Origin of the sequence: Vibrio neptunius, assembly GCF_000967495.1 — a bacterium.
In the GTDB taxonomy this organism is placed as follows: domain Bacteria; phylum Pseudomonadota; class Gammaproteobacteria; order Enterobacterales; family Vibrionaceae; genus Vibrio; species Vibrio neptunius.
Map to the genome: position 1 here is coordinate 1 of NZ_JXXU01000047.1, position 115,343 is coordinate 115,343.

Genomic DNA, 115,343 nt, shown 5'->3' on the forward strand with positions numbered 1-115,343 from the left:
GTTTTCCCCCATAATCTGTGTTGCCTCCAGCCCCTTGAACTTACACGTACTGAAATCACCACACCAGAGCAGGTGTCGATGTGTTTTGTTTGAGTATTGTAACGAGCAAATTTCAGGGCAAGAATGGATGAGATTACGATTGGCTAACTGTTAGCGTATTGCGACAGTGGTTTGTATGAAGTTCCTAGCTCACAGGGAGGTTTTGGCGCAAAACGAAGGTCGAAATTTAAGGTGTTTGGTCAAACAAAGGTGGGCAGTAAAAGCTGGTTGGGAGCAGTGCGTTGTTTCAGTCAATCTTACTTGATCAAGTGTACCCAGATATGAAAAAAGCCGCTAATTGCTTAGCGGCTTTTTTTCTTAATGTGGCGGAGAGATAGGGATTTGAACCCTAGATACGCTATTAACGTATGCCGGTTTTCAAGACCGGTGCTTTCAACCACTCAGCCATCTCTCCGTTGTTGAGGCGAATAATATAGAGGTTGGTTTTTCTTGTAAACCCCTAATTTTACTGATTGCTTTAATTGTGAGCGTTTGAAGCGGAAAACTAGACCAAGTGCGTGTTTTTAGACCAAATCTAATGAATAAACAGAGAGTTATTCGGTTGAGAACAGTAGAAAAGTGGTTCGCCGAGAGTAACAAAGCGCTGTGATCACCACAGCGCAAAGAAGTTAAGCCCTGTTTAGTTAGCCGTACTGTCAGCTAGAGGAAATAGGTTGTTGGTTCGGCATAGACTGATCATGCTTTCTGCTGTACCACACGAAACCAATCAATATCCCACAACAAGCTAAGCGCACACTCATCGGAATTTCAGGCCAAACCAGAGCACAGCCTATCACGATGAGTAAAAGCCGCATGAGCAGATGGACTTTTCCTTCCAGATAGCCTTCCATGGCTCCAACAAATGCATAAGTGCCTAAAATGGCGAACAACCCGGCCTCAAGTACTGACATCGTATCCCAACTGATGATGCCACTGTAGGCAATAAGCAGAGGGACCAAATATAAACCCTTGGCGATTTTCCACGCTGTAAAGCCGGTTCGCATTGGTGGCGTGCGGGCAATGGTTGCAGCGGCAAAGGCGGTTAAACATACCGGTGGCGTGACATTGCTATCTTGCGATAACCAGAAAATGATCAGATGAGCGGACAGTAAAGCTAAACTGACGGTTTCGAGCCCCAAGCTTTGCTCAAGTAGTGTCTGCGTAAAATCAGCTGGAACTTGGGAGAGCAGTTGTTGAGCCGTTTCCAGTGACATAGGGGCGGCTAGTGTGTTGAGTTGATCAGGTGTGATGAGCATAAAGATAGACATGGCTTCTTGGGGCAGTTGGCCTGCCATCATCAGGTCGAGTAGTTGTTTTTCGGCCAGTAATTCGTATAGCGCTGGGGCAGACAGTGTGCCGAGCACAATGTAGGAAGCAGTGACAGGCAAACCCATACCCAGAATCAAAGAGGCAAGAGCAACAAACAGCAGCATCAGCAGCAGTTGTCCGTTAGCCCAGTGATGGATCATCAGTGAGAAGGTGTTGCCAATGCCTGTAGTACTGATGACATTCACCACTAACCCAATGCCGACTAAAAGCACCGCTGTCGTTGCCATGTTTTTTGCCCCTTGCGCTAATGCCTCGTAAATAGCACTAGGACCCATTTTGTGATGTTTTGAAAACCACGACGCGACAACAACAGATAAAATGGATAATCCAGCGGCATAAGTTGGCGTGAATCCTTGTACCAGTAGCGTCACCAATACTGCTAACGGAATCAGGTTGTGCCAACCAGAGGCCAAGACGCGGAGTAATGATTCGCCACCTGCCGATTCCTTTTGTACGCCGCTGCGTTTGGCTTCAATCCGCACAAAGAAAGCGACAGACAGAAAATAGATCAATGCTGGTAGGAGGGAGACCAATATGATGTCGACATAGGGGATTTGTGTGTAAGAGGCCATGATAAATGCACCGGCCCCCATTACCGGTGGCATCAGCTGTCCTCCGGTTGATGCGGCGGCCTCAACACCAGCGGCGAATCGCGGCGGAAAGCCTGCTTTTTGCATCAGAGGGATGCTGATAACGCCCGTGGAAACGGTATTGGCGACACTTGACCCCGATACTGAACCCATTAAACCTGAGCCAATGACGGCAATAAACCCAGGTCCACCGATCACTTTTCCAGCCGCCGCTTTCGCTACGGCAAGGATGTAGTCGCCAACGCCCGATCGGACCAGAAAGGCACCAAACAAAATGAACATGAAGACAAATGTCCAGCTTATGCGAGAAATGGGGCCGAACATCCCCTCTGATGAATAAAAGCTGCGAAAAAGCAGGGTCTCAAAACTCAATCCAGGGAAGTGGAATAAACCCGTTGTCCATTTCCCCCACAGTACGACATAACTAAGACAGACAAGGATGAGTAGCGGAATGAACCAGCCCATGGTGCGGCGTATGAGCTCTATGACGATAGCGATCGCCAGGATGGAAAACAACCAGTCGCTGGCAGTAAAGCTCATGCCACGTTCATAGAGGGCATCTTCAGCAAACGGGAGATAAATCACACAAGCGAGGATGGCGATGACAAGCCCAATATCGACGCCAAGAGCTGCGCGACTTCGCTTAAAGCGCCCATGCGCTGGATACCAGAGTGCACATATGATGGCGAAACCAGCAAAGTGAATGGCTGAAATCCATAATTCTGGTAGCGTTGCGACGGTATTAAACCAGACGTGCAATAAAGAGAGAATCGCACCGAGTGTAGTGATGACTTTGCCAACTAATGGAAAATCATCACGTGTCGGCAGGGCAAACTTTTGCAGTTCTTGTTGAAGTGGATCCTTCATAACAAACTCCATTGGTGCAGGTTGGGGCGGCTTAACGCGCGATCAATTCCGCTGGGATCTCAATACCCATTTCTCGGTAGTAACGGGCCGCTCCAGGGTGTAGGGGAACAGGCAGTCCGGAGGTGCTCTTTTCTAACGCCATCGCCTTAGTTGCCTTGTGAATACCCTGCAGGAAAGGCAAATTCTCGTAGATTGTTTTCGTTAGTTGATAAACGTCTTCTTCAGGGATATCGTCACGCACGGCGAGAAAGTTTGGTTGTGCAATTGTCGTGATGGGTTTATCTAAGCTCGGATAGGTGTTGGCTGGTATCTCATACTTGGTCCAGATGTCATATTCTCGGTTTGCTTGTTTAATTTGTTCATCAGTGAAAGACAGGATTTGAATGTCATTGCCAAGCGCTGCAAATGCTTGAGTGACTGCGCCGACAGGTACACCCGCGGGCGTATTCATACCATCAATGGTGCCGTTTTGCAGTGCGCTGGCGCTACCGCCATAACCCATAAAGGCAAGTTTGAACTCTTCTGGATTGATGGCCAGACTTTGCATGATCTGACGCCCTGAGTTCTCTGTCCCTGAGCTTTTTTTACCGATAGAAAACTTTTTGCCTTGTAGTTTTTCAAGATCGCTTATGGTCCCTGTCTGCGCGATATCTGAACGGACAATAAAATGCTCTACGTTTTGCCATAGCATGGACACTGACCGCAGCTGAGTTTGGCTGCTTTTATACGGTCCTGCGCCCTGCCAAGCCCAAGCGCCATACAACCCTTGCAAAATCGCAAACTGTGCCTGATTGTCATTAAGAAGCTTAATGTTTTCTCCCGAGCCTGCTGAACTGATAGCAGCCAATGAAAAGTGTTGTTTGGGAGCGAGTTTCACCTTACTTAATGTTGCCAGTGCTACGCCTACTGGGTAGAAAGTGCCACCGGTTGAAGCGGTAGCAAGGATGTAACTGCGCTCGCTAGCAAGCGTTGATTGGGTAAACGCCAATGCACTTAGTGTGAGTACAGTGGTGGTGAAGATGTTTTTTAACGCCATGATGATGCTCCGTATCATGTGGTGTGCTTAAAGCGGAAAACTTACCTAGAGCAAGCAAAATGCCAAAATTTAACCAATTGTTATTAAAGGTTTTTTTGTTAAATTTAGTGAATTATAAGCATTTAATTGCTTATTAAGATAGATTGCCATAAGCAAAAAATTGCCTATCAACGGGAGAGGGTAACCAATGAGATGTCAGTGGCTAAACAACCAGCCCACGGTTACTTAGCCGCTGATATGCAGCACATTGAGATAAGCCAATTTTTGCCTATCGGCTGCGAACACACTATGAGGGTGTATAGTCACTTCGGTTTAGGGCATATTTGACCATCTTTTGGTTGAGAGTTCGTCTGGGTAAATCGAGCTCTTCCAGCACATCATTGATGCGTCCCTGATGGCGCTTTAACGCTTCGTGGAGAATTTTTCTTTCGAAGCTTTGCATCTGAACGGCGAGCGGTAAACCTTGCTTGATGCCAGCTGTGGTCGTTTGTGGACGGCATGAGAGAATGTCTCCAACGGTTAGAGAATCATCCAGTGCAAAACGAATCGCGACATTGCGTAGCTCACGAACATTGCCTGGCCAAGGGTAGCTGAGCAACATTTGTTGGTCAGCAGGGCTGGGACGTCGGGTGTTGGTATTAGCTTCCTGAGTAAAATGTTCAAACAGCAGTAAAGCGTCTTCCTCGCGGTCTTTCAAAGCGGGTAAATAAAGCTGGGCGATATTCAAACGGTAAAACAGATCTGGGCGAAATTCAGAGTGGTTTAGCAAGTCACATTTAGCAGCGGAGATCACGCGTAAGTTAACCGCTTTAGCATGGTTACTGCCCACGCGTTCGACGGTATTTTCTTGCAGCGCGCGCAACAGCTTAACTTGCATTGCCAAAGGTAAGCTTTCAATTTCATCCAGAAATAAAGTGCCTTTGTCAGCAAACTCTATCTTGCCGATGCGCCGCTTGGCAGCCCCGGTAAAAGCACCAGCTTCGTGACCAAATAACTCACTTTCAAATAGGTTATCCGGTATTGCACCGCAATTGAGTGGGACGAATGGGTGCGGTTGTCGGGGGCTGAAATGATGCAGACAGTAAGCGACCAATTCTTTTCCGCACCCTGTATCACCATAAATAATGACGTTGGTATCAATGCTGGCGATTTTCTGCACCTGTTCACGCAGTTCACACATTACCTGACTACGTCCTATCAATATCTGTTCTATGCCTTCAAGGCTTTGTAGGTAGGTCTGCCGTGACCGCCATTTTTGGGATTCGATATAGGGTTGGATGGCTTGGTTGACGGTCTGTGCTAAGCGCTCAGGTTCGAACGGTTTTTCGATAAAATCGTAAGCGCCCTGTTGCAGAGCGTTGACTGCCATGTCGACATCACCATGTCCAGTGATCAGGATCACTGGAATATCAGGAGCTTGCTGCTTCACTTGCTGTAGCAACTCTAAGCCGTCGATGCCAGGTAAGCGAACATCACTGATGATTGCCATGAATTCGTGTTGAGTAATGGCGGCGAGTGCCGCCGTACCATTGTCAAAGGTGGTGAGTTCAAAGCCAGCCAATTGAAGCCATTGTGCTGTCGTCTGACGAACGATGGGATCGTCCTCGATCAGCACGATAGGGTGTTTAGTTGTTTGTTGCATATCTACGCCGTTGTCTTTTTCCATCACGTTTTTAAAAGTGACCTCAAGCTAGCACGAGCTAGCTCTCACTTTATGCAACTAGTATATCCCTTTTAAAACCAAGCAGTACAAGTCATCAAAATCTAATATGTGTGGCCCCAATAAGTGATAAAGGATGACACTGCAATGGCAGTCCCACAACGATATGGCTTGTTTGCCGTTACACTGTTGCTGATAGGGTTGATTCAGATCGTGAGTCAAGAAGTGGTTAAACAGTGGAAACTTGAGAGTAAACAGCGTCATGCGGAAGAGCGATTTCTCGGCTACATCGAAGAAGTTCGCCGAACATTGCGCCGTTTTGACTACTTGCCTTTTTTGATCACCAAAGATCAAGCGAGTGTGCGTTTTTTACGCGGTGAGCATCAGTATTACCAACGGATTCAGCAGCAACTGATTCAATTGGACAAAGCGGCTAACACCAAAGGTTGGTATGTGCTTACTGATAGGGGGGGACTAAAGATTTCTAGTGTTCAATCTCGGCGAATGTCGTCACAAAGCGCCAAAGCGATTGCAGCAAAAATTCAGCAGCATCGTGGGGTTGTATCTCATGTGACCACCAGCCCAGAGAGCTCAGATTATTTTATTGCTTCACCTCTCTACGATGGTGTGACAATCATCGGTATTGTCGCCGTTCAAGTCGACCTGACTCTTCTTATCGATCAATGGTTTTCACAGGGTGAAGCGATTTTAGCACACCACCCTAATAGTCAGTTTTTTCTCTCCAGCAACCCTCTTTTTTCATCTACTTGGTTTTATCAGCACTTCGACAGTGGGGCGATGATCGAGTACCACCGACTATATGACGGTACGCGCATCGAAACCTGGCAGGTAAAGGAGAAAAAGTATTTAGTCCAGTCTGTTGTCTTAGATGATCTCAACTGGAGATTGGTGTATCTCACTCCCTTGCAATCGATGTTACGTAGTGCGCATTGGATAAGCGCGAGCATATTAGTGGGGGGAGTAATCATCACGTTGCTCATGGTAATAAGGTATCAGCGACATCAGAAAGTGCGTAGCCAGCAGCGCATGCAAAAGCTGGTGGAAGCCTCTGAGAAAAGGTTGAATGTGATGCTGAGCAAAACCCATGTTGGGTTAATACTGATCGATGAAAGTGGTGATATCCAAGACATTAACCCAATGGCGAAGAAGTATTTTAGCCTTTCAGAGTCGATGACGCGCCAAATCAAACTCTGGCAGCTTTTTACAAGCAGTGGTTCCGATTCGCCGGCGTTAGAACTACTGAAAAACTTTGATCAGCACGCGTATTTAGCTGAAATGACGGAAGTTGAGATTCTTGGGCAGCGCAGTGATGGAAGCTGCTTTCCCGTGATGATCTCGTTGAGTGCCTTACCTTGGCATGAAAGAGGTTACTACCTGTGCACTGTGATTGATATTAGTAAACGAAAACGTGCTGAAATGGCGTTAAAGCAGTCAAACCAGAGGTTGCAGGCGCGCGTTGAAGAAAGGACGAAAGCACTCGACAATGCTCAACAAGAATTGATCGAGTCGAGCAAAATGGTGGCGCTTGGGAGAATGTCCAGCGCTATTGTACATGAACTCAATCAGCCTCTTACTGGGCTTAGGACGCTATTCTCAAGTAACCAATTATTGCTCGAAAGGGGGCAAACACAGCTACTTAAAGATAACATGTCGTTGGCAATGACGTTGTTTGAGCGTATGGCGTCGATGACGCGTCAGCTCAAGTCTTTCGCCTTTCAACGACTTGAATCTCCTCAGCCTGTTTCACTCAATGAAGCTTTGGATGAAGTCCTACAAGTTCATCAAATGCGTTTGGACAAGGTGGATTTGGAACTTCAATTAGAGACTCGGGAGCTGTTTGTTTATGGTGAAGAGGCTAGGCTTCGCCATGTGCTTGGCAACTTGGTTGGGAATGCCTTGGACTCGATGACAGAGACCGACTTTCCGCGGTTACAAATTGAGGTGGAATCTGTATCAGATGAAATAGAAGTTAGGATCATAGACAACGGTTGTGGTGTAGAACAAGCTAATCTTGGCCGTATGTTTGAGCCTTTCTACACCAGCAAAAAAATCGGTGAAGGGCTAGGGCTTGGATTAGCCATTGCGGCGAACAATGTTCGCGACATGCAGGGAAGGCTGTCAGGAGTAAATAATGTAAGACGCGGGATGACATTTACGCTGGTTTTACGAAAAGCTGGCTAATTGGCAGTGTTGATATCAAACCTGTTGAGTTAGCTATCTTGCAGCTAGAGGAGCAATACCGTCGCAGTTCAATGACCTTATTGAATACAAGGATCCTATCATTACCTCGACGACTCTTCCAATGGCAATATAAATCATTTGTAGGCGCTGCTTTGACTATTGAACTGCTGAGAAGTGGAGCCAGTAACGGTTTGTCGTACGAGAAAAGCAAAAAAGAGAGCCGGAGCTCTCTTTTTTAGGTGTAATGGTCGGACTGACAAGATTTGAACTTGCGACCCCCGACACCCCATGACGGTGCGCTACCAAGCTGCGCTACAGTCCGATGCCGATAATCTACCCTTAATTTACGAGCAGGTCAATCACTAAGAGTATGATTTAGTTACTTTTTACATAAAAACGTTGCAGCTCTGTTAGACCCTGCATTAAAACTGGTAATGTTGGGTTTTCGTCGTGTAGGCGTTGGTAGCTACTGTCATACAATTTATAGTTACCAAACTTATCGATCACTGTGGTGTTCTTGTTGGTGATCAGCGCCAATTCTCTTGTACCACCGGCAAGAATCCACTTTCTCGAGCGTTCATCAAACAAGTTCTGACCGCTGCTGAAATCTGATGGGTTAGAGGAGACTCCCAGTAGGTCCTGAAGCAGTGTGACCGATAAATCGAGGTGACTGGTACGGTGATCGTATTGACCAGCCACTTTGCCTGGCCAATGTATGATCATCGGCACTGCAAGTTGGTACTGGCTGTAATTACTGTTTGAACCCCAGCTATTGGTCTTAGTTTCGTTGAATTCGGTGCCGTGATTGGATGTGATAACAACAACGGTTGAGTCACTAATGCCTAGTTCTTTAATCTTCTCATAAAGCACACCCAATTCTTCATCGGCGTTGTTAACCGACGTGTGGTAGCCTTGTATCAAGGTTTGCAATGTGGACTTGTTGTTCCCTGAGTCGTCATAGGCACTAAAGTTATCAACCGTCGTCAGCTCAATAAAACTAAACCAAGGTTGCTGTTTTTGCTGAGAGACCCATGTTGCCCAAGCATTAATAGCTTGAGTATCGGGCGAGGTACTGTCATTGAAAGCAATACCAGTAAAATTCAAACCACGGAATACGGTCTCACCGTATAGGTTATCGTCAAAGTTGTCCCCACTGAACAAACCAAAGTTGTAATCCTTATCCAATAGAGTATCAAGCAAAATAGGTCGAGAACCTTGGGTTTTAATGCTACTGACATAACTACTTGGCAAACCGTAAAACAGGCCAAAGACACCGAAGGTATCGTTGCTTGAGCTGTAGTGGTTAACAAAGTTCAGGTTCTGTGAGGCAAACTCTGATGTGTTTGGCATAAGCTCATTTGTCAGCACATCGCCGCGTAGGTTATTAACACTGACTACCAATATATTCAGTGGATTGGCACGACGGTTAAACTCAAGCTTTTCAAGCGGGTAGCGGACCAAATGTGCGCTAGCCTCACTTTCTTTTAGGCGCTGAAGATACTCTTCTCTGTCAAGCAAACCGTGACGCTCCATAAAGGACTTCGCGGTCATAGGATAGGAAAGCGGGAAGTTGGCCTTCTGAGCAGTAATTGGATTATAGAAATAGGCATCAGCCCAGACGTAAACTAGATGACTGGTAATAAAACTGATAAAGAATAATGCCGCAATCGGGCGACCGACATGTTTGTGCGAAAGCCGACGTTGTTTGCGCCATACCCACTCAGATAAAGCAAGCTGTAGCAAAAAAATTAATGGTAGAACGACAAACAAATGTTGCAGATCAATACTGATCGTACTGCCTTCATCATTAAATAGCACCTCCCAGACGACGGGAGTAAGGTGAAGGTTAATCTTCTGATAGGCTTGAGTATCAATCAGTAGCACCGTCAAACCGACGGTAGCAAAACAAACCGCCACTAAGCGAAACAGCTTACGCGACGGTATCAGGAAGGTAAGCGGAAACAGAACCAGTAAATAAAGTGCAAAAACGAGGAAACCGAAATGCCCTACCCAAGAAATGGCCAGATAGAATTGTCCTAAAAGGGTGTCGGGCCAAGGGGACTGAGTGATATAACGGGTGCCAATTAACATGGCCGCTATGATGTTGAAAAAGGCAAACCAGTGCCCCCAACCCACTAAACGCGATACGCGCTCGCCGTATGTATTTCCGTTATCTACCATGTACTGTTCTATTGTCCGTTTATTTTTCTAGTGAGTGTTTTCTTCAATAGAAGACAACAGTGCCTGTGCAAATTTTTCAGCAAGTGCTTTGCGTTGTGAAGCATTAACGTTTTGATTTAAGACATTGGTAGCGATATTTCCTGCAATCATCAAAGACAATTCCGGACCCGCACCGTGTTTGTCTAACACTGCAGCTACTTCTGATAGAATCGCTTCAACTTTGTCGTCGCTGTATTTAGATGTTATCGGCATAAAGACTCTAATGGTGATAGTAAAGCGGCTTATGATAACCTACAATGCCCCGCAACTGAAACCTACACGACGATAAAAATTCATCATGAGTCTTCATCTTTCAAACGTTATATTACATCAACTGCGTAAAAACGATTCTGACGAACTTGTTGTTAACTTTCGAGCCGATTCCCTTGAAAATGATGCATCGACGGAAAACCTAGTCGCAGAGCTGCACCGTGTTTTTAATTCCAAAGCAGGCAAAGGGTTTGGTTGTTTCAAGTCTGACAGTGAATTCCAAAACTGGTTGCATGAACTTCGTAAAGGTGAGAGAAACTTCTATGATTTCTCACAAAAAAGTGCAAATCGTCTGAAAGATGAGTTGAGTAAGTACCCCTTTGCTGATGAAGGTATTCTGGTGATTGCAGAATATCAGTCTCTGGCGACAGATTACCTTTTTGTTGCCATCATTCCATCAAATGAAAGTCTAAAAGTGACAGAAGGTCTCGAAATTAGTGCGACTGATTATCTTGACCTGAGTAAAATGGATATTGCTGCACGTATTGATCTGACCAGTTATGAGACAGATAAAGAGTCAAATCGCTACCTCGCATACATCAAAGGTCGAGTAGGGCGTAAAGTGGCAGACTTTTTCCTTGATTTTTTACAGGCTGAGGTCGGGTTGGATACCAAGCAACAGAACCAAGTTTTGATGCAGGCGGTTGAAGATTTTTGTGCAGACTCTAAGTTAGAGAAAGACGAAGCGATCAGTTACAAAAAACAGGTGGCGGACTACTGCAACGAACAAATCAAAAGTGGTGATGAAGTTCAGATTCGTGAGCTGTCGGGAGAGTTACCTCCTTCTCATGATGGTACCAGCTTCTTTGATTACACTCATGAGCAAGGTTACCAACTGGAAGAGAGCTTCCCCGGCGACAGAACGGCTGTACGTAAGCTGACTAAATATGTAGGTGCAGGTGGTGGTCTAACGATTAACTTTGATAGTTTGCTGCTTGGTGAGCGTATTTTTTATGATCCAGAAACCGATACATTGACCATCAAAGGCACCCCACCAAACCTGCGTGACCAACTGACCCGTAACCGCTAATTCCTCATTAAATCAGGACTAAGTCGAAGAAATATGCACTTAGTCCTACTTTTCTCAAGCTTTGCGTATATGCTTGTAATCATGGCATTTATTCAAAGACGGCATGACATGGATCGCAAAGCGCTCAAGCTGGGTTTGCTGATTGTTGTTGTCTGGGTGATAGGGATGACCGTACTGTCCTTCAGTTATCGCTCAAACGTAATGACAATGAGTCAGGTTGGAGAACTGAGCAATAGCATAGATGAACTTAAGTATTCCTTATTTAAGGAACCTGCCTACCGGGCCGAGTTGACGGATGGTCAGTCTCTCAACTTGCAACTTATCTACGCGCTTCGGCTACAGATTGAAGCGACTTATGAGCAGAGTTGGCTAACGCCAGATATTAACCAACTTCTTTATACCACCGATCGATTTATAGAGCAGACCAAAATCTTTCTTGATAACGAACTTGAATTGATTTCATTAGTGGATCAAGCGCAGTTTATTCGCGCGAAATATCAAGATGACACTGACTTGAGAACTCACTATTACCATTTGAGTGCGAATGTTTTGGAGGCTTTGTTTAGCTCGAATAAATCCAACCCTCAAGTGTTCCGTGAGCTTGACCAATTGTACGTGGAATCTGAATCTCTGCCCGCGTTGCAAAAGCAAGACCTTCAGCAATTGTTGTCAAGAACATCAGCGGTATTGGGTAGCTATGCACAAGGGAGTTATGTCATCGAAAAAATGATGACACATTCCATTCATAAGCAAATCAATGTCGTAGAGACGCAATACCATTTACAGCAGCGTAACCTGGTCATTAGCGGTGTTGTATATAGTGGGATATGCCTGCTGGCGATGATACTGATTATTTCTCGATTTACAGGAGTCCAACGTATGGTTGAACGTTCAGAAAAAGTGGCAGATAACTCTCAGAAAGAGGTTCAATCAAGCGTTGAAACATCAATCGTTGAAACACCCCAAGAGTCCAAACCCATAGTGAGTGCGGCAACTGCATTGGATGATGGTCCAGAAATTGACTTAGACGGCATGCTTGATTCATTGGGTAATGACTACGAATCTGTGTGTATGTTGCTACAGGTATTTGTCGACGACCACACGGGGGACGCTGAGCGAATCGCTCAATTGCTCAACGATGCTCCTGAAGAAGCGTTGCGCAAAGCTCATAGCCTTAAAGGGGTCGGCGGAAATTTAGGGGCCTTAAAACTTCGTGAGTCAGCAGGCAAGGTCGAGCAGGCAATTAAAGATGACATTGGTTCGGCTTCAGGTTTGTTGGAAGAGCTTAAAGCTCGCTTAGATAAAGCTATTCTTGAGGCACAAACGTTTCTTGATGAACAAGAACCCAATGGCTGATTTATTCAAAGACCAAATTAGCCAATATCTTAAAGAGAGCCCATAGTGCTCTCTTTTATGTTTTTTTTAGCACCAGAGTAAAGTCAGCGTCAGAGTAATCATCAATCAAGGTGACGTTAGGTGTCACTGTCTGGCAAAACGCTAAAACTTCTTGTTTGTTGTACGCTTGCAATATCGTTTGATCAGGAAAAGCTTCGATATTAAGCAGATTGAATACAGTGACCTCTCTGCACGCAGAAAACATACGCGTGATCATTTCTGTTAGATAGTCTGGGTTTTTCGTCCGGTAACTCAGTGAGCCACTGGCGACGACGATGTCCATTTTCGGTAAGTTTGCTTGGCTGATATCGGTAAATTTGAATCGGCATTGTGAGGAGCCTATCCGTTTTCTGGCTTGGTGAAGAAAAGGCCAGTGTTGATCGAGACCGAGATAGAAGCCAGGGCATTGATTGTCTGACAGGTAGTCATACAACTCGCCCAGCCCGCATCCGAGATCTAATACTCTCTTGCCCTGGAACTCTACATTATTGGCTATGGCTTTAAAGCGCACTTGTTGCTCTTCATGGCTGGACCAGCCTTGCACCTTATGGCTCAACCCTTTCCAGCGCCGTACTTTTTCTTTGTGGAACAGATAGATTTTCAAGCGATCGACTAGGTGCATAGTAGTTATCAAACAAAGAGTGATAGTCCCAGACTACCTAATTTCATTGTAGGCACAAGTGAGTATTTCTACCTGCTGGGTAAAATAAAGTCTAAAAAGCACTTTACCTCGAGTTAACTTGAGGAATTAGAGTGGCACTAGTGAAGATAAGGTTAAGCCGTAATACGCTGATCTTTAAACTTATTATCTACTCAAAAGGACTGTATTATGAAAGGCTATGTTGAGCATACAAACATTGGTGTTGTTGATCCAAACAAAACAGTGGAATTTTTGACCACAGCTTTACCTGAATGGTGGGTCCGTGGGGAAGGAGAATACATCAACGGCCAAGGTGAAAGGATTCAGTGGTGTCACGTTGGCGATGAAAACTCCTATATTGCACTTTCATCGACGGGGAAGGGGGAAGCACCGGACTGGCAAACGCGATATACAGGGGTAAAGCATGTTGGAATTGTGGTGGCAGATCTTGAAGCGATGGAAGCAAGATTGGCTAAGCAAGGCTACTTTGTTGATCATCGAGGTGATGAACATCCTTATCGAAAGAACGCTTATTACATCGATGATCATAACCTCCAGTTTGAGTTTATTGAGTACTTCTCGCAGCAACCCGAACAGAAGAATGATTATTCGTTATAGAGTGAAAAAAGCGCCGATATGGCGCTTTTTTTGTTAGTTGTGTATTAAGCGGTTTGCTTGCTTAACTCTGGCGTCTCTTCCGTATTGCCTGGGCTCGTGGGTTCGCACTTATCAACAAACCAACCCATGTACGAGGTAATAATCGTTACCAAAATACACACAAAACTTAGCCACATAAACGGTGCGTATGACAATGTGGCAACACCTAAGATACTTGCCATGTAGATACCATTATCACTCCACGGAACCATGCCTGATGTTAGTGTTCCGCCGAATTCAGCATTTCGTGACAGATTCTTACGCTTGTAGCCAAGGCGATCGTAGTTTTTCGCACAGATCTTCGGTGTGAGGATAAGGGACACATACATGGCGGAGCCAAATACGTTGCCTAGGAAAGCGGTACCGATAGTACTGGTTGCTAGCGAGCCAGGGCTCTGTACACGACGTTCAAACAGTTTTGCGATGGTTTCCAGTACGCCGACTTTATCTAATAGACCACCAAAGCCGAGGCCAAAGACGATCACGGCAACTGAGCCTAACATAGAGGACATACCACCACGGTTGAGGATTGAATCAATGAAGCCGACACCAGATTCGATATGGAACGGAGCCCATGCGGTGTTAAATGCTTGAAGGAAATCAACATCTTGAATCATCACAGCCCAGATGATACCCAATAGAGAGCCGAAGCTGATCACTGGGAAAGAAGGCATGCGCATGGCTAACAGGCCAAGTACGATCATAACAGGCACAAACGAATACGGCGTGATGTAGAACTGGTTCTCCATTGCGTCTATCACAGATTGAACCTGTGTCATATCTACGTTGCCTGCATAATGGAAACCAAACGCAGTGAACATAACGCCCGTGATGATGTAGCTGATCAGCGCAATGGGTAGCATTCCTTTGATGTGTTCAACCACTTCGACGTTAGACATTGAAGAAGCAAGGATTACTGAGTCAGAGAGTGGGGACATTTTGTCACCAAAATAACAACCCGACAAAACCGCACCGGCCGTGATTGGTGCTGGAACACCTAGACCTTGACCGATACCCATCATGGCAATACCAGCAGTACCTGCAGCACCCCATGATGTTCCTGTTGCTAGCGCTGTTAGGGAACAGATAATCATGGTTGCGAGTAGAAAGATTGACGGATGAATCGCTTTCAGACCGTAATAGATGATGGTTGGAACAATGCCACCTGAGATCCAGGTACCAACCAAAGCTCCGACGGCAAGAAGAATTAAAACAGCGCCTAGACCATTGGAAATGCCATTAAGTGCTGCTTTTTCTAAATCTTTGTATTGATGACCGAGACGAACACCAAGAACCATGATGACAAACCAGCCTATGTAGAGTGCTAGCTGAATAGGCAAATCTAACTGGGCTGTAAAAGAGAAAGCCATTAGCAAAAATAAACCAAGTGCAACGATAACTTGCATCAAACTTGGTAAACGGGGGGTGAGTTGCGTCATGCAGAGCCTCTTATATGTGTTATATGCCATATGCGCCTTTGTGTACTGGGAAGGGACATATAGAGAGTGTTTACTCATTTGGGTACCGGATGCACTTTACATGACTCAGAATAATATTTCGAACAAATACAACTCCGATGTGATTTAAGTCTATTGATGTATTTATTGCTAGTTAAATATATTAAATTTGGTTAAATTTAATGGTTTGAAATGAGTTTTTTTGTAAATGGTATGTAGCACGAAGATTTCTCTTGTGTAGATGAATCCGCATGCGCAGTTATCATTGATTGTGGGTGAACAAAGAACAGACAAAAAGCGATTTGAAGGCAATATTTAAAAAAAGGAAGCAAAAGTGACAGAAATAAGTGAATTTTTCCTTGAGATTTTGTTGGGAAAATTGAAGTATTGAGGCATCCCTTTTTTAAATATTGCACACGGAGAGTTGAGAATGAGAGTAGGTTTAGTCGGTTGGCGTGGCATGGTAGGTTCAGTGCTTATGCAGCGCATGGTTGAAGAAAAAGATTTTGACCTTATTGAGCCGGTATTTTACAGCACTTCTCAGGTAGGTATTCCTGCGCCCTTATTTGGAAACAGTAAGGTGGGCAAAGAAGCAGGTCTTCTACAAGATGCATTTGACATCGAAAGTTTAAAACAGCTTGATGCAGTCGTTACCTGTCAAGGTGGTAGCTATACAGAGAAAGTCTACCCAGCACTTCGTCAGGCAGGATGGAAAGGTTACTGGATTGATGCGGCATCCACGCTGCGTATGGCACAAGATTCTATCATCGCGCTTGATCCAGTTAACATGGCTCAGATTCAGCAAGGTATTCACGGTGGCACCAATACCTTTGTTGGTGGTAACTGTACAGTGAGCTTGATGCTGATGGGCTTGGGTGGTCTGTTTGAAAAAGGCTTGGTTGAATGGACCAGTGCGATGACTTACCAAGCCGCATCTGGTGCGGGTGCACAGAATATGCGTGAGCTGATTTCTCAAATGGGTGTTATCAACGACTCAGTAAGCTCAGAATTAGCCAACCCATCAAGCTCTATTCTTGATATCGATAAAAAAGTGGCTGACACCATGCGCAGCGGTTCATTCCCAACGGACAAGTTTGGTGTGCCACTGGCGGGTTCTTTGATTCCATGGATCGATGTGAAGCGCGATAATGGTCAGAGTAAAGAAGAATGGAAAGCGGGTGTTGAAGCGAACAAGATTCTCGGCTTCCAAGATGCGCCTGTACCCATTGATGGCACTTGTGTGCGTATCGGCGCCATGCGTTGCCATTCTCAAGCGCTGACGATCAAGCTCAAACAAAATGTCCCAATGGATGAAATTGAAGAGATGATCGCCACCCACAACGACTGGGTTAAAGTGATTCCTAATGACCGCGATATTACGGCACAAGAACTGACGCCGGCGAAAGTCACAGGTACGCTATCGATTCCAGTCGGTCGACTACGCAAAATGGCGATGGGTGATGACTTCCTCAATGCATTTACTGTGGGTGACCAGCTACTATGGGGTGCGGCAGAACCGCTACGTCGTACGCTACGTATTATTCTGGCTGAAAAAGCGTAAATCTCAACGCGATACAAACACCTTATCTTTGGATTCCTTGCCTCAAAAGATCAAAAAGGGTTGACGTTTTACGTCAACCCTTTCATTTTCCGGCTAGCCCGCTTTTAGTCCTCTACGGTGACGATCCGTTGATCAGGGTCCGCCAGCTCGCTCCCACAATATTTGCAATGCATCGCATCAGATTCGTGGCCCGATTTAGAACAGTTGGGGCATTTGACCAGAGATTTGTGTGAGTTCATTTCTTGATTAAGTTCGGCGGTAATGATCCCCGTCGGAACGGCTAAGATAGAGTAACCAAGCAACATAGTGATAGAAGCGATGGCTTTGCCTAGATTGGTTTGTGGGACAAGATCGCCGTACCCGACGGTTGTGATGGTCACGATTGCCCAGTAGATACTTTTAGGGATGCTCGTAAAACCGTTGTTTGGCCCCTCAATCACAAAGATCAGCGCACCAAAAATGGTGACGAGAATGGCGACAGTGCTGAAAAATATGAAGATTTTTCTTCTTGCCATCAACAATGAACGCAACAGGATGTTAGAGTCTTGTAAGTAGCGAACCAGCTTAAGTACGCGGAATATCCGCATCACACGTAATAGCCTGACGACCCCCATGAATGTTGCGGACGGAAAGAAAAACGTTAAGTAAGTCGGCAAAATGGCCAACAGATCGACAACGCCGTAGAAGCTTTTGGCATAAGCGACTGGTTTGGGTGAACAGTAAAGACGCAACAAATATTCAATAGTGAAGAGAGCGGTAAATGTATATTCACAATAACGCAGTTCTGTTCGCCACTGAGACGCGACGGCTGGAATGGACTCGAGAACCAGCACCAGTAACGAAGAAAGAATCGCAATGATGAGAGCAATATCAAAGGCACGCCCGGCTTTGGTATGCGTGCCAAAAATGATGATGTATAGGTGATGTTTGAGAGAATTGCGTGGCATGACGGTACTAACTTTTAAACGATAGCGTTAATCATACCTTCATCATCAATGTCAGGCCAATCCAGGAAACAAGTTACGCAAGCCATTAGCAATAAATTCAATGCCAAGTGCTCCTAGAATTAACCCCATTATCCGCGTGATCACGTTGATACCCGTTTGGCCAAGAAAGCGGACTATCAGTGGTGCTGAGCGGAATAAGAACCAAGAGCAAAGGCAGAATAAGCTGACGGTAATAATGATACCAAGGGTATCCAACATGGTTGGATAACGGGCACCATAAACAATCGTTGAACTGATCGCACCGGGGCCTGCCATCAAAGGCATGGCGAGAGGCACCACGCCAATTTGTTCGCGGCTAACATATTCAGACTTTTCTTGTTTGTTCTGCTTATCTTCACCTAACTTACCACTCATCATCGAAAAAGCGATGCTAAGCAGTAGCAGACCACCAGCGACGCGAAATGAATCGAGTGAAATGCTGAACATATCTAGCAACATCTGACCCGCCAGTAGAGAAATGATAAGAATCACTGCAACCGCTAGATTAGCCGTTGCGGCCGTCTTATGCTTTTCTTCCAGCGTCATATGCCCAGTTAAAGAAACAAACACCGGCATGATCCCGACAGGATTTACAGCGGCGACTAACCCAAGAAAAAATTGTAAAAAAATTGCGATTTCGAACGTTTGCATTGCGTGTGCCTACACAAAGTAAAGACCAGAACAGAGCCACCAGAGTGACATGCGGAATATAGTCTAAAATTGTCGGCGTAACGAATGAAAAAATCTAACGCTTATCTGAATGGAAGAATAGGAAGGTCTATTTGCGGCTGCACTGTAACATTTTCGAGGTGTCTATTGATTTACACAAACGTTAACATTTGCACATTTTTAATAAAAAATGAGTTGGATGTTAGCGCCTTATCCTCGATTAGATATAAGCTTAGTAGCACAATGTTCGTGGAGTACATGTAATTCCGTAGTCAGGAAATGAAACTTTTTTACAGTTTGTGTTCAGTTGGAAAGTTGAAAGACGCATGATTGATAAATTTGTTGTGTTTTAAAATTTGTTTTTATTGTTTTAAATTCAAGTTCTTATGATTTTTACCTGACGCCAGCTACGACTTAATAGGTAAATAGTATTTCAGAACTGATCTGGGTCAATTTTTTTCATAACTTGAAATAATATAATCAGCCCTGAAAGCAATTTACTAAGAAAGACTGTGAAATCAATGCTCAATGCACCTACAGCTTACTTACTAAAAAGTTTTTAATATTTGTTAATTTTAGGAGATTCCCTATGCCTGTAACTAATATGGCTGAACTAGATGCAATGATTGCTCGCGTTAAAAAAGCGCAAGAAGAGTTCGCTACTTACTCTCAAGAGCAGGTGGACAAAATCTTCCGTGCAGCGTCTCTTGCCGCTAACCAAGCTCGTATCCCGCTCGCTCAACAAGCGGTAGAAGAATCTGGTATGGGTATTGTTGAAGATAAAGTAATTAAGAACCACTTCGCTTCTGAGTTTATCTACAATAAATACAAAGACGAGCAGACTTGTGGCATCCTAGAAGAGGATGACAACCTAGGTACTATGACTATCGCAGAGCCAGTAGGTATCATCTGCGGTATCGTACCAACGACTAACCCGACTTCTACTGCTATCTTCAAATCTCTAATCTCTCTGAAGACTCGTAACGGTATCATCTTCTCTCCACACCCACGTGCGAAGAACTCTACTAACGACGCAGCTAAACTTGTTCTAGATGCAGCGGTTGCAGCCGGTGCGCCAAAAGACATCATCGGTTGGATTGACCAGCCATCTGTAGAGCTTTCTAACGCTCTAATGAAGCACGATGACATCGCTCTTATCCTTGCAACTGGTGGTCCAGGCATGGTTAAAGCAGCTTACTCTTCTGGTAAGCCAGCAATCGGTGTAGGTGCAGGTAACGTTCCTGTCGTTATCGACGAAACCGCTGACATCAAACGTGCTGTCGCTTCTATCCTAATGTCTAAGACGTTCGATAACGGTGTAGTATGTGCTTCTGAGCAGGCTGCAATCGTTGTTGACGAAGTATATGACGAAGTTAAAGAGCGTTTCGCTTCTCACAAAGCTTACGTACTAAGCAAAGCTGAAGCAGAGAAAGTTCGGAAAGTTCTTCTTATCGACGGCGCGCTAAACGCGAAAATCGTTGGTCAACCAGCGCCGGCCATTGCTGAAATGGCAGGTGTTACTGTTCCAACAGACACGAAAGTTCTAGTTGGTGAAGGTCTGGGTAAAGTATCTTACGACGACGCATTTGCTCACGAGAAACTATCTCCAACTCTAGGTCTGTTCCGCGCTGACAACTTCGAAGATGCTGTGGCACAGGCTGTAACTATGGTTGAGATCGGTGGTATCGGTCACACGTCTGGTCTATACACTAACCAAGACGTTAACGCAGACCGCATCCGTTACTTCGGTGACAAGATGAAGACTGCTCGTATCCTCATTAACATCCCGACCACTCACGGTGGTATCGGTGACCTGTACAACTTCAATGTTGCACCTTCTCTCACTCTGGGTTGTGGTTCATGGGGTGGTAACTCTATCTCTGAGAACGTAGGTCCTAAGCACCTAATCAACAAGAAAACTGTAGCGAAGCGAGCTGAAAACATGTTGTGGCACAAACTACCTAAGTCTATCTACTTCCGTCGTGGTAGCCTTCCAATCGCACTTAGCGACCTAGAAGGTAAGAAACGCGCATTCCTAGTTACTGACCGTTTCCTCTTCAACAACGGTTACGCTGATGACGTAGTTAACCTGCTGAAAGCTCAAGGCATGGAAGTTCAAACCTTCTTCGACGTAGAAGCCGATCCAACTCTATCTGTAGTAGAGAAAGGTGCTGAAGCGATGAAGAGCTTCCAACCAGACACTATCATCGCGCTAGGTGGTGGTTCTCCGATGGATGCAGCGAAAATCATGTGGGTAATGTACGAGCACCCAGATACGCACTTCGAAGAACTAGCAATGCGCTTTATGGACATCCGTAAACGTATCTACAAGTTCCCTAAAATGGGCCAAAAAGCAGAGCTTGTTTGTATCACGACAACTTCAGGTACGGGTTCAGAAGTTACGCCATTCGCGGTGGTGACTGACGACAAAACTGGTGCTAAGTACCCACTAGCTGACTACGAAATCACGCCAAACATGGCTATCGTAGATGCGAACCTAGTCATGAACATGCCTAAGTCTCTTACAGCATTCGGTGGTTACGATGCGGTCACTCACGCTCTAGAAGCTTATGTATCTGTTCTAGCAAATGAATACTCTGACGGTCAGGCTCTGCAAGCACTCAAGATGCTAAAAGAGTATCTACCATCAAGCTACGCAAATGGTGCAGCAGACCCAATCGCTCGTGAGAAGGTGCACAACGCAGCAACTATTGCTGGTATCGCGTTTGCTAACGCATTCCTGGGTGTTTGTCACTCTATGGCGCACAAGATTGGTGCTGAGTTCCACCTACCACACGGTCTGGCGAACGCACTGCTTATCTCTAACGTGGTACGTTACAACGCGAATGACAACCCAACTAAGCAGACTGCATTCTCTCAGTATGACCGTCCACAAGCACGTCGTCGTTATGCTGAAGTAGCTGACCACCTAGGCCTTAGCCAAGAAGGTGACCGTACTGCTCAGAAGATTGAACGTCTACTAGCATGGCTTGACGAGCTGAAAGCTAACCTAGACATCCCGATGTCTATCCAAGCTGCTGGCGTTTCTGAAGCAGACTTCGTTGCTAAACTAGACGAACTGGCGGTAGAAGCGTTCGATGACCAGTGTACCGGTGCTAACCCTCGTTACCCTCTAATCACAGAGTTGAAAGAAGTTTTACTCGCATCTTTCTACGGTAAAGCGTTCGTTGAAGGTGAGACTTTCGAAGGTACGACTGTTATCAAGAAGAAAGCAGATCAGGTAGCCGCTAAAGCAGCACCAAAATCAAAAAAAGCAAAAGCTAACGCATAAGTAAGCGCGTCAGTGTTGAGATAGGTTTTCGCTAGCACGAAACCTAATTATCGGGATAAGAACAGGCCCCAACCGAAAGGTTGGGGCTTTTTTTTCGGGCGGAGCCGTTAGAGAACGCTTCGCTGCTGGAGCGGGCTGCGCCCTGCGAGAAAACTGGAGCGCTTCGCTGCTGGAGAACTGGATCGGACTTCGTCCTCCGAGAGGTTGGGGTTGGTAGAACGGTGAAAGAACCTTTAGTACAAAGGTGTGGACAGTACTTTTTCCCTGGAAGAGATAATAATCCAGCACTCCAAATAAAAAGGGTTGACGCTCTCACGCCAACCCTCTAAACGTTCTCTAGTTCTCTAGTTCTCTAGTTCTCTAGTTCTCTAGTTCTCTAGCTTTCTACTTCTCTAGCTTTCTACTTCTCGTCTTCTGGAAGTTTGATATTCAGCTCCAACACTGAAATATCATCGTCTTTGTGTTCAAAAGAGAGATCAACCATAGAAGGATCCACAGCGACGTATTTACCAATGACCTTGAGAATGTCTTCTTTTAGCTGTGGCAGGTACGAAGGTGATGGATCACCCTGACTGCGGCGCTCTGCAACGATGATTTGCAGACGCTCTTTGGCTAAATTGGCAGACGTTTTCTTCTGCGGGCGGAAAAATTCAAGTAATGACATTTAGCCTCCGAATAGTCGTTTGAAGATCCCTTTCTTCTGCTCGGTTAGGAAGCGGAAATCCACTTGTGATCCTAATAAGCGCTCGACTGTGTCGTCGTAAGCCATACCCGCGTCTGTCTCGTTATCGAAGATCACAGGGACACCTTTGTTTGACGCATTCAGTACTGCCTGACTTTCAGGGATGACGCCAAGCAGTGAGATATGCAGAATTTCTTCGACATCTTCTACGCTCAGCATTTCACCTTGTGTCACGCGTGCTGGATTGTAACGGGTCAGCAGTAAGTGTTGTTTAACGGGCTCTAATCCTTCTTCAGCACGGCGAGATTTTGAATCTAAAATGCCCAAGATACGGTCTGAGTCACGAACCGAAGAAACTTCAGGGTTCGTTGTCACAATCGCTTCATCTGCAAAGTATAGCGCCATTAATGCGCCTTGCTCGATACCTGCTGGAGAGTCACAGATAATGAAATCGAAGCCCATTTCATCCAGTTCGTCCAAAACACGGCGAACACCATCGCGAGTCAGTGCGTCTTTATCACGCGTCTGAGAGGCGGGTAGAATGAAGAGATTATCTGTGCGTTTGTCTTTGATCATGGCTTGATTGAGCGTTGCTTCGCCATTGATAACGTTGACGAAGTCATAAACTACGCGGCGTTCACAGCCCATGATCAAATCGAGGTTGCGTAGACCAATATCAAAATCGATCACTGCGGTTTTCTTTCCTTTCAGTGCCAGACCTGAAGCAATAGCGGCACTTGATGTGGTTTTACCTACACCACCTTTACCTGACGTGACAACAATAATGCGTGCCATTATGTGTTCCTTATTAATCTTTAAACGGTTAACAACTCGAACTTGAGCGAGTCATTGTCCAAACTGAACATAACTTTTTTCTGCCAGTATTCATCAGCAAACTGTTCTGTGAGCCAATAGTGGCCGGCAATTGACATTAATTCGGCGTTAAGCTTATTGCAGATGATCACTGCACCCGTGTTGCCACTGGCGCCAGCAATCGCACGACCACGAAGTGTTCCGTGAATGTGAATAGAACCATCTGCAATAACCTCGGCACCTTCACTGACGTGGCTTAACACTACTAAATCACAGTCCTTGGCATAGATCTGCTGACCAGATCGTACCGGAGTACGAATGATTTTAGTCGGTGCCATTTTCGCCGGAGCTTGAGAAGGGGATTTACTAGCTGACATAACAGCAAAATCAGCCTCTGAAGCCAGATTCTGAGTGCGTTTATCGCGGCACCCTGTCACACCAACCGGAATCATTCCGGCATGTGAAATCCCTTGTTTTAGTCTCGTAAAATCAATATCACCATCAACTTTTGAAATATTGATGACAACAGGGGCGTGAGCGAAGAAAGCTGGCGCTTGTTCGACTTTTTCACTGAGAAATTGCAGTGTGTTTTCAACATCGTTGTTTGAAAGGTGTAAAACGGACAAAGTAAAACTACTACCTTTCAGGTCCGGTAAATTTGACATCTTTTTTTAGGAACCTCGTAAGGACGTTGCCTGAGACTAGGGTTGTCATGTTATATTCCCATAATAAGCACAGCAAGTTATCTTGCGCTCAATTGAGTGTTTTGCTGTAAAAAATAGCGAAACATTGACGTTCTCTGAATCTAAACAGACAAAAGGCTTACCATGCTTTGTGCAATTTATAAAAGTTCTAAAAAAGAAGGCGCTTACCTATATATCCCGAAAAAGGATGATTTTTCACAAGTTCCTGACACTTTGATGCAAATGTTTGGCAAACCTATTATGGTTATGGTGGTCAAACTGGAAGGGCGTACTCTGGCACAAGTTGATGTCGATAAAGTAAAACAATCTCTAATCGATGATGGTTTTTTCTTGCAATTGCCGCCGCCGCCAAAAAACCTACTCGATGAATATAAAGAGCAAAAACAAGCTCGTCAGCAATCTGAAGAGTAAATAATCATTGGATTGTTGTTTTTATTGCTCAAGGAGGGCAATGTGAAGAAACTACTGTCAGTCGTTCTAGGATTAACACTCTCTACTTCTGTTTATGCGAATGAGATCAGTTTTGAGCAATATGTTGAAGGCTTAAAACAAGAAGCGCGTACCAATGGTATTTCGGAGCAAATTATCAATCAGGCTTTCGGCAATGTGACTCATAAGCCTCGTGCTGTAAAAGCGGATAAGAACCAACCGGAAAAGAAATTGACACTGGATGAGTATATTCCTCGTGCAGTCCCAGATTGGAAAGTAAAGCAGGCTAAAGCGCTGTACAAAGAGCACTATGCAGAGTTAAGCCGAATTGGTGAAGAATACGGCGTACAACCACGTTTTATTGTTGCATTGTGGGGCGTGGAAAGTAACTTCGGTAAATTTACAGGCAACTATCCTGTGATCGATGCATTATCGACGCTCGCCTACGACGGCCGTCGAGAAGCTTTCTTCCGCAAAGAAACCATGGCCGCACTGAAAATATTGCAAGAAGGACATATTCCATTCAGCGATTTTAAAGGCTCTTGGGCAGGAGCTATGGGGCAATGTCAGTTTATGCCTAGCTCGTTCCTTGCTTATGCCGCGGATGGAAGTGGTGATGGTAAGAAAGATATTTGGAATACCGAATCGGACGTGTTCGCGTCAGCTGCCAATTATCTGAGTCAATATGGTTGGAACGACAAGTTCACTTGGGGGCGTCAGGTTAAATTGCCGCAAGGTTTCGACATGAACCTTGAAGGGCGTGTTGAAGGTAAAGAGAAAACGCTCGCTCAATGGAATCAACTTGGCATCACTCGTTACGATGGGAGCCCATTGCCACAAGTGAACGTGGATGCATGGTTAACTGCGCCAGACAATGCCAACGGGCGAGTTTATCTGGTTTATAACAACTACAATGTTCTGATGAAGTGGAATCGCTCATACTACTTTGCTTTAGCCGTGAGCCATTTGGCCGACAGAATAACGCTTTAATTGTTTTGATTAGGAGCTCTTTGGAGCTCCTTTTAGTTTGTGGAGTCCCTGTGCTATCTGATCGTGCATCTCAAATGGTGGTGTTCGCCGCCTTGCTCACTCATAAAAACTTTACTCAGGCTGCGAAGAGCTTGGGGGTCTCGGTTTCACATGTTAGTAAGCAACTGGCGCTGCTAGAAGAATCGCTAGGCGTTAAACTGGTTCAACGAACGACCAGAACTTTTACTCCTACTGAGGCAGGGGAACAGTTTTTTTATCATTGCCAGAAAGTGGTGCGAAGCGTTGAAGAAGCGCACCTCGAGGTGGAAAGTCAGAAAGATGAAGTGGCGGGTTTGATTCGAATCGGTTTATCGCAGTCTTTTGGGACTTTGCACATTCTCCCTGCGATCGATGAGCTGCGAGAGCAATACCCCAATCTGAAAGTTGAGATGCATTTGTTTGATTATAAAGTCGACATGTTACAAGAGGGATTGGATCTTTGGATCACCAATAACGAGATGCTACCTGAAGGATATGTCGCTCAGCGTTTAGCGGACAGCCAGTTCGTGGTAGCCGCTTCGCCAGAGTATCTGATGAAACATGATACGCCTCATCACCCGAACGATTTGGTTGACCACAATTGCTTGATTTATCGAAGCTGGGAGCGTGACTACACCCATTGGGCATTTTCCAGCCATGATGATCAGCTGAATGTGAAAGTATCTGGAAATTACTCGGTCGATTTGGCAGAAGCAGTGCGAGATGCCGCCGTTGCTGGATGGGGTGTTGCCTACCTAGCCACTTATCTCATTCGTGATGAGTTTAAGCAAGGTCGGTTGATTCAGCTTTTGCCTCAGTGGTTACCCAGTCAGAATATGCCTTTTTATGCAGTTTATCCAAGCCGTCGGTACCTGTCGACGAAGACAACCGCGGTGATTGAGTTCATCAAGAGTAAAATTGGTTCACCCTGCTACTGGGACAAACGATTGTCTCCCTATATTCACCGACCTCAAGCCTGATTGGTTGCTGTAGATTTTTTCTGTTTTTAGAAACATTTTTTTTATATGGAAATAATAACGAAAAGCAAACGTTTATCTTGATTTAAAACAGCCGCTTATCGACTTGATTAAAGTTTGAGTTGTTCAAAGTAAACCGGATTTTAACAACTTAGATTTGCATCTCTTTTGGAACAGAATATTATCCGACGCCATTATTTATGGCCCTTTTAGTCGGATATTTCCATGAACTCAATCCTCGGAATCATAGCCATTCTTGCTCTAGCATGGCTACTTTCTACCAACAGAAAAAATATTAATCTGAAAACTGTGTCCTTAGCCTTTGCTCTGCAGGTGACTTTTGCGCTGTTAGTCCTCTATGTACCCGCTGGTAAGGAAGCGCTAAACAGTGTCACAGCAGCGGTATCCAATCTGATTAACTACGGCCAAGAAGGGATAGCCTTTTTATTTGGTGGCTTGGCAACGGGCGGTTTTACATTTGCTATCAATGTATTGGGTATTATTGTCTTCTTCTCAGCACTGATTTCTGGCCTGTACCATATTGGGATCATGCCTAAAGTGATCAATGTGATTGGCGGCGGATTGCAAAAACTACTCGGGATAGGTCGGGCTGAATCTTTGTCTGCGACGGCAAACATTTTTGTCGGTATGATTGAAGCGCCACTTGTGGTCAAGCCATACTTGCGCCAAATGACCGATTCACAATTATTTGCTGTGATGACAGGCGGCTTGGCGTCAGTTGCTGGTGGTACGTTAGTGGGGTATGCGTCATTAGGTGTCGATCTCAATTTCCTTATCGCTGCAGCGTTTATGTCTGCCCCTGCGGGATTGTTGATGGCAAAACTGTTAGTGCCTGAAACCGAAAAAATTGACGCTCAGGTTGAAATAGACAATGTTGACATGCCGCGAGCGACTAATGTCGTTGAGGCGATGGCGGATGGCGCGATGTCCGGCTTACGAATTGCTGTCGCTGTAGGGGCGACCTTATTAGCGTTCATCAGTGTCATTGCTATGCTCAACGGTATGTTGGGTTGGGCTGGCAGCCTGGTAGGCATAGAATTAAGCTTTGAGCTTATCTTAGGTTACTTGTTTGCCCCTGTTGCATGGCTACTAGGTGTGCCTTGGAGTGAAGCGATTACGGCAGGTTCGCTTATAGGTAATAAGGTTGTGGTCAACGAGTTTGTTGCCTTTATTCAACTGATGGAAGTGAAGTCTCAGCTCAGTGATCATTCACAAGCGATTGTGACATTTGCTCTGTGTGGCTTTGCGAACATTTCAACAATGGCTATGCTGATCGGTGGTTTGGGTAGCTTGGTGCCTGAGCGTCGAAGCTTTATTTCAAAATATGGATTCCGCGCCATTGCTGCCGGTGTCATGGCCAATTTAATGAGTGCCGCCATTGTTGGTGTGATACTCAGTCTCTGAAACGAAAAGCCGCTTTAAGATAAAGCGGCTTTTTTATGTCAGATTTTCGAGTTCAGTAATATTGTCGATGGCTTGCTGGTTCGTACTACCGCAGACCACAGGGCATGGCTTAAAGTCGTGGCAAACTTTTGGTCGTTCCGGTTTACCAAACAACTTACACAAATTCTCTTCATTGAGCTGAACGCATCTTGTGCCTGCAGGTTTGCCTTTCGGCATACCCGGGATCGGCGAAGAAATGCTTGGCGCGATACAACACGCTCCGCAGCCTAATCGGCATTCCATAATGATGACCTCATTGATAATCGGGGCGCGATATTAGCAAAAAAGATGACCCCTAGCAGTATAAAACGCTTCCCCGCATCAATTGTTTACTTAATGGCATTCATTGCTTGGTCGCCTATATGACGATAATGCGGGTGTATCATTTACTATAATTTATATTTTTATCAGTTTTATCCGTGTTCCACTAAACTTAACAATAAAGGGTCAACGCGCTTTGGTGCTTTGTAATGTCGGGTACAATTGGGAGTGTCGTGTCAGATGAGCGATAAAAGTTTTTGGGCAAAACATTCCAGTAAAATAGCCTCATTTATCGGTGTTTGTGGTGCCATCATGATCGGTATCGGCATCTATTTTGTGATGGAACATGAACACCAGAAAGCGAGACAAGAATTGCTTGGTGTTTGGGAAGAAGCGAATGTCGCGACCTACGCTGCCAATACGCTTCATGTGGCGGAAGAGGGGATTTACTGGAACGAAGACTTAATCAGTACCCACTTTGCTTTCGACGGCGAAACTCTAGAATTTAATTTGGGTAATAACCAACAGCGTTATCACCTCGATAGGCTCAGAGGAACCTTAGTGCACCTTAACGGTAACTACAAAGCGAAATATCTCAAACAAACAACAAGAAGTTACGCTTTCGGCAATCGTGCTAGAGGTCGTTGAGCTCGCTAGTTTGTGGCGTAATTGCGTGAGTGATTCAAAGTCGTGATTGTATCGTTTTGATATCTCTGTCGAGTACAAATATTGTCCTTGAACTTTATGCGTCTAAACGGTATAAAACGCTCCCCTGTCCGAGACCGAAGTAATGTTATGAGCCAGCCATTTTGGGAAAGTAAATCACTAGAACAAATGACCGAACCAGAGTGGGAAGCACTCTGTGATGGTTGTGGTAAGTGCTGTCTACATAAACTCATGGATGAAGACACAGAAGAAATCTACTACACCAATGTGGCGTGCAGTTGGTTAAACAGCAAAACTTGCTCGTGCAAAGACTATCCCAACCGATTCACTTCTGGTGAGGAGTGTACCAAGTTAACCCGTGACGATATTGATGATTTCACTTGGTTGCCACATACTTGTGCTTACCGCTTATTGGCGGAAAATCAGCCTCTTCCTCAATGGCACCCTTTGATCACAGGCTCTAAATCTGCGATGCATGCCGCTGGCGAAAGCGTACGCAATAAAATCGTGTATGAGATTGATGTGGTGGATTGGGAAGATCACATTTTAAACCATCCAGATAGAACTTAGCTTATAGCTCGTTGTGTCCACCTGTATGGGCAGCAGATTTGCCTGTGATGGGGCAAATCGTGTCTTGCTTCTTGTGGTGATTTCGATGCTTGTTTAAGTGAACGTTCATGCCTCTATCGAATTCTGAATGCGATTCTTGCTCAATATTTTGGCTTTTGAAACATATCCCTCAATCCTATAGCAAATTTATATATGACGGGCTGTTGACCAAATTAAAGGTATGTCTACCTAGGTGAAAATTTCATTGACAGGCTTGAAGGATTCGAGAAGACTACTATATTCTGCATCAGAACTAGACATAGTTAGTAAAGCGTATCGCTTAAGCATGACTACCGTAACTACTTAACATATATTCTATGTGTAGTAGCTATTTTGATAAGCTATTATTTTCTTAACAAAGATTTAATGAAACTATAATGAGGGTTGTTGTATTAACTATTTATATAAATTGGAAAGAACGAAGCAAATAGCTTTTCTTTTTTTATTAGTTTCCTTGACATCATGTAATGATAGTACCTCTTCAGAGGTAAGCAATACAGAAACAACAAATACAGATGATACTCGAGTTAACTATTATCATTTGGTTCACATGGGTCAATCTTTAGCTTCTGGAGAGGAGTCTTTACCTCTTATCTCTACAAATGGTAGTACATACAACAACCTAATGTTTAGTATGGGTACGCAGACGTGGCCCTATGATGAAAACCGATCTACCCCTAGTCTAAGAGATGACGAGAATTTTGAGCTTGTACCACTCAAAGCAACTCAGAGACGGGCAGAAGGTGAATCGATTGCAAGTGGTTACGCCGATCACCTCATGGATACATTGACTCACAAGAATATTATTGAGCCTACAGACTCGTTCATTTTTAGCTTTGCAGGTCAAGGTGGGAGGATGTTGAGGGAACTTGATAAACGTCATGATGATGCCGCAGATCGTAGATCAGGAAGTGACTGGTCTGGAGGTGGTTATTATATTACATCAATTGACGATGTTAAACGTACTAAACAGAAAGCTGACTCTTTGGGTTATAACTACGAAGTAGTGGCTGTAAGCTGGATGCAAGGAGAGTCTCAGGCAAATGGAGAAATAAACCGCTGGGATTCTAAACTAGATAAAGATGCTTTTGTAGAAACCTATAAAGCAGATTTAATTAACCTAAAAGAAGATTACAATACTGACATCAAATATATTACAGGTCAAAGTAAACGAGTTAATCTTTTTTCCTCACAAACTCAAGCTTATCTTCCTGGACTTGCTCAAGTGCAAGCTGCAAATGAAGATCGCGAAATACATATGGTATCACCTACGTACTTTTTACCAAGCGCTGTAAATAGTATTTATAAAAATGTTAATGACCCAAGCGATGAAGACGTTTATAACGGAGCTGATATACACCTTAGCTCAGATGGACAAAGGTGGTTGGGTGAATTGTTTGCTAAAGTTGTTAGAAAAGTCATTTTTGAAAATCAAAGTTGGACGCCATTGAGTCCTAAAAAGGCATCACTGTCTTCAGATAGAAAGAATATACAAGTTCAATTCTTCGTGCCGACTCCCCCTCTAGTACTAGATGATACATTTTTGCCGAATCAAGGTGGAACATATGGTTTTGAAGTGGAAGATGATCAAGGAAATCTAGTAGGTATTTCGTCTGTATCTGTCATTGGCCAAGATTATATTAACATTGAGCTTGAAGAAACGGTAAGTCCTCAAAAGTCTGTGTTCGTAAACTATGGCGTCAATAGTAATGTAGGTAGATCCCAACCAACCATCGTGGATGTTGGAAAAAATAAAGTATGTTCTAGTAGAGAAGATAGAGAGTATCTAAAGTTAAATAACGCTACTCAAGAAATTAATGCTTTAGCTAATGAAGGAAAATTTTATGTGACCTCGGGCAATAATAAGATTACTGTAGATAGAGTTTGTAATGAAGGCGTTTTTTTACTTTTGAGGCTTTCAAATAAGTCTAGTTTAGGAAGCGAATTTTCTGCAGGTATGAAGGTAAAGTTATCACGCATATATAACTATGGTAATCTTAGAGACTCTGATTCTGAGCAATCAACATATCAGTTTTCTGATTCTGGTTACGGAAATAGGCAGTTTGATTATTACCCACTTTGGAATTGGGGCTTAGTATTCAGATCTTTCCCTGTTAATGAATAGCAAGACATTTATTGGGTGGATATTTGGGCTTTTGTCATCATGTGAGGAAGTATGGTGTTGTACCTCTCCTCAGCGATATTCTCAATTACATAGGCTTAAGCAGGATTAGTAGATTTACTTAGGAGCGCCAATGGCGCTCTTTGTCGTTTATAGCTGGTCATAAAAGGTGATGGTTGGTTCTTGCTCTAGCAAACCTTCCAAGCGGTCTAAAAGGTTGAGAAAGTGCGCCTGTTGGCAATGCTCATCAAAAGCCTGCTTGTCAGTGAACTGCTCTTGAAACATAAAGACTGCAGGGTTTTTGCTGTCCTTTAACAGGTTATAGCGTAGGCATCCTGGTTCATTTTGGCTAGGTTCTAGCATACCAACCAACAAGGACTGCAGTACGCTTTCTTGGCCAGCTTTGGCGTGAAAAGTCGCGGTTAAGTTTATCATCATGTTTGCTCTGTAATTTTTGATTTTTCGTTGTTATTTACTGGTATCTTCCCTGACGTTGCAGGAATTCGATTTTGTATCCATCGGGATCGGTAATGAAAAAGAGAGTGGCGAGATCAATATTTTGATGCTGTATAGTTTTCATTTCAGAGGGATCCAGCCCAAGTGCATTGAGTTTGTGATGTGTCTGATGAATATCATCGACTGATACAGCAATATGCCCGTAGCCGTTCCCATGATGATAAGCTTCTTCTGTATCATGATTGTAGGTCAGCTCCAGTTCAAACTCAGTTTCGCGGTTGGAAAGATAGGTCAGAGTAAAATTGTCAAATACGAATTGGTCTTTCACCTCTAATTCTAATGCGCTGCGATAAAATGCTATTGAAGTGGCTAGGTCTTTTACCCTTACCATAGTGTGAATGAGCCTTGTCATTGTTACCTCCTGCTCAGTAGGCTGAAAGAATAAGGGGTAAATTTGAGCAGAAGGTAGTACCGGGGTACGACAATGAAAAGATTTTACTGATGGGTTATGAGCTGCTGCTTGACCGCTGCCATTACATCGTCGGGCTGGCGAAGGTAGATGAGGCAAGCACAACGCAGCAGTGAGGTGAAGTTCTTGATTTCTCGATTGTATTTCAACGCTTCTGAGTAAATTACGCTGATAAAGCGGGGCAGTGTCATGGATTGTTGCTGCGCGATTTCCTCTAAGATCTGCCAGAAACTGGCTTCGAGCTTAATACTGGTGGCGTGGCCATCAATGCGGATCGAGCGGGCAATAATCTGGTAGTTTTCTTGAGGTTGATTAGAAAATATTTCACACATAATACGATGCTGATCGATGATAAACCATTATTTCTAACCTGCCCCTCAAAGCGAGTCAACATAAAGTGACACCATTAAAAAACGCCCCGTAGGGCGTTTTATTTTGTTGATGGTTCAAGGTTTGTTTATTTAACCTGCGTCTTAATATATTCCCCTAGTTCTGAGTGATGCATGATTTTAGACACAGGAATAATGGCTTCTGCTGGCCCCCACGCAAATACGTTTACTGGGGTATGTGTGTGTGTACCCGTGCCCCATACAATGTTTTGGCCAGTGGCCTGCTCACGTGCTAGCAGGTTGCCGCGGTCGTTATATGGGAAGAAGGCGTCGAAGTCGTTAATTGCCGGGATTTCCTCAGCGGACAAATACTTATGACCGGCCAAACGGTATGGGTTGGGTTTACTGGCAAGGACGTTCGCTGCTTGGCCGGACGTTATCGGGAAGTCCGTATTCTTGTTCACCATTTCTGCAAATTTAGCTGCAGTTTGCTGATTTTTATCCAGCTTTTGGAACTCACTCACGATACCGTAATAGCTCTTCTTCTGGTTGTATAATCCATCTAAGATCTGAAATGCACCAAAGTTAAAGTTAGGAGCGTAACTACGCTCGGCAAAAGCTTCGCCATCACGTTGCTCTGGTTTTGGCAGATCCTGAGAGGAATAGCTGAAGCCAAAAGAGCCCGTTTCATGGTCAGCGGTGACGATGACAATGGTATCTTCACGGCCTTGTGCCCATTGATAAACGGTATTCACAGCTTCATCAAATTTGATCATCTCATGTAACATGGTACCAGCATCATTACTGTGTCCCGCCCAGTCAATTTGGCCGCCTTCGACCATGAGGAAGAAGCCGTCTTCGTCCTTCGAAAGGATATCCAGCGCTTTATCTGTCATTTCTTTTAGGCTTGGTTGAGTACGCTCTGGATCATTTTTACTTACGCTATAAGCAATGCCGTCGTTCATACCAGAGTAGGAGAACAGGCCAAGCAACTTATCACCTTGCGCTTTTGTCATCATGTCACGGTTAAAGGCAAGTGAGTAACCGTCTTGCTGTGCTTCAGTGAGCAGGTTGCGGTCATCTTTGCGCTTGGACTTAAGGTAAACATCACCCTGAGTCAGTGTTTTTAACTGGTTGTATGTTTGGCCTTTGTCGTTGGTGGACTTTGGAATCCAGTGACGAAGGCCACCGGATAGCATGACATCTGCTCCTGTTTCCAACATGTCAGATGCAATGTCATTCTCAAGAGAGCGATGAGGTTGGTGTGCGGCAAATGAGGCTGGGGTTGCGTGAGTAAGGCGAGTATCAGAAACCAACCCGGTTGCTTTGCCCATGCTTTTAGCTTTTTCTAAAACAGTCTGAACATGGTTACCTTGAGAGTCGATACCAATGACCTCGGAGCCAGTATAAATACCTGTTGAAAGCATGGTTGCCGAACAAGCAGAGTCAACCACGATGGCATCTTCAGGGTGGGTTAGTGAGGAACCGATGACCCCTTCCTGAGCAAGTTTAAACAGTGCCGTCGGTTGACCTTGGTAAATGGAATTCGGGGCTTGATTGGCATAAGTTTCTAGCAGGCCAACCTGCTGTGGGCCCATTCCGTCACCAATCATTAGAATGACGTTCTTAATGTCTGCAGAAAGTGCATTAAAAGAGAGCGCAGAAGTCGCGACTGCCGCGACAAGAGGTTTGGTTAAGTGCTTCATCGAATTGTCCTTATTTATAAAAGCGTCCCGATTAAATCACTGTTACATTTCATATTTATTTCATCAATGTATTGATTTATAAATTTGATTTCATTGTCGGTTTCTGTGCCCACTGACACGAAAAAAGTAGAATAAAATAGGTTTTTTAATAGCAGGGTACCCGTACATCAGCGGTATTCGATGTTTTGCAACAAGGTAAGACACACAATGTAAAGGGGTTGCAGTTGGACCGAACGCTACTGTTGCGTTACGCCTTCATTGAGGAATGAGGGGGGCCTCAGTGCGTATTAATAATGTAACCTGTGTTGACTACTGAGCAGAGCAGGGTGGGGACATAACGGGCACAGCCTTTCCCCGCCGTCACTGATTCGTTTCGGAGGAAGGGGAAAAGCCATCGAGCGGGTTCACTCTATATGAGCGCTAGAAGTATTCCGCCCACTGTTGCCGCGGCGGAAAGGTATTGCCCCGCAGAGTAAGCGCCATCGTCTTCTTCTTTGATTTCGTCAGGTTTATCAATGCCTAATGCCCCATGGGTGAAAGATTCTACCTGATCGCCAACCGTCTTATTGGCTTTTTCAGCAGCTTTCGCTTCTTTATCAATTTCCTGCAAAGCGGCAAGCAACGCTTTTCCTTCATCAGAAAGCGTGACTTTATTTTGCTCCACTTTAAGCGGCGCAGAGCCATTATTTGGCTCACTTTGATTCGCTTGAGGTTTGACCTGCTGGGCTGGTGTCAGCTTTGCTGGCTCCATTCCTACTGGTGTCATAGCGATCTCCTTACATCATCCTCATGGAATATATCGACCAATGAGCGAAAAACTTGTGCAAAATATGTCGATTTTGTATGAAATACATTCAAGCACAAAGTGTGCCTGATTTATTCATCGCATATCAAAATAGTGCTATTGGTTGGACTTTTATGATGTGGATTCAAATTATCGTATCATAGTCAGCAAAATTAATGCCGCCTTAGAGACAAGATAAGTCTTGGTTTCTTTTTGTTAGACTGTGGTAAGCCTTGATTTGATTCTCCATTTGTACATATCGTACAGGAGGAGCGAGGACCTTTAGCTGGTAATCTCGGCTATCAGATATGACGTCCTCTGTCGGAGTGATCACTACAACATTCAAATCTGGCTTTCTAGAGAGAATTGAGGCCTTTGTACCTAACCCGTCTTCGATGTGAAATTTACCGGCAAAATGGATGATCTGCTTGGAAGGGTTCTGTTCAAGATAATGAATCATACTTTCAGCCATAGTTTCATCCCATGTCACTTGAGCGGAAAACTGTTTTTCTGATTGTTCAGGTTTGCCGTGGTGCATCGACGCCATAAATTTATCTTTGTATGGGCTGGGGGCGACATCGATGGTCTCGGCCACATAAGCGCGCTGTTCAGGGGTAAGCTTTTCAAGGTAATCAAGTCCTTGCCGCCCAATGCAACGCACTATTGGCTTGGGGGCATTGGCGGCGATAACATCGATCTGATTGGCTTTAGCCAGCTCAACCAATGGGCGATAGTCACTTTCATAGTTTGGCCAGGCGCTAGCGCTCTTAATCAGCATTTGTTCACCAATTTCACCCGCTAGGTACTGATTGATAATACTTTGGCTGTCGCGTGAGAATTGCTCCATAGAGACTGCGACATCATGGCCTTGTGAAATAAGAGCTTTGACTAGGTCGGTTTGAAAGCGATGAACACCTGAATGGGTATGCCATTCTCCCACCAAAATGATGTCTGCGTTTTGAATGTCTTTACCAAAACGACTTAAAGACACGGCTTGAGCGTCAGGGGTGAAGAGTTGGTAATCGTAGAAACTGGTCACTTCTTGATGAGTTGCCGTTGAACAAGCTGACAAGGTCAGGCAAGCCAAAGATACAGTGAGAAGTTTGCGCATAACAGGCCTCCTAAATATGATGCGAGCATACTAATGGAGGCAACAAGATAACTCAATCTAAATGAGAATTATTATCCAAATACTTAATTTGGCTGTTTGCGATAGATACGAATCATAAAATCTGCCTCGCATTCAAATAACTTAGATGATTTTAGAGAATCACGCAGTTCCTCACTCGCTTTCCAGGCAAAAGGTGTCATCTGAAGCAAGTCGTCCGCATCACCATCCTGCAACGGCATAGTATAGGACAGCTTGAGAGAGTCTTGGAGGACAAACCCATCGATATTTTCTGGCTCTTCACTATGCAATCTGACGTCTTGGTAGAGGTGCTCTCGAAGTTGGTAAAGATGACGGGCCGCAGGTGTGACTGTGATCACGACACCGTTGTGATTGACGACTCTTGCTAGCTCTTGTGGTTTGCAAGGGGCGTAGATACGCAATACGGCATCTAGACTGCCGTCTGAAAAAGGAAGGCGTGTACTTGATGCTACGCTGAAAGAACAGTTGGTGTAGCGCTTAGACGCATAGCGAATCGCTACCTTAGATATATCGATGCCATAAGTCACTGCCTTTGGGTGTTGTACTGAAAGTTGTCTCGCGACCTCTGTGGTGTAATAACCCTCACCACAACCAATATCAAGTAACTGGTGCTGAGTGCTCTCAATGTATTGAGCACAGACTTGAGCCACTTTGTCTTTCAGCGGGCGATAGTAGTCTTTCTCTAAAAAACGACGGCGTGCTTGCATCATCTCTTTATTGTCGCCCGGATCTTTGGAACGCTTATGCTGAACAGGCATCAAGTTGACATAGCCTTCTTTGGCTAAGTCAAAAGCATGACTGTTCTCACAGCGAAAGGTGTGGCCAATGAGCGACAGGCTTTGATGACATAAAGGACAGGTATAAGACATAAGGATCTCAGGATGACAAAAAGAGCGCGAATTCTAACAGGAACCGAGTTTTGAGACTAGCATGGCAAAGATAACACTGCGGAAAAAGGGGCAGAATATATCTGCCCCTTTTTGTTATTAATGGAAGAAGTCGACTTGCTGTTTCAATGAGCTGGCTTGCTTCTGTAGCTCTTCGGCACTTTGAGCCGTTTTAGCGCTAGTGGCTCGACTTTCTCGGTTCAATTCACTGATAGAATTGGCGTTGGCGGCAATTTCTTGGGATACGTTTGCCTGTTCTTCAGAGGTTGCGGCTATGGTATCCGCTTGCATGGCAATAGATTGTACTTGCGATGCAATGGCCTCTAATGCTGACCCTGCTTCTTGAGCCTTATCGAGCACTTGATTTGCATTACTTTGGCTTTGACCCATCAAATTGACCGCGTTGACCGTAGAGGACTTTAATTTTTCGATAATGGTGACTACATCCTGAACAGACGTTTGTGTCCGGTGCGCTAAAGTACGTACCTCATCGGCGACAACGGCAAAGCCCCGACCTTGCTCCCCAGCTCGTGCTGCTTCAATCGCTGCATTTAAAGCGAGTAGATTGGTTTGCTCAGCGATTTCATCTATCATCTTGGTAACGGTTTGGATAGCTTCACTGTCTTTGTTGACCTGTTCAATGGCTTGCGCGGAATTGTCTAGTTGATCGTTAAGCTGCGCGACATCAATACATACCCCTTCAACTTTTTCCAACCCTGACTGACTGTCTTCGTTGGTGAGGCGGACATTCTCGGCAATCGCTTCGACTTGCTGTGCTACCGACTGTGCTGACGAAGCCATTTCCTCAATGGCGGTTGCAACTTGCTCAACCTGTTGTTGTTGGATGTCAGATTGGCCGAGGTTTTGGTTGGCGTCCTGAGATACGCTTCGTGACGCGTCTTGAACGGCATCACTTGTAGAATGGATTTCGCTAACCAAGGAATTCAATTGCCCCGCCATATGGGCGACGCCATTATTTAGGTTGATGATTTCATTGTTGGATGTTTTACCTGTCGCAGGAATTTCTAAGCTGACCTCACCTTTCGCGAGACGAGTCATGTATCCGTTTAGTACCGTCAGTGGCTTGAGGTTACGGTTAAGAAAAACGGTTAAAATGACGAAGGTTCCCAGAGCGACTACGGTTGCGATCGTGATAATCAGCTTGAGTAAAGTGTCACTGCCTTTGGTGACTTCTTTGATGAATGTTCCGCCTAACAACTTCCAGTTCCAACCAGGAACTTCTGTGTAGACGAGGTATTTCTCTCCAACATTGCCCTGATATTCATATGGGTAGCGGATCAGGCCACTTTTCTGTTTGAAAATTTGATGGAAAGGTTTGTTGCCATCATAGTCGGCTATTTCCATGATCGGCGCCGTGTTTTCGTCATGAACAGGATGCAGCAGGTAATGACCTAAATTGTCCTCTCTATTATCTACCACGACAGTGTAACCCGTATCACCCCATTTGATAGAGCGCAACGAGTTAAAGAGATCTTGTGTTGCTTGCTCAACAGGCAGACCGATGAATGTAATACCTGTCACCTTATTCTCTGCATTCTTCAATGGTGCATAGTAGGTAATGTAGTTCTCACCGAATAGTTTGACCTGAGCATAATAGGGTTGACCGCTAATGAGCTGGTTGTAACCAGGGTGGTCTTTACCTAATGTACTGCCCACGACACGATTGCCTGACGGGTCCTTGAGTGAAGTGGATATACGAATAAAGTCGCCATCAAAAGGAGCAAATAGAGTGGCCACTGCCCCCGTATCACGGGTAAAGCTGTCCACCAGTTTTGCATCATTGATCAAGCTTTCACCGTACTGAGTGACATTCACAACTTGTTGACCGTTAAAGTCGACGGTGTAGTCTTCTACGTAAACGCCTGCAAGATAACCATTCCTAAAGGTAGACTCCAAAACTTTTGCGGTATGCAGGTAGGCATTAAATTGTCCAGCAATAGTCATTGCCATGGCTTCGACTTCAGTTTGATGACCTTTGAGTGTGTTATCAAGCAGTACTTTGGATGCATTTCGATAAACAAGCGTCGCGGTACCTACGAAGGAAACGAGCAAGCAAAGCAGTATGACCAACTTCAACTGAAAGCCAACACTTTGGTTTTTGAATTTTTCGAACATTGTTTCATTATCCTCTCTTTGGAGACGTGTCTTATCGCTGACAATAGTGATCCAGTTGTCATTCAATCGTGATGATAACAACTTGTTTAAAGGTGATAATTGATTCTTATTAACTATTTAAGTAATTAGAAGGTTAAAGAATGTGCGTTGTACAGCGTGTGTGGACTAAAAGACCTGATGGCGAGAGAAATAATTTCGAGCGAGGTCGTGCATTGCAGGCCTCATGGCCTGCAGTGAACAGAGTTATCGAGCTGAGATTGTAGTGATCAGTTGGTGTGATTCACCAGGTTGAAGTGTTTTTCCAAGGTCGATATTGGGTGCATGCAGTGTCGATTCCACACACAGCATAGTAAGGTAGCCGTCATCGGACATATCTGACATAGATTCAGCACCTTGTGCCCATGGATTCCATAATACAGCCGAGTTGTGGCCTTGGTTCTCCACGCTTAGTATGCGATCCAACACTGGATCTTTAACTAAAATTTGCGCTTCTGGCTGAGTGTAAACACGGTCTATAGTATCAGTAAGTTGAAGAACCTTGTCCCCTTGGCAGATTGCACCTGCTTTTAGGCTATCGATGTATTCAGGGCCCATCCCAGTAGTTTGTGCTTGTTTGATGTTGCCTACGTTAAGATACGTGTGCAATGCCCCTGAAAATTCCCAAGGTTTCGTATCAGTATTGGTGACGTCGAGCGTTACTTTAAGCTCGTTGCTGACTTCTACTATTAAACGCGCATCAAATTTATGCGGCCAGATTGATAGCGTTTGCTCTGAAGGTTTCAGTCCGAGCTCAATCACAACGCCTTGTTCATTTTCACGATGTTGTAGCAGTGACCACTCACTGTTACGAGCAAAGCCATGTGCAGGCGCAGCAATGCGGCCAAACCAAGGCCAGCAAATTGGAATGCCACCACGAAGCGCTGCCTTACCATCGAAAATGGCGCTGTCGCTCATCCACATCAGATCTTCTTGGCCTACTGGCGCGAACGATACGACATGTCCACCGTGCAGCGCGATGCCTGCCGTTGCTTTTTCATGAATCACGCGGACGACTTTTACCTGATCAACTTCAACGATAGTGATGTTGTCAGATAACACGGTCAGGGCTGGGAGAGTTTTTAAATCCATGTGTAGTTTCCTATCGCTGGGGAGAGCTTTTCGAGATATTTCGCACATTATATGCAATGTCGATTTTGTATTACTCAAAGTCTAGATACAAAAAAGGCGACTCTAGAGCCGCCTTTTCTTTAACGAAGTTATTCGCTAATTGCTAACTATCTAATTACTTAGAGATGTGAGCGATTAGGTCTAGAACTTTGTTTGAGTAACCGATTTCGTTGTCGTACCAAGATACAACTTTAACGAAGTTATCAGTTAGAGCGATACCAGCTTTAGCATCGAATACTGAAGTTTGAACTTCGCCGATGAAGTCTTGAGAAACAACTTGGTCTTCAGTGTAACCTAGAACACCTTTAAGCTCGCCTTCAGAAGCTTCTTTCATCGCTGCACAGATAGCTTCGTAAGATGCACCTTCTTTTAGGTTAACGGTTAGGTCAACTACAGAAACGTTAGCAGTTGGTACACGGAAAGCCATACCAGTTAGTTTGCCGTTTAGTTCTGGAAGAACAACGCCTACCGCTTTAGCTGCACCAGTTGAAGATGGGATGATGTTCTGAGAAGCACCACGACCACCGCGCCAGTCTTTAGCAGAAGGACCATCTACAGTTTTTTGAGTTGCTGTAGTAGCGTGAACTGTAGTCATAAGACCAGATTCGATACCGAACTTGTCGTTAAGAACTTTAGCAATAGGAGCTAGACAGTTAGTTGTACAAGAAGCGTTAGAAACGATGTCTTGACCAGCGTAAGTGCTGTCGTTAACACCCATTACGAACATTGGAGTTGCGTCTTTTGAAGGACCAGTTAGAACAACTTTCTTAGCACCAGCAGTGATGTGCTGACGTGCAGTTTCGTCAGTTAGGAAGATACCAGTTGCTTCAGCTACAACGTCAACACCGATTTCGTCCCACTTAAGGTCAGTTGGATTACGCTCAGCAGTAACACGTACAGTCTTACCGTTAACGATTAGGTTACCACCTTCAACTTCAACAGTACCGTTGAAACGGCCGTGAGTTGAATCGTACTTAAGCATGTATGCCATGTACTCTACATCGATCAGGTCGTTGATACCTACAACTTCGATGTCGCTACGCTCTTGTGCTGCACGGAATACGAAACGACCGATACGGCCAAAACCGTTAATACCTACTTTGATAGTCATTATAGTTGCTCCACAACTTAATTTCTGATTAAAGATAACTGGTAGTAAAATTACAGAATCCAGTCAAAATCTGCAACAGATAATCGGACTTAACTTGTTTAAAGTCAAAAAAAAGCGTCGCTTTTTTTCACAATTAGTCGTAATTGACTATCTTTTGAACGGATTATAGGTTTCTTGTCTAACCAGTTGACGTAAAATAGATCAAACGCTTTCACTTTTGACCAAAGTTTAAGCGTCCTTTTATGGATTCAAAGTATGTGCTACAAACAATAAATTGCGCAAGTTTTTGAGAAAAAAAGTCACAGTAATAGTGATTAATTCGGAGAAAAAGACAAAGTGGAACAGGATAATAAAAAAGTCATCAAACCAAATGAATACTGGCGTGAAAAGCTTTCTGAAGAAGAATATCGAGTATGTCGAGAGCAGGGAACAGAAGCACCGTTCACAGGTAAGTTACTGCACAACAAGGAAACTGGGGTATATTCTTGTACTTGCTGTCAGGCCCCTCTATTTGAATCAGATAACAAGTATGATTCCGGTTGTGGTTGGCCAAGTTTTGATGCCCCAATTAATGATCAGGCTATTCGTTATTTGGAAGATCTAAGTCACGGAATGGTGAGAACAGAGATTAGGTGTGCAGCTTGTGATAGCCACCTTGGTCACGTTTTTCCTGATGGGCCAAAGACAACAGATGAAAGATTTTGTGTGAATTCTGTGTCGTTAATTTTCAACAATTCTTAAAAAAGCGGTGATTAAATCACCGCTCATTGTTTAATCCTTTCATGTTGTCGACGCTAATTGAAGCTAGGAACCATGTCTCTTTGGTAACGGCCGCTATCGAGCGCGTTTTCAATATTGTCGGCAATATCATCGAGCTGTTTGTACTTGTCTTGACTGAATCCATAAAGAATTTTCATTTCCTGCGCTGAGCCGATAATGGGAACGTCGAAGCGACTCGCCACCATCGCCCAAATGTAAGCTTGTTCTTTACGATTCTGTTGATAGGTAATACTAGCTAGTGTCTTAAAAATGTCCGTATTAAGGTTCTTGCCTTTACTCAGTTCGAGCGATTTGTTGAGTAAGCTTATTGTTTTCTCCAGATCACGGCTGGTATAAAAGGTAGCAAGTGCATACTGCATCTCAGGAGTGTCCAGAGCCGGAGTGCCTTCGAGTTGCAGGAAGCTTCTTTGCGCTTCGTCATCACCCGTTTGGCTCCAAAGGAAATAGAGGGATTCTGGAGAAGAAGACTGACGAATTCGCTCGACTAATTGTTCTAAGTCCTCCCCTGAGTTGATTAATGCATTGAATCGACGCTCTTTTAGACCAGGCTGTTCAATAGGCTGTATCTGTGAGGCTAATTCAAGGCACTTCTTATAGGCCGCCAGATAGTGGTATTCGGCAATAATATTGCTGTCGGTCGGTTGTTTAAGCACATCATTACGATGCCAAATTAAGTCGGTTCTGGGTACACGGCACTGGCCATCGTTCATATTAAGCCGTTCACATTGTAATCTGGGATTATCGGCGCATAGTTTGTCAGTGTTCTGACGATTTTCGAAACACCCTGATAATGCAATAGCCAGACTTAAGATTAGTAGCGCTCTTATATGATTCATAATTTGATTTGCTTGTGATCCGTTACACTTATTCTTGGGTGCAATCTTGACTAAGAATGCCATCCAGTTATGTTCTTTCCATCTCAGTTACAACTTAAGGATAGACCATGGACGCAGAGCAGTTAATTAATGCCATTACACCAGAGGCATATGAGCGTCTACTCTATGCTGTAGAAACGGGTAAGTGGCCTGAGGGTACACCACTTTCTCATGAGCAGCGAGATTCGTGTATGCAAGCTGTGATGTTGTATCAATCTAAGCATAACGCAGAGGCGCAACATATGACGGTGGCTCAAGGGGGCGAGATCAGTTTTAAGTCAAAAGCGGAACTGAAAAAGCAGTTCAAGCAAGATCAACAAGATATTGTTCGAATCAACCCAAATAAGGACGCTTAGTATCCGACTAAGCTCTGATACGCAAAAGCAGGAAATTCATCCTGCTTTTTTGTTGCCTGACGGTTTAGCCGCAGCATTTCTTAAACTTTTTACCGCTGCCACAGATACAAGGATCATTTCGGCCGACTTTGAGTTGTTTTATGGTTTGATTGAGCCGTGGGTCAATATCGGGCTCTGGAAACGTGCCATCAATGTAGTACCACAAGCCATTCTCTCTTACAAAACGCGAGCGCTCTTCTAGGCAATGTTGTGTTTTGTCGTCGTTAAAATAAGCTTTAAAAGTGACGAAACCTTCGTTCGCATCTTTACCTACTTCTGTATTGATGACTTCCAACTTGCACCAATCACTTTCTATCGATTGTTTAATTTCTTCGCGTTGTTCATTGGCATGACAACTTGGGTGATAAGTTTCTACCACATAATCGACCAATTGCTTAACGTGTGCGCTATAGCGAGAACGCATTAATTCTTCAGGCGTTGTGGCTTTAGAATGGTCGAGATGAATTGGCTCACAGCAATCGCTGTAGCGCTTTGCTGTCCCACAAGGGCAATATTGCATGATGGCTCCAATGAAACGCTATTTTGTCGATACTGAGAGAAGATCTGCGGTCCATTTAACGGAAGCGTTATAGCTTGAAATTATGTCTTTTGGATTTAAACCAAGAGACTCGCTATGGTTGGATACCTCTTCCCACTCAGCTAACTCATACGCTTCGGTTAACATGAGAATGCTGCCTAGTATGCCTGCATTCTTTGTTAATGCCAGCTTTACGGCCTCTTCGATAGGAATCTCGTTCACGATAAGATCCAATGGCTTGTCTAGAAGACTATCGAGCAACGAGAACATACCAGTAAGAAAAGCTTGTCCTGACCCAAGTTCTACTTGAAGCTTTTCTCCGATCAGCTCGCAGAAGCGTGCACGTTGGATAGACAACCCGTACAGATAGTCGGGTTTGCTATCTTGGCTCGATGCCAGCGAAACTAGAGAAATGAATTTGCGCAATTTATCCTCACCAAGATAAACCAAAGCCTGACGGAAAGACTGAATTTGTGTTTGTACTATGGCGGACGAATTGACAAAAGTCAGTAGTTTGTAAGATAACGACACATCTTTGCTGATGAGTGACTCAATGGTGTTGTAGTCAATATCATCTTTCGAAATTTCTGTTAAAAGTTGGATGATCGTCATGAAAGCGGGTTCCAACGCTTTTTTGCTGATTATCTCAGGCTTGCTGAAAAAGTAGCCTTGGAAATATTCAAATCCTGCTCTTTTGGCTTGCTCAAACTCTTCATAGTTTTCGACTTTTTCTGCTAAGAACTCAATATTTGAACCTTCGAGACTCATCATGAAAATTTTAGCTTTTTCTATCGGAACTAGTCGGATATCAAATTTGATGATTGAGATATAGGGGAGAAAGGCTTTCCACTCTTTGCTCGGAACAAAGTCATCCAAAGCGATTTTATATCCTTCTTCAGCCATCTCTTTAATGGCTTCCAATAGTTCTTGTGTTGGTGCGCAATCTTCGAGAATTTCAACAACCATGTTGTCTTTGGGAAACAAAGTTGGGACTTTGTTAACTAAACTTTGGTAAGGGAAATTAACGAACCCAAGTTTGTCACCCAGAGTGTCGTAGTGCGTGTTGAGGAAGTGATCAGAAAGCAAACGACTGGTCGCGTGGTCTGGATCAACTTCAGGAAAGGTGTTCTTGGGCCCATCCCTGAACAAGAGTTCGTACCCGACCGTGTGTTTATCTCTACCCAGTATGGGTTGTCTGGCAATGTAAGAGTTTTTCAAAACCTAGTTCCAACGTCTTATTATTTGTTATGGAATTGGCCAGATTCCAATGAATAATTAAGAGTTTAGTCAGCTTCTTACATGGAAGTCTGAAACGGCCTAGCTTCCAACTTGAAGCTATTTTTAGCATAGACCAGAACTGAGCCTTGAGTGTACCAATCCCCTAAAACAATACGGGTTTTTTCTGAATTGTGCGTTTTGAACACATGTACATTAGGGCGATGTGTATGTCCGTGAATCATCAAATCGACATTATGGTCTGCCATGACCGCTTCCACTTCCGTTTGTGTCACGTCCATTATATCGAGCGATTTGGTTTGTTTGTCGGTATGAATATCAGATTGAACTTTCGAGACAATTTTCTTTTTAATGAACATTGGGATGCGGTTAAACAACCATTGTAGCCAAGGTTGATGCACTTTTTCTCGATACTGGAGATACTTTACATCCGCAGTACACAATGTATCTCCATGCAAAACAACCGCTTTTTTACCGTAGAGATCAATCACTGTTTCGTCACCTAGTAAGGTAATGCCAGTTTGTTTAGCGAAGCGTTTACCAACCAAGAAATCTCGATTGCCCTGAGTGAAATAGCAAGGTACTCCAAGAGACGTCAACAGCTTGAATTCGTGTCGGACCTGCTTAGCAAAATCTGAGCGGTCATCATCGCCAATCCAAAATTCGAAAAGATCACCGAGAACATACAAGGCGTCAGCATGAATCGCTTCTTCACGCATCAAGCGAATGAAGCAATCCGTGATATTTGGTGTAGTGGGAGAAAGATGAAGGTCTGATATAAATAATGTGGTCATAGTGCGTGAACCTGAAGTAACAACTAGGGAGAGCCAAATGCTCTCCCTAACAATCATTAATCTTCGATTGTGGTGCCTGTGATGACAACGTCTTCTAAAGGAACATCTTGATGCATGCCTTGTGAGCCTGTGCTTACTCCTTTAATTTGGTTGACGATATCCATGCCTTCGACCACTTCCGCGAACACACAGTAACCCCAACCGTCTAGACTCTCGCTGCGGAAATCTAGGAAAGTGTTGTTGCTCACGTTGATGAAGAACTGTGAACTTGCTGAGTGTGGTTCCATGGTACGCGCCATTGCAAGTGTACCTACTTTGTTGCTCAAGCCGTTGTTTGCTTCATTCTTGATAGATGCGCGAGTCGCTTTTTCACGCAGACCTGATTCCATGCCGCCACCTTGGATCATGAAACCATCGATAACACGGTGGAATAGTGTGTTGTCGTAGAAACCATCACGGCAGTACTGCAGGAAGTTCGCGCATGTTTCTGGTGCTTTTTCTTCGTTTAGTTTAACTTTGATGTCACCAAAATTAGTGTGAAGGGTGATCATGATGATGTCCTTTATTTATGACTTTGACTTAAAGTCTGAATTCTATATGAACTTTCACCACTTTTATACGTGAAAAGTTGCTCCATCTCGGTGATTAATCCACTTATTGACGGCTTTTTCAACATTTCAGGGATGACCTGATGCCAAGCATCTTGATATACTGAGGCACTATTTTTTCACCCAAATAATTAGATAGAGATCATGTTAAAGATTTATAACACACTCACAAGACAGAAAGAGGAATTCAAACCAATCAATGCTGGCAAAGTTGGCATGTATGTCTGTGGAGTCACCATCTACGATCTCTGTCACATTGGTCATGGTCGTACGTTTGTTTCTTTTGACGTAGTGTCTCGCTACCTGCGCTATCTTGGCTATGATCTGACTTTCGTTCGTAATATCACTGATATCGATGACAAGATCATCAAACGTGCAAATGAAAACGGCGAGAGCTGTGACTCTTTAACGGAGCGCCTTATTGGTGAAATGCACGCTGACTTTGACGCATTGAATATGAAGCGCCCAGATGTTGAGCCTCGTGCAACGGAATACATTACTGAGATTATTGAACTCGTTCAAAAATTGATCGAGCGTGGGTTTGCCTATGTTGCTGACAATGGTGATGTTATGTTTGAGATCGCTAAATATGGCGATTACGGCAAGCTGTCTCGCCAAGACTTAGATCAGCTACAAGCTGGTGCTCGCGTTGAGATCGAAAGTGCTAAACGCAGCTCGCTAGACTTTGTTCTTTGGAAAATGTCTAAACCCGGAGAACCAACGTGGGAATCACCATGGGGACCAGGGCGTCCGGGGTGGCATATTGAATGTTCAGCGATGAACTCGTCAATTTTAGGTAATCATTTCGATATTCATGGTGGTGGCTCGGATCTTCAATTCCCGCATCACGAAAATGAAATCGCTCAGTCATGCTGTGCACACGACACTCAATACGTGAATACTTGGATGCACAGTGGCATGGTGATGGTCGACAAAGAGAAAATGTCGAAGTCTCTGGGTAACTTCTTTACCATTCGCGATGTCCTTGGTCATTATGACGCTGAAACGGTTCGTTATTTCTTAATGTCAGGACATTACCGTAGCCAGTTGAATTACAGTGAAGAAAACCTGAATCAGGCTCGCGCCTCTCTTGAGCGTCTATACACTTCACTTCGCGGCTTAGATATCAACGTACCTGCGGCTGGTGGTGAAGAGTACGTTGCACGCTTTACTGAAGCGATGAACGATGATTTCAACACGCCTGAAGCTTACTCGGTGTTGTTTGATATCGCTCGGGAAATTAATCGCATCAAAGCCGATAATCTCGAACAGGCTAGCGCATTAGGTTCACTGATGCGTGAGATGGCCGATGTCATTGGTATTTTGTACCAAGAACCTGAAGCTTTTCTGAAAGGTGATGCGAGCGATGACGATGAAGTGGCTGAAATCGAAGCTCTAATCAAGCTGCGCAATGATTCACGTGCAGCAAAAGATTGGGCCAATGCTGATATAGCTCGCGACAAGTTAAATGAGAAAGGAATCATTCTCGAAGATGGTCCGGAAGGGACTACTTGGCGTCGCAAATAACAGATCTTTCTAGGGCTGATTATTCAGCCCTTTTCTTTTTTATAATATTTATACGGGTAGCAACCAGTGGCTCAGATGTACTTCTACTACTCTGCAATGAATGCGGGGAAATCCACCACTCTTCTTCAATCCTCTTTTAACTACCAAGAACGTGGCATGACGCCCGTGATTTTCACCGCTGCATTGGATGACAGATATGGGGTTGGTAAAGTGAGCTCTCGTATCGGTCTTCAATCAGATGCGCAATTGTTTCGCGCGGATACTGACCTGTACCAAGAAATTATCGCGTTACATGAGGAAGAAAAGCGTCATTGTATCTTAGTTGATGAGTGTCAGTTCCTCACTAAAGAACAGGTATACCAGTTGACCGAGGTGGTGGATAAACTTCGTATCCCAGTTTTGTGTTATGGCCTACGTACAGACTTTTTGGGAGAGTTGTTTGAAGGCAGTAAATACCTTCTGTCTTGGGCGGATAAATTGGTAGAGCTGAAAACCATCTGTCATTGTGGACGCAAGGCGAATATGGTCATTCGTACGGATGAGCACGGAAATGCGATTGCTGAAGGTGATCAGGTTGCGATTGGGGGTAACGATCGATACGTGTCTGTATGCCGTCAGCATTACAAAGAGGCGCTCGGTAAGTAAGAACGCCAATGCAATACAACAAAAAACGGAGCCTGAAGCTCCGTTTTTTGTTGTATTCGGCTAATTCGGATTGCGCGAGGCAATCAGAGATTAACGAGCACGGAAGACGATGCGACCTTTGGATAGATCGTATGGAGTCATCTCTACAGTTACTTTGTCACCAGTAAGAATACGGATGTAGTTCTTACGCATTTTACCAGAGATGTGAGCAGTAACTACGTGACCGTTTTCTAGCTCAACACGGAACATTGTGTTTGGAAGAGTATCAAGGACAGTGCCTTGCATCTCAATTACGTCTTCTTTAGCCATTTAATCCTCTTTTAAAAATGGATATTTTCAACCGGCTGGTTTCGCCGATAAAAATGAAATAAGTAAAGTTGGGGCGTATTCTACCCTTGCCAACGCTGATTTACTAGCCTTTGATGGCGTTGAAAGCGGACTTTGTAACTCATTGCAGGGCATTCATCAATCTGATAACCCAAATAGAGCCACTGTTTTCCTTGCTGTTGACAGTATTCAAGCTGATACATTACGCCGAGAGTACCCAAAGATAATGGGTAATCTGGATCGAAAAAGGTGTAAAACGCACTGGCAGAATTGGAAAGAATATCAGTGACAGCGATAGCGATCAGGCGGTCTTGGTCATAGATATGTAAATACTGAGTGTTCAGCCAGTGGCATTGGGAAAACTGCGCAAACTCGTTCTGCTTAGGCGGGTACATGGTACCGTTACTATGGCGGACGTTGATATAGTGAGAATACAAATCAAACCAGCCCGGAATCATCTCGTCGCGCAGTTCCCAACTTAAATCTTTTGCTTTATTGAGTAAACGCTTTTGGCTTTTGGACAGTTCAATATCAGGTACTGAGACTCTGATTGCTTGGCAAGCTTGGCATTGGTCACAATGTGGCTTGTAAATAGTATCACCGCTGCGTCGAAATCCGTTTGCCAGCAACACTTCATAGCTGGAAGCGGTATGCATTGTTGGATCTAAGGCTACAGCAACCCGTTCTTGCTTATCTTTTAGATAGCTACAAGGGTGGCAGTCGGTTAATCCAATACGGATTTGTTGCAGATCGGAACTCATTGATTCTCCTCTGAGGGCAGCGTAAGCCATTGAGCTTTAAAACTGTTATCGACAAGCTTTTCCTGTCTTAAGGATAGCAGGCTTTGCATAAATTCATCGCGTTCAAGCTCTAGAGCCCCCAAAGACTTGAGATGTGGGTTCATGACCTGACAATCGATCAGTTTACCGTCCATCGCTTTGAAATGTTCACAGAAATACCACAAAGCTATTTTAGACGCGTTGGTTTGCTGACTAAACATAGATTCTCCGCAAAAAACTTGACCAATCGATAGACCATACAGTCCGCCAATCAGTTCATCATTGCTCCAAACCTCGACAGAGTGGCAGTGGCCAAGAGATGCCATTCGTTTATAGGCGGAACGCATTTCATGGTTCAACCACGTTTCATGTTCTGGCCGCATCGAAGCACAGTGCTCAATGACTGACTCGGTCGCTAGGTTGATGCTGATCCGATATTTGTGCTTACGTTGAAACTTTTTAAGACTTTTAGCCGGTTTGAATGTCTTAGGATCAAATACAGCTCTTGGAGATGGGCTCCACCACAAAAGAGGTTCACCAGGTCCATACCAAGGAAAAATCCCATTTTGGTAAGCAAGCAAAAGGCGATCCGGTGAAAGATCACCGCCAAAGGCAAGCAAACCATTAGGATCGCTCAATGCTTCGTAAGGAGACGGGAACCAAAGTTTGTTTTCGTCGAGCTCTGTTAAGTAAATCGCCATGAAACAGGAGAACCATGATGAAAAAGTGGCTTTGGATCTTATTCATTTTTCCGCTTGTTGCCAATGCAGCATATGAGAGAAATCAGGCCAGACCCGTAAATCAGGTCGTATTTGGTGAAGTGGACTCAGTTCGTTATCTTACACAACAAGATATTGTTAAAGCCGAATCTTCAGGATGGGAAACCTTGCTTGGCGCTGTCGTCGGCGGTGTTATCGGCAATCAATTTGGTGGTGGAACAGGTAAACAAGTCGCCACAGGTGTTGGCGCGGTGGCAGGGGCGGGCATCGCTCATAAGCGTGCCAATCAGGAATATAAAGTGGAGTACAAGCTGGTCGAGGTGCTGATTAGCACAGACCAAAATAAGTTGATTGATGTGATTCAGGATGTCGATAACACAATGCTGTTTGAGCGTGGGGACAAGGTACGAATACTGTATTTTGACAACGGCGTTAGAGTTGATAAAGAGTATTGATGCACCCTGCGTGCTGTTAATGTAGATACCAGATAAAAGATCGCGACTAATTGTGATTTTGGTCTAGTTTTAGATGTCGATTTTAGATAGGCTGCAAGTACGAAGAATTGTTCATCGCTTGCTTAGGAAGGCAAAGTGATCAAGGAATAACTGAATTTAATGGAAAGCCTTACGTTACAACCTATCAATAAAGTCAATGGTGAGGTCAACTTACCCGGTTCTAAGAGCGTTTCTAACCGTGCACTATTGCTCGCGGCACTGGCAAAGGGGACGACTCGCCTAACCAACCTTCTAGACAGCGACGATATTCGCCATATGTTGAATGCGCTAACTCAACTTGGTGTTAACTATACCTTGTCGCAAGACAAAACGGTGTGCGAAGTAGAAGGATTAGGTCGAGCTTTTGATACACCGGAAGCCTTGGAGCTTTTCTTGGGCAATGCAGGCACGGCGATGCGACCGCTCGCCGCTGCCTTATGTCTGGGAAGCGGAGAGTATGTATTGACTGGCGAGCCGCGTATGAAAGAGCGTCCGATAGGCCACCTCGTTGAAGCACTTCGTCAGGCTGGTGCAAATGTAGACTATTTGGAAAATGAAAACTTCCCACCTCTGAAAATTAAAGGCACGGGCCTGAAAGGTGGCACGGTTGAAATTGATGGTTCGATTTCCAGTCAATTCCTTACGGCCTTCTTGATGTCGGCTCCGCTAGCACAAGACGATGTGACCATCAGAATTGTTGGAGAGCTGGTTTCCAAACCTTACATTGACATCACTCTACACATTATGTCGCAGTTTGGTGTTGAGGTAGAGAACAACGATTATCAAGAGTTTGTTATCCGTAAAGGTCAATCTTATGTTGCTCCTGGTGATTTTTTAGTTGAAGGTGACGCTTCTTCTGCGTCTTACTTCCTTGCTGCTGCCGCCATTAAGGGTGGTGAAATCAAAGTGACAGGTATCGGTAAAAAAAGCATTCAAGGCGATATCCAGTTTGCTGATGCGCTAGAAAAAATGGGGGCCGAAATCGAATGGGGTGACGATTACGTCATCTCTCGTATTGGTCAGCTGAACGCTGTCGATATGGACTTCAACCATATTCCTGATGCGGCAATGACAATTGCAACGACCGCATTGTTTGCTAAAGGCACAACGGCTATCCGTAATGTCTACAACTGGCGAGTGAAAGAAACCGATCGCTTAGCGGCAATGGCAACAGAGTTGCGTAAAGTCGGTGCAAAGGTGGAAGAGGGCGAAGATTACATTGTTGTCACGCCACCTACTCAACTAACCCATGCTGCGATTGACACCTACGATGATCATCGTATGGCAATGTGTTTCTCTTTGGTTGCTTTAAGTGATACACCTGTAACGATCAATGATCCGAAATGTACGTCAAAGACCTTCCCGGATTATTTTGACAAACTGGACTCGCTGAGCTGCTAAGTGCCATGAACCCTGATGCACGTCATCAGGGTTTGATTGAGCGGTCTAATCTTCTAAAGTAAATTCTTTCGATAAGTGGTGTGCTAAATATTTGAAGATGTTAAAAACAGCGGTAGTGCTTGCTGTCGGCAGACCTTCATCATTCAAAAAGTAATGGCCTTTGAACACTAACACGTCATCTATCTCTTCGACACTGTCTGCTCGGATTCCTTCCGTATAGTCTTCATGTTCCTGAATGATGTGGTTGGCGATCAGTAACAATTCGAATTTGGAAATGACTTTTTTGTGAGCCATATGTATCACTCGCTTATTAATGTTTACCTTTACACAGGTGGATTTTAAGTGGGTTGGACACGAAAGCAAATGCGTCAGATCAATTTAGTTTGAGCCAATGTTGGGTAGGGAAGAGGATAGGTTTTGTGACCGGAGGCAAAATTTTTTTTGTTGTACTAGCGAAAGCCTCTTTTCCACGTTTAGTATGTGGCACTTTCTAAACATAGAGTAAAGACCATTCGTCGAATTGTCGACCAGTCAATGTTGAATTTGAAAAAAGATATTGATCTTCTGAGTTTCTCGCTCAATAGTAAAAAAGAAGCATTATATTAAAGTATGTCGTGCGTTAAATCGCCGAAATCATATTAAGGACACTTGAGTCAATATGGGTAAGTCACTCGTTATTGTGGAGTCGCCAGCCAAGGCTAAAACCATCAATAAGTATTTAGGTAAGGACTTTATCGTTAAGTCCAGTGTGGGTCACGTGCGCGATCTGCCTACTGCAGGTCAGAGTACTGGCCAGAAAGCCGCGGCTGTCTCTACGAAAGGTTTGAGTGTTGAAGAAAAAGCTCGAATCAAAAAAGAAAAAGACCGTAAAGCACTGATCAAAAAAATGGGTATCGACCCGTTTAACGGGTGGGAAGCTAACTATCAGGTCTTACCAGGTAAAGAAAAAGTTGTTGCTGAGCTACAGAAGCTTGCGAAAGATGCAGACCGTGTCTACCTCGCAACCGATTTGGATCGCGAGGGAGAAGCTATCGCATGGCACCTTCGTGAGATCATCGGTGGCGATGAAGAGCGATACAAACGAGTTGTCTTTAACGAAATTACTAAGAATGCGATTCAACAGGCTTTCCAGAAACCGGGAGAGCTCAGTATGGATGGCGTTAACGCTCAACAGGCACGCCGTTTTATGGATCGTGTTGTGGGCTTTATGGTCTCACCACTGTTGTGGAAAAAGGTCGCGCGTGGTCTGTCTGCTGGCCGTGTACAATCAGTTGCGGTAAAACTATTGGTTGAGCGCGAGCGCGAAATCAAAGCGTTTGTACCAGAAGAGTTTTGGGATATTCACGCGGACACCAAAACCGCTGACAAGACCGATTTCCGTCTGCAGGTTGCTCAGAAAGATGGTGTAACGTTTAAGCCGTCTAATGAAGCTGAAACGCAGTCAGCGATTGCTGTACTCGAAAATGCCGCGTACGAAGTATGCAAACGTGAGGACCGCCCAACGTCGAGCAAACCTTCCGCGCCTTTCATTACTTCGACACTTCAGCAAGCAGCCAGTACTCGTTTAGGTTATGGCGTCAAGAAAACAATGATGTTAGCTCAGCGTCTATATGAAGCGGGTTACATCACCTATATGCGTACCGATTCGACTAACCTCAGCGCAGAAGCTGTAGAAACCGTTCGTGGATTCATTAGTGATGAGTACGGTGACGCTTACCTTCCGGCTAAACCTAATGTGTATGGCAGTAAAGAAGGGGCACAGGAAGCGCACGAAGCAATCCGACCTTCAGATGTAGCGGTTAAAGCTGACGATCTGAAAGGAATGGAAGCGGATGCGCACAAATTGTATTCACTGATCTGGAATCAGTTTGTCGCGTGTCAGATGACACCAGCTAAGTATGACTCCACAACCGTGAGTGTTAAAGCTGCTGAGTACACCCTTAAAGCTAAAGGTCGTATTCTTAAGTTCGATGGTTGGACTCGTGTTCAGCGTCCATTGGGTAAGAATGAAGACCAGATCCTGCCCGCTGTTCAGGTAGGTGACAAGGTCGATTTGATACACTTAGACCCTAAACAGCACTTTACTAAGCCACCGGCGCGCTTTACAGAAGCGGCGTTAGTTAAAGAGCTTGAGAAAAAAGGCATCGGTCGTCCTTCAACCTATGCATCGATTATCTCAACGATTCAGGATCGTGGGTACGTCAAAGTTGATCAGCGTCGATTTTATGCTGAAAAAATGGGTGAAATTGTAACAGATCGCTTAGATGACAGTTTCCATGAGCTGATGAACTATGAGTTTACGTCTCGCATGGAAGAAAAGCTTGACCAAATTGCTGAAGGTGAAGCGAACTGGAAGAAGGTGCTAGATAACTTCTTTGGTGACTTTACTGGTGATCTGGAAAAAGCGGAGCAAGATGAAGATCTTGGTGGCATGAAGCCAAACCATATTGTCTACACCGACATCGAGTGTCCGACTTGCTCTCGTGAAATGGGTATCCGTACAGCATCGACAGGTGTGTTCCTTGGCTGTTCGGGTTATGCACTTTCGCCAAAAGAGCGTTGTAAGACCACCATTAATTTGGGTGATGAAGAAGGTATCATCAACGTTTTAGAAGAAGACGTTGAAACAGCAGCACTTCGTGCGAAAAAGCGTTGTCCGATTTGTGAGACCGCGATGGATGCCTACCTGATTGACGATAAGCGTAAGCTTCACGTGTGTGGTAACAACCCTAACTGCGATGGCTATATTGTTGAGCATGGCGAGTATAAGGTGAAAGGGTATGACGGCCCTGTTGTTGAGTGTGACAAGTGTGGCAGTGACATGGTTCTAAAGAACGGTCGCTTTGGTAAATACATGGATTGTACCAGCGAGACATGTAAGAACACGCGTAAGATCTTGAAAAACGGAGAAGTCGCGCCGCCTAAAGAAGATCCCGTTCATCTTCCTGAGTTACCATGTGAAAACTCAGACGCCTACTTTGTATTGCGTGATGGTGCTTCAGGTCTGTTCTTAGCCGCAAGTACTTTCCCTAAATCACGTGAGACACGTGCTCCTCTTGTCGAAGAATTAGTTCGTTTTAAAGACCGTATTTCTCCGAAATTCCACTATCTCACGACGGCGCCTGAAAAAGATCCAGATGGTCTTCCTATGGTAGTGCGTTTCAGCCGTAAATCGAAAGAGAACTATGTTCGTTCTGAGGTTGATGGTAAGCCATCGGGTTATACTGCGCTTTACATTGACGGCAAGTGGGAAGTGACCGACAAGCGAAAAAAAGCCGCGAAATAAAGTTTCCCATATAAATTAAATTCGAAAGCAGCCTTCTGGGCTGCTTTTTTATTGTTTGGTGTATGTGATCGACGGTCGTGTAGGTAAATGTTGCCGATTAAATCGTCATGTATGAGATTCACTAAACTGCCATCTCACCTTCATATCATGTTGAAAGCAAAAAAAGAGGTCTAAGTGACCACTGTGTAAGCTTAGTGTTAAAGGCTTGTATTATCTGAGCTCGATTCTGTGACTTACTTCAGGGCAGCAAAAAGCAAACTTTGTCGCGTTCAAGGTATGGCATCTTTTAAATTGTAAAATTAATGAAATACGGTAATTTATAGTAAACTTTGTGCACACTTAAAGAATAAATAACAGATGAATTATAAATTTAATTTATGTACGAATGGCTAGTTAAATATCCCATATCGTGTGTTTTTTGAGATCAGGCTAGTAACTAGGAAGACAAAGATAAGTCCCCGAAATAACAACTTATCTAGAATTAAAAAATTATTATGGAGAATAAATAATGGCTGGTGTTTTAGGAATGATTTTAGCTGGGGGAGAAGGCTCTCGCCTGCGTCCGTTGACAGAGTCTCGCAGCAAGCCTTCGGTTCCTTTTGGCGGTAGTTATCGCCTGATTGATTTCGCTTTAAACAACTTCGTAAATGCAGATTTAATGCGCATCTATGTACTCACTCAGTTCAAGTCTCAATCCTTGTTTCACCACCTCAAGAAAGGTTGGAATATCAGCGGTATCACCGATCGATTTATAGACCCAATCCCTGCTCAAATGCGTACAGGGAAACGTTGGTATGAAGGTACGGCTGATGCGATTTATCAAAACCTACGTTTCATGGAACTGGCTGAACCGGAGCAAGTTTGCATTTTTGGCTCGGACCATATTTACAAGATGGATATCAAGCAGATGCTGGATTTCCATAAAGAAAAACAGGCCTCACTGACAGTTTCTGCGCTGCGTATGCGTTTATCTGAAGCGTCTGAATTTGGAGTGATAGAAGTTGACGAAGAGGGGCGAATGATTGGTTTTGAGGAAAAGCCAGCACAGCCCAAACCGATTCCTGGTGATCCTCAGTACGCTTTAGTGTCCATGGGTAACTACGTATTCGAAGCTCAGCCACTGTTTGCAGAATTGATCGAAGATGCAGACAATCCGGATTCGTCCCATGATTTTGGCAAAGACATCATTCCTAAGATGTTTCCACGCGGTGATGTATTTGTTTATGATTTCAGCACCAACCGTATTACTGGCGAAAAAGAAGAAGTGTACTGGCGTGATGTCGGTACGATTGACGCATATTGGCAAGCGCATATGGATCTCCTTGAGAAAGATGCGCCATTCTCTCTATACAATCGCAAGTGGCCTTTGCATACCTTCTACCCAGCCCTTCCACCAGCGACCTTTTCTGACTCAGATAATGGTCGTGTGCAGATCATCGACAGTTTAGTGTGCAATGGAAGTTATATTCGTGGCTCTCGAATTGAAAAATCTATACTTGGGTTCCGCAGTAACATTGCATCTACGTGCGATATTAGCGAAAGTATCCTTTTAGGCGACGTGAAAGTAGGCGAAGGCTGTATATTGCGTCGTGTCATCATTGATAAAGACGCGGATATTGCACCGGGAACACAAATTGGTGTAAACCTAATGGAAGATAAAAAGCACTTCCACGTGTCTAACGATGGAATTGTCGTCATACCAAAAGGAGCGCGAGTTGGCTACTGAGAATTTATCTATTCTGTTTGTAGCATCGGAAGTTGAAGGACTGATTAAAAGTGGTGGCTTGGCTGATGTTGCCAAGGCACTGCCTGAGGCTCTTCTTAGACTTAAACAAGATGTACGAGTAACCCTACCAGCTTATCAAAAAATCCCTCATATCGACTCGGCACCTACCGTGCTTGAGACGAACCTGGAGCACTGGCCACATACTGAATACAGCGTCAAAGCATTGAACCTTGCTGGGCTTAGCGTATACGCCATTGACTGCCCGCGATACTTTGAACGCCCGGAGATGTACGCAGAAAACAATCAAGCCTACAGCGACAATGGCGAACGCTTTGCCTTTTTCAGTGCAGCGTGTCTAGATATGCTGCCTAAGGTTAGTTTTCAACCCAATATTATACACGCAAATGACTGGCATACGGGATTGGTTCCTTATCTGCTTAAACACCGATATGGTCGCACAGCTTTTTTTGAACAAACAAAAAGTGTTTTATCAGTTCATAATGCGGTATTTAAAGGTGTGTTCAGTTATGAGGAGCTTCAGAATTTGCCTGAAATGCATACTCGTTACGCACCAGATGCCGCAGTGAGTTCAACACATGTCACTATGCTGAAAGCAGGTGTGATGAATGCAGATAAGATCAATGCGGTCAGCCCTACTTATGCGCAAGAGCTCAAAACAGAACTAGGCAGCCATGGTATGGCTGCTGAGTTCAAACATCGAGAGAGTGACTTAGTGGGTATATTGAATGGTTGTGACTACTCAGCTTGGAACCCCGAAACCGACCAGTATCTACCAGTTAACTACAAACCTAATCGTCAGAGTATGGTGAGAGGAAAGAAGGCATGCAAGCGAGCTCTTCAGGAGCGCGTTGGTTTAGCGGAAAATGACGGTGCAGTGTATGGGATGGTATGCCGCCTGACGAACCAGAAAGGCGTCCATTACTTACTGCCGATACTCGACCAGTTTTTGCGTTATGAGGTTCAGCTAGTCATTGTCGGTACAGGTGACCCAGTTCTGGCATCTAAGCTTAAAGATATCGAAGCCTTACACAATGATAAGTTCAAGTTTATTGAGGCCTACGACAACGAATTGGCTCATCTGGTGGAAGCTGGGTCTGACTTCTTCCTTATGCCATCGGAATTTGAACCTTGTGGTTTAAATCAGATATACAGCATGGCTTATGGTACGTTACCTATCGTACGTGGAGTAGGCGGCTTGAAAGACAGCGTTAATGATTATGATGCTGATCCTGATACCGCGACTGGCTTTGTGTTCCACTTACCAGAACCCAAAGAGTTATTGCTCACTCTACAACGTTCTTTACTACTGTTTGCCCAGCAACCGAATGAATTAAAGCGCGTTCAGTTGCATGCTATGCAGCAGGATTTTTGCTGGGATAAGTCGGCTGATGAGTATTTAAGCTTGTATCTTAGTGCCCTCAAATAATTTCTATACTATGAAAAAGGGCGTCTATTAGACGCTCTTTTTATTCAATTCTAAGCGTGATTTCTGGTAATTCTGAGCTCAATTGACATAAACTGACGTAAAATAAATTAAGTTTGTGGTACTCTGCCGACACATGAATTTCGAACCCGTTGACTGAATACTCTATGAGTGAAACGCTTCTTTTCCATAAAACATATTTGCACCCAACCAGCCATGAGTGGGTTGTTTTTGTGCATGGTGCTGGGGGGAGTTCATCGATCTGGTTCAAACAGATCAAAGCCTACCGGCAGCATTTCAATCTGCTACTTGTTGATTTGCGAGGACACGGAAAATCTAGCCCTTTTTTGAAAGAACTGATTTCCAATCGCTACACATTTAAAGCTGTCACGGCCGATATTCTCAAAGTACTCGATCATCTAAAGATAACGTCGGCTCATTTTGTGGGCATGTCTTTAGGGACCATTATCGTGCGAAATTTAGCAGAAATGTCGACGGGAAGAGTTAAGTCAATGGTACTGGGAGGTGCAGTAACACGCCTTAATACACGCTCTCAAGTTTTGGTTAGGCTAGGGAATATGTGTAAGCATATTGTGCCTTACATGTGGCTGTACAGCCTGTTTGCTTATATCGTCATGCCACAACGCACCCAGAAAGAATCTCGCCATCTATTTATTCGTGAGGCTAAGAAGCTCTGCCAAAAAGAGTTCAAGCGCTGGTTTATTCTTACAGCAGAAGTGAATCCTCTCATGCGCTATTTTAAAGAACGTGAGTTGCCTATCCCAACGCTCTACTTAATGGGGGAAAGAGATTATATGTTCATTCGACCCGTCAAAGAAATGGTTGCTGCGCATAAAAAGAGTACATTGTTGGAGATCCCAGATTGCGGTCACGTATGTAATGTCGAGCGCCCTGAAGCATTTAACCAATACTCGATCGCGTTTATCAAGAGTCAGGCTACTTAACTAGGGCTTGCAGCTCCGCACTGCCAACATACACCAAATTGAGCTTCGTTAGCTTCCCCACACTCTCCACAGCACCATTCGTTGCCCGCGCAGGTTTGTTGATGAAACTGTTCAATGATTGCGATTGCGCGCTTTTTCATTTGAAGGTCTATTAACCATACATAAGGCTGCGAATGTTCTCCGAATGGGATCTCTCCTTGCAGGCTAAAGATACCTTCTCCTCTCACTTCGCAATGTATTCGGTTGGATTTAAGAAGCTCACAAATGATGTGAGCTTCGGGTGGGTTGTTGGCGGTGAATATTTTCAAGACGGGCTCCCATCTCGTGTCTGTGGTGACCCTTTAATTTTTCCCATCACCCATTTGGTAATCACAGGGAAGAGCCCTAGAAGAGCGAATGAGGCCAATACTGATGGAGACACAATACCTGATAAGCTATCTATCTGTGCCAATTGTGTACCTGCATTCAGGTATACCGCTGTACCAGGTAGCATGCCTAGCTGACTAACGAGATAAAATCGAGCCGTTGAAATAGGTGTCAGACCCATGAGTAAGTTAATGAGAAAAAATGGAAACACAGGTATGAGGCGCAATGAGAACAGGTAAAAAGCCCCATCTCGATCGACACCTTGGTTGATGGCATTCAGTTTGTCGCCAAATTTACTTTGTACCCAATCACGTAGCAGGAAGCGGCTACTCAAGAAGGCTAATGTTGCTCCTATGGTGCTAGCAAATGAAACGAGCAACAAACTCGTCCAAAATCCAAATAGAGCGGCGCCAAGTAGTGTGACTACTGCTGCCCCTGGAATGGAAAACGCAGTGATAGCGATGTAAGCCAGGAAATAGATAGCTGCAGCTAGGGTAAAATTACTGTTGATGTATGCAGATAATGCAACTTGTTGCGACTTGGCATTTTCTAACGTTAGGTATTGACCGAAATTGACTCCGAGAAAAATGATCAGGCCAACCAATAGGATACCCAACACAAGTTTCTTATTCATAACGACTTCCTCTATTTCGAGCTGCAGACACATTGCGCTCATTTAAATTGTTAACAAATAAGAACTGTTTGGCAAAGATTAAATTTCACAGCCAATAAAAAAGCCAACCGTCTGGTTGGCTTTTCATCGATTCTTGATTAGCTGTTGAGTATGTTGACCAGCTCCTGTCGACGTTCAGGTGGAATGACGGACCAATGCTTACCATTGATTGCGCCTTCCAACGCCCAAAGCAATTCTAGGGACACGTCCGCGGTATGAGTGGCTTGAATCGCCTTAAATGCCTTAACTGAACCTGTTTCCTCTAAATTTTCAACGCTATCGATGCCCGCTTTCTTTAGCATGCGTTCAGTTGCAAGACGGAGGTTAGGGAGGTCTTTAAGGCGGTTAGGTCGAGTTTTCGCTTGAGATGTCTTTTCTTTTTTAGCGACTTCGAGTGCGCTCTGCGCTAGCTCGATCGCGCGGGTGGGGCAGGAGGCGACATCGTTGGTTAAAGCGAAGTATTTGGTTACGACCGGGAAGCCTCGTTTTTTGTAAACATAGGGCTCTAAGCCTTCAGATTTAAATTGACTAGCCAGTTTGTCGTCGGCGCGGATATGGAGCATATCGTTAACTACCAATGCGAACATTGTGTCGTCTGCGAAGATTCCGAATCCGCCGAACATCGAACGCGATTTTATACGACCAAGTGGGTCAAAAAGTCGCATCGAGTCTTTAAGTATTGGTTTATCCATGCTGTGTTATCTCGGTGTATATTATTATACGCCACCAAATTCAGGTCCGAGAGATTAGCAAAATAATGCAGATAAAGTGTCAATAAGGTGTCATACCAGATTAAAACTCATACATTTACAATGTTCGCTCAAAAGTGAGAATTGCAGTGTTGTGTTTTAAACGATACGAATCGTTTGCATCTTTGCCCATCGGCAACCCCGCTACCTTTCAGTTTCCTGAGTCAGGCCGGAAGCTTTGCGTCCCACCCTTTCGAGTGGTTTGCCCTGTTCGTGGCATTAGTCGAACATCTTAAGGATAAATAAAATTTGAGGCAAGTATCACATCTCTATTGATCAAATGTGATCTTGGTTCAATTAAATTGCGTCTGAATGATAGACCCGACTAATAGATTGAGTTATTAATCGGGTGTTACACACTGCTATTTGTTGAATTTGCACACAGTATCGCGTACTACAATTTCTGGGTGCATTTCAAATACACGTTTTTCATGCTCTTTGTCTTTGATGCGTTCGAGAAGAATTTCAAACGCATTCTTACCAACGCGTCGTTTAGGTTGGTGGACCGTTGTGAGTGGTGGTGAGAAGTACTCGGCGAGTTCGATGTTGTCATAGCCAATCACAGAAACATCTTCTGGAATACGAACACCTTTTTGCTGCAGTCTGCTCATTAAACCTAGTGCCATGGTGTCGTTGAAACAGAACACTGCTGATGGTTTTTTGTCCATGGCGACGATCTTATCGGCTGCCAACACCGCTGTATCGCACTCGAAGTTACCTTCTAGAATCCAATCTTCGTTGACGGAAAGATTGGCTTCGGTCATTGCACGACGGAAGCCTAAGATACGTTCCTGACAGGCCGCTTTTTCGAAGTGACCGCTTAGACAAGCAATATCTTTATGCCCGTTGTCGATTAGGTATTTGGTTGCAAGATAACCCCCTTCTTCTGAGTTATCAATGATCTTGTCGGCTTGAGAGCTTTCAGGACCCCAATCCATGACTACTTTAGGAATGTCTTTCTGACGGTCTAGCATCTCACTGAGTTCTTCTGTTAGGTCAGAACACATAACTAGAATGCCATCGACACGTTTTTCCGCGAGCATACGGATATAGTCGCGTTGTTTCTCGTAGATGCCACCAGTGTTACATAAGATCAATGTGTAACCTTGACGATAACAATAGCTTTCTACACCATCAATGACTTCAGAGAAGAATAGGTTGGTCGATTGAGTAACAAGCATGCCGATAGTACGAGTAGTATTACACTTCAGGCTGCGTGCGACGGCGCTTGGTGCGTAATTCAATTCCGTGACCGCTTCCATTACCTTTTCTTGTGTCGCCTCGGCAACAAAGCGTGTCTTATTAATTACGTGAGAAACTGTTGTAGTTGACACACCAGCTAGGCGTGCCACATCTTTAATAGTGGCCATAAGGTTCTGTCCTGTCGATGACTGCCAGGAGGTATATTCAGATTGTAGAATAAATTGGCAGAAAGTATCAGAAACACAAAAACCGCTTAATTCAGCGGTTTGTCTCTAGTTCATTCATTTTTATCGTTTGCGGTCACGATTCTAGACCGCAAACAAAAGAAGAGCAAACAAAAAGAAGGTGTAATAAGTTTTGTATCACACATTCATGACAAGGTTACTCACCTCTTAAGTAGGCACAGTCGAGTTCAAGAAACGTAACCAGTAGCAAAGCAGCCGCAGAGTAAAAGCCAAATTTGTCCAATGTTTCGCAATGCTTACTAAATTGTGGCACCCAACTCAGGAGATGTTGTTGAATAAATCCTTCCTGTTCGATAAATGAATCTTCCATGTGGCGTTCTTGCTCTAGCTCGTTAGCTCGGATAATCAGGTTACCCAAAAAATCGAGCTCAATCGCTAGGTGGTCTGCGGGCTCATTCAGCCCTTTGTCTACCTCAATGCCATCTTTAGCCATCAACTCCGCCATGTCTGCGGCTGGTTGGTCATTGAGAAGGCCAGAGTTGCCGATATATATCGAAGCGTAAGGCAGTGCTGAGTCCTTGTTCGATTTGAGAAACAAATCGCAAAAGTCTGCTGCCAGTTCAAGCTGAGCATCTTCACGATCGATAAGACGATTGAGCGCAATGATTAGTTTATCTATGGCTGGTTTCAGGTGAGAGTTTTCCCCCAGCCCTGTTAGAAAAGAACGGATCTCTACAGATTGATACTGCTGAAGGTCCTCTTCTGTTAGCTCTTTGGCAAATAAGCTGGACAACCACCAGTATATTTCAGCGCGTTTTTCGTTGAATGCTTTAAGTTCTTGCATGAGTTCAGACTCCTGAAAATTCTGCTCTCCAGTTTAACCAATAAAAATGAATAGCGATAATGGGTGTTGTTTCAGATTGAGTGCAAAAGTGCAAAGTTATTAATGCCTGAGACCAGTTTTGTTTTGAATCAATAAACACTCAGGTTTCCCCTTGATAGGACGACAAATACTAGAATTGTTACTGATTATGAATAGAATACAAACGAAGACAATTCCAAATGTAAGTAAGTGGTGTAAATGAGCTATCACGTATTAGTAGTTGAAGACGACACAGTGACTCGCAGCAAGTTGGTTGGCTACTTTCAAAACGAGGGTTACCAAGTCAGTGAAGCTGAAAGTGGCGAGCAAATGCGTGACACGCTACAAAGTGATGAAGTTGATTTGGTGATGCTGGATATCAACCTTCCCGGTGAAGATGGGTTAATGCTCACACGTGAACTTCGCAGTCAATCAGACATTGGAATTATTCTCGTAACGGGGCGCACGGATAGCATTGATAAAATCGTAGGCCTAGAAATGGGCGCAGATGATTATGTCACCAAGCCATTTGAACTGCGTGAATTGCTTGTTCGTGTTAAGAACCTATTGTGGCGCATTGCCGCAGCTCGTCGTGGCATTGATGTCGATGAACAGCAAAAAAATACAGGCAATGTAATACGTTTTGCTGAATGGACCTTTGATGTTCCTCGTCGAGCTCTAAGCAAAAATGGCGAACCAGTAAAACTGACCAAAGCCGAATATGAGCTGTTAGTTGCTCTTTCCTCTTATCCGAACCAAGTACTCAGCCGAGAACGTATACTCAATATGATCAGTCATAGAGTTGATGCACCTAATGATCGCACGATCGATGTGTTAATTCGCCGCATGCGCGCTAAGATGGAGTTTGATCCTAAAAATCCACAAATTTTTGTGACTGTTCATGGCGAAGGGTATATGTTTGCGGGTGACTGAGTTAAACAGACAACTAAAAAATACCGAGGTATATCCTCGGTATTTTTTTAAACATCGTTATCGGATGGCTCTTCGTAATTTGTTGCCCAGTCGCGAAGTGACTGCCAGATCCGTCCCAGCGTCTCATGCCAATAGCGTTCAGTTTGCTCGAGATACACGGCTTTAGGTGCGTATTTTGCCCAAGCTTGGGTTACCTTGTTGTGAGCCAGATAGTTGGTTGGAGCTGGGTAAGGTTTAAGACCAGCAGAATGAAATTCGTGCAGAGCGCGTTTCATATGACTGGCGGACGTGACGACGACCAGATTGTCACGTTTAACCACTGGCACCGCTTGTCTTGCTTCCTCCCAAGTATCTTTTGCTGACTCCAGCAACAAAATATCTGGTTTTGAAACGCCGAGCGCTAGGGCAACTTTTGCCATCATGCGAGCGTTACTCACTTCAGAACCTCCAGAGTATCCAGATAGGATCAGTTTAGAACCAGGGTACATGCGCATAATACGAATGCCCTCCGCTAGGCGCATCAAGCCAGTACGGCTGAGCTCAGAGGTTGGTGGGATTTTATCATCTACTACATGGCCACTTCCTAACACCATTACGTAATCGATCTTCCCATCGATTGGGAAAAAGGCTGAATACTGCCTTTCAAGCGGCATCAGAAGACGAGACGAAACGGGTTGGAACGAAATGAGAAAAATGCCAATGAAAGAGAATAGAACAACAAAACAGCCTGTTTTTTGCTTCCTTGTAAACATAATCAGCATCAGGCCTAAAAAACCGATGATCAGCAATGCTGGCAAGGGCATTAAAAGGGATGAAACTACTTTTTTCAGCTCAAACATACATAAATAGTCCGAAAAAACACCAATTGATTTTAATTTAAGAGAATCCCTCTTTATATCTGCCTTTCTTGTGACAGAATAGCAGCACGATTCGACATGATAACCTAAGCTGCCGTGACTGAAGACCGCAATTTCGACGATATTGCCCACAAATTTGCAAAAAACATCTACGGCTCCGATAAAGGAGAGATACGCCAAGTTATTGTTTGGGAAGAACTTGAACAACTACTTGGTGCGATTAATGGTAGCAGGAAAAGCCTTAACGTGCTGGATGCTGGTGGCGGTTTAGCACAAATGTCGCAAAAGCTGGCTAAACTCGGACATCGCATTGCTTTATGTGATCTATCTTTGGAAATGCTGCAACTAGCCAAGCAGGATATTGAAAAAAACGGTTTGCTTGAGCAGTATCGGCTGATTCATTCGCCAGTACAGAAGATTGCAGAGCATCTGGAACAGCCTGTCGATGTTGTGATGTTTCATGCTGTAATGGAATGGTTGGTGGATCCCAAATCCGCTCTTGAAACATTACTTGAGCAGGTTAAACCAGGTGGTGCTGCGTCCGTTATGTTCTACAACCATCATGGTCTGGTATACAAGAATGTGGTTTGTGGCAATATTCCTCATGTGTTAGATGGCATGCCACATCGAAAACGATTTAAGTTGCAGCCGCAAAAAGGGCTTAAACCAGAAGAAGTCTACAAGTGGATCGAAGACGCTGGTTTTGAGATAGGTGGCAAAGCTGGTATTCGCTGTTTCAGTGATTACATCGGCAACAGGGAATACATGGGCGACTATAAGACAGAAGATGTAGTGGCGCTTGAGCGACAGTTTTGTCGACAAGAGCCTTACCTCTCGCTAGGCCGTTACATACATGTATGGGCCAAAAAGAAAGAAGAACAGGAATAATAATGAGTGAGATGACTCTCAACGCTGCTGAGCAACCAATCGATGAATTGGTTGGCTGGGTTAAGCAGCACGATTTCTCATTAAACCTGCCGACTGAACGTCTCGCATTTCTCATCGCTATTGCAGTGCTTAGCAATGAGAGGTTTGATGAAGAGTTGGGTGAAGGTGAATTGCATGACGCATTTACTATCGTCACTCGATTATTTGAGGATACCGGAGAAGCGTCTGCTTTTCGGGCTAACAATGCAATTAATGAGATGGTGAAGCAGAGGCTGATTAGCCGCTTCACCAGTGAAGTGAACGATGGCGCAAGTATTTATCGTTTGTCGCCGCTCGCGATTGGGATTACGGACTATTATGTTCGCCATCGTGAGTTTTCTAAGTTACGCCTCTCAATCCAGTTGTCGATGGTGGCGGATGAAATGGCGAAAGCAATTGAATCTGCTCAGCAAGGCGGGACGCCGGGCCACTGGAAAAAGAACGTTTATGGTGTGCTCAAATACTCTGTTGGTGAGATATTCGATCAAATTGATCTCAACCAACGTGTGATGGATGAGCAGCAACAATCCGTTAAAGTGCAGATTGCCGAGCTCCTGAATAAAGATTGGCGTGAAGCGATCAACAACTGTGAAGAGTTGTTATCTGAAACGTCTAGCACCTTGCGCGAGCTGCAAGATACATTACAAGCAGCCAGTGATGAGCTACAAACTCAAATCCTTGATATTCAAGAAACTGTTTACGGACAAGATGACCTTGAGTTTATTGAGGAGGCCTTGTTTGGCTTACAGATGAAATTAGATCGCATCACAAGCTGGGGTCAACAAGCGATTGATTTATGGATTGGTTACGACAGACACGTCCATAAATTTATCCGCACCGCCATTGACATGGATAAGAACCGTGCCTTCAGCACGCGTTTGCGTCAGTCAGTCAAAGATTACTTCGACACACCTTGGTATCTGACTTATGCCGATGCAGAAAGGTTAGTCGATCTCCGCGATGAAGCGCTGGTGCTTCGAGATGATGAAGTGACTGGTCAAGTGCCACTGGAAGTGGAGTATGAAGAATTCCAACAAGTGAATGATGAGCTTTCTGAGCGCATAGGTGACATGCTCAAAGTGCATAAAGAGCAGGGTACCGCTATCCACCTTGGAACCGTATTACGCGAATATTTATCACAGCATCCGCGCACTCATCATTTCGATTTAGCCCGTATCGTCATTGATCAAGCCGTACGTCTGGGTTACTCCGAATCGGATTATCAAGCGATTCAACCAGATTGGCAGGCAATTAACGAATACGGAGCAAAGGTACAAGCAAATGTCATTGACCGATACTAATGATTACATGTCAGAGAATCTGGCAAAAGCGATTTCAAACCCACTTTTCCCGGCGCTAGACAGTATGCTTCGTGCTGGACGCCATATCTCTACCGAAGACCTCGACAATCATGCGCTACTGTCTGATTTTGAAGTTGAGCTGTCTTCATTTTACCAACGCTACAACACTGAACTGGTGAAAGCACCAGAAGGCTTCTTTTACCTTCGCCCTCGTTCTACTTCCTTGATTAATCGCAGTGTGCTGTCTGAGCTCGATATGCTGGTGGGCAAGGTGTTGTGTTTCCTTTACCTAAGCCCAGAGCGTTTAGCGCATGAGGGAATCTTTACCAATCAAGAACTGTATGAAGAGCTGCTGGCTTTATCCGATGAGAAAAAGCTGATGAAGCTGGTAACTAACCGCGCGACTGGTTCAGATTTAGATAAAGAAAAACTGTTTGAAAAGGTCCGCACTTCTCTGCGCCGTTTACGCCGCCTGGGGATGATCATCAATATTGGTGAAACCGGTAAATTCAGTATCAGTGAATCAGTATTCCGCTTTGGTGCTGATGTGCGTGTCGGAGACGACATGCGCGAAGCGCAGTTGCGCTTGATCCGTGATGGTGAAGCTGTGGTGCATACCAAAGAACCAAGCCAAGGCAGCTTGCTGACAGAATCAGAACAAGGTGATGAGTCATCTCAATCAGAAAAATTAGAAGAAGGTGAAGCATGATTGAAAGAGGTAAATATCAATCGCTGACCATGGTCAACTGGAACGGCTTCTTTGCACGAACCTTTGACATTGATGGCTTAGTTACCACGTTATCAGGAGGTAATGGGGCAGGTAAATCAACCACAATGGCGGCATTTATTACAGCCTTGATACCTGACCAAACGCTGCTGCATTTCCGAAATACGACTGAAGCGGGCAGTAGCCAGTCTTCACGTGACAAAGGCCTTTACGGTAAATTGCAACCAGGTGCCTGTTATGCAGCACTGGATGTGGTGAACTCACGCAATCAACGCTTACTGTTTGCGGTGAAGCTGCAGCAAGTCGCGGGTCGTGATAAGAAAGTGGATATCAAACCGTTCGTGATTCAAGGGCTGCCAAGCAGTGTGAAGCCGACAGACATTCTGATTGAAAGTGTTTCTGCGACTCAAGCTCGTGTTCGTCAGATCAACGAAATCAAAGAGTCAGTCGCACAACATGAAGGTGTGCAACTTAAGACTTTCAATTCCATCGTCGATTACCACGCGCAAATGTTTGAGTTTGGCGTGATTCCTAAGAAATTGCGTAACTCCAGTGACCGTTCTAAGTTCTATCGCTTAATTGAAGCGTCTCTGTACGGTGGTATTTCGAGTGCGATTACCCGCTCATTGCGCGATTATCTACTGCCTCAAAATGGTGGTGTTAAGAAAGCATTCCAGGACATGGAGTCGGCGTTGCGTGAAAACCGCATGACGCTTGAAGCGATTAAAACCACTCAAGCAGATCGAGATCTGTTTAAACATCTGATCACTGAATCGACCAATTACGTGGCGGCTGACTACATGCGCCATGCCAATGATCGTCGTAATAAGCTTGAGCAGACTCTGTCTCTGCGCTCTGAATTGTTTGGCTCGCGCGAAACACTGGTTGAGCAAAATAGCTTGCTTAATCGTGTTCAGGAAGAGCTTGAATTGCTGGTGGAATCCGAATCGGCTCTAGAGCAGGACTACCAAGCGGCTTCCGACCACTTACAGCTTGTGCAGAATGCATTGCGTCAGCAGGAAAAGATCGAGCGCTATCAAGAAGACCTTGAAGAGCTGAGTGAACGACTTGAAGAACAGATGATGGTCGTTGAAGAAGCGCAAGAGCGTGTTCTCATGATGGAGGAGCAAGCGACGGTTGCGGAAGAAGAGGTAGATAGCCTAAAGACTCAGTTAGCGGATTATCAGCAAGCGTTGGACGTTCAGCAAACCCGCGCACTTCAATACCAACAGGCAGTTCAAGCGCTAGAGAAAGCCAAAAACTTGCTGGGTGATGCAGGTCTTAATGCTGAGCGTGCGCAGGATTTGGTGTCTGAGCTGAAAACTCAGGAATCAGAGAGCACGGCGGCTTTGCTGTCGGTGAAACACAAACTGGATATGTCTTCAGCCGCCGTTGAGCAGTTTGAGACGGCGCTTACTTTGGTTCGTAAGATTGCTGGCGATTCAGTGGAGCGTAAAAATGCCGCTGAAGTTGCAAAGCAGTCGATTCGTCAAACGCGAGATGCCGAGCAAATTGCACAAAATGAACAACAATGGCGAGCACAGCACAGAGATCTAGAGCGTAATCTCAATCAACAGCGTCAGGCTCGTGAGTTAGTCGACGCGTATCAGAAGCAACATCGTGCTGAGCTCGTTGATGAGTTAACCTTTGAGCAGGAACGTGAACGCCACGCTATGCAGGTCGAATCGCTTGAGATAGCTCAGGAGGATGTACGCGAGCAACGCAGCGAACAGCGTCGCTTAGAGCAGGATTCTGCTAGCGAAATCAAAAAGCTTGAAGCCATTGCGCCAACTTGGATTGCTGCTCACGACGCACTGGAAATGCTCAAAGAGCAAAGCGGTGCTGATCTGTATGACAGCCAAGCGGTTATGTCTCACATGCAAGCAGTACTTGAGCAAGAAAAGCAACAGTCACTGGCGAAAGAAAAGCTCGCTGAGCGCCGTGCTCACTTAGAGAATGAAATTGAGCGGTTAGCGTCACCGGGTGGCTCCAATGACCCTCGTTTGAAAGGCTTAGCTGACACATTAGGTGGTGTGTTGTTGTCAGAGATTTATGACGATATCACCATTGGTGATGCGCCTTATTTCAGTGCGATGTACGGTCCATCTCGTCATGCTATTGTGGTTTCTGACTTAACGGGTATTGAAGAAAAGCTGGTTGAGCTAGACGATTGCCCTGAAGACCTTTACATCATTGAAGGTGATATCGACGCCTTTGATGACAGCTCATTTGATGCCGAAGAGTTAGAAGGGGCAGTTTGTGTTCGCATGAACGCTCGCCAGATGCGTTACTCACGTTTCCCAGAAATTCCTCTGTTTGGTCGTGCCGCGCGTGAACAACGTTTAGAGCTGCTACGTGATGAACGTGAAGAAGTTGTTGAACAGCATGCGAAAGCGGCGTTTGATTCACAAAAACTGCAGCGTTTATATCAGGCATTCAACAACTTCGTGGCGAAGCACATACAAGTTGCTTTTGAAGCAGATCCAGAGCAATCGCTGACAGTGGTTCGCGAGAAGCGCAATCAAGTGTCACGAGTATTGGCAGATTTGGATGCCAAAGAGCAGCAGCAACGTTCTCAATTGTTAGCGAGTAAGCAGGCGTTGTCCTCACTGGATAAATTAGCACCAATGATGGCGCTGATTGAAGATGACTCATTGACATTGCGCTTCGAAGAGCTTGAAGAGAAAATCGCTCAGTTGTCTGAAGCGAAAGCATTTTTGAGCAGCCACGGGAAAACAGTCGTTGAACTGGAAAAAATCGCCTCAGCGCTTGAAGCCGACCCTGAGCAATTTGATGCACTAGAAGCCGAATATCAGGCATCGGATGTTCAGTTACAAGAACTTAAGAAGCAGATCTTTGCGTTGTCTGACTTGGTGGAGCGTCGCCATTACTTTGCTTATTCTGACTCCGTTGACTTACTCAACAAGAGTAGCGAGCTAAGTGAACAGCTTAAAGGCAAGCTTGTTGAAGCAGAGAGGCAGCGTACGCGTTCGCGTGACGAGCTGAAGCAATCTCAAGGTCAGATGAACCAGTACAACCAGGTCTTGGCATCGCTGAAGAGTTCTCATCAGGCTAAGCAGGAAACGGTTCAAGAATTCAAGCAAGAGCTGCAAGAGTTTGGTGTAACGGCTGATGAAGGCGCACAAGAGCGAGCCATGCGTCGTCGAGATGAACTGCAGGAACGTCTGCATACGTCACGCAGTCGTAAGAGTGAATACGAGCGTACCATCACCTCGACTGAGCTAGAAATGAAAGGCCTAGCAAAGCGTCTTAAGAAGGTTCAGAAAGAGTACATTGAACTGCGCACCTTTGTGGTTGCAGCCAAAGCTGGTTGGTGCTCTGTACTAAGGTTAGCACGTGAAAACGATGTCGAACGCCGTTTGCATAAACGTGAGCTCGCCTATATGTCAGCGGATGAACTGCGTTCGATGTCGGATAAATCGTTGGGAGCGTTGCGTCTGGCGGTGGCAGACAATGATGACTTACGTGATGCCCTGCGTTTGTCAGAAGACAATGCACGTCCTGAGCGTAAAGTCCTATTCTATATTGCAGTGTACCAGCATCTGCGTGAACGCATTCGCCAAGATATCATCCATACTGATGACCCAGTTGAGGCCATTGAAGAGATGGAAGTGGAGCTGGCGCGATTGACCGAAGAACTGACGCAACGTGAAAATCGCCTCGCGATCAGTTCTGAATCTGTCGCTAGCATCATCAAGAAAACCATTCAGCGTGAGCAAAACCGTATCCGCATGCTAAACCAAGGCTTGTCGAACATTGCCTTTGGTCAGGTAAAAGGTGTTCGCTTGAATGTGAAGATTCGTGAAAGCCACGACATTTTGCTTCATGGTTTAGCTTCGCAGCAAGAGCAGCACAAAGACTTGTTTGAGACCTCTCGCTACACCTTCTCAGAAGCGATGGCGAAATTGTTCCAGCGAGTTAACCCACATATTGATATGGGACAACGTAGTCCTCAAGTCCTGGGTGAGGAGCTGCTGGACTACCGCAACTACCTAGAGCTGAGTGTTGAAGTCTGCCGTGGCTCAGATGGTTGGCTCCAAGCTGAATCTGGTGCGTTGTCTACGGGTGAAGCGATCGGTACTGGTCAGTCGATTCTTCTGATGGTGGTTCAGAGCTGGGAAGAAGAATCTCGTCGTCTACGTAGTAAAGACATTGTTCCTTGTCGACTGCTGTTCCTAGATGAGGCTGCGCGTTTGGATGCTAAGTCGATTTCGACTCTGTTTGAGCTATGTGACCGTCTGGACATGCAGTTGTTGATTGCGGCACCAGAAAACATCAGCCCAGAGAAGGGCACCACTTATAAGCTCGTACGTAAAGTATTTAAAGACCATGAGCATGTTCATGTGGTTGGTCTAAGAGGCTTTGGACAAGCGGATCAAGATAAGTCGGAAGCTCAAGAACTGATTGAAGAGCTTTAAAGACAAGCTGATAGAAAATACCCGCTGAGTTAGCGGGTATTTTTTTGTTTAGCGTCAGTGTCTGATGCGTAACCGGACATGCTTTCAGTATCTGCGTCATGTCGTGGTTTCTGAATCATCGAAAGCTCAGTCTGTCACCTCTTTGGCGAATATACCAAACTGCTTGGCGGCATAAGCGACACGTTCGGCAGGTTTGGGGTACTCCATCCCTAAGCCCAAGCCTTCGATGTGATGAAGCCTAGGTAACAAGCCTGCTCCATTCGCTATTTGGATGGCTAATCCCGGACGAGCATTGAGTTCTAGGACCATTGGCCCTTCTTCTTTGTCGAGTACCATGTCAGTACCCATATAACCCAGACCTGTCATTTCCCATGCACTTGAAGCCAATGTGAGTAAGCGCTTCCAGTGGGGTACTTGTAACGTAGCGAGTTCTTTCCCCGTATCGGGGTGGTGTGTAATAGGTTGGTCGAATTGGACAGCTCTTACTGCGCGACCTGTCGCGATATCAATACCGACACCGACTGCACCTTGGTGCAAATTTGCTTTACCATCAGAGGCGGCTGTGGAGCAACGCATCATTGCCATAACAGGGTAGCCTTTGAAAACAATAATACGTACATCTGGTACACCTTCATAACTGAATCCGTCGAAGCAGCTATCAAACTTGATCAGATTTTCAACAACCGCGACATCGTTCTTTCCCCCTAGTGAAAAAAGACCCGCTAGTGCGTTACTAATGTGGCGTTCGACGTCTTCTTGGTTGATTGTCGCGCCTGAGGGCTTGGTATAGGTACCGTCCTTGTGAGAGGTGATAACCAAAATACCTTTACCACCACTGCCTTGGGCAGGTTTAATAACGAAACCAGGCCACTCTTTAACCATTTTATGAATGGTTTTGACTTCAACCTGGCTACTGATCACACCAATGAGTTTCGGTGTGGTTGCTCCATGTTGCTGAGCAATAATCTTGGTTTTGAGCTTGTCATCCACCAGTGGATATTTAGAGCGATCATTGTAACGGCCAATGTAGCTGTGGTTGCGTTGATTCATACCCATAATGCCTTTATGACGAAGCTTATCTGGCGATGTAAATTGCGAAGTAAAACGTGTGAGCATCGTTTAGTCCTCCGCTAGTGGCTTAAAGCGACGTAATTCAGTTAGGCGATAACCGGTATAAGTCCCAAGGAGTAGTATGCCGGCGAGAACAATCAACTGAAGGCCAATAAAATTGAAGGTCAGATGTTGAATGTAAGTGCTGGTCATTGCTAGGTAAACCAGCACGGCAGTCGCCAATGAGCCACCACCCTGTAACACCACCTCTTTAGCGCCTTCTTCCTCCCATAGAATCGACATCCGCTCGATGGTCCAAGAAAGGATGATCATCGGGAAGAAGGTAATTGATAGACCTTCGGTCAAACCAATCTTAAACGCCACAACAGTGAAAACGGAGATGATCATAATGACCGTGATAATCACGGCAGAAATTCTAGCAACCAGAAGTAAGTTGAGCCTTGACAGATAGCTTCGAATTACCAGCCCTGTGCCAACAATCAGCAAGAAGCCGACGATTCCTGTTAGGAGTTGAGTTTGAACAAACGCAACGGCAATCAAAACTGGCATGAATGTACCTGAGGTTTTCAAACCAATGATGACACGCAGGAAAACCACGATAAGCGCACCGATTGGGATTAGCATGATGGTTTTAAACATCGCTTGCTCTTCAAGTGGCAAACTATGAATAGAGAAGTTAAGCAGACCATCTGCCTCTACTTTGTCCAGTGTGGCCTGTTTTGGTGAGACTTCCTGAGCGATCATCGAGAAGTGAACTTGGCTGTTTTGACCGCCGATTATATCAAGTAGTGATACATTGGACTCGTCCCAAATTAGGATGTTATCAGCGATCACTTTATTCGTATTTTCAGGGTTGAATAGTTTCCAGGCTTTGCCGTCCCAAACCTGATTCATTTGCTGGATAGTCTGACGTCGACGACCATCCTCTAGCTCAACAACACCGACAACTTTACTCGGTATTTCTGCATATGCGAGGATCTTATCAACCGCCTCCACTTTTGACATCTTGTTCAGAATGAGTGCTGCGTTCTGACTGTCCGAGTCGTTGAGGATTTTAATCAGTTCGCGAGCAAATGTGATGTCATCAGCAGAGCGTTTGTTAGCGCGTTCAATTAACGAAACTGCAGCGGCTTCTGTCGGACCGTCAAAAGTAGGCGGTGTGATGTCTTTATTCGGCGCTTTCGATTCTACTTTTGCTTGTGGGTCGACGAGGAATTGGGCTTTATAGTAGATGGTTTGCGGACCGACAGCGTGGCGAACAGACCACTCGGCACGACGACCAGTGTCAGTCTTGACGTATGACACTCCGTAGCCTGGTGACGATGATGACTCACTGATCCGTGTGAATCCATTTTGAGTTTGAGGGGCGGCCAATGACGCCTTAACAGGTTTGGCTTGGGCATTGAACTCAATACGAGCTTCAATATCCCAAACCTGACGGGTTTCCCCTGGAGTCCATGGAACGCCGTAAGTCTGATGTCTAAACAGGCTTAAAGCGATGCCTGCAATAATCAGCAGAACGACCGATATGTAAAAAGGGACTTTAGACGTCATAAGCTACCTTATTGTTTTTGTTCAACTTCCTTTTGGACGTACTTCTTGCTTACATCCACCACTGCGATATCACGGATAAATTCACGGCCTAGTAACACAGGATGGGTCATCTGTGAGCGATCTGCCAAAGTGAACTGTGTTTTTTCGTGAATCGTGCCTAATCTTACCCATAATTCGACAACAGCTCTGCGTTCCGTCTCATCATTTGTCGATTGGCGTATTTTTACAAAACGTATAATCGGAGCCTCAATCCAATTTGTATCATCCAATGGCGTGACACCATCGGACAAATGGAAGCGCACCCAGTTTTTGCCGTTACGTTCAAATTGTTCAATATCTACAGCATTGAGTGAAGAAGTGGCGGCTCCAGTATCAATGCGACTGTCAAATGTCTGCTTGATGGAATCAATACTGACTTTCTCTATTTCACCCAATACCAACTCTTGCGAAGGTGTAGAAGCAAGCTTTACAGGAACGGGCGTGACGATAGGCTCACGATTTCTTTTCACTTCTGCCATGGCTTCCGTTTTAAATTTGAACAGTTCTTTGTCTAACAAATCGACTTTAGTTTGTAAGCTTTCAATGTGTTCGGCTTGATTGCTGACTTTTTGCTCCAAAAAGGAAAGTTTTTGAGTGAGGTTGGTTTCTGAAGATTGGATAGCTGCAAGGGTTTCTTGATGATACTGCTCACTGTTGGTGAGGGTGCAGCCAGAGAGTAGGGCAATCGAAATGACCGGAGTCAATTTGGTAAACATTGAAAATCCTGAATTAGATTAAGTTGTTTATACATTGAGAGTTTAAATCATCCCTCACTTCGCTCACAAGACACATTACCTGTCTAAGACTTATTGAGTCATGATTAGTGATGCACTGCAAAATATAGGATGCACGGAGCATCCTAAATTTTAGAGTCTTTTAAGGTTCAGATTAAGTATTTGAAGGACCTAAAAAGTTAAGAGTCTGTCAATAATTAGTCTTAATTAGGTTTTTTCGCGACGAGAACCGCACGACGTGGGGCAGGATGCCCTTCAATCGTTTTACTTGGGTCATTCGGATCGAGATAATCAGGCAGAGAATTGTGAGTCATCCATTCGGTTGTGCGCTGTTCACCGAAAGAGGTGATATTCTCATCAACAATGCGCACGTCCTCGAAGCCAACTTGCTCGAGCCACACTTTGAGGGCTTTGGCTGAAGGAAAAAAGTACACATTACGCATCTGAGCGTATCGATCTACAGGAACCAGAACGGAGGTTTCATCACCCTCAATGACCAATGTTTCCAATACAAGCTCGCCACCCGCGACAAGCTGGTCTTTAAGCTGAATGAGATGATCGAGTGGAGAACGTCGATGGTAAAGCACGCCCATGCTAAACACCGTATCGAAGGCTTCAAGCTTTGGCAGTTGCTCAATACCCAGAGGTAACAGGTGTGCGCGTTGGTTATCGCCCATTAGTTTGCGTACTGCTTCAAACTGAATTAGGAACAAATGGGATGGGTCTATACCGACACACAATCGCGCGCCTTCACCCAGCATGCGCCACATGTGGTAGCCGTTGCCACAACCTACATCTAGTACACTGCGATTTTTCAGAGGTGATATATGTGGCAGAACACGATCCCACTTCCAATCGCTGCGCCACTCTGTATCAATATGGATACCGTGTAGATGGTATGGGCCTTTACGCCAAGGGTGGAATGTACGAAGCAGGTTTTCTAGCTTTTTGAGCTCACCAGTATGAAATGGTGTATCGTTCGCAATAGTGACTGAGTTTTTTAAATCAACCTGATCAGGTGAACCTTCAGGGATTTTATGCAGCGCTTTTAGCCAGCGACCAAAATCACCATGTTCTGCATTTTGCCACTCGGTTAGTTGTTGAGGCAAAACATTCAGCCACGGTTGAAGGCGTGTATCTGTGGCAATTAACTGATAAAAATTGGCAAAGTTAAACATAGTTTTTCACTGATTTTGTGGTGTAAAAGTCAAGTTTGTCATTCCCTACAGTGAGGGACGAACGTGATAGGGAATCTCGGTTTTTATCTTTTTTGATAAGAGATCCCCAACTCGCTCGTTCCTCTCTCTTGAGGATGACGTCCTAATGAGAGCAAGCCGTGTGTACTTCTCGCTATTTTATCGCGAACATCGAGCCAAAGTTAAAGCATTGGAACCAAACGTCAAAACTACTGAAGCCAATTTCAGCAAAGCGCTCTTTATGCTCTTTTTTTGAATCTGGGCGCATTACATTTTCTATCGCGCTGCGTTTTTGACTGATTTCTAATTCGCTATAACCGTTGGCACGCTTAAAGTCATGATGAAGATCAATGAGCAATTCATTAGACACTTGATCTTCGAACACATATTTTTCTGACAGGATTAAAATGCCACCCGGACGGAGACCCGCATAGATTCTTTCTAGCAAAGTGTATCTATCTTGAGGTGACAAAAATTGCAGTGTGAAATTGAGTACTACGACAGAAGCGTTTTGGATTTCGATATTACGAATGTCTGCTTCAACGACTTCTACAGGTGTGTCGCTGCGGTAAGCATTAACGTGCAGTTTGCAACGCTCAACCATGGCAGATGAGTTATCGACGGCAATGATTTTGCAGCCTTCCTGCTGAATATGACGACGCATGGACAATGTAGCCGCACCGAGCGAACAACCAAGATCGTAAATGTTTGAATGTGGTTTAACGAACCTTTCGGCCAACATGCCGATGGCAGAGATGATATTGCTGTATCCAGGAACAGAACGCTGAATCATATCAGGAAAAACTTCTGCGACACGTTCATCAAACGTGAAATCCCCTATTTTTTCGATAGGAGCGGAAAACATCGTATCTGGATTGCTCTTAGGGTACATAATCGATTCTCTGACCAGTTTCGCATTGGTATCAAAAAGGCGCGTATTTTATGAGAAAATCGCGCCCGTGTCATGTGTTGAGGCTACTCTACTCAGAACATTTGTAACTGGGAATTGCCATCGTTTGCCGGAAATGCTGATAAGTCAGGCAATTGAGCACGGTTTTGCAGCATTTTATACAAATTGCTCGCAAGTTCTGGCGCAATAATATTGTCGGCAGTATGAATCATTACATAAGGCCGTTTCCCTTCTGCTATCCACTCTGGCAGTTTTTTCAGCCAAGGGGTGAAAAAAGCATAGTTTTCAGACTCTGTTGGATGGCCGATAAAGCGAATCATGGGGTGTGACGCTGTGGCGATAGCATGCACAGGCACTTTTGGCTTTTTTTGCTGTGCGTCCACGATGGCTTCATTGTCTGGCTTCGCAGCAAACACAGGTCGGCTATCCATGATGATCCGGTCGTAGCCTTTCTCATGCAACCACTGATTCAATTGACGCTCTTCCTCACCTTTGGCGAAAAAAGCAGGGTGTCGAACTTCAACACCAATAGGAAAGTTGGGCGGGAACAAGTCGCAGAATCTTTGCAGATCATTTAAGTGCTCAGGGCCAAAAGCGGCTGGTAACTGAATAGTCCACTGCCCTATGCGATCATGCAAAGGTGCCATGATTTGCATGAACTCATTGAGTGGCCCTTGACTGCCTCTCAACATTTGTTGATGGGTTATCGCTTTGGGCAGCTTAAAAGTGAACCTGAAATCATCGTGCGTTGCAGAACGCCAGTTCTGTACGGTTGACACACTTGGTGTGGCGTAAAATGTCGTGTTTCCCTCGACGGTATGAAAAACCTGAGCGTACTTTTGTAACCTTTCGGCGGGTTTAGTACCACTGCCATAAAAGCTTTGTTGCCAGTTGTTGTGAGACCACATGGTGAGGCCAAGTCGGAGAGGTAATTCGTTCATGTCTAACAGTCTTTGCCTATCTTGCCAGATACTTTACGAGAGTTTTGAAGAGAGTGATACTTTCGATCTATAATCAGCGCCAATTTTTTCTGATTGATGTGGTTTTGCTGTTTTATTGTGCTAAAAAGCATCAAAACCAGATAAACAGCAATAAATTGTATTCTGAATAGTCGATTTTGAATGACTTTCAGCGTATAAATGGATCTTTGCGCTATCAGCTAAGAAAACGCTGATATCAAGTAATTAACAAATTTAGAGAGATTGGGAAATTCATTATGCGTACCCATTACTGTGGTCACCTGAACAAGTCCCTTGCAGGACAAACTGTAGAACTTTGCGGCTGGGTTAACCGTCGTCGTGATTTAGGCGGTCTTATTTTTATCGATATGCGAGATCGTGAAGGCGTCGTTCAGGTAGTTGTTGATCCAGATATGGCAGATGCGTATGAAGTAGCTAACACACTTCGTAATGAATTCTGTATCAAACTAACGGGTGAAGTTCGTGTTCGTCCAGACAGCCAAGTAAACAAAGATATGGCAACGGGTGAAGTTGAGATCATCGCCAAAGGTCTTGAAATCATCAACCGTGCAGACGTTCTGCCACTCGACTTCAACCAGAAGAACTCTGAGGAGCAGCGTCTAAAGTATCGTTATCTAGATCTTCGTCGCCCTGAAATGAGCGACCGCATTAAGCTACGTGCTAAGGCGTCTAGCTTTGTTCGTCGTTTCTTAGATGACAATGGTTTCCTAGACATTGAAACGCCAGTACTGACTAAAGCGACGCCAGAAGGCGCACGTGACTACTTAGTACCAAGCCGCGTCCACAAAGGTTCGTTCTACGCGCTTCCTCAGTCTCCACAGCTATTCAAACAACTGCTAATGATGTCTGGTTTTGACCGTTACTACCAAATCGTTAAGTGTTTCCGTGATGAAGACTTACGTGCTGACCGTCAACCAGAGTTCACTCAGATCGATATCGAAACGTCTTTCATGACGGCTGATGAAGTTCGCGCAACGACCGAGAAAATGGTTCGTGATATGTGGCAAGAGCTACTAAACGTAGACCTAGGGCAATTCCCAGTGATGCCTTTCTCCGAAGCGATTCGTCGTTTCGGTAGCGATAAGCCAGACCTACGTAATCCACTAGAGCTCGTTGATGTTGCAGACCTAGTAAAAGACGTAGAATTCAAAGTATTCTCAGGCCCTGCAAACGATGAGAAAGGTCGTGTTGCAGTGATTCGCGTACCAGGTGGCGCTTCTCTAACTCGCAAGCAGATTGATGGTTACGGTGAGTTCGTTGGCATCTACGGCGCGAAAGGTCTAGCTTGGATGAAGGTTAATGACCGCGCAGCTGGCATGGAAGGTATCCAGTCTCCAGTGGCTAAATTCCTAAGTGAAGATGTTATCAACGGCATTTTAGATCGCACTCAAGCTGAGTCAGGCGACATCATCCTGTTCGGCGCAGACAAAGCGAACACAGTTGCAGAAGCAATGGGTGCGCTACGTCTGAAACTAGGTAAAGATCTAGAGCTAACAGACGAAAACGCATGGGCACCGCTATGGGTTGTTGACTTCCCAATGTTCGAAGAAGATGACGAAGGCAACCTGCATGCAATGCACCACCCGTTCACATCACCTCTAGGCGTGAATGCAGAAGAGCTAAAAGCAAACCCAGCGGCAGCTAACTCAAACGCATACGACATGGTCCTAAACGGCTATGAAGTTGGTGGTGGTTCAGTTCGTATCCACAATGCAGAGATGCAAGCAGCCGTATTTGATATCTTAGGTATCGATGCAGAAGAGCAGCAGCTTAAGTTTGGTTTCCTATTGGATGCACTTAAGTTCGGTACGCCTCCTCACGCAGGTCTAGCATTCGGTCTTGACCGCCTAGTGATGCTGCTATGTGGTACAGAGAACATTCGTGATGTTATCGCGTTCCCTAAAACAACCGCGGCAGCGTGTCTACTAACAGACGCACCAAGTGTTGCTAACCCAGCGGCGCTTGAAGAGCTAGCGATTGCTGTGAAACTAGCAGAGAAGAAAGAAGATTAATTCTTTGTTCTAGCGAATAGCTAAATAAAAACGGCGCTTCAATTGAAGCGCCGTTTTTTGTTTTGTGCGTTAAGCGAGCGTGTCATTCCATAGAGAGACGCAGGAGCGAGTAGGGAATCTCCAAAGGTTTTCGATTCGCTTCAAGAGATCCCCAACTCATTCGTCCCTCATTCTTGAGGATGACAGCAACAAGAAATGCTTACTAAGTGCCTATCCAGCAAAGTGTTTCTAATACTCTATTTCCTTCCACTCACCTGGCTGCAATTCACCCAGCTTAATATCGCCCATTGAATATCGAATGAGACGTAGGGTTGGGAAGCCAATATTAGCCGTCATACGACGAACCTGACGGTTTCTTCCTTCGATAATGGTGATCGCCAGCCAAGTGGTTGGAATATTGGCCCTAAAGCGAACAGGAGGGCTGCGTTCCCATACTCTGGGCTCTGCCATCACTTCAACTTTTGCGGGTAGAGTCATGCCATCTTTAAGCTCAACCCCCGTCCTCAACTTATCGAGGTCAGACTCTGACGGTGCTCCGTCAACTTGCACCCAATACGTTTTCGGTGACTTAGATTTTGGCTGAGTCAACTTAGCCTGCAATATGCCATCATTAGTCAGTACCATTAGCCCTTCGCTATCTCTGTCTAATCTCCCGGCCGCATAGACATCTTTCAATGGGATAAAATCAGCCAGTGTTTTTCGGCCTTCACCATCCGTGAATTGGCTCAATGTATCAAAGGGTTTATTGAACACGATAACTTTGCGATCTTCAGGCGCTAATCTAGGCTTATTACTCGTTGGCTTTTTTCGGTTTCTTGACGAATGTGGTTTGGTTTTATGCGCTGCTGAAGAGTGTTTAAAACCAGATTGACGTCTACGTGAAGAGGGCGAAGAAGACTCACGGTGTGAGCGTGGTGACATGTTAACTACCTTGCAAAAATGTAAACGAAGTGTGGGCGAAAATTTTCAAAATCATCCGTTTTAGGCTATGATGTGCGCGCCCGAAAACAGGATTGGTGCACAAGATAATAGACTATTCTTCCGATTTTGTTTAATTATAAAAGTACAGTTCTCACGGATCTTACGCTTAAGCAAACGTAAGGAAAAAACAAAAGAGACAATAAATCGCAAACAAGTGAGGGGATGACAATTCAACTTGTTGGCGGACACACAACCCAAAGCCGTTCATCCGACGGGCTTTGTTAGAACAATAGGGAAATTTCATGCCTACAGAAAAACCTACCATTATTTATACCATCACTGATGAAGCTCCTGCACTAGCAACGTATTCACTGCTACCAATCATTCAGTCGTTCACAGCTTCATCTGGTATTGATGTTGATACTCGTGATATCTCTCTTGCTGGGCGTATTATTGCAAACTTCCCAGAGCATTTGACTGAAGAACAACGCATTGGTGACGCACTGGCTGAGCTAGGTGAGCTAGCAAAAACACCTGAAGCTAACATCATCAAACTTCCAAACATTTCTGCTTCTATCCCACAGCTTAAAGCAGCAATCAAAGAACTTCAGGACAAGGGCTACAATCTGCCTAACTACCCTGAAGAGCCAAGCACGTATGAAGAAGAAGCTATTAAAGCGACTTACGACAAAATCAAAGGTAGTGCAGTAAACCCTGTACTACGTGAAGGTAATTCAGACCGTCGTGCGCCACTGTCGGTTAAGAACTACGCCAAGAAAAACCCTCATTCAATGGGTGCGTGGTCAAAAGATTCTAAGTCTCATGTATCAAGTATGTCTGGTAACGATTTCTTTGGTAGCGAAAAGTCTCACACGGTAGAGAGTGCGACCGAGGTTAAGATCGAATTCACGGCGGCTGACGGTGCGGTGAAAGAGCTTAAAGCACCATTCGCTCTTCAAGACAAAGAAATCATAGATTGTTCAGTAATGAATAAAAAAGCATTAGTAGAATTCTTTGAAAAAGAAATTGCTGATGCGAAACAGCAAGATGTTCTTCTATCGCTTCACATGAAAGCGACAATGATGAAAGTGTCTGACCCAGTGATCTTCGGTCACGCAGTTAAAGTTTACTACAAAGATGTGTTCGCGAAATACGGTGACGTATTTGATCAACTGGGCGTAGATGTGAACAATGGTATTGGCGATGTTTACGCTAAGATTGCCTCTCTACCAGCTGCTCAAAAAGAAGAAATCGAAGCTGCGCTGCAAGCGGTTTACGAAACTCAACCACCGCTAGCTATGGTTGATTCAGATCGTGGTATCACTAATCTTCACGTGCCAAGCGACATCATCGTTGATGCTTCTATGCCTGCAATGCTGCGTTCTTCTGGCCAAATGTGGGGTCCAGATGGTAAGCAGAAAGACACCAAAGCGATGATTCCTGATCGTAGCTACGCAAGCATCTATCAAGCGGTTATCGATTTCTGTAAAGAAAACGGTGCGTTTGACCCAACGACAATGGGTAGCGTGCCAAACGTAGGCCTAATGGCTCAGAAAGCGGAGGAGTACGGTTCTCACGATAAAACGTTCATTCTTGACCAAGCGGGCACAATCCGCGTTGTTGACGCTGCAGGTGCAGTGCTACTAGAGCAAGCGGTTGAGGAAGGCGATATCTTCCGTATGTGCCAGGTGAAAGACGCTCCGATTCAAGACTGGGTGAAACTGGCGGTAACACGTGCTCGCGCAACAGGTGTACCAGCAGTGTTCTGGTTAGATGAGAATCGTGCACACGACGCTCAGCTGATCAAGAAGGTGAACGCTTACCTACCTAACCACGATACATCAGGTCTAGAAATCAAGATCCTAGCACCACTAGATGCATGTAAGTTCTCTCTGGAGCGCATCAAAGAAGGTAAGGATACTATTTCTGTAACAGGTAACGTACTGCGTGATTACCTAACGGATTTATTCCCGATTCTAGAGCTTGGTACGTCAGCTAAAATGCTTTCAATTGTGCCACTAATGAATGGTGGTGGTCTGTTTGAAACTGGAGCAGGTGGTTCGGCACCTAAGCACGTTCAACAGGTTGAGAAAGAGAACCACCTACGTTGGGACTCTCTGGGCGAATTCCTTGCACTAGCGGCCTCTCTAGAGCACCTAAGCACAGTGACTGGCAATGCTAAAGCTCAGGTATTGGCTGATGCACTAGATAAAGCAACAGGTGAATTCTTGGATAACAACAAGTCACCTTCGCGTAAAGTCGGCGAGTTGGACAACCGTGGTAGTCATTACTATCTAGCAACCTACTGGGCGCAAGCACTAGCAGCTCAAACTGCTGATGCAGACCTAGCCGCAGAGTTTGCACCTGTTGCTGAAGCGTTATCTTCAAAAGAAGACGCTATCGTTGCTGAGCTTAACGGCGCGCAGGGCGTGGCTGGCGAACTGGGTGGTTACTATGCCCCTGAGTTTGAAAAAGCATCACCTCTGATGCGCCCAAGCGCAACATTGAACGCTATCATTAATGACTAATGAGTCATTTTGAAATTGAAAAAACCCGCCAAATGGCGGGTTTTTTATGTTTCTGTTACGACACCTAAGGTGTCGAGATAAGTTTTGGCAGCGTATTATTTAATGGCTTGAGCTTCTACTGGTATGACAGAGCTTGCGTGATACCCTTTCGGACCTTGTTCCACTTCAAATGTGACTTGTTGGCCTGCTTTCAGAGTACGATACCCATCCATTTTGATTGTGGAGTAATGCGCAAAAACATCACCGTCTTCACCTTCCGGACAGATAAAACCAAATCCTTTGGCGTTGTTAAACCATTTTACTGTACCTGTAGCCATGCTATACATCCCTCATGCATATTGTTACTGAAGTTGTGTGATTACACGTTTATCCCGTGTGTAAACAAAAAGTGAATATCCATTCAGCCGCTGCCAAATTTTGAGTCACTATTTGACCAATGTAGCCAATGGTTGAGTACAGTCAATAGGAAAAATGTATCACACTCAACATATTTGCAAACAAATCACTTTTAAGATTTACATTTTTGTAACGAATTTCAGCTTAATCCGGTCTGTTGTATTTAAGCTCTGATTGGTTTTTGGTGTCTTTTTAATCAATTAGATAGAGAATGCGGTTTGATAGAAATCTTTTATTTGCAGCGATACAATTGCTGCATTAGTCTCTAAGTAAGGGCACAAATTTGCTTGGCTCAATTTGTTCTTACTTATAAGAGCTAAATCGATAACTTCCGCGTAGCGAAGTGGTAAAATTATCTTAAGCAACTTTCTAAACACGATGAGTCATGAGCAAGCAATTTGAATGGGTCACTCCAGACTCTGATTTACTGGAGCTAGAAAAAACAAAAGTAAAGCCGCCGTCCATGTATAACGTTGTTTTGAATAACGACGATTACACACCAATGGACTTTGTGATTGAAATCCTAGAGCGTTTTTTCTCTATGGATATAGACAAGGCAACACAAGTGATGCTCAAAGTGCATTACGAAGGTAAAGCGATATGTGGCACATTTACTGCCGAAGTCGCCGAAACCAAAGTAGCGCAAGTCACAATGTATTCTCAAGAAAACGAGCATCCTTTGCTTTGTACAATGGAGCAAGCGTAAAGCTGAATCAAGCAACCTAAGTTGCTGCCAAAGGAGGTACTTATGCTGAATAAAGAGTTAGAGTCGAGTCTAAACGGCGCATTCTCCCGCGCTAGAGACAAACGACATGAGTTCATGACTGTCGAGCACCTCCTGCTAGCATTGTTGGAAAACGATGCTGCAAGGGAAGCCCTTCTTGCCTGTCAGGCAGATATCGATGCATTAAGAAGCGAGTTAGATATCTTTATTGATCAGACAACTCCTCTTATCCCTGAAAATGATGAAACTCGCGAAACCCAACCTACATTAAGTTTCCAACGTGTTCTGCAGCGTGCGGTTTTCCACGTGCAGTCTTCAGGACGCAGTGAAGTAACAGGCGCCAACGTGTTGGTTGCTATCTTCAGTGAACAAGAATCTCACGCGGCTTATCTTCTGAAGAAGAACGATATTAGCCGTCTGGATATCGTTAACTTTATTTCACACGGTATTACCAAAGCATCAAGCTCAGGTGATGACTCTTCTTCATCCGACTCTTTCAGTAGCAGTGACAGTAGTGAAGAAGCGGGTTCGGAAGAGCGCCTAGAGAGTTTTGCCTCGAACTTGAATCAGTTGGCTAAGCAAGGTCAAATTGATCCACTGATTGGTCGAGATAAAGAGTTGGAAAGAACGATCCAAGTATTGTGTCGCCGCCGCAAAAACAATCCACTGCTAGTGGGTGAAGCGGGCGTGGGTAAAACAGCGATAGCAGAAGGTTTGGCGTGGAGAATTGTTGAAGGGCAAGTTCCTGAAATTATTAAGAATAGTGTGATTTATTCTCTAGATATCGGTTCGCTACTCGCTGGCACCAAGTATCGTGGTGATTTTGAAAAACGTTTCAAGGCTATTCTTAAGCAACTAGAGAAAGAAGACGACGCGATTCTTTTCATTGACGAGATCCATACCATTATTGGTGCTGGTGCAGCATCTGGCGGCCAGGTCGACGCAGCGAATCTGATTAAGCCTCTGCTAAGCAGCGGTAAATTGCGTTGTATCGGTTCTACCACCTATCAGGAATACAGTAATATTTTTGAAAAAGAGCGTGCGCTGTCCCGTCGTTTCCAAAAGATAGACATCGTTGAGCCGTCACTTGATGATACCACTAAAATTCTGATGGGGCTCAAACCTAAATACGAAGCTCACCATGAAGTGCGCTACACCAACAAAGCATTACGTGCTGCGGTAGAGCTTTCGGCTAAATACATCAATGAGCGTCACTTGCCAGACAAAGCTATTGACGTGATTGATGAGGCTGGTGCTCGTCATCGTTTAGCGCCAGCGAGCCGTCGCAAGAAAACCGTCGGTGTAGCTGATATTGAGGCCATGGTCGCTAAAATGGCTCGTATTCCTGAAAAATCAGTGTCTTCTTCTGATAAAGAGATTCTTCAGAATCTGGATGAGAAGATGAAGATGCTGGTGTTTGGTCAGGATGATGCCATTGATGTACTAAGCGAAGCCATCAAGCTAACTCGAGCTGGTCTTGGCGCGGACAATAAGCCTGTCGGTTCATTCTTATTTGCAGGCCCAACTGGGGTAGGTAAAACGGAAGTTACCGTTCAGCTGTCGAAATTGATGGGCATTGAGCTACTGCGTTTTGATATGTCTGAATATGGCGAACGTCACTCTGTGAGCCGTTTGATTGGTGCACCTCCAGGTTACGTTGGATACGATCAGGGCGGTCTGTTGACGGATGCTGTGATTAAACATCCACACTCTGTTGTGCTTTTGGATGAGATAGAAAAAGCGCATCCAGATATCTTTAATCTGCTTCTTCAGGTTATGGATAACGGAACGCTGACTGACAACAATGGTCGCAAAGCGGACTTCCGCAATGTCATTCTTGTGATGACGACCAACGCTGGTGTTCAGGAAACGGTCAAGAAGTCCATCGGTCTTATCCAGCAAGATCACAGCCACGATGCGATGTCGGAAATCAAGAAAGTCTTTACGCCTGAATTCCGTAACCGTCTGGATAACATCATCTGGTTTAACAGCCTTGACGAACATGTTATCCATCAAGTGGTTGATAAGTTCATTGTTGAGCTACAGGCGCAGCTAGATGCACGTGGTGTATCACTGGAGGTCTCAGATGATGCTAGACATTGGCTAGCACTTAAAGGCTACGATAAAGCTATGGGTGCGCGCCCAATGGGACGTGTCATTCAAGAGCAACTTAAGAAACCTCTTGCTAATGAGTTGCTGTTCGGTACGTTGGTCGACGGCGGCACTGTGAAAGTCAATCTGAAGAAAGATGAGCTTAAGTTTAAGTACTTAAGTGAAAAAGAGGCGGCTGTACACTAAGTCGTGTGTTTAATGAAAAAGCCAGAGCGTGTGAAGCTCTGGCTTTTTTGTGTCAGTTGAAAACGGATCTTAATGCTAGATAAGATGTCTCAATGTGTGGCGGTATTTCCTGTTCTATCTGAAATCCTTCTTTGGGGTATTCTTTGATTCGCTCAAAGTCACCCAACAAAGCTTCAACGGTAACATCAAGAGATATCTCTTCACTAAAGTAATCAATAAAAGCAGTTTTAGGGGACGTTACGCAAACATGGTTGACTTCATTTGGCCATTGTTTCATGAAAGTAGCGTAAGCTCGCCTCTCCATATAGGGCTTTTGAACCAATATAAACGAACGAAAATCGTAGTAAAGTTCGGTGAGAAGTTTGGCCGTTAATTGTATATTTTCACCGGTATTGGTAGCTTGTTCTTCGAGGATGATATCAGCTGAGGGTACACCGAGATCTCTAGCTATAGCAGCAAAAGTATGTGCCTCGGTTTGATCAAAAATACCGTCTGTTAATCGTCCAACACCACCAGAAAATACAACCTTTGTTGCCCAACCATCGTGATAAAGTTTTGCGGCATGCTCTGCAACCCTAACGTCGTTGCTACCAAGTACAAATAGGCAGTCAGCTTTATGTAATGGCTGATCGAGCTGCATGTAAGCCCACAGGTTTTCTATGTGTTGGAAAAGCTTGGTATTCATATCAGATTCCCAGTCTTATACAAGTTCTAAAGTGTGCTGGTAATGAAAGCGATAACCCAATCTTTGCAAGCGATCTGCTAGAATTCGTTTGTCTGCTTGTTGTACAACAGGTGGTAGGCGGACATCAGAGCCGACACTGTTGAGCGCTGCTTGATAAAATTCAGCCTTGCTAACCGTATTGGGTGTCGTCGCATTGATTACAACGTTCTTGCAATTGAGTGCAACGAAGCTTGTTGCACCTATCGCATCGGTCAGATGAAGCATATTGGCTGGAGCAAGTTCACTGACTTGTTTCAATTTATCGACAAAGCGAGAAGGGTGGCGATCAGGTCCAACGAGTCCACTACAGCGGACAACGCCGTAATCAAGGCCTGAATCAATTACATACTGCTCTGCTTGCAACATCGTAGCTGCTTTTTCTGAGAATAAGTTACTGTTGTGCGCTCTATTGAGAGAGGCAGCATCTTCGTCTAAGGCGTCAGCTAGATTTGGGTATACGGTGGTCGAGCTGACCATGATGATTTTCTTAACCTTAGCAACTAGACAAACCTGACAGAGCATATTCCAGTGCTGAGCGTACTGTTGTCCGAGCCCTTTTCTAAAACCGGGAGGGAAGCAGCCAATCACAATGTCCGCCTTAGTGTTACTAATGGTTTGAGCGACAATATCCGGATTACTCTGTAAGTCGATTTTAAGCCCTGTCAGATGCTGAGCTTCGAGCTCTTCTACACCTGCGTCAGTGGTGCGGCTGACAAAGACTTTATGACCGATAGTTTCGAGGTAATGTGCGAGTGGTTTTCCAAGCCAGCCACCGCCAATAATCAATATTGTTTTCACACTAAGTCCCTGTTTGAAGAGGTTGATAACGTTAACTATCCTAAAGAAGCAAGGATTAATCAATGGTTTGTTTGGTGTTTGTATGTAGGTGAACGAGTAATACGGAAGAGACTCAAATCTCTCTAAAATGAGTCTATTATTACTAGTGAGGCGTTATGCCATCCTAACTTTTAGGAAAGCTCATGAAATGGTATCTGTGGATATGGGCCGTCTTGTTTTCATCCATCTCAACGGCCAATCAAAAAGTGTATATGACGTCATTAGAATGGCCACCGTATTCGGGTGCGGATTTACCAGAGAATGGCTATTCTGTTGCTGTCGCGCGCGAAGCGTTTTCAGCGATGGGGTACGAGTTAGTCGTGGACTTTCAACCATGGGTTCGTGCTGTCGCTCTAGCGACCAAATCTGAGAAATATGTAGGATACTTCCCAGAGTACTATTTTGACACCACCGAATTTGTTTTCTCAGATTCTATAGGCAGTGGGCCTTTGGGCTTTGTAGAGAACACTCGTTTCCCGATTCAATGGGAAACACTGTCTGATTTGACATTTTTCAAAATTGGGGTGGTGCAGGGCTACGTTAATACGACAGAGTTTGATGATATGGTCGAAACGGGCGAGCTTCAAGTTGAGGCCTCGACCAATGATGCTAGAAACATACACAAGGTAGCAAAGGGTCGATTGGATATCGCTGTAATAGACCCAAATGTTCTAGAGTACCTCATCAGTATTGATGTGAGAGAAGATCTGCTTAGAAAGCGTCTCAGGATGAATGCTAAATTATTAGAAACTAAGCAGTTATATATAGCGTTCAAAGATCAACCCGAGGGCAGAGATATCCGAGAAGTATTTAATCAAGGTCTAAAGAAAATTGATATCGAACGGATTGTCAGTCGGCTTATGCAGCTAACTGACAATGAGCAGCTCGTTCTGAGCAATACGCCAGTGATCAATAAAACTAACTAGACAAAACTCTAAGAATTTTATCCGCATGTTCAGCAACTTCGATACCTTCATCTGTGAGATAACCACCGTCAGGCTGAGTACATAGCCCTTTGTCAAACAGTCTTTGAATCGCCGATTGCATGTTTTTTGATGCATCATGATGAACTTTAATACCAGTCGCAGCGCTGCTAATGTCAAATTGCAATAAAAGGTTTAACTCGTCGATTTTGTCAGAGGTATATTTCATAGTGATTTCCTTAAAGCAAGTACTGGAACAACCATATTCCTGATATTGGTATTCAGCAATTAGATGCCAATAGAAATGTTACCTACCGCTGAATTTGAAGAAAAATCTCTTTTAACTGACTAGATAGTGAGCGATAGATAGACTGGGTTTAGCGCAGTTTTTAATGCTTAAACTTCATAACAAAAGAGATTGATATGCAAATATGAAATCATCGCTATCTTAGTTACTTACTCTTTAACGTAGTGGATGTTAACTATAAGATAATAATTAAGATTTTCTATTTTTCGCTGTCCATGTTTGTATTGTTTTCTCAGTCTAGTTTGGCTTGTTCGGTGCAGTTTTCTTTGTGTAAACCGAGCTTGAGATAAAACTAACAAATAAGGCTTGAAATTGACCACAATAAGAGTAATTATCCGCGCCTAAAATCCACATTAACAGAAATGTCTTTCCATGATGAATTTAAATCAGTTTGACTCTTTATTACCGCCGCAGATGGCGGAACGTGCCGCTGAAATCGGTGTTGGTAAGGTAACTAAAGACCCGATGAAGTCGTTTTTATTAGCGATTTCTGCAGGGATTCATATTGGAATTGCGTTTGTCTTCTACACAGTAGTCACCACAGGTGCAGGTGACTTGCCTTGGGGTGTCACTCGATTGCTTGGTGGTTTGGCTTTCAGTCTTGGGTTGATTCTGGTTGTTGTCACAGGTGGTGAGTTGTTTACTAGTTCGGTGTTGACTCTGGTGGCGAGAGCAAGTGGTAAAATCACCTGGAAGATGCTTATGAAAAACTGGGCTGTGGTTTATGGTGGCAATCTTATCGGTGCGTTACTACTAGTGGTTTGTATGTTGCTGACTAAGCAGTATATGTTCGATAGCGGTCAAGTTGGCTTAAATGCGATGGCGATCTCTCAGCATAAACTTCACCATAGTTTTATCTCAGCGGTGGCGCTAGGTATCATGTGTAATGTATTAGTGTGTATAGCGGTTTGGATGACATTCAGTGGGCGCACTCTCACTGACAAAATCGCTGTTATGATTTTACCTGTCGCGATGTTCGTATCCGCTGGATTTGAGCACTGTATCGCCAATATGTTTCAGGTTCCGATGGCTATCGCGATTAAGTTTTTCGCGCCAGCAGAATTTTGGCAAATGACAGGAGCGAATATTTCTGATTATGCGGACCTGAATTTGCTCAGTTTTCTTACCAATAACCTTATTCCTGTGACTCTAGGTAACATCATCGGTGGTGGCGTCTTTGTTGGAATGTGGTACTGGATGATATACTTAAGAGATTAGATCGATAGTACGAGGGCTCGTTGAGAAACGAGCCTTTTTTGATCTTGATGGCTCTCAGTGCCATTGTCGCCATGACTCTTGAATAAAGTCTTCCAGAACGAGCAGTTCTTTTGGTTGGGAAACGAGCCAGTTTCGTTCCTCGTCATTATCCAATTGCGAGGTCTCTTCAACATGAGAAGCGGTACCAAGTTGCATTGTCTATATCCTTACAAAAGCAGAACCTTGGAGGTTAAAGCTCATATTTGACGCTTTGATGACATGGGAAGAACGTGTTTGTATGCATATGAATACTAGGTGTTTTTGGTTTGTATACCGTGTCTGATTGCGAAAATCAGACTTATCCTGAAAGCGATGACACGGTTATCCACAGATTCTGTGGATAAGATCTTTTCTCTTCAACGTTGTTAGCATCCAGATCACTCGTGGTTGAGGTCGACTAAGACTTTTCCATCTTTAGTGAAGCAGTGTCTAATAGTGAGTGATAGAGTCAGGCTGATCGAAACAGACAGCATGACGAAGATCGCGATCATGATCATCAATTGATATTTGATCGCTACGACTGGGCTCGCTCCTCCTAGTATTTGCCCCGTCATCATTCCAGGCAGTGTCACCAAACCAGTGGTTGTCATCGACGCTAAGGTGGGGGCGAGAGACTTGAGAATCGATTCCCGAACGAACGGTAGAGTGGCAAAGTTTGGTGAAGCGCCTAAAGCGATGGCGGCTTCATATTCGCTGCGACGTGTTTCCATTGAAGTGAAAAGATTTTGTAGGGCCACGATATTGCCACTGAGAGAGTTACCCAGCAGCATGCCAGCCAATGGGATAAGATACTGGGCATTGAATAGTGGTTCTGGCTGCACGATCACAATACAGATGATAAGTAGTAGAGGACACAAGCCAACAATTAGGCCACTAGTGACTGGGTACATCAACCGTTGCTTAGGAAGCTTCGCCTTACTGATAATAGAACTAGCCCCAATAAGAGTCATGGCTATTAGCCACAATATGTTGATAGTTAGGCTGTTAATGTTAAGAAGGTACTCGAGGTATACCCCCACCAGCAGTAGTTGAATGGTCATTCTTGCTACACTAATCAATACTTCTGTTTCAATGTGCAGTCTGTAGCAGCGACTGATCAAAAGTGGGATCGTCAATGTACAGAAAAACAAAGCCAGTAGAGGCCAGGAAATATCTATAACCCCGCTCATGGGTCCTCCCTACAACGCAATATGTATTGGATACCTAATCTTTTCTGCATAGTGGATGTCGGTGTCAACTTGCTGATTCTAGTCTGTCCCTCTCAGCACTCCTAATAGCTCTATTTTGAATCATGTTCTAGAACAAATATTTAACATTTAGGTTCGTTTTTATGGGGATGGGGCGTGCTACAAGACGAAAAGCACACGCGATACTTTGCTTTATTGTAATTTAATTGTTGGCAAGTTAACAATTCTTCTCTATTCACAAACTTTCACAAAACTATGCATGTTGACATATGAGTTATTAATCAAACACATCTCTGGATGAGCTCAAAAAAGTGTCGAATAACACGCTCTGCTTGGGCTGATCTGATTGAACCCTACAATTAGTATGGTCTAATATTTTTACTAGAGATTGTAAAAACGTTAGCTCAGCGACAAGAGCTATCCGATAACACTAAATACAAAATAGGCAAATGTATGAGTGATGTTAACAAAATAGAGAGTGGTGAAAAACGCTCGTTGGAGTGGAAGTCTTTCCTTTTCATCGCAGTGGTGCTCTTCCCAGTTCTGAGTGTGGCTTTCGTGGGTGGCTACGGATTCATTATTTGGATGCTACAGGTGTTCTTTCTTGGTCCTCCTGGTGCACATGGCATGTAGACCCCTGATCTCGTCCCCCTATTTTTGAAAAGATTTTAAGAGAGCAAACCATGAAATCATTGATTGTAAAACTGTGGCGTACCATGACACGCCCAGCAGTGCACATCAGTCTCGGTGTGTTGACGATGGGCGGCTTTATCGCGGGTGTGGTCTTTTGGGGCGGTTTCAATACAGCCCTTGAAGCCACTAACACAGAAAAGTTCTGCATCAGCTGCCACACCATGCGTGATAATGTATACGTTGAACTTCAAGAAACCGTTCACTGGAAAAACCATTCTGGCGTACGTGCGACTTGTCCAGATTGTCATGTTCCTCACAACTGGACAGATAAGATCGCGCGCAAAATGCAGGCGTCCAAAGAAGTTTTCGCTCAGGTGTTTGGTAACTACGATGAACCTGGTGTATTTGAAGAGCGACGCATCGAACTCGCTAAGCACGAGTGGGATCGTTTCTCTGCCAACAAATCCTTAGAGTGTAAAAACTGCCACAATTATGCGTCAATGGACTTCGAACAAATGTCCCCAACAGCGCGCATCCAAATGAAGCAAGCCGCGGAAAAAGATCAGAGCTGTGTCGATTGTCACAAAGGTATTGCGCACAAACTACCAGCCGGTATGGATAGTATTGGTGGAATTGTTGGTGAACTGGAGCAACTCACTTCAAGCACAGATTACTCGGTGGGTAATGCTTTAGTCAGTGTTCGTCATTTACCTGTCTACTTCGACCAAATGGGGGCGGAGGAAGCGGGTCTACTCAACCCAGCATCGACGGTTACTGTGCTTGAAGACAAAGGGGACATGATGAAAGTCGAGATTGATGGCTGGCGCAAAGCAAAAGGCTTTGGTCGAGTTATTCAGGAAGACTTCGGTATGAATATCGCGGTGGGTTCACTACTTAAAGAAGCGGCAACCAGTGATGATGTCGTTACAAAAGGCGAGAAAAAAGTCGATGAGCTAACGGGTCTCCCATGGGAGAAAGTGGCAGCAACAGTGTGGATGAAGAAAGAAGCAATGCTCAACGACGTCACTCCAATCTGGGAAAAAGCGAGCGAAGCGTATAAGACCAACTGTTCAGTTTGTCACACTCAGCCTGATGAAGCGCACTTCGATGCCAACACTTGGCCAGGGATGTTCAACGGTATGTTGGCGTTTGTTAACTTCGACACAGATAGCGAAGCCCTAGTATTGAAGTACCTACAGAAGCACTCTTCAGATTTTGCTGAAGGTCATCACTAATAAGCGTCGGATGGAGTAATTGAAATGGCTATTACACGAAGAAGTTTTCTTAAAGGTGTAGCAACGACCAGTGCAGCGTCAGTAATCGGTCCAAGCTTATTGGCATCTGCTTCTGCAAGCGCAGCTGAAACGACAGGAACTTGGAAAGTCTCCGGTTCTCACTGGGGCGCATTCCGTGCCCATATCTACGCGGGTAAAGTTCAAGAGATCAAGCCGCTAGAAACCGATACCAACCCAACTGATATGATCAACGGTATCAAAGGTGTTATTTATAACCCGTCTCGTGTCCGCTACCCAATGGTGCGCCTAGATTGGTTGAAAAAGCACAAGTACAGTGCCGAAACTCGCGGCGACAACCGTTTTATTCGTGTCACTTGGGATGAAGCTTTGGATTTGTTCTACCGTGAACTAGAGCGTGTTCAGAAAGACTATGGACCTTGGGCATTGCACGCAGGCCAAACGGGTTGGCGTCAGACAGGTCAATTCCATAGCTGTACCAGTCACATGCAACGTGCAGTAGGTATGCATGGTAACTTTATTACTAAAGTGGGCGACTATTCAACAGGTGCAGGACAAACGATTCTGCCTTACGTTTTGGGCTCGACGGAAGTTTACGCACAAGGTACATCGTGGTCTGAGATTCTGAAAAACTCAGACAACATCATCTTATGGGCTAATGACCCAGTAAAGAACCTGCAAGTAGGTTGGAACTGTGAAACTCACCAGTCGTTCCCTTATTTAGAGCAACTGAAAGAGAAAGTGGCTAAAGGCGAGATAAACGTACTTTCTGTCGACCCTGTGAAGAACAAAACTCAGCGCTTCCTGCAAAATGAGCATTTGTATATCAACCCAATGACTGACGTTGCGTTTATGTTGGCGGTCGCTCATGTGTTGTATAACGAAAAGCTTCATGATCAGAAATTCATTGATACCTACTGCCTTGGTTTCGATGAGTTTGTTAAGTACGTTCAAGGTGAAACAAAAGACAAACTTGAAAAAACACCGGAGTGGGCGGCTGAAATCTGTGGTGTAAAAGCCGATAAGATCCGTGAATTCGCTCGTATGCTGGTTAATGGTCGCACACAAATCTTGATGGGTTGGTGTATCCAACGTCAGGAACACGGTGAACAACCATACTGGGCAGCAGCGGTCGTTGCAGCAATGGTTGGTCAAATTGGTCTTCCGGGTGGCGGTATTTCATATGGTCACCACTATTCTGGTATCGGCGTACCTTCAACTGGCTTCGCTGCACCGGGTGGTTTTCCACGCAACCTCGACCAAGGAATGAAGCCAAAATGGGACAATAATGACTACAACGGTTATAGCAAAACCATTCCTGTTGCTCGTTGGATTGACTGTCTGTTAGAACCGGGTAAAGAAATTCGTTATAACGGCAGTAAAGTGAAGTTACCCGGGTATAAAATGATGGTGATTTCAGGTAATAACCCATGGCATCACCACCAAGATCGTAACCGTATGAAGAAAGCCTTCAAGCAGCTTCAGACTGTAGTGACGGTAGAATTCGCTTGGACGGCAACGTGTCGATTCTCTGATATTGTACTACCAGCTTGTACCCAGTTTGAACGTAATGACATCGACGTCTACGGCTCATATTCTGGTAAAGGTTTGATTGCGATGCATCGCCTAGTGGACCCATTGTTCCAGTCTAAGACGGACTTCGATATCTTTACCGAGCTAAGCCGCCGATTTGGTCGCCACAACGAGTACACACGTGGTATGGATGAAATGCAGTGGGTTCGCTCATTGTATGATGACTGTCGTGCGGCGAATAAAGGTAAGTTCGACATGCCATCGTTCGATGATTTCTGGGAACAGAGTGTTCTAGATTTCGGTGAAGGTAAACCTTGGGTTCGCCACGCTGACTTCCGAGAAGACCCCGAAATCAACGCGCTGGGTACGCCTTCTGGCTTTATTGAAATTACGTCTCGTAAGATTGGTCGTTACGGCTATGAACACTGTCAAGAACACCCGATGTGGTTTGAAAAGACAGAACGTTCACATGGTGGACCGGGTTCAGACAAGTTCCCATTCTGGTTGCAATCGTGTCACCCTGACAAACGCCTGCACTCGCAGATGTGCGAGTCGGAAGAGTTCCGTGCAACCTATGCGGTGCAAGGTCGTGAACCGGTTTACATCAACCCTCAGGATGCGAAAGAGAAAGGCATCAAAGATGGTGACTTAGTTCGCGTGTTCAACGACCGCGGTCAATTACTTGCAGGGGCCGTTATTACGGATAGCTATGCTCGTGGCGTTATTCGTATCGAAGAGGGTGCTTGGTATGGTCCTCTGAACGAAAAAGAAGGGGCGATTTGTACCTACGGCGATCCGAATACCTTAACAATGGATATCGGTTCTTCAGAGCTCGCCCAGGCGACCTCTGCGAATACCTGTATCGTTAATTTTGAGAAGTTCACTGGCAAGGTTCCCCCTGTGACCTCATTTGGTGGTCCCATCGAGGTCGCGTAAACAACGACAGTAAAAAAACCAGCCTTCGGGCTGGTTTTTTTAGTCTTTAGTGGTTTGAGTAACTCAAGGGGTGAAGTGGTCGCTAAGAAGAGCAGCTGTAATGAGAAACACCGCCTGCAGAGAAATACTCCAATGGTCTGAGTCTGTAGTATTTCTCCTCGACCTCTATGGATTGCTCGCCATATGGATCCGCTAAAATCGTTTGCAACTCATGGATCAAGCCAAAATCTCCGAGTCTAGCTTGTTCATAGGCCGGGACAACAAGCCACTCGCGCCAAGTGTATTTGGGATTGACTTGCCTCATCTCACGACGAATAACCTCGATACCTTTTGCAACATTCAATGACTCACGCCATGAGGTTAACCACTGATGCCACTCGTTTGCCAATGATTCATCAGGCTCTGCGTAAAAGCTTTTGGCAATGCCAGAGACGTCCTCTGGAATGTTGCAGAGCTCGCGGAAGAACATGGTGTAATCGACATGGGTCTTCATCATCAAAGTGAGTAGCGAATTAAACAGCGGAGCGTCAAAGGTATCGAGCCCCAATTTGTCCGCCCACATCTGAGTAACTTTTTCTTGCATAAGAGAAGAGAAACCATCGCGAATCTCATCCAATTGCTTGATGAGCTCCGGCGAAGACTGCAGAAGAAGTTCTAACGCGGAGCAGAAAGAGTCAAAGTTCTTTTCGGCCGCCAATGGTTGGTTAAAGAAAGCAAAATGGCGGCCACCACCTGTCCAAGGTTGAAAATAAGGTTCAAAGCGTTCACAAAAGCCGAAAGGACCATAATCTAAGGTGAATCCGCCTACTGCACAGTTGTCACTGTTAAAGTTGCCCTGACAGTAACCGACACGTAGCCAGTGAGTCACTAATGTAGTGAGCCGTTCGCGAAACTCGATGGCTAACCGGAGTGCTTTGTCAGTTAAAGGAAGATGAGCTTCGATAGTATCGCCATACTCTCGATCAATCATGTGTAAAGCCATCATCTCCAGCTCAGCGATAGCATTAGGATGCTCCTGACTACGTGCACGGCGTCCAAATAGTTCGAGTTGACCGACACGTAAGAAAGACGGTGCGACGCGAGTTGAGATCGCGACAGGGTTAGAGACCATGATATCCGGATCCTGAGAGCGAGAGCCTTCACGATACCATGGACGATCAACCGTTTCAGATTGTGATACAAACAAGCTCAATGATCGTGATGAAGCAATACCAAGTGCATGCATGTGTTCTTGAGCAAGGAACTCGCGGACGCTTGAACGCAAAACCGCTCTGCCATCGGCACCGCGGCAGTATGGCGTTGGGCCTCCGCCTTTTAACTGCATTTCCCAACGCTGGTGGTTGAGCACGCCTTCAAAGACAGAGATAGCACGTCCATCACCGTAGCCATTGCCTGTTCTAAATGGGCACTGATCTGTATATTCGTTACCAAAGATAGACAACGCGTAACCTGTCGCCCAGCCCGTGCTGCGCATGGGAGTGGGTACCTGGCTCACATCGCCAGAAAATAGCTGTTTAAACTCTTCGGTCAGTGCAAGGTCGTCATGTAACCCCAATTGTTTAAAAAAACGGTGACTATGGCTGACATAAATCGGGTCAGAAATGGGCGTCGGTTTTACTGGTACAAAATGGCCTGAAAACACCTGCCTTGGGAGGTGGTCTTCACCATCATTCGTCGCATCTGGGTCGCAAATCAGCGTGTCGAGCAAAGAATAGTCACAGGCCTGAGCAAGCTGGGTCAAGTTATCAATCTCTACTGGGCCTTTCATCCCTTTTTGTTTAGTCATTTTTTTATCATTCCTGACGGCAGTAGTTTCTATCAGCAATCTTACGTTGGTAATGAAGAAAAGACATCAATAGAGAGCGGTTAAAGTTTGATTGGCGAGTTAATTGGCTGGCCGTTTTCAAATGAAGCTCTCATATAAGTTGGATGAAAGTAGGAGAGGCTCGCAATAGTCCATGGTCTTTTCGCCCTCTGAAGTTAGACGCTGTATTGTTGTCAGACCAAGCTTAATCTGATCATTTAATACTATTTCATTCGTTGTTGCTTTTAGAAGATCTACCTCTGATTTAATCCTGATTCTGCTTTGTACAAGCAGGCATTCAAACGCCATTTCATATAATTATTCTAAATGGGACACAAGCAATTCGTGATCCAGGCCAATAATACCTAAGTTAGTGATTGGACAATAAAAAAACCTAGTGCTCTAATTTGAACAAGGGCAAAGCAAATTTCATCGATCTGGGGAGTTCTTTATGTCGTTTTCAGTCAGGCTGGAAAATGGTCGTACTCTGAGGGTTAGAGACATCAATTTGCATGCCGATATCCATCACAATGAGATCACGTTCAGCTATCAAGGTTTGAACAATGATCGTATCCGTGGTCGCTATGTTCTGGCAATTACTGAATTTGCTTTCGAAGAAAGTGCCGTTCTATTAGGAGATGGCTTTCAGATGCTTGCCCAAACGACAGGCACAGTCGATAACCCTATCGACATTGGTCGTTGCCCAGACAACTCTGCAAGTTATCGCATTTATTCTTCGACAGGCTCAAAGCGGTATTATAACTATCTAGTAGTTGAGGATGCCTTGGGCTACACCTTATTTGGTTTTACCTCTTGCCATCGTTTTGCAGGCTATTTCGAAGTAGTAGATCTGGAAAACCATAATTGGTTGAAGATCTGCATCGATGGTGAAGACACCTATCCACTAGAGTGGGCCTCTAATCAGCTTGAATCTGTTGTGGTACTGCAGGGGGAAAACCTATCAAACCTCTTTTCTGAATATGCCCAATTGATTTCGCATCATCATCCACCAAGAGCTGGCGTAAATAAAACGGCGCCAATTGGCTGGTGTTCTTGGTACGCTTACTATGCTGAGGTCACGCAAAGTCATGTCCTCGACAATATTAAGCACATGAAGGGTGAGCTGGAGTCGCTCGACTATGTGTTGTTGGATGATGGCTATCAAGCTTTCATGGGAGACTGGTTGACGCCTTCAGACAAATTCCCTTCCGGTGTGAAAGCACTGATCAAAGAAATCACCCTTCAAGGTAAAAAGCCGGCGATATGGCTAGCCCCCTTCATTGCTCAGCCAGAATCGGACCTGTTTAAGCAGCATCAAGACTGGTTCGTGACTCACGAAGATGGATCGTTACTCAAGGCCGAAGACGTCACTTATGCAGGCTGGCGTTGTACACCGTGGTACATTTTAGATACGTCAAACGTCGATGTTCAGGAGCATCTGACAAACGTCGTCAGAACAATGCGTGAAGAATGGGGCATTGAGCTATTTAAGCTCGATGCCAATTACTGGGGGACACTAAAAGGACGTCGAGCTCAAAGTGGTATCACCGGGGTAGAAGCGTATCGACTCGGTATGGAAGCAATTGCTGAAGGAGCTGGTGAAGCCTTAATTCTCGGTTGCAATGCGCCAATGTGGCCATCGCTAGGACTTGTTGATGCCATGCGAGTGTCAGACGATGTGGAGCGAGACGAGCGACGCTTTGAGCAGATCGCAAAAGAAAGCTTTTATCGCAGTTGGCAGCATCGAAGGCTGTGGATGGTTGACCCGGATTGTGCCACATTAGTCTCATTACCCAATCAGGCGACAGAGCGACGTTACTACGAATTTCATCGTGATGTGTTACTGGCCATAGGAGGAATGTTGTTATCTGGAGACCCGCTGCCAGAGATGACCCCCTTTGCACAGCGTACCCTTTCGCGCTTGTTTGTCCGTCATAAACATAACCAAGATGCCGCTCAATTCACGTCACTCAGTCTGCATCATGCTTACTTGCCCATGACGGAACAAAACGAATTACATTGCTTATTTAACTTTCACCAACCAGCACGAGAAGTCACTCTGACGTCGCACTGTCCAGTGTATTGGTATGATTACTGGAGCGGTGACAAGCTCAGTCATGAGCGTACAACGGTGATCGAAGTCACTTTGGACGCCGGCTTGTCAAGCCGAGCGGTAGTGACCGCGTTGAAACCTCGCTAAAGGCTTTGGGGTAAGCTAAGATACGCGCTATCTCAACGAATAGGTTTCTGAAGCACTATGTCAATCATCTTGGGTATTGACCCAGGCTCCCGCATCACTGGGTATGGCGTGATCCGTCAGACCGGACGCCACCTTCACTATTTGGGCAGTGGCTGTATTCGAACATCAGAAAAAGAACTACCCGGTCGCCTGAAGCAAATCTACGCTGGTGTAACCGAAATCATTACTCAGTTTCAACCGGATGTGTTTGCCATTGAGCAAGTGTTTATGGCGCGCAATGCAGACTCAGCCCTAAAACTTGGTCAAGCTCGCGGCAGCGCAATTGTCGCCGCGGTCAATGCTGATCTCCCTGTATACGAATACGCAGCTCGATTAATCAAACAGGCGGTGGTTGGCACTGGTGGGGCAGATAAAGAGCAGGTCCAGCATATGGTGCAGTCAATGCTCAAACTCCCTGCCAAGCCACAGGCGGACGCGGCTGATGCCCTAGGTGTGGCAATCTGTCATGCAAACACTAATAAAACGTTAGTGGCGCTCGCTGGCAAAGCAACCAGCGCAAGGCGAGGGCGTTATCGCTGATTGCAGGAGCAAAGTAATAAAGAGGCTCATTCGCACGTCGGTCGCGGAACAGCCCCACTACTGGCAGTGAATATTGCCAGTTAAACGGACAGGTCGAAACAGTACCTACTCTCACATTTCAGCCTGCTCTGATGGTCTCAAAAATCTAGTCACACATTATAAAGAACTGGATGTCTATCCAGTTCTTTATTATCCTGTCGCAAATTCATTTCCAAAGAGTATTGAGTGTGATTGGACGTTTGCGTGGCATTCTGCTTGAAAAGCAACCCCCAGAATTGTTGATTGAAGTAAATGGTATTGGCTATGAAGTTCAGATGCCGATGAGCTGTTTTTACGAATTGCCTAATATTGGTGAAGAAGCAATCATCTACACGCATTTTGTTGTTCGCGAAGATGCTCAGTTGCTGTATGGCTTCAATACCGTTAAAGAACGCGCCCTGTTTCGCGAAGTGATTAAAGCCAACGGTGTCGGCCCGAAACTGGGTCTAGGTATATTATCAGGTATGACAGCCAGTCAGTTTGTTTCTTGTGTCGAACGTGAAGACATTTCTACACTGGTCAAATTGCCAGGCGTAGGCAAGAAAACCGCAGAGCGTCTAGTCGTTGAGATGAAAGACCGTCTTAAAGGTTGGGGAGCGGGTGATTTGTTCACACCACATACCGATGCGGCGCCCGTCGATTCAGCGCCTCAGGCAAATCAAGCGAACGCCGAAGAAGAAGCAATCAGCGCATTACTTGCACTTGGCTATAAACCGACGCAAGCTTCTAAAGTAGTGTCTCAGGTCAAAACCGCGGATATGAGCAGCGAAGAGCTGATCCGCGAAGCACTGAAGTCCATGGTTTAAGTGACGACTAGGAACGGTAAATGATAGAAGCGGATCGTCTAATCGCGCCAGAAAATGCGGTTTATAAAGAAGAAGACGTGATCGACAGGGCAATCCGCCCGAAAAAACTGGCGGATTATCAAGGACAAGATCACGTTCGTGATCAGATGGAGATTTTCATCAAGGCGGCCAACTTACGTGAAGAAGCATTGGACCACTTGTTGATATTTGGTCCTCCTGGTTTGGGCAAGACCACATTGGCGAATATTGTTGCTAATGAAATGGGCGTAAACATTCGCACGACATCGGGTCCTGTGTTGGAAAAAGCGGGAGACTTGGCCGCGCTTCTGACCAACCTCGAAGAAAACGACGTATTGTTTATTGATGAAATTCACCGTCTGAGCCCGATGGTTGAAGAGGTGTTGTATCCGGCGATGGAAGATTACCAACTCGATATTATGATTGGTGAAGGTCCTGCTGCGCGTTCTATCAAAATTGATTTACCCCCCTTTACTTTAATCGGCGCTACCACACGAGCGGGCTCACTGACCTCACCACTTCGTGATCGTTTTGGTATTACTCAGCGTCTCGAGTACTACAAAATTGCTGATCTGCAACATATTGTTCAGCGTAGTGCTGATTGCCTTGGCTTGTCGATGGAAAGTGAAGGCGCACTTGAAGTTGCAAGGCGTGCTCGTGGCACACCGCGTATTGCCAACCGTTTACTGCGTCGAGTGCGTGATTACGCAGAAGTAAAAGGCAATGGTCACATATGTGCCGATATTGCAGATAAAGCCCTCAATATGTTGGATGTCGACGCACAGGGCTTCGATTACATGGACCGTAAGTTGCTGTTAGCGATCATGGAGAAGTTCGGAGGAGGGCCGGTTGGATTGGACAATATGGCCGCTGCCATTGGCGAGGAGAAGGACACCATTGAAGATGTCCTTGAGCCGTATCTGATACAACAAGGCTATCTGCAACGGACACCGAGAGGCCGGATTGCGACCGATAGGGCCTATCTTCATTTCGGAATTGAAAAATAAGTTTTCAGGACCAGCTCAAACGAGCTGGTCTTTTATTATTGGTGATCTTGATCACAATAATGAGATCTAGATAGTGCCAAATAGGTAACTAAAATACGTGAGTTGTTAAGCGCTTGTTTTGCATAAATACCTTGTTGAACCTCGCAAATAACGCCAAATTAACAAAAGCTCGCTTAAACTGTTGATGGAGATCAATGTGATGCTTTTTTGGCCAAAAAGGCCGCGTAAAATTTGATTTAAATCAAAGCGAAGCCTAAATATAAACTTTTTGAAACGGACTGTTTTTAGGAGTAGCATTAGCGCCAGCTATATTAGCTGATGCTTAACAATTAACTAACCGTTACGGTACATTTTTGCAACAACATACTGTTCTTTAGCAACATTATCTAAGTTGGCTTAACGCCTATTTACGATGCATAAATGTAGAAAGTGTCTTCAGCCGACACATAGGAGTAAACATGATTGATGTAGTCGATCTGTCGCGGTTGCAGTTTGCGCTCACTGCGATGTATCACTTCCTCTTCGTACCATTGACTCTGGGTATGGCTTTCCTTCTCGCCATCATGGAATCTCTGTACGTAATGACTGACAAGCAAATCTACAAGGACATGACAAAGTTCTGGGGTAAGCTTTTCGGTATTAACTTCGTACTTGGTGTAGCCACCGGCCTGACCATGGAGTTCCAATTTGGTACTAACTGGTCTTATTATTCTCATTATGTTGGGGACATATTCGGTGCGCCGTTGGCCATTGAAGCACTGGTTGCCTTCTTCCTTGAGTCCACTTTTGTTGGTCTTTTCTTCTTCGGCTGGGACCGACTGACTAAACGACAGCACTTGGTCGTAACATGGTTGGTTGCCTTAGGTTCTAACTTCTCGGCACTGTGGATTTTGGTGGCGAATGGTTGGATGCAAAATCCAGTTGGCGCAGAATTCAACTTTGAAACCATGCGAATGGAAATGGTGAGCTTTGCCGAGGTAGTACTTAACCCGGTTGCTCAGGTGAAATTCGTACACACGGTAGCTTCTGGTTATACGACAGGCGCGATGTTTATTCTTGGCATCAGTTCTTACTACCTACTAAAAGGTCGTGACATCGCTTTCGCTCGTCGTTCATTCGCCATCGCTGCCTCTTTTGGTATGGCGGCAATTCTGTCTGTAATCGTGCTCGGTGATGAATCTGGTTATGAACTCGGTGAAGTGCAGAAAGTAAAACTGGCAGCAGTAGAAGCCGAATGGCATACCGAGCCAGCACCTGCTGCGTTCACTCTATTTGGTATCCCAAATCAGGAAACCATGCATACCGATTACGCGATTAAGATCCCGTATGTTATGGGTATCATTGCGACGCGTTCGCTGGATGAGCAGGTAACAGGTTTACGTGATCTTCGAGACGAGCACGTTGAACGCATCCGCACGGGCATGTATGCCTATGAACTGCTTGAAAAACTTCGTTCAGGCGATAAGTCAGAAGAAAACATGGCGGCGTTTGATGAAGTGAAAGGTGACTTAGGGTATGGCCTACTTCTGAAGCGTTACACAGACAAGGTTGTTGATGCGACCGAAGATCAAATCCAAGCGGCGGCCGATGACTCCATTCCAACGGTTTGGCCTCTATTCTTCTCGTTCCGAATCATGGTGGCGTGTGGCTTTATCATGCTGTTTGTATTCGGTGCTGCATTTATCCAGACTTGTCGCCAGAAGATCGAGCAAAAACCATGGGTATTAAAAGCCGCGTTGCTGAGCATTCCACTGCCTTGGATTGCTATCGAAGCGGGTTGGTTTGTGGCTGAATTTGGTCGCCAGCCATGGGCAGTCGGTGAAATTCTACCTGTCAATGTGGCCGCATCGGCACTCACAGCGGGAGAAATTTGGACATCACTGTTTGCAATCTTGGCGCTATATACCGTCTTCCTGATTGCAGAAGTGTACTTGATGGTGAAATTTGCTCGCAAAGGTCCTAGCAGCCTGAAGACAGGTCGTTACCACTTTGAGCAAAACGCTGACTCTGTTGAAGACAAAGTTAGTCGTCAAGTAGACGCGTAAAGCAAGGAGAAACTTATGTTTGAATACGAAATCTTGCGACTTATCTGGTGGGTTCTGATCGGTGTTCTCCTGGTAGGCTTCGCAGTGACTGATGGCTTCGATATGGGTGTTGGCGCGCTAGTACCTGTCATCGGAAAAAATGACACGGAACGTCGTGTGATGATCAACTCGATCGCCCCACACTGGGAAGGCAACCAAGTTTGGTTGGTGACAGCGGGTGGTGCTCTATTTGCTGCATGGCCTTTAGTTTATGCGACGTCTTTCTCAGGGTTTTATCTGGCGATGATTTTGACGCTAGCGGCGTTATGGTTGAGACCCCTAGGCCTCTCTTACCGCTCAAAGATTGAAGATACGAAGTGGCGTCAAACTTGGGATATCTGTATTTCTATCAGTGGCTTTGTTCCGCCTATCATCTTTGGTGTGGCGTTTGGTAACCTACTGCAAGGTGTGCCCTTCCAGTTGACTGAATTTTTGATGCCAACGTATCACGGTTCATTCTTTGGTTTGTTAAACCCGTTCGCATTGTTATGTGGCCTAGTCAGCTTGCTCATGATTCTTATGCAAGGGGCTACTTGGCTTCAGATGAAGACTACTGACGAAGTGCACGATCGCTCACGCAGTGTTGCACAAATCATGGGCTTATTAACCGTGGCGACTTTCGTTGCTGCCGGTTTCTGGATCCAGAGCATTGACGGTTATGTGATTACCAGTGCGATTGACCATAACGGAGCGTCAAACCCACTTGCCAAAGAAGTGGTTCGTGAAGCGGGTGCTTGGATGAACAACTTTGAACAATACCCATTGATGTGGATTGCTCCAGTATTGGGTGTCGTGATGTCTCTTGTGACTGTACTGGCGTCACGTCTGGAGCGTGGTGGCATCGCCTTCTTTGCTTCAAGCCTTGGCAATGCGGGTATTATTTTTACAGCGGGTTTGGCGATGTTCCCATTCATCATGCCTTCTGATTTGATGCCTAATCATAGCTTGACCATGTGGGATGCAACGTCATCTGAGCTGACCTTGAACCTGATGACAGGCGTCGCCTTCATTATGGTGCCAATTATCTTGGCTTACACCATTTGGACTTACTATAAAATGTTTGGCCGTCTGGACAATAAGTTCATTGAAGACAACAAAAACTCACTTTACTAAGGAGCAATTACTATGTGGTATTTCGCATGGATTCTAGGTGTACTACTTGCTTGTGCATTCGGTATCATCAACGCGCTTTGGTTAGAGCATTCGGAAATGATGGATAAAGATAGTGAGTAAACTCACTGAGCAGGTCGCTAAGCTACATGCGCCAATGGATAAGGCTCTGTTTCGAGCCTTATCCCTGATCCTTGGTTTTTATCATGTCGCTATGGTGATGTGGGACCCTGAGCAATACTCTGCATCGATTGGTGGTTTTAATGCCCTAATCTCACCGCTAATGATTTGGGCTATTTGTTCCAGCATGATCTTTGGCTTGAGCTTCCAACCAAGAAATTGGTATTGGCAGGTATTATTCAGTCCCTATTTTTCTCTAATGATTCTAATTTATCTAACTCTAGTACGAGTTTTATAATTTGAACTGACTGAAAATTATCCACTTATTAGTCACAATAGCGCCACTGCTTGATAGTTGGCGCTATTTTTTTGTTTCAATCTTTGAAAACCTACATTAACCCTTGCATAAAGGGCAACGAGTTGCGTTATAGTAAAGCACCTCAATTGTTAGAAAGGGTTTGGTTTGCAAAACGAACGTGCTGTATTTGAGCTGCCTGTCACCGTTTATTATGAAGATACTGATGTGGGAGGTGTGGTCTATCACGCCAACTACCTTAAATATTTTGAGCGTGGTCGTTCGGAGTGTCTGACCAGTATTGGCGTTTCTCAATCGACTCTTTTGGAACAAAACATTGGTTTCGTAGTCCGACATATGGACATCGATTTTCTGCAAGGCGCGCGTCTTGAAGACCGTCTAACGGTTAAGACATCGGTTGCAGAGATTAAGAAAGCCACCCTTATTTTCTGTCAGGAGATCGTAAATCCTGCAGGTAAAACATTGTGTAAAGCAATGGTTAAGGTAGCATGCATCGATAATAACAAAATGAGGCCAAAAGCGATCCCTCAATCAATAGTTATGGAGTTTACTCACAGTGACCGCTGATATTTCAATGCTTGACCTGTTTTTGCAAGCAAGCCTGCTCGTAAAAATGGTGATGTTGACCTTGTTAGGTATGTCGATCGTTTCATGGGCAATGATCATTAAACGCAGTAAAGTGCTATCCCAAGCGGCGAAAGGCGCTGAAACCTTCGAGGATAAGTTTTGGTCAGGCACTGATCTTTCCGTTCTTTATCAAAACGCTAAAAAGCGCAAAGACGAACTGGCAGGAACCGAAGAAATTTTCTATTCAGGTTTCACTGAGTTTGCTCGCCTAAGAAAATCCAACGCTGATTCGCCGGACTTCATCATGGAAGGCACAGGTCGTGCCATGCGTGTTGCTGTTGCACGTGAGGTTGATGAGCTTGAAACTAACCTGCCGTTCCTTGCGACTGTTGGATCAATCAGTCCTTATATCGGCCTATTTGGTACGGTTTGGGGCATTATGCATGCCTTTATTGCATTGGGTGAAGTCAAGCAGGCGACCCTTGCTATGGTTGCCCCAGGGATCGCTGAAGCACTGGTTGCGACCGCAATGGGGCTGTTTGCTGCGATTCCCGCGGTTATGGCTTACAACCGATTGAGCAATAAAGTGGGTAAGTTGGAACACAACTACGCCACATTCTCAGAAGAATTCCACAGCATCCTGCACCGTCAAGCGATGGCTGGACGTGATTCCGCCAACAGAGATTAACGGATATGGCAGGCTATCAACCTAAAAAACGCAAGATGACCGCAGAGATTAACGTTGTGCCTTACATCGACGTTATGCTTGTGCTGTTAATCATCTTTATGGTGACGTCGCCTTTTGTAACGCAGGGCGTGGATGTTGAGTTACCTAAAACAGCCACGGCGAAACCAGCATCAGAGCTTGCAGGCGATAGTGATTCAAGCTTCATCATCGTTGAAATTGACCGTGAAGGCAATTTGGGCCTGAGTGTCAACGATGAAGAGGTTGTACGCGGTATTTCGTTGCAAGACGTGATTGTACGTGTCAAAGCAGAACTGTCTTTAAAGCCAGAGTCACCTGTTGCAGTTGGTGGCGACGCGGCGACGCCTTATGCAGACGTCGTTTTAGTGCTGGATGAATTGAGTCGTGCTGGGATCCCCAAAGTGGGGCTTCTTACGGACATAAAGGAATAAGCGCTCTCAGGTTATGAAAGAGACCAAACCAAAGAAAAAGAGTGATTACACCAAGCCGATTGCAATATCTGCTGCTTTGCATGCGTTGTTGGCGGTGGCACTTATTTGGGGAACCGACTTTACCATGTCAAAGCCAGAGCCTTCTGGTCAGATGGTTCAAGCGGTTGTGATTGACCCCAATTTGGTGCGCCAACAAGCTCAGAAAATTCGTAGTCAACGAGAAGAAGCGGCTAAGAAAGAGCAAGATCGTTTGGATAAGCTACGTCGCGAAAGTGAGCAGCTTGAGAAAAACCGCAAAGCAGAAGAAGAGCGTATTCGTCAGCTGAAAGAACAGCAGGCTCGTGAAGCGAAAGCAGCGCGCGAAGCAGAGAAAGCGAGACAACAGAAAGAAAAAGAACGCCAAGCGGCCGAAGAGCAAGCTCAGAAAGAGCGCGAACGAGCGGCTAAACTGGAAGCCGAGCGTAAAGCGAAAGAAGCAGCCATCGCTAAAGCAGAGCAAGAACGTGTTGCACGTGAAAAAGCAGCAAAAGAAGCGGAAGAAAAGGCTCGTCGTCAACGTGAGGCGGCTGAAAAAGCCGAGAAGCAACGTATAGCGAAAGAGAAAGCCGCGAAGGAAGCAGCTGAAAAAGCCCGCAAAGAAAAAGAGCGTTTAGAGCGCTTAAAGCGCGAACGTAAAGAGCAAGAAGCCGCTTTAGATAATATCTTTTCCGGATTGGAAACAGAAGCAGCGCAAAATATCTCTGCGAGACAGCAACATGTGAATAGTGAAGCTGATCGATTCGGCGCTATTTATATCCAATTGATCCAGCAGAACCTGCTACTGGAGGACAGTTTCAGGGGAAAGTCATGCCGGGTTAACCTGCGCCTGATTCCCACAGGTGCTGGGGCCATTGTTGGTAACCTAAGCGTGCTTGATGGTGATAATCGACTATGTTCGGCGACGCGACGAGCGGTCGCACAGGTAGGAAGCTTCCCTTTACCTAAAGAACAAGACGTCATCAATCAGTTAAAGAATATCAATTTAACCGTAGAACCTAAGTCATAAGGAAAAGCTTGTGTTAAAGCGACTAGTATTAGGATGTTTGCTCACAGTGATGAGCACGTTTCAGGTAGCCAATGCGGCGCTGGAGCTTGTGATTACAGACGGCATTGACTCTGCACGTCCAATCGCTATCGTCCCATTTAAGTGGGAAGGTTCAACTAAATTACCTCATGATGTGTCAGCCATTATCGCCTCGGACTTACAGCGTAGTGGTAAATTCAGCCCAGTTGCGACCAGTAAAATGCCGCAAACGCCTTACAGTGAAAGTGAAATCGACTTTGATGCTTGGACGGGGTTAGGTGTTGATGCGCTACTTACAGGGACCATTTCGCAAAATGCGGAAGGGAATTATGTCATCAACTACCAGTTGGTGGATGTAATTCGAGGTCAGCTGACTCAAGGGCAAAGCAAAGCATTAAGTACTGATGGCCAACTTGTGTTGTCTAAAGACCACGTACTTTTTAGCAAACGTGCCACCGTTCCTGGGGAGCGTATGCGTGAATATGCTCACCGAATTTCAGATTTAGTATACAAAGAACTCACTGGCGAGCGTGGTGCCTTTTTGACTCGTATTGCTTACGTTGTGGTGAATGACGAAGACAGTTATCCATATCAGCTGCGTGTAGCCGATTACGATGGTTATAATGAACGTTTGGTCTTGCGATCTAAACAGCCCCTGATGTCTCCTGCTTGGTCACCAGACGGTAAGAAGTTGGCGTATGTGAGTTTCCAAAATGGGCAAGCCGAAATCTACATCATGAACATCTACACGGGTGAGCGTGAAAAACTAACGTCATACCCTCGTCATAATGGTGCGCCACGATTCTCTCCTGATGGTAATAAACTTGCCTTAGTGTTATCGAAAACAGGTAGCCTACAAGTTTATACATTAGATCTCAAAACCCGTAAGTTGACACAAATAACACGCGGTAGATCAAATAATACGGAACCATTCTGGCATCCTGATGGTAAATCATTAATCTTTACCTCGGATCGGGGTGGTAAACCTCAAATTTATCAAGTAGATTTGGCAAGTGGTTCTACCAACCGCCTGACCTGGCAGGGTCGTCAGAACTTAGGTGGACAGATCACGCCTGATGGACGATTCCTAGTAATGGTCAATCGTACTAATTCGGGTTTCAATCTGGCGAAGCAAGATCTTGAAACGGGTGCCGTTCAGGTTTTGACCAAAACTTTGCTGGATGAGTCACCGAGTATCGCGCCAAATGGCGGTATGGTTATTTATAGCTCGATCTATAACAAAGCCAATGTATTATCAATGGTTTCAATAGATGGACGCTTTAAAGCTCGATTACCGGCAACAAACGGACGAGTTCGTGCTCCGGCATGGTCCCCGTTTTTGTAGCAAGTAATAAGTATCAAAAAGTAAGGAAAATATAACAATGCAACTAAACAAAGTTCTTAAAGGGCTATTGATTGCGCTACCAGTTCTAGCAGTTACAGCATGTAGTTCAAGCGATGATGCAGCGAACGCTTCTGGTTCTGAAACTAACCAATCAACGTCTGGTTCTGCTAACGGCGTTGATACCACTGTAGTTTCACCAATCGGTGAGAACGGCCAACTTTCTGAGCAAGAGCTTAAAGAGCAGGCACTTCGTGAGTCTCAAACAATTTACTTCGCGTTTGACAACGCAACCATCGCTAGTGACTACGAAAAAATACTTGCTGCACACGCGGCTTACCTAAGCAAGAACCCAGCACTTAAAGTGACGATTGAAGGTCATGCTGATGAGCGTGGTACTCCAGAGTACAACATCGCGCTTGGTGAGCGTCGTGCAGCTGCAGTTGCTAAGTACCTGCAAGCACTAGGTGTTCAAGCGGATCAAATCTCAATCGTGAGCTACGGTGAAGAAAAACCTCTACTGTTAGGTCAATCTGAAGATGTATACGCTAAGAACCGTCGTGCGGTTCTAGTATACTAATCAAGGAAAACCTTATGTTCAGTAACCTTAAGCGCGTAGTTACGCTTACGTTACTGGCAAGTGCAGCGAACTTTGTGTTCGCTGCACCAGCTCCAGTATCTGATATCAGTGGCAGCAACCCTGTGCCGTCCTCCTCAGCCGATCCGGCTAATGAAACCGAAGTTCAACGTCTTGAGCGTTTGCTACAAAATCGCAATCGTGTTCAGTTGCAGATGCAGCAACAGCTCGACGAAATGGCGTTGGAAATTAGTGATCTTCGTGGTCAGCTAGAAAAGAATAATTACGACATGCAGCAGATGCTGCAGCGTCAGCGCGAATTGTTTATCGAACTTGATAAACTTCGCAGCCAAGTCAACAGCACGCCAGTCGTGACTGCGACGCCAACGGATGATAAGGCCAAGACAGCAGGCAAGTTCAGTACCAACGCTGATGAACAAACCGCTTATCAGGATGCCGTCGATCTGATCCTTAAAAAGAGAGATTACGCGGGGGCAATTGCCGCTTTCCAGCAGTTCCAGAAAGATTTTCCTGATTCAATATTTGCGCCAAACGCCCACTACTGGTTGGGGCAACTCTATTTTGCTGACAAGCAAGACAAAGAGGCTGTGAAAAGTTTTGCCGCTGTCGTGTCTTACAAAGACTCAAACAAGCGTGCTGATGCGTTAGTGAAACTTGGTGACATTTCGCAACGTAACAACAATACGGCACAAGCGAAAAAATACTATCAGCAGGTCATTGATGACTATCCGGATAGTGCTTCTGCAAAACTTGCAGCAGAACGTCTTAAATAATAGTTAAGGGAGTGCATTGCCACTCCTTTTTTTATCACTCTTGCTTTCAGTGTGTAAGCGATAAGTAATTGTGACGGAAACTGGCATCTTGAACTAGGTTGAGGTTACAATACCCGGATTACTGGAAGTTGCGTAGAGCAAGAGCAATGAGCCACATTTTAGATACAATCGAAACCGTTTACCCATTCCCTCCAAAACCAACACCGCTGACAGACGAACAAAAACAAGCGCACATAAAAAATATTAAAGCGCTGTTAAAAGAGAAAGATGCGGTATTGATCGCCCATTACTACACTGATCCTGAAATTCAGGCCCTAGCTGAAGAAACGGGGGGATTTGTTGGTGATTCACTTGAAATGGCTAAGTTTGGTAACCGACACCCTGCGAGTACACTCATCATAGGTGGTGTACGTTTTATGGGTGAGTCTGCCAAGATTTTAACGCCTGAAAAACGCATTCTGATGCCCACACTTGAAGCTGAGTGCTCGCTAGATTTAGGTTGTCCCGCGGATAAATTCACAGAATTCTGCGATGCGCATCCTGATCATACCGTGGTGGTTTACGCCAATACTTCGGCAGCGGTTAAAGCACGCGCAGATTGGGTCGTGACTTCAAGTATCGCATTGGACATCGTCGAGCATTTAGATGCAGAAGACAAACCGATTATTTGGGGACCTGACCGCCATCTAGGCTCGTACATTGCTAACCAAACAGGCGCAGATATGTTGCTGTGGCAGGGAGAGTGTGTTGTTCATGACGAGTTCTCAGCTGATGCACTTCGTAAGATGAAAGGTCTCTATCCTGAAGCCGCGATTTTGGTCCACCCTGAATCACCAGCAAGTGTTGTCGAATTGGCAGATGCTGTGGGTTCCACCAGCCAACTGATCAAAGCAGCCAAAGAACTGCCGCAGAAAAAAATGATTGTTGCGACCGACAAAGGCATCTTTTTCAAGATGCAGCAATTAGTGCCAGAGAAAGAGCTAATTGAAGCGCCCACGGCTGGTGCCGGTGCAACTTGTCGAAGCTGTGCTCATTGTCCGTGGATGGCGATGAATGGGCTTAAAGCTATCGAGAGCGCACTGCGAGATGGTGGTGAGCAGCATGAGATTTTTGTTGATGAAGCGCTTCGTGTTAAGTCTTTAATCCCCCTCAACCGCATGCTAGATTTTGCTGAACAGCTCAACATCAAAGTGAAAGGCAACGCTTAACGCTTTTCCCAAAGAGCCAGCTTAACTA

The 115,343-nt window shown here is 45.0% G+C and carries 105 protein-coding genes, 2 tRNA genes and 1 riboswitch; of the genes, 53 read left to right on the plus strand and 54 right to left on the minus strand.

Features of this window, described 5'->3' with window-relative positions:
• Positions 1-363: 363 nt before the first annotated feature.
• The 4 genes from TW84_RS16395 to TW84_RS16410 form a co-directional block, all read right to left on the minus strand.
• A tRNA-Ser gene (locus TW84_RS16395) sits at positions 364-454 on the minus strand.
• Positions 455-695: 241 nt separating this feature from the next.
• The gene (locus TW84_RS16400) at positions 696-2,825 is read right to left on the minus strand and encodes a TRAP transporter permease (protein ID WP_045976708.1); all 2,130 of its coding nucleotides are present in this window, start codon (positions 2,823-2,825) and stop codon (positions 696-698) included.
• A 31-nt stretch (positions 2,826-2,856) separates the two neighbouring features.
• Positions 2,857-3,879 carry a TAXI family TRAP transporter solute-binding subunit gene (locus TW84_RS16405; RefSeq protein WP_338061758.1) on the minus strand — a complete coding sequence of 341 codons (1,023 nt, stop codon included), beginning with the start codon at positions 3,877-3,879 and terminating at the stop codon, positions 2,857-2,859.
• A gap of 268 nt (positions 3,880-4,147) precedes the next feature.
• Positions 4,148-5,503, minus strand: coding sequence for a sigma-54-dependent transcriptional regulator (locus TW84_RS16410; RefSeq protein WP_045976834.1), 1,356 nt, complete (start codon positions 5,501-5,503; stop codon positions 4,148-4,150).
• A 165-nt stretch (positions 5,504-5,668) separates the two neighbouring features.
• On the opposite strand from TW84_RS16410, the gene TW84_RS16415 reads away from it, so the two are divergent.
• Positions 5,669-7,723 carry a PAS domain-containing sensor histidine kinase gene (locus tag TW84_RS16415; protein WP_045976710.1) on the plus strand — a complete coding sequence of 685 codons (2,055 nt, stop codon included), beginning with the start codon at positions 5,669-5,671 and terminating at the stop codon, positions 7,721-7,723.
• A gap of 245 nt (positions 7,724-7,968) precedes the next feature.
• Here TW84_RS16415 and TW84_RS16420 read toward each other — a convergent pair.
• The 3 genes from TW84_RS16420 to TW84_RS16430 form a co-directional block, all read right to left on the minus strand.
• Positions 7,969-8,045 (minus strand) — tRNA-Pro (locus TW84_RS16420).
• 53 nt (positions 8,046-8,098) lie between these two features.
• The gene (locus TW84_RS16425; RefSeq protein ID WP_045976711.1) at positions 8,099-9,904 is read right to left on the minus strand and encodes a DUF3413 domain-containing protein; all 1,806 of its coding nucleotides are present in this window, start codon (positions 9,902-9,904) and stop codon (positions 8,099-8,101) included.
• Between the two features lie 27 nt (positions 9,905-9,931).
• A complete protein-coding gene (locus TW84_RS16430; RefSeq protein ID WP_006962962.1) occupies positions 9,932-10,156 on the minus strand; it encodes a YejL family protein in 225 nt (74 codons plus the stop codon).
• Between the two features lie 85 nt (positions 10,157-10,241).
• On the opposite strand from TW84_RS16430, the gene yejK reads away from it, so the two are divergent.
• The gene (yejK, locus tag TW84_RS16435) at positions 10,242-11,243 is read left to right on the plus strand and encodes a nucleoid-associated protein YejK (protein WP_045976712.1); all 1,002 of its coding nucleotides are present in this window, start codon (positions 10,242-10,244) and stop codon (positions 11,241-11,243) included.
• A gap of 108 nt (positions 11,244-11,351) precedes the next feature.
• Entirely contained in the window at positions 11,352-12,599 is a 1,248-nt protein-coding gene (locus TW84_RS16440) for an Hpt domain-containing protein (protein ID WP_045976713.1), read from the plus strand.
• 55 nt (positions 12,600-12,654) lie between these two features.
• Here TW84_RS16440 and TW84_RS16445 read toward each other — a convergent pair whose 3' ends face one another.
• Entirely contained in the window at positions 12,655-13,260 is a 606-nt protein-coding gene (locus TW84_RS16445; protein WP_045976714.1) for a class I SAM-dependent methyltransferase, read from the minus strand.
• Positions 13,261-13,467: 207 nt separating this feature from the next.
• On the opposite strand from TW84_RS16445, the gene TW84_RS16450 reads away from it, so the two are divergent.
• Complete coding sequence (locus tag TW84_RS16450) at positions 13,468-13,896, plus strand: VOC family protein (RefSeq protein WP_045976715.1); 429 nt, start codon at positions 13,468-13,470, stop codon at positions 13,894-13,896.
• Between the two features lie 44 nt (positions 13,897-13,940).
• On the opposite strand, the gene nhaC is transcribed toward TW84_RS16450, so the two are convergent.
• A complete protein-coding gene (gene nhaC / locus TW84_RS16455) occupies positions 13,941-15,374 on the minus strand; it encodes a Na+/H+ antiporter NhaC (protein ID WP_045976716.1) in 1,434 nt (477 codons plus the stop codon).
• 448 nt (positions 15,375-15,822) lie between these two features.
• On the opposite strand from nhaC, the gene asd reads away from it, so the two are divergent.
• A complete protein-coding gene (gene asd / locus TW84_RS16460; protein WP_045976717.1) occupies positions 15,823-16,953 on the plus strand; it encodes an aspartate-semialdehyde dehydrogenase in 1,131 nt (376 codons plus the stop codon).
• A 104-nt stretch (positions 16,954-17,057) separates the two neighbouring features.
• On the opposite strand, the gene TW84_RS16465 is transcribed toward asd, so the two are convergent.
• Together TW84_RS16465 and TW84_RS16470 are read right to left on the minus strand one after the other, a co-directional pair.
• Positions 17,058-17,900 (minus strand): ion transporter, encoded by an 843-nt coding sequence (locus TW84_RS16465; RefSeq protein WP_045976718.1) that lies wholly within the window; start codon positions 17,898-17,900, stop codon positions 17,058-17,060.
• 51 nt (positions 17,901-17,951) lie between these two features.
• On the minus strand, positions 17,952-18,590 hold the full coding sequence (locus TW84_RS16470) for a YchE family NAAT transporter (RefSeq protein ID WP_045976719.1): 639 nt from the start codon (positions 18,588-18,590) through the stop codon (positions 17,952-17,954).
• 607 nt (positions 18,591-19,197) lie between these two features.
• Here TW84_RS16470 and adhE point away from each other — a divergent pair.
• Positions 19,198-21,900: a bifunctional acetaldehyde-CoA/alcohol dehydrogenase gene (adhE, locus tag TW84_RS16475; RefSeq protein ID WP_045976720.1), complete on the plus strand. Its 2,703-nt coding sequence runs from the start codon at positions 19,198-19,200 to the stop codon at positions 21,898-21,900.
• A 400-nt stretch (positions 21,901-22,300) separates the two neighbouring features.
• Here the strand turns inward: adhE and minE are convergent, their stop codons facing one another.
• From minE to minC, 3 genes are read right to left on the minus strand one after another with little or no spacing between them, the layout of a single operon-like run.
• Positions 22,301-22,564 (minus strand): cell division topological specificity factor MinE, encoded by a 264-nt coding sequence (minE, locus tag TW84_RS16480; protein WP_045976721.1) that lies wholly within the window; start codon positions 22,562-22,564, stop codon positions 22,301-22,303.
• Positions 22,565-23,377, minus strand: coding sequence for a septum site-determining protein MinD (gene minD / locus TW84_RS16485; protein WP_045976722.1), 813 nt, complete (start codon positions 23,375-23,377; stop codon positions 22,565-22,567).
• Between the two features lie 20 nt (positions 23,378-23,397).
• Positions 23,398-24,060, minus strand: coding sequence for a septum site-determining protein MinC (minC, locus tag TW84_RS16490; protein ID WP_045976723.1), 663 nt, complete (start codon positions 24,058-24,060; stop codon positions 23,398-23,400).
• A 162-nt stretch (positions 24,061-24,222) separates the two neighbouring features.
• On the opposite strand from minC, the gene TW84_RS16495 reads away from it, so the two are divergent.
• The 4 genes from TW84_RS16495 to TW84_RS16510 all read left to right on the plus strand — a co-directional run bounded on the left by TW84_RS16495 (position 24,223) and on the right by TW84_RS16510 (position 27,938).
• Positions 24,223-24,510 carry a YcgL domain-containing protein gene (locus TW84_RS16495; RefSeq protein WP_045976724.1) on the plus strand — a complete coding sequence of 96 codons (288 nt, stop codon included), beginning with the start codon at positions 24,223-24,225 and terminating at the stop codon, positions 24,508-24,510.
• Between the two features lie 42 nt (positions 24,511-24,552).
• A complete protein-coding gene (locus TW84_RS16500) occupies positions 24,553-25,518 on the plus strand; it encodes a lytic murein transglycosylase (RefSeq protein WP_045976725.1) in 966 nt (321 codons plus the stop codon).
• 50 nt (positions 25,519-25,568) lie between these two features.
• On the plus strand, positions 25,569-26,516 hold the full coding sequence (locus TW84_RS16505) for a LysR family transcriptional regulator (RefSeq protein WP_045976726.1): 948 nt from the start codon (positions 25,569-25,571) through the stop codon (positions 26,514-26,516).
• A 222-nt stretch (positions 26,517-26,738) separates the two neighbouring features.
• The gene (locus TW84_RS16510; protein ID WP_045976727.1) at positions 26,739-27,938 is read left to right on the plus strand and encodes a NupC/NupG family nucleoside CNT transporter; all 1,200 of its coding nucleotides are present in this window, start codon (positions 26,739-26,741) and stop codon (positions 27,936-27,938) included.
• A gap of 33 nt (positions 27,939-27,971) precedes the next feature.
• Here the strand turns inward: TW84_RS16510 and TW84_RS16515 are convergent, their stop codons facing one another.
• Positions 27,972-28,220 (minus strand): YkgJ family cysteine cluster protein, encoded by a 249-nt coding sequence (locus TW84_RS16515; protein ID WP_045976728.1) that lies wholly within the window; start codon positions 28,218-28,220, stop codon positions 27,972-27,974.
• A gap of 258 nt (positions 28,221-28,478) precedes the next feature.
• Here TW84_RS16515 and TW84_RS16520 point away from each other — a divergent pair, with 258 nt between their 5' ends.
• The 3 genes from TW84_RS16520 to TW84_RS16530 all read left to right on the plus strand — a co-directional run bounded on the left by TW84_RS16520 (position 28,479) and on the right by TW84_RS16530 (position 31,638).
• On the plus strand, positions 28,479-28,886 hold the full coding sequence (locus TW84_RS16520; RefSeq protein WP_045976729.1) for a DUF2850 domain-containing protein: 408 nt from the start codon (positions 28,479-28,481) through the stop codon (positions 28,884-28,886).
• A gap of 147 nt (positions 28,887-29,033) precedes the next feature.
• Entirely contained in the window at positions 29,034-29,474 is a 441-nt protein-coding gene (locus TW84_RS16525; RefSeq protein ID WP_045976730.1) for a YcgN family cysteine cluster protein, read from the plus strand.
• A 448-nt stretch (positions 29,475-29,922) separates the two neighbouring features.
• On the plus strand, positions 29,923-31,638 hold the full coding sequence (locus TW84_RS16530; RefSeq protein ID WP_157634057.1) for a hypothetical protein: 1,716 nt from the start codon (positions 29,923-29,925) through the stop codon (positions 31,636-31,638).
• A 147-nt stretch (positions 31,639-31,785) separates the two neighbouring features.
• On the opposite strand, the gene TW84_RS16535 is transcribed toward TW84_RS16530, so the two are convergent.
• The 10 genes from TW84_RS16535 to gap form a co-directional block, all read right to left on the minus strand.
• Positions 31,786-32,070 carry a putative quinol monooxygenase gene (locus tag TW84_RS16535; protein WP_045976835.1) on the minus strand — a complete coding sequence of 95 codons (285 nt, stop codon included), beginning with the start codon at positions 32,068-32,070 and terminating at the stop codon, positions 31,786-31,788.
• Between the two features lie 37 nt (positions 32,071-32,107).
• The gene (locus TW84_RS16540) at positions 32,108-32,503 is read right to left on the minus strand and encodes a VOC family protein (protein WP_045976732.1); all 396 of its coding nucleotides are present in this window, start codon (positions 32,501-32,503) and stop codon (positions 32,108-32,110) included.
• 83 nt (positions 32,504-32,586) lie between these two features.
• Positions 32,587-32,892 (minus strand): ribbon-helix-helix domain-containing protein, encoded by a 306-nt coding sequence (locus TW84_RS16545; RefSeq protein ID WP_045976733.1) that lies wholly within the window; start codon positions 32,890-32,892, stop codon positions 32,587-32,589.
• 125 nt (positions 32,893-33,017) lie between these two features.
• Positions 33,018-34,595 (minus strand): alkaline phosphatase, encoded by a 1,578-nt coding sequence (locus tag TW84_RS16550; RefSeq protein WP_045976734.1) that lies wholly within the window; start codon positions 34,593-34,595, stop codon positions 33,018-33,020.
• A 409-nt stretch (positions 34,596-35,004) separates the two neighbouring features.
• On the minus strand, positions 35,005-35,361 hold the full coding sequence (locus TW84_RS16555) for a hypothetical protein (protein ID WP_045976735.1): 357 nt from the start codon (positions 35,359-35,361) through the stop codon (positions 35,005-35,007).
• Between the two features lie 202 nt (positions 35,362-35,563).
• Entirely contained in the window at positions 35,564-36,490 is a 927-nt protein-coding gene (locus tag TW84_RS16560; RefSeq protein WP_045976736.1) for a ChaN family lipoprotein, read from the minus strand.
• A gap of 83 nt (positions 36,491-36,573) precedes the next feature.
• Entirely contained in the window at positions 36,574-37,398 is an 825-nt protein-coding gene (gene rlmA, locus TW84_RS16565) for a 23S rRNA (guanine(745)-N(1))-methyltransferase (protein ID WP_045976737.1), read from the minus strand.
• Between the two features lie 117 nt (positions 37,399-37,515).
• Entirely contained in the window at positions 37,516-39,552 is a 2,037-nt protein-coding gene (locus TW84_RS16570) for a methyl-accepting chemotaxis protein (protein WP_045976738.1), read from the minus strand.
• Positions 39,553-39,795: 243 nt separating this feature from the next.
• On the minus strand, positions 39,796-40,680 hold the full coding sequence (locus tag TW84_RS16575; protein ID WP_045976739.1) for a D-hexose-6-phosphate mutarotase: 885 nt from the start codon (positions 40,678-40,680) through the stop codon (positions 39,796-39,798).
• 154 nt (positions 40,681-40,834) lie between these two features.
• The gene (gene gap, locus TW84_RS16580; RefSeq protein WP_006962931.1) at positions 40,835-41,830 is read right to left on the minus strand and encodes a type I glyceraldehyde-3-phosphate dehydrogenase; all 996 of its coding nucleotides are present in this window, start codon (positions 41,828-41,830) and stop codon (positions 40,835-40,837) included.
• A gap of 336 nt (positions 41,831-42,166) precedes the next feature.
• Here gap and msrB point away from each other — a divergent pair, with 336 nt between their 5' ends.
• Entirely contained in the window at positions 42,167-42,571 is a 405-nt protein-coding gene (msrB, locus tag TW84_RS16585; RefSeq protein WP_045976740.1) for a peptide-methionine (R)-S-oxide reductase MsrB, read from the plus strand.
• A 53-nt stretch (positions 42,572-42,624) separates the two neighbouring features.
• On the opposite strand, the gene TW84_RS16590 is transcribed toward msrB, so the two are convergent.
• A complete protein-coding gene (locus TW84_RS16590) occupies positions 42,625-43,446 on the minus strand; it encodes a DUF2989 domain-containing protein (protein WP_045976836.1) in 822 nt (273 codons plus the stop codon).
• 107 nt (positions 43,447-43,553) lie between these two features.
• On the opposite strand from TW84_RS16590, the gene TW84_RS16595 reads away from it, so the two are divergent.
• Positions 43,554-43,841 (plus strand): YeaC family protein, encoded by a 288-nt coding sequence (locus TW84_RS16595; RefSeq protein ID WP_045976741.1) that lies wholly within the window; start codon positions 43,554-43,556, stop codon positions 43,839-43,841.
• A 64-nt stretch (positions 43,842-43,905) separates the two neighbouring features.
• Here the strand turns inward: TW84_RS16595 and TW84_RS16600 are convergent, their stop codons facing one another.
• From TW84_RS16600 to TW84_RS16615, 4 genes are all read right to left on the minus strand, one after another.
• Positions 43,906-44,403 carry a YchJ family protein gene (locus TW84_RS16600; RefSeq protein WP_275041678.1) on the minus strand — a complete coding sequence of 166 codons (498 nt, stop codon included), beginning with the start codon at positions 44,401-44,403 and terminating at the stop codon, positions 43,906-43,908.
• Positions 44,404-44,418: 15 nt separating this feature from the next.
• Entirely contained in the window at positions 44,419-45,636 is a 1,218-nt protein-coding gene (locus TW84_RS16605; RefSeq protein ID WP_045976743.1) for an EAL and HDOD domain-containing protein, read from the minus strand.
• Positions 45,637-45,713: 77 nt separating this feature from the next.
• Positions 45,714-46,448, minus strand: a complete 735-nt coding sequence (gene lpxH / locus TW84_RS16610; RefSeq protein ID WP_045976744.1) for a UDP-2,3-diacylglucosamine diphosphatase — start codon at positions 46,446-46,448, stop codon at positions 45,714-45,716.
• A 56-nt stretch (positions 46,449-46,504) separates the two neighbouring features.
• A complete protein-coding gene (locus tag TW84_RS16615; RefSeq protein WP_045976745.1) occupies positions 46,505-46,999 on the minus strand; it encodes a peptidylprolyl isomerase in 495 nt (164 codons plus the stop codon).
• A 201-nt stretch (positions 47,000-47,200) separates the two neighbouring features.
• Here TW84_RS16615 and cysS point away from each other — a divergent pair, with 201 nt between their 5' ends.
• Both cysS and TW84_RS16625 read left to right on the plus strand, forming a co-directional pair.
• Positions 47,201-48,583 (plus strand): cysteine--tRNA ligase, encoded by a 1,383-nt coding sequence (gene cysS, locus TW84_RS16620; protein ID WP_045976746.1) that lies wholly within the window; start codon positions 47,201-47,203, stop codon positions 48,581-48,583.
• Positions 48,584-48,649: 66 nt separating this feature from the next.
• On the plus strand, positions 48,650-49,228 hold the full coding sequence (locus TW84_RS16625) for a thymidine kinase (protein ID WP_045976747.1): 579 nt from the start codon (positions 48,650-48,652) through the stop codon (positions 49,226-49,228).
• A gap of 90 nt (positions 49,229-49,318) precedes the next feature.
• On the opposite strand, the gene infA is transcribed toward TW84_RS16625, so the two are convergent.
• The 3 genes from infA to aat form a co-directional block, all read right to left on the minus strand.
• Complete coding sequence (gene infA, locus TW84_RS16630; protein ID WP_001040192.1) at positions 49,319-49,537, minus strand: translation initiation factor IF-1; 219 nt, start codon at positions 49,535-49,537, stop codon at positions 49,319-49,321.
• An 80-nt stretch (positions 49,538-49,617) separates the two neighbouring features.
• Positions 49,618-50,316, minus strand: a complete 699-nt coding sequence (locus tag TW84_RS16635; protein WP_045976748.1) for an arginyltransferase — start codon at positions 50,314-50,316, stop codon at positions 49,618-49,620.
• Positions 50,313-51,035 carry a leucyl/phenylalanyl-tRNA--protein transferase gene (aat, locus tag TW84_RS16640; protein WP_045976749.1) on the minus strand — a complete coding sequence of 241 codons (723 nt, stop codon included), beginning with the start codon at positions 51,033-51,035 and terminating at the stop codon, positions 50,313-50,315. The genes TW84_RS16635 and aat overlap by 4 nt, the downstream gene beginning before the upstream one ends.
• 17 nt (positions 51,036-51,052) lie before the next feature.
• On the opposite strand from aat, the gene TW84_RS16645 reads away from it, so the two are divergent.
• Together TW84_RS16645 and aroA are read left to right on the plus strand one after the other, a co-directional pair.
• Positions 51,053-51,508 (plus strand): outer membrane lipoprotein, encoded by a 456-nt coding sequence (locus TW84_RS16645; protein WP_045976750.1) that lies wholly within the window; start codon positions 51,053-51,055, stop codon positions 51,506-51,508.
• A gap of 159 nt (positions 51,509-51,667) precedes the next feature.
• A complete protein-coding gene (gene aroA, locus TW84_RS16650; protein ID WP_045976751.1) occupies positions 51,668-52,948 on the plus strand; it encodes a 3-phosphoshikimate 1-carboxyvinyltransferase in 1,281 nt (426 codons plus the stop codon).
• A 45-nt stretch (positions 52,949-52,993) separates the two neighbouring features.
• Here the strand turns inward: aroA and TW84_RS16655 are convergent, their stop codons facing one another.
• Positions 52,994-53,242, minus strand: coding sequence for a DUF2498 family protein (locus TW84_RS16655; protein ID WP_045976752.1), 249 nt, complete (start codon positions 53,240-53,242; stop codon positions 52,994-52,996).
• 364 nt (positions 53,243-53,606) lie between these two features.
• On the opposite strand from TW84_RS16655, the gene topA reads away from it, so the two are divergent.
• From topA to TW84_RS16675, 4 genes are all read left to right on the plus strand, one after another.
• Positions 53,607-56,234 (plus strand): type I DNA topoisomerase, encoded by a 2,628-nt coding sequence (topA, locus tag TW84_RS16660; protein WP_045976753.1) that lies wholly within the window; start codon positions 53,607-53,609, stop codon positions 56,232-56,234.
• Positions 56,235-56,742: 508 nt separating this feature from the next.
• Positions 56,743-57,960: a glucose-1-phosphate adenylyltransferase gene (gene glgC / locus TW84_RS16665; RefSeq protein ID WP_045976754.1), complete on the plus strand. Its 1,218-nt coding sequence runs from the start codon at positions 56,743-56,745 to the stop codon at positions 57,958-57,960.
• Entirely contained in the window at positions 57,950-59,407 is a 1,458-nt protein-coding gene (glgA, locus tag TW84_RS16670) for a glycogen synthase GlgA (RefSeq protein WP_045976755.1), read from the plus strand. Before glgC ends, glgA begins: the two co-directional genes overlap by 11 nt.
• Before the next feature lie 164 nt (positions 59,408-59,571).
• Entirely contained in the window at positions 59,572-60,369 is a 798-nt protein-coding gene (locus TW84_RS16675; protein ID WP_045976756.1) for an alpha/beta fold hydrolase, read from the plus strand.
• Here TW84_RS16675 and TW84_RS16680 read toward each other — a convergent pair.
• The 5 genes from TW84_RS16680 to torD all read right to left on the minus strand — a co-directional run bounded on the left by TW84_RS16680 (position 60,366) and on the right by torD (position 64,389).
• Positions 60,366-60,677, minus strand: a complete 312-nt coding sequence (locus TW84_RS16680) for a putative signal transducing protein (RefSeq protein WP_045976757.1) — start codon at positions 60,675-60,677, stop codon at positions 60,366-60,368. The genes TW84_RS16675 and TW84_RS16680 overlap by 4 nt on opposite strands.
• Positions 60,674-61,369 (minus strand): TVP38/TMEM64 family protein, encoded by a 696-nt coding sequence (locus TW84_RS16685; protein ID WP_045976837.1) that lies wholly within the window; start codon positions 61,367-61,369, stop codon positions 60,674-60,676. The genes TW84_RS16680 and TW84_RS16685 overlap by 4 nt, the downstream gene beginning before the upstream one ends.
• Before the next feature lie 137 nt (positions 61,370-61,506).
• Positions 61,507-62,100: a TfoX/Sxy family DNA transformation protein gene (locus TW84_RS16690; protein WP_045976758.1), complete on the minus strand. Its 594-nt coding sequence runs from the start codon at positions 62,098-62,100 to the stop codon at positions 61,507-61,509.
• Between the two features lie 188 nt (positions 62,101-62,288).
• A riboswitch (cyclic di-GMP riboswitch) is annotated at positions 62,289-62,374 on the minus strand.
• Between the two features lie 145 nt (positions 62,375-62,519).
• Positions 62,520-63,527: an HTH-type transcriptional repressor PurR gene (purR, locus tag TW84_RS16695; RefSeq protein WP_045976759.1), complete on the minus strand. Its 1,008-nt coding sequence runs from the start codon at positions 63,525-63,527 to the stop codon at positions 62,520-62,522.
• A gap of 214 nt (positions 63,528-63,741) precedes the next feature.
• The gene (gene torD / locus TW84_RS16700; protein WP_045976760.1) at positions 63,742-64,389 is read right to left on the minus strand and encodes a molecular chaperone TorD; all 648 of its coding nucleotides are present in this window, start codon (positions 64,387-64,389) and stop codon (positions 63,742-63,744) included.
• 237 nt (positions 64,390-64,626) lie between these two features.
• Here torD and torR point away from each other — a divergent pair, with 237 nt between their 5' ends.
• Positions 64,627-65,340: a two-component system response regulator TorR gene (gene torR, locus TW84_RS16705; RefSeq protein WP_045976761.1), complete on the plus strand. Its 714-nt coding sequence runs from the start codon at positions 64,627-64,629 to the stop codon at positions 65,338-65,340.
• A 47-nt stretch (positions 65,341-65,387) separates the two neighbouring features.
• Here torR and elyC read toward each other — a convergent pair whose 3' ends face one another.
• Positions 65,388-66,179, minus strand: coding sequence for an envelope biogenesis factor ElyC (gene elyC, locus TW84_RS16710; protein WP_045976762.1), 792 nt, complete (start codon positions 66,177-66,179; stop codon positions 65,388-65,390).
• A 114-nt stretch (positions 66,180-66,293) separates the two neighbouring features.
• On the opposite strand from elyC, the gene cmoM reads away from it, so the two are divergent.
• From cmoM to mukB, 4 genes are read left to right on the plus strand one after another with little or no spacing between them, the layout of a single operon-like run.
• Positions 66,294-67,085 carry a tRNA uridine 5-oxyacetic acid(34) methyltransferase CmoM gene (gene cmoM, locus TW84_RS16715; RefSeq protein WP_045976763.1) on the plus strand — a complete coding sequence of 264 codons (792 nt, stop codon included), beginning with the start codon at positions 66,294-66,296 and terminating at the stop codon, positions 67,083-67,085.
• A 2-nt stretch (positions 67,086-67,087) separates the two neighbouring features.
• Positions 67,088-68,425 carry a chromosome partition protein MukF gene (gene mukF / locus TW84_RS16720; protein ID WP_045976764.1) on the plus strand — a complete coding sequence of 446 codons (1,338 nt, stop codon included), beginning with the start codon at positions 67,088-67,090 and terminating at the stop codon, positions 68,423-68,425.
• Complete coding sequence (gene mukE / locus TW84_RS16725) at positions 68,406-69,134, plus strand: chromosome partition protein MukE (RefSeq protein ID WP_045976765.1); 729 nt, start codon at positions 68,406-68,408, stop codon at positions 69,132-69,134. Before mukF ends, mukE begins: the two co-directional genes overlap by 20 nt.
• On the plus strand, positions 69,131-73,591 hold the full coding sequence (mukB, locus tag TW84_RS16730; RefSeq protein WP_045976766.1) for a chromosome partition protein MukB: 4,461 nt from the start codon (positions 69,131-69,133) through the stop codon (positions 73,589-73,591). The genes mukE and mukB overlap by 4 nt, the downstream gene beginning before the upstream one ends.
• Before the next feature lie 126 nt (positions 73,592-73,717).
• Here the strand turns inward: mukB and TW84_RS16735 are convergent, their stop codons facing one another.
• From TW84_RS16735 to TW84_RS16760, 6 genes are all read right to left on the minus strand, one after another.
• Positions 73,718-74,707, minus strand: a complete 990-nt coding sequence (locus TW84_RS16735; protein ID WP_045976767.1) for an alpha-L-glutamate ligase-like protein — start codon at positions 74,705-74,707, stop codon at positions 73,718-73,720.
• A gap of 3 nt (positions 74,708-74,710) precedes the next feature.
• Complete coding sequence (locus TW84_RS16740) at positions 74,711-76,216, minus strand: inactive transglutaminase family protein (protein WP_045976768.1); 1,506 nt, start codon at positions 76,214-76,216, stop codon at positions 74,711-74,713.
• Positions 76,217-76,224: 8 nt separating this feature from the next.
• Positions 76,225-76,971 (minus strand): ATP-dependent zinc protease family protein, encoded by a 747-nt coding sequence (locus TW84_RS16745; protein WP_045976769.1) that lies wholly within the window; start codon positions 76,969-76,971, stop codon positions 76,225-76,227.
• A 221-nt stretch (positions 76,972-77,192) separates the two neighbouring features.
• Positions 77,193-78,167: a tRNA 5-methoxyuridine(34)/uridine 5-oxyacetic acid(34) synthase CmoB gene (gene cmoB / locus TW84_RS16750; RefSeq protein WP_045976770.1), complete on the minus strand. Its 975-nt coding sequence runs from the start codon at positions 78,165-78,167 to the stop codon at positions 77,193-77,195.
• A gap of 172 nt (positions 78,168-78,339) precedes the next feature.
• Positions 78,340-79,077: a carboxy-S-adenosyl-L-methionine synthase CmoA gene (gene cmoA / locus TW84_RS16755; RefSeq protein ID WP_045976771.1), complete on the minus strand. Its 738-nt coding sequence runs from the start codon at positions 79,075-79,077 to the stop codon at positions 78,340-78,342.
• Between the two features lie 92 nt (positions 79,078-79,169).
• Positions 79,170-80,036, minus strand: coding sequence for a DUF72 domain-containing protein (locus TW84_RS16760; protein ID WP_045976772.1), 867 nt, complete (start codon positions 80,034-80,036; stop codon positions 79,170-79,172).
• Positions 80,037-80,311: 275 nt separating this feature from the next.
• Here TW84_RS16760 and aspS point away from each other — a divergent pair, with 275 nt between their 5' ends.
• Entirely contained in the window at positions 80,312-82,087 is a 1,776-nt protein-coding gene (gene aspS / locus TW84_RS16765; protein WP_045976773.1) for an aspartate--tRNA ligase, read from the plus strand.
• A gap of 228 nt (positions 82,088-82,315) precedes the next feature.
• Here aspS and TW84_RS16770 read toward each other — a convergent pair whose 3' ends face one another.
• Positions 82,316-83,008, minus strand: coding sequence for a pseudouridine synthase (locus tag TW84_RS16770; RefSeq protein WP_045976774.1), 693 nt, complete (start codon positions 83,006-83,008; stop codon positions 82,316-82,318).
• Positions 83,009-83,310: 302 nt separating this feature from the next.
• On the opposite strand from TW84_RS16770, the gene TW84_RS16775 reads away from it, so the two are divergent.
• Positions 83,311-85,536 (plus strand): NADP-dependent isocitrate dehydrogenase, encoded by a 2,226-nt coding sequence (locus TW84_RS16775; RefSeq protein ID WP_045976775.1) that lies wholly within the window; start codon positions 83,311-83,313, stop codon positions 85,534-85,536.
• Between the two features lie 95 nt (positions 85,537-85,631).
• Here the strand turns inward: TW84_RS16775 and cspD are convergent, their stop codons facing one another.
• On the minus strand, positions 85,632-85,853 hold the full coding sequence (gene cspD / locus TW84_RS16780; RefSeq protein ID WP_045976776.1) for a cold shock domain-containing protein CspD: 222 nt from the start codon (positions 85,851-85,853) through the stop codon (positions 85,632-85,634).
• Positions 85,854-86,317: 464 nt separating this feature from the next.
• Here cspD and clpS point away from each other — a divergent pair, with 464 nt between their 5' ends.
• Complete coding sequence (gene clpS / locus TW84_RS16785; protein ID WP_006962880.1) at positions 86,318-86,638, plus strand: ATP-dependent Clp protease adapter ClpS; 321 nt, start codon at positions 86,318-86,320, stop codon at positions 86,636-86,638.
• Positions 86,639-86,680: 42 nt separating this feature from the next.
• On the plus strand, positions 86,681-88,954 hold the full coding sequence (gene clpA / locus TW84_RS16790; RefSeq protein WP_045976777.1) for an ATP-dependent Clp protease ATP-binding subunit ClpA: 2,274 nt from the start codon (positions 86,681-86,683) through the stop codon (positions 88,952-88,954).
• Between the two features lie 52 nt (positions 88,955-89,006).
• On the opposite strand, the gene TW84_RS16795 is transcribed toward clpA, so the two are convergent.
• Both TW84_RS16795 and TW84_RS16800 read right to left on the minus strand, forming a co-directional pair.
• On the minus strand, positions 89,007-89,639 hold the full coding sequence (locus tag TW84_RS16795) for a YdcF family protein (protein ID WP_045976778.1): 633 nt from the start codon (positions 89,637-89,639) through the stop codon (positions 89,007-89,009).
• A gap of 15 nt (positions 89,640-89,654) precedes the next feature.
• The gene (locus tag TW84_RS16800) at positions 89,655-90,476 is read right to left on the minus strand and encodes an NAD-dependent epimerase/dehydratase family protein (RefSeq protein ID WP_045976779.1); all 822 of its coding nucleotides are present in this window, start codon (positions 90,474-90,476) and stop codon (positions 89,655-89,657) included.
• Between the two features lie 182 nt (positions 90,477-90,658).
• Here TW84_RS16800 and TW84_RS16805 point away from each other — a divergent pair, with 182 nt between their 5' ends.
• Positions 90,659-91,441, plus strand: a complete 783-nt coding sequence (locus TW84_RS16805) for a substrate-binding periplasmic protein (protein WP_045976780.1) — start codon at positions 90,659-90,661, stop codon at positions 91,439-91,441.
• Here TW84_RS16805 and TW84_RS16810 read toward each other — a convergent pair.
• On the minus strand, positions 91,434-91,667 hold the full coding sequence (locus TW84_RS16810) for a TIGR02647 family protein (protein ID WP_045976781.1): 234 nt from the start codon (positions 91,665-91,667) through the stop codon (positions 91,434-91,436). The genes TW84_RS16805 and TW84_RS16810 overlap by 8 nt on opposite strands.
• A 453-nt stretch (positions 91,668-92,120) precedes the next feature.
• Between TW84_RS16810 and focA the strand changes: the two genes are divergently transcribed.
• Positions 92,121-92,963 (plus strand): formate transporter FocA, encoded by an 843-nt coding sequence (gene focA, locus TW84_RS16815; RefSeq protein ID WP_045976838.1) that lies wholly within the window; start codon positions 92,121-92,123, stop codon positions 92,961-92,963.
• 54 nt (positions 92,964-93,017) lie between these two features.
• Here the strand turns inward: focA and TW84_RS24445 are convergent, their stop codons facing one another.
• Complete coding sequence (locus TW84_RS24445; RefSeq protein WP_157634058.1) at positions 93,018-93,158, minus strand: hypothetical protein; 141 nt, start codon at positions 93,156-93,158, stop codon at positions 93,018-93,020.
• Between the two features lie 221 nt (positions 93,159-93,379).
• Positions 93,380-94,171: an ABC transporter permease gene (locus TW84_RS16820; protein WP_045976782.1), complete on the minus strand. Its 792-nt coding sequence runs from the start codon at positions 94,169-94,171 to the stop codon at positions 93,380-93,382.
• A gap of 471 nt (positions 94,172-94,642) precedes the next feature.
• Here TW84_RS16820 and torE point away from each other — a divergent pair, with 471 nt between their 5' ends.
• The 3 genes from torE to torA are packed head-to-tail and all read left to right on the plus strand — an operon-like array spanning position 94,643 to position 98,544.
• Complete coding sequence (gene torE, locus TW84_RS16825) at positions 94,643-94,822, plus strand: trimethylamine N-oxide reductase system protein TorE (RefSeq protein WP_045976783.1); 180 nt, start codon at positions 94,643-94,645, stop codon at positions 94,820-94,822.
• Positions 94,823-94,872: 50 nt separating this feature from the next.
• A complete protein-coding gene (torC, locus tag TW84_RS16830; RefSeq protein WP_045976784.1) occupies positions 94,873-96,057 on the plus strand; it encodes a pentaheme c-type cytochrome TorC in 1,185 nt (394 codons plus the stop codon).
• 24 nt (positions 96,058-96,081) lie between these two features.
• A complete protein-coding gene (torA, locus tag TW84_RS16835; protein WP_045976785.1) occupies positions 96,082-98,544 on the plus strand; it encodes a trimethylamine-N-oxide reductase TorA in 2,463 nt (820 codons plus the stop codon).
• Positions 98,545-98,626: 82 nt separating this feature from the next.
• Here the strand turns inward: torA and TW84_RS16840 are convergent, their stop codons facing one another.
• Positions 98,627-100,330, minus strand: coding sequence for a protein adenylyltransferase SelO family protein (locus tag TW84_RS16840; RefSeq protein WP_045976786.1), 1,704 nt, complete (start codon positions 100,328-100,330; stop codon positions 98,627-98,629).
• Between the two features lie 469 nt (positions 100,331-100,799).
• On the opposite strand from TW84_RS16840, the gene TW84_RS16850 reads away from it, so the two are divergent.
• The 16 genes from TW84_RS16850 to nadA all read left to right on the plus strand — a co-directional run bounded on the left by TW84_RS16850 (position 100,800) and on the right by nadA (position 115,315).
• A complete protein-coding gene (locus TW84_RS16850; protein ID WP_045976788.1) occupies positions 100,800-102,548 on the plus strand; it encodes a glycoside hydrolase family 36 protein in 1,749 nt (582 codons plus the stop codon).
• A 57-nt stretch (positions 102,549-102,605) separates the two neighbouring features.
• On the plus strand, positions 102,606-103,127 hold the full coding sequence (gene ruvC / locus TW84_RS16855) for a crossover junction endodeoxyribonuclease RuvC (protein ID WP_006962853.1): 522 nt from the start codon (positions 102,606-102,608) through the stop codon (positions 103,125-103,127).
• Between the two features lie 227 nt (positions 103,128-103,354).
• Positions 103,355-103,972: a Holliday junction branch migration protein RuvA gene (gene ruvA, locus TW84_RS16860; protein WP_045976839.1), complete on the plus strand. Its 618-nt coding sequence runs from the start codon at positions 103,355-103,357 to the stop codon at positions 103,970-103,972.
• A 20-nt stretch (positions 103,973-103,992) separates the two neighbouring features.
• On the plus strand, positions 103,993-104,997 hold the full coding sequence (gene ruvB, locus TW84_RS16865) for a Holliday junction branch migration DNA helicase RuvB (RefSeq protein WP_045976789.1): 1,005 nt from the start codon (positions 103,993-103,995) through the stop codon (positions 104,995-104,997).
• Between the two features lie 458 nt (positions 104,998-105,455).
• Complete coding sequence (gene cydA / locus TW84_RS16870; RefSeq protein ID WP_045976790.1) at positions 105,456-107,042, plus strand: cytochrome ubiquinol oxidase subunit I; 1,587 nt, start codon at positions 105,456-105,458, stop codon at positions 107,040-107,042.
• Positions 107,043-107,057: 15 nt separating this feature from the next.
• The gene (gene cydB / locus TW84_RS16875) at positions 107,058-108,194 is read left to right on the plus strand and encodes a cytochrome d ubiquinol oxidase subunit II (RefSeq protein WP_045976791.1); all 1,137 of its coding nucleotides are present in this window, start codon (positions 107,058-107,060) and stop codon (positions 108,192-108,194) included.
• 12 nt (positions 108,195-108,206) lie between these two features.
• Entirely contained in the window at positions 108,207-108,314 is a 108-nt protein-coding gene (cydX, locus tag TW84_RS23870; protein WP_000270284.1) for a cytochrome bd-I oxidase subunit CydX, read from the plus strand.
• Positions 108,307-108,609, plus strand: a complete 303-nt coding sequence (ybgE, locus tag TW84_RS16885; protein ID WP_045976792.1) for a cyd operon protein YbgE — start codon at positions 108,307-108,309, stop codon at positions 108,607-108,609. The genes cydX and ybgE overlap by 8 nt, the downstream gene beginning before the upstream one ends.
• A 165-nt stretch (positions 108,610-108,774) precedes the next feature.
• Entirely contained in the window at positions 108,775-109,194 is a 420-nt protein-coding gene (gene ybgC, locus TW84_RS16890; RefSeq protein WP_045976793.1) for a tol-pal system-associated acyl-CoA thioesterase, read from the plus strand.
• On the plus strand, positions 109,184-109,882 hold the full coding sequence (tolQ, locus tag TW84_RS16895; RefSeq protein ID WP_019275754.1) for a protein TolQ: 699 nt from the start codon (positions 109,184-109,186) through the stop codon (positions 109,880-109,882). The genes ybgC and tolQ overlap by 11 nt, the downstream gene beginning before the upstream one ends.
• Positions 109,883-109,887: 5 nt before the next feature.
• Complete coding sequence (locus TW84_RS16900) at positions 109,888-110,331, plus strand: ExbD/TolR family protein (protein WP_045976794.1); 444 nt, start codon at positions 109,888-109,890, stop codon at positions 110,329-110,331.
• Positions 110,332-110,344: 13 nt separating this feature from the next.
• A complete protein-coding gene (tolA, locus tag TW84_RS16905; RefSeq protein ID WP_045976795.1) occupies positions 110,345-111,376 on the plus strand; it encodes a cell envelope integrity protein TolA in 1,032 nt (343 codons plus the stop codon).
• A gap of 49 nt (positions 111,377-111,425) precedes the next feature.
• Positions 111,426-112,739 carry a Tol-Pal system beta propeller repeat protein TolB gene (gene tolB / locus TW84_RS16910; RefSeq protein WP_045976796.1) on the plus strand — a complete coding sequence of 438 codons (1,314 nt, stop codon included), beginning with the start codon at positions 111,426-111,428 and terminating at the stop codon, positions 112,737-112,739.
• 37 nt (positions 112,740-112,776) lie between these two features.
• Positions 112,777-113,316, plus strand: coding sequence for a peptidoglycan-associated lipoprotein Pal (pal, locus tag TW84_RS16915; RefSeq protein WP_045976797.1), 540 nt, complete (start codon positions 112,777-112,779; stop codon positions 113,314-113,316).
• A gap of 14 nt (positions 113,317-113,330) precedes the next feature.
• Positions 113,331-114,107: a tol-pal system protein YbgF gene (gene ybgF, locus TW84_RS16920; RefSeq protein ID WP_045976798.1), complete on the plus strand. Its 777-nt coding sequence runs from the start codon at positions 113,331-113,333 to the stop codon at positions 114,105-114,107.
• 146 nt (positions 114,108-114,253) lie between these two features.
• Positions 114,254-115,315, plus strand: coding sequence for a quinolinate synthase NadA (gene nadA, locus TW84_RS16925; RefSeq protein ID WP_045976799.1), 1,062 nt, complete (start codon positions 114,254-114,256; stop codon positions 115,313-115,315).
• Positions 115,316-115,343: the final 28 nt, after the last annotated feature.

Excerpts from the sequence above, each read along its gene's own strand:
- torC (WP_045976784.1), top strand. The coding sequence starts at position 94,873 with ATGAAATCATTGATTGTAAAACTGTGGCGTACCATGACACGCCCAGCA.
- TW84_RS16740 (WP_045976768.1), bottom strand. The coding sequence starts at position 76,216 with ATGACGTCTAAAGTCCCTTTTTACATATCGGTCGTTCTGCTGATTATT.
- TW84_RS16445 (WP_045976714.1), bottom strand. The coding sequence starts at position 13,260 with ATGCACCTAGTCGATCGCTTGAAAATCTATCTGTTCCACAAAGAAAAA.
- nadA (WP_045976799.1), top strand. The coding sequence starts at position 114,254 with ATGAGCCACATTTTAGATACAATCGAAACCGTTTACCCATTCCCTCCA.
- tolA (WP_045976795.1), top strand. The coding sequence starts at position 110,345 with ATGAAAGAGACCAAACCAAAGAAAAAGAGTGATTACACCAAGCCGATT.
- aroA (WP_045976751.1), top strand. The coding sequence starts at position 51,668 with ATGGAAAGCCTTACGTTACAACCTATCAATAAAGTCAATGGTGAGGTC.
- adhE (WP_045976720.1), top strand. The coding sequence starts at position 19,198 with ATGCCTGTAACTAATATGGCTGAACTAGATGCAATGATTGCTCGCGTT.
- mukE (WP_045976765.1), top strand. The coding sequence starts at position 68,406 with ATGTCATTGACCGATACTAATGATTACATGTCAGAGAATCTGGCAAAA.
- aat (WP_045976749.1), bottom strand. The coding sequence starts at position 51,035 with ATGGCGATTTACTTAACAGAGCTCGACGAAAACAAACTTTGGTTCCCG.
- mukF (WP_045976764.1), top strand. The coding sequence starts at position 67,088 with ATGAGTGAGATGACTCTCAACGCTGCTGAGCAACCAATCGATGAATTG.
- TW84_RS16900 (WP_045976794.1), top strand. The coding sequence starts at position 109,888 with ATGGCAGGCTATCAACCTAAAAAACGCAAGATGACCGCAGAGATTAAC.
- TW84_RS16760 (WP_045976772.1), bottom strand. The coding sequence starts at position 80,036 with ATGAACGAATTACCTCTCCGACTTGGCCTCACCATGTGGTCTCACAAC.
- cmoB (WP_045976770.1), bottom strand. The coding sequence starts at position 78,167 with ATGTTTAACTTTGCCAATTTTTATCAGTTAATTGCCACAGATACACGC.
- TW84_RS16550 (WP_045976734.1), bottom strand. The coding sequence starts at position 34,595 with ATGAAGCACTTAACCAAACCTCTTGTCGCGGCAGTCGCGACTTCTGCG.
- TW84_RS16470 (WP_045976719.1), bottom strand. The coding sequence starts at position 18,590 with ATGCAAACGTTCGAAATCGCAATTTTTTTACAATTTTTTCTTGGGTTA.
- minD (WP_045976722.1), bottom strand. The coding sequence starts at position 23,377 with ATGGCACGCATTATTGTTGTCACGTCAGGTAAAGGTGGTGTAGGTAAA.
- tolB (WP_045976796.1), top strand. The coding sequence starts at position 111,426 with ATGAGCACGTTTCAGGTAGCCAATGCGGCGCTGGAGCTTGTGATTACA.
- ybgF (WP_045976798.1), top strand. The coding sequence starts at position 113,331 with ATGTTCAGTAACCTTAAGCGCGTAGTTACGCTTACGTTACTGGCAAGT.
- TW84_RS16645 (WP_045976750.1), top strand. The coding sequence starts at position 51,053 with ATGAAAAAGTGGCTTTGGATCTTATTCATTTTTCCGCTTGTTGCCAAT.
- clpS (WP_006962880.1), top strand. The coding sequence starts at position 86,318 with ATGAGCAAGCAATTTGAATGGGTCACTCCAGACTCTGATTTACTGGAG.
- elyC (WP_045976762.1), bottom strand. The coding sequence starts at position 66,179 with ATGTTTGAGCTGAAAAAAGTAGTTTCATCCCTTTTAATGCCCTTGCCA.
- TW84_RS16495 (WP_045976724.1), top strand. The coding sequence starts at position 24,223 with ATGCTTTGTGCAATTTATAAAAGTTCTAAAAAAGAAGGCGCTTACCTA.
- nhaC (WP_045976716.1), bottom strand. The coding sequence starts at position 15,374 with ATGACGCAACTCACCCCCCGTTTACCAAGTTTGATGCAAGTTATCGTT.
- glgC (WP_045976754.1), top strand. The coding sequence starts at position 56,743 with ATGGCTGGTGTTTTAGGAATGATTTTAGCTGGGGGAGAAGGCTCTCGC.
- TW84_RS16735 (WP_045976767.1), bottom strand. The coding sequence starts at position 74,707 with ATGCTCACACGTTTTACTTCGCAATTTACATCGCCAGATAAGCTTCGT.
- TW84_RS16685 (WP_045976837.1), bottom strand. The coding sequence starts at position 61,369 with ATGAATAAGAAACTTGTGTTGGGTATCCTATTGGTTGGCCTGATCATT.
- TW84_RS16770 (WP_045976774.1), bottom strand. The coding sequence starts at position 83,008 with ATGTCACCACGCTCACACCGTGAGTCTTCTTCGCCCTCTTCACGTAGA.
- minC (WP_045976723.1), bottom strand. The coding sequence starts at position 24,060 with ATGTCAAATTTACCGGACCTGAAAGGTAGTAGTTTTACTTTGTCCGTT.
- TW84_RS16635 (WP_045976748.1), bottom strand. The coding sequence starts at position 50,316 with ATGAGTTCCGATCTGCAACAAATCCGTATTGGATTAACCGACTGCCAC.
- TW84_RS16775 (WP_045976775.1), top strand. The coding sequence starts at position 83,311 with ATGCCTACAGAAAAACCTACCATTATTTATACCATCACTGATGAAGCT.
- TW84_RS16795 (WP_045976778.1), bottom strand. The coding sequence starts at position 89,639 with ATGAATACCAAGCTTTTCCAACACATAGAAAACCTGTGGGCTTACATG.
- purR (WP_045976759.1), bottom strand. The coding sequence starts at position 63,527 with ATGGCCACTATTAAAGATGTGGCACGCCTAGCTGGTGTGTCAACTACA.
- TW84_RS16840 (WP_045976786.1), bottom strand. The coding sequence starts at position 100,330 with ATGACTAAACAAAAAGGGATGAAAGGCCCAGTAGAGATTGATAACTTG.
- minE (WP_045976721.1), bottom strand. The coding sequence starts at position 22,564 with ATGTCATTACTTGAATTTTTCCGCCCGCAGAAGAAAACGTCTGCCAAT.
- TW84_RS16805 (WP_045976780.1), top strand. The coding sequence starts at position 90,659 with ATGAAATGGTATCTGTGGATATGGGCCGTCTTGTTTTCATCCATCTCA.
- cmoA (WP_045976771.1), bottom strand. The coding sequence starts at position 79,077 with ATGTACCCTAAGAGCAATCCAGATACGATGTTTTCCGCTCCTATCGAA.
- TW84_RS16675 (WP_045976756.1), top strand. The coding sequence starts at position 59,572 with ATGAGTGAAACGCTTCTTTTCCATAAAACATATTTGCACCCAACCAGC.
- clpA (WP_045976777.1), top strand. The coding sequence starts at position 86,681 with ATGCTGAATAAAGAGTTAGAGTCGAGTCTAAACGGCGCATTCTCCCGC.
- gap (WP_006962931.1), bottom strand. The coding sequence starts at position 41,830 with ATGACTATCAAAGTAGGTATTAACGGTTTTGGCCGTATCGGTCGTTTC.
- cysS (WP_045976746.1), top strand. The coding sequence starts at position 47,201 with ATGTTAAAGATTTATAACACACTCACAAGACAGAAAGAGGAATTCAAA.
- focA (WP_045976838.1), top strand. The coding sequence starts at position 92,121 with ATGAATTTAAATCAGTTTGACTCTTTATTACCGCCGCAGATGGCGGAA.
- TW84_RS16465 (WP_045976718.1), bottom strand. The coding sequence starts at position 17,900 with ATGCCACGCAATTCTCTCAAACATCACCTATACATCATCATTTTTGGC.
- torE (WP_045976783.1), top strand. The coding sequence starts at position 94,643 with ATGAGTGATGTTAACAAAATAGAGAGTGGTGAAAAACGCTCGTTGGAG.
- asd (WP_045976717.1), top strand. The coding sequence starts at position 15,823 with ATGAGAGTAGGTTTAGTCGGTTGGCGTGGCATGGTAGGTTCAGTGCTT.
- cydX (WP_000270284.1), top strand. The coding sequence starts at position 108,207 with ATGTGGTATTTCGCATGGATTCTAGGTGTACTACTTGCTTGTGCATTC.
- cspD (WP_045976776.1), bottom strand. The coding sequence starts at position 85,853 with ATGGCTACAGGTACAGTAAAATGGTTTAACAACGCCAAAGGATTTGGT.
- TW84_RS16515 (WP_045976728.1), bottom strand. The coding sequence starts at position 28,220 with ATGGAATGCCGATTAGGCTGCGGAGCGTGTTGTATCGCGCCAAGCATT.
- TW84_RS16560 (WP_045976736.1), bottom strand. The coding sequence starts at position 36,490 with ATGCGCAAACTTCTCACTGTATCTTTGGCTTGCCTGACCTTGTCAGCT.
- cydA (WP_045976790.1), top strand. The coding sequence starts at position 105,456 with ATGATTGATGTAGTCGATCTGTCGCGGTTGCAGTTTGCGCTCACTGCG.
- TW84_RS16415 (WP_045976710.1), top strand. The coding sequence starts at position 5,669 with ATGGCAGTCCCACAACGATATGGCTTGTTTGCCGTTACACTGTTGCTG.
- TW84_RS16535 (WP_045976835.1), bottom strand. The coding sequence starts at position 32,070 with ATGATAAACTTAACCGCGACTTTTCACGCCAAAGCTGGCCAAGAAAGC.
- TW84_RS24445 (WP_157634058.1), bottom strand. The coding sequence starts at position 93,158 with ATGCAACTTGGTACCGCTTCTCATGTTGAAGAGACCTCGCAATTGGAT.
- TW84_RS16615 (WP_045976745.1), bottom strand. The coding sequence starts at position 46,999 with ATGATCACCCTTCACACTAATTTTGGTGACATCAAAGTTAAACTAAAC.
- TW84_RS16820 (WP_045976782.1), bottom strand. The coding sequence starts at position 94,171 with ATGAGCGGGGTTATAGATATTTCCTGGCCTCTACTGGCTTTGTTTTTC.
- TW84_RS16510 (WP_045976727.1), top strand. The coding sequence starts at position 26,739 with ATGAACTCAATCCTCGGAATCATAGCCATTCTTGCTCTAGCATGGCTA.
- torR (WP_045976761.1), top strand. The coding sequence starts at position 64,627 with ATGAGCTATCACGTATTAGTAGTTGAAGACGACACAGTGACTCGCAGC.
- TW84_RS16525 (WP_045976730.1), top strand. The coding sequence starts at position 29,034 with ATGAGCCAGCCATTTTGGGAAAGTAAATCACTAGAACAAATGACCGAA.
- topA (WP_045976753.1), top strand. The coding sequence starts at position 53,607 with ATGGGTAAGTCACTCGTTATTGTGGAGTCGCCAGCCAAGGCTAAAACC.
- TW84_RS16850 (WP_045976788.1), top strand. The coding sequence starts at position 100,800 with ATGTCGTTTTCAGTCAGGCTGGAAAATGGTCGTACTCTGAGGGTTAGA.
- TW84_RS16405 (WP_338061758.1), bottom strand. The coding sequence starts at position 3,879 with ATGATACGGAGCATCATCATGGCGTTAAAAAACATCTTCACCACCACT.
- infA (WP_001040192.1), bottom strand. The coding sequence starts at position 49,537 with ATGGCTAAAGAAGACGTAATTGAGATGCAAGGCACTGTCCTTGATACT.
- TW84_RS16430 (WP_006962962.1), bottom strand. The coding sequence starts at position 10,156 with ATGCCGATAACATCTAAATACAGCGACGACAAAGTTGAAGCGATTCTA.
- TW84_RS16745 (WP_045976769.1), bottom strand. The coding sequence starts at position 76,971 with ATGTTTACCAAATTGACTCCGGTCATTTCGATTGCCCTACTCTCTGGC.
- TW84_RS16570 (WP_045976738.1), bottom strand. The coding sequence starts at position 39,552 with ATGTTCGAAAAATTCAAAAACCAAAGTGTTGGCTTTCAGTTGAAGTTG.
- TW84_RS16425 (WP_045976711.1), bottom strand. The coding sequence starts at position 9,904 with ATGGTAGATAACGGAAATACATACGGCGAGCGCGTATCGCGTTTAGTG.
- rlmA (WP_045976737.1), bottom strand. The coding sequence starts at position 37,398 with ATGTCTTATACCTGTCCTTTATGTCATCAAAGCCTGTCGCTCATTGGC.
- TW84_RS16590 (WP_045976836.1), bottom strand. The coding sequence starts at position 43,446 with ATGAATCATATAAGAGCGCTACTAATCTTAAGTCTGGCTATTGCATTA.
- torD (WP_045976760.1), bottom strand. The coding sequence starts at position 64,389 with ATGCAAGAACTTAAAGCATTCAACGAAAAACGCGCTGAAATATACTGG.
- TW84_RS16810 (WP_045976781.1), bottom strand. The coding sequence starts at position 91,667 with ATGAAATATACCTCTGACAAAATCGACGAGTTAAACCTTTTATTGCAA.
- ruvC (WP_006962853.1), top strand. The coding sequence starts at position 102,606 with ATGTCAATCATCTTGGGTATTGACCCAGGCTCCCGCATCACTGGGTAT.
- TW84_RS16555 (WP_045976735.1), bottom strand. The coding sequence starts at position 35,361 with ATGACACCAGTAGGAATGGAGCCAGCAAAGCTGACACCAGCCCAGCAG.
- TW84_RS16545 (WP_045976733.1), bottom strand. The coding sequence starts at position 32,892 with ATGTGTGAAATATTTTCTAATCAACCTCAAGAAAACTACCAGATTATT.
- aspS (WP_045976773.1), top strand. The coding sequence starts at position 80,312 with ATGCGTACCCATTACTGTGGTCACCTGAACAAGTCCCTTGCAGGACAA.
- TW84_RS16655 (WP_045976752.1), bottom strand. The coding sequence starts at position 53,242 with ATGGCTCACAAAAAAGTCATTTCCAAATTCGAATTGTTACTGATCGCC.
- TW84_RS16575 (WP_045976739.1), bottom strand. The coding sequence starts at position 40,680 with ATGGATTTAAAAACTCTCCCAGCCCTGACCGTGTTATCTGACAACATC.
- TW84_RS16595 (WP_045976741.1), top strand. The coding sequence starts at position 43,554 with ATGGACGCAGAGCAGTTAATTAATGCCATTACACCAGAGGCATATGAG.
- TW84_RS16690 (WP_045976758.1), bottom strand. The coding sequence starts at position 62,100 with ATGGATAAACCAATACTTAAAGACTCGATGCGACTTTTTGACCCACTT.
- lpxH (WP_045976744.1), bottom strand. The coding sequence starts at position 46,448 with ATGACCACATTATTTATATCAGACCTTCATCTTTCTCCCACTACACCA.
- mukB (WP_045976766.1), top strand. The coding sequence starts at position 69,131 with ATGATTGAAAGAGGTAAATATCAATCGCTGACCATGGTCAACTGGAAC.
- TW84_RS16440 (WP_045976713.1), top strand. The coding sequence starts at position 11,352 with ATGGATCGCAAAGCGCTCAAGCTGGGTTTGCTGATTGTTGTTGTCTGG.
- yejK (WP_045976712.1), top strand. The coding sequence starts at position 10,242 with ATGAGTCTTCATCTTTCAAACGTTATATTACATCAACTGCGTAAAAAC.
- TW84_RS16520 (WP_045976729.1), top strand. The coding sequence starts at position 28,479 with ATGAGCGATAAAAGTTTTTGGGCAAAACATTCCAGTAAAATAGCCTCA.
- pal (WP_045976797.1), top strand. The coding sequence starts at position 112,777 with ATGCAACTAAACAAAGTTCTTAAAGGGCTATTGATTGCGCTACCAGTT.
- TW84_RS16400 (WP_045976708.1), bottom strand. The coding sequence starts at position 2,825 with ATGAAGGATCCACTTCAACAAGAACTGCAAAAGTTTGCCCTGCCGACA.
- cydB (WP_045976791.1), top strand. The coding sequence starts at position 107,058 with ATGTTTGAATACGAAATCTTGCGACTTATCTGGTGGGTTCTGATCGGT.
- torA (WP_045976785.1), top strand. The coding sequence starts at position 96,082 with ATGGCTATTACACGAAGAAGTTTTCTTAAAGGTGTAGCAACGACCAGT.
- TW84_RS16410 (WP_045976834.1), bottom strand. The coding sequence starts at position 5,503 with ATGCAACAAACAACTAAACACCCTATCGTGCTGATCGAGGACGATCCC.
- TW84_RS16540 (WP_045976732.1), bottom strand. The coding sequence starts at position 32,503 with ATGACAAGGCTCATTCACACTATGGTAAGGGTAAAAGACCTAGCCACT.
- ruvB (WP_045976789.1), top strand. The coding sequence starts at position 103,993 with ATGATAGAAGCGGATCGTCTAATCGCGCCAGAAAATGCGGTTTATAAA.
- TW84_RS16450 (WP_045976715.1), top strand. The coding sequence starts at position 13,468 with ATGAAAGGCTATGTTGAGCATACAAACATTGGTGTTGTTGATCCAAAC.